Origin of the sequence: Fluviispira multicolorata (assembly GCF_009208585.1) — a bacterium.
In the GTDB taxonomy this organism is placed as follows: Bacteria; Bdellovibrionota_B; Oligoflexia; order Silvanigrellales; family Silvanigrellaceae; genus Silvanigrella; species Silvanigrella multicolorata.
The window spans coordinates 57,672-173,014 of record NZ_WFLN01000006.1; the positions used below are offsets into that span (position 1 = coordinate 57,672).

83 protein-coding genes and 5 tRNA genes (1 of these 88 only partly in view) are annotated in these 115,343 nt (G+C 30.9%); 48 read left to right on the forward strand and 40 right to left on the reverse strand.

What is annotated here, in order from left to right:
• The 18 genes from GCL57_RS06705 to GCL57_RS06790 all read right to left on the reverse strand — a co-directional run.
• Window positions 1-158 carry the 5' end (the start) of a hypothetical protein gene (locus tag GCL57_RS06705; protein WP_152212587.1) on the reverse strand. Its footprint begins 775 nt before the window's first position, so 158 of the gene's 933 nt are visible here — the first part of the coding sequence; the start codon lies at window positions 156-158; the stop codon falls past the left edge of the window.
• Window positions 159-840: 682 nt separating this feature from the next.
• Window positions 841-1,629 carry a hypothetical protein gene (locus GCL57_RS06710; RefSeq protein ID WP_152212588.1) on the reverse strand — a complete coding sequence of 263 codons (789 nt, stop codon included), beginning with the start codon at window positions 1,627-1,629 and terminating at the stop codon, window positions 841-843.
• A 478-nt stretch (window positions 1,630-2,107) separates the two neighbouring features.
• Window positions 2,108-3,322 (reverse strand): hypothetical protein, encoded by a 1,215-nt coding sequence (locus tag GCL57_RS06715; RefSeq protein ID WP_152212589.1) that lies wholly within the window; start codon window positions 3,320-3,322, stop codon window positions 2,108-2,110.
• Between the two features lies 1 nt (window position 3,323).
• On the reverse strand, window positions 3,324-4,490 hold the full coding sequence (locus GCL57_RS06720) for a glycosyltransferase (protein WP_152212590.1): 1,167 nt from the start codon (window positions 4,488-4,490) through the stop codon (window positions 3,324-3,326).
• Entirely contained in the window at window positions 4,487-5,284 is a 798-nt protein-coding gene (locus GCL57_RS06725; protein WP_152212591.1) for a glycosyltransferase family 2 protein, read from the reverse strand. The genes GCL57_RS06720 and GCL57_RS06725 overlap by 4 nt, the downstream gene beginning before the upstream one ends.
• 40 nt (window positions 5,285-5,324) lie before the next feature.
• Window positions 5,325-7,571, reverse strand: a complete 2,247-nt coding sequence (locus tag GCL57_RS06730) for a polysaccharide biosynthesis tyrosine autokinase (protein WP_152212592.1) — start codon at window positions 7,569-7,571, stop codon at window positions 5,325-5,327.
• Between the two features lie 17 nt (window positions 7,572-7,588).
• Window positions 7,589-8,791: a polysaccharide biosynthesis/export family protein gene (locus tag GCL57_RS06735; RefSeq protein WP_152212593.1), complete on the reverse strand. Its 1,203-nt coding sequence runs from the start codon at window positions 8,789-8,791 to the stop codon at window positions 7,589-7,591.
• Between the two features lie 24 nt (window positions 8,792-8,815).
• On the reverse strand, window positions 8,816-9,259 hold the full coding sequence (locus GCL57_RS06740; protein WP_152212594.1) for a low molecular weight protein-tyrosine-phosphatase: 444 nt from the start codon (window positions 9,257-9,259) through the stop codon (window positions 8,816-8,818).
• 44 nt (window positions 9,260-9,303) lie between these two features.
• Window positions 9,304-10,725, reverse strand: a complete 1,422-nt coding sequence (locus tag GCL57_RS06745) for an undecaprenyl-phosphate glucose phosphotransferase (RefSeq protein ID WP_152212595.1) — start codon at window positions 10,723-10,725, stop codon at window positions 9,304-9,306.
• Window positions 10,726-11,068: 343 nt separating this feature from the next.
• On the reverse strand, window positions 11,069-12,478 hold the full coding sequence (locus GCL57_RS06750; RefSeq protein ID WP_152212596.1) for an undecaprenyl-phosphate glucose phosphotransferase: 1,410 nt from the start codon (window positions 12,476-12,478) through the stop codon (window positions 11,069-11,071).
• Window positions 12,479-12,803: 325 nt separating this feature from the next.
• Window positions 12,804-13,106 (reverse strand): RNA recognition motif domain-containing protein, encoded by a 303-nt coding sequence (locus GCL57_RS06755; protein WP_152212597.1) that lies wholly within the window; start codon window positions 13,104-13,106, stop codon window positions 12,804-12,806.
• 171 nt (window positions 13,107-13,277) lie between these two features.
• Complete coding sequence (locus tag GCL57_RS06760; RefSeq protein WP_152212598.1) at window positions 13,278-14,435, reverse strand: tetratricopeptide repeat protein; 1,158 nt, start codon at window positions 14,433-14,435, stop codon at window positions 13,278-13,280.
• Window positions 14,432-17,584, reverse strand: a complete 3,153-nt coding sequence (locus tag GCL57_RS06765) for a tetratricopeptide repeat protein (RefSeq protein ID WP_152212599.1) — start codon at window positions 17,582-17,584, stop codon at window positions 14,432-14,434. The genes GCL57_RS06760 and GCL57_RS06765 overlap by 4 nt, the downstream gene beginning before the upstream one ends.
• A complete protein-coding gene (locus GCL57_RS06770; RefSeq protein ID WP_152212600.1) occupies window positions 17,581-20,103 on the reverse strand; it encodes a hypothetical protein in 2,523 nt (840 codons plus the stop codon). Before GCL57_RS06770 ends, GCL57_RS06765 begins: the two co-directional genes overlap by 4 nt.
• Window positions 20,100-20,729: a hypothetical protein gene (locus GCL57_RS06775; protein ID WP_152212601.1), complete on the reverse strand. Its 630-nt coding sequence runs from the start codon at window positions 20,727-20,729 to the stop codon at window positions 20,100-20,102. Before GCL57_RS06775 ends, GCL57_RS06770 begins: the two co-directional genes overlap by 4 nt.
• 100 nt (window positions 20,730-20,829) lie before the next feature.
• A complete protein-coding gene (locus GCL57_RS06780; protein ID WP_152212602.1) occupies window positions 20,830-21,909 on the reverse strand; it encodes a tRNA dihydrouridine synthase in 1,080 nt (359 codons plus the stop codon).
• 18 nt (window positions 21,910-21,927) lie between these two features.
• Complete coding sequence (locus GCL57_RS06785; protein ID WP_152212603.1) at window positions 21,928-25,077, reverse strand: POTRA domain-containing protein; 3,150 nt, start codon at window positions 25,075-25,077, stop codon at window positions 21,928-21,930.
• A complete protein-coding gene (locus GCL57_RS06790) occupies window positions 25,064-29,251 on the reverse strand; it encodes a translocation/assembly module TamB domain-containing protein (RefSeq protein WP_152212604.1) in 4,188 nt (1,395 codons plus the stop codon). The genes GCL57_RS06785 and GCL57_RS06790 overlap by 14 nt, the downstream gene beginning before the upstream one ends.
• Window positions 29,252-29,390: 139 nt before the next feature.
• On the opposite strand from GCL57_RS06790, the gene accD reads away from it, so the two are divergent.
• From accD to GCL57_RS06815, 5 genes are all read left to right on the forward strand, one after another.
• Entirely contained in the window at window positions 29,391-30,254 is an 864-nt protein-coding gene (gene accD / locus GCL57_RS06795) for an acetyl-CoA carboxylase, carboxyltransferase subunit beta (RefSeq protein ID WP_152212605.1), read from the forward strand.
• Window positions 30,255-30,275: 21 nt separating this feature from the next.
• Window positions 30,276-31,637 carry a bifunctional folylpolyglutamate synthase/dihydrofolate synthase gene (locus GCL57_RS06800; protein WP_152212606.1) on the forward strand — a complete coding sequence of 454 codons (1,362 nt, stop codon included), beginning with the start codon at window positions 30,276-30,278 and terminating at the stop codon, window positions 31,635-31,637.
• Window positions 31,634-34,732 (forward strand): LPS-assembly protein LptD, encoded by a 3,099-nt coding sequence (locus GCL57_RS06805; protein WP_152212607.1) that lies wholly within the window; start codon window positions 31,634-31,636, stop codon window positions 34,730-34,732. The genes GCL57_RS06800 and GCL57_RS06805 overlap by 4 nt, the downstream gene beginning before the upstream one ends.
• Before the next feature lie 85 nt (window positions 34,733-34,817).
• Window positions 34,818-34,894, forward strand: a tRNA-Arg gene (locus tag GCL57_RS06810).
• Between the two features lie 112 nt (window positions 34,895-35,006).
• On the forward strand, window positions 35,007-36,008 hold the full coding sequence (locus GCL57_RS06815) for a M23 family metallopeptidase (protein WP_152212608.1): 1,002 nt from the start codon (window positions 35,007-35,009) through the stop codon (window positions 36,006-36,008).
• Window positions 36,009-36,011: 3 nt separating this feature from the next.
• On the opposite strand, the gene GCL57_RS06820 is transcribed toward GCL57_RS06815, so the two are convergent.
• Entirely contained in the window at window positions 36,012-37,598 is a 1,587-nt protein-coding gene (locus GCL57_RS06820; RefSeq protein ID WP_152212609.1) for a hypothetical protein, read from the reverse strand.
• Between the two features lie 141 nt (window positions 37,599-37,739).
• On the opposite strand from GCL57_RS06820, the gene GCL57_RS06825 reads away from it, so the two are divergent.
• Window positions 37,740-38,240, forward strand: a complete 501-nt coding sequence (locus tag GCL57_RS06825; RefSeq protein WP_152212610.1) for a c-type cytochrome — start codon at window positions 37,740-37,742, stop codon at window positions 38,238-38,240.
• Here GCL57_RS06825 and GCL57_RS06830 read toward each other — a convergent pair whose 3' ends face one another.
• Window positions 38,241-38,894 carry a peptide deformylase gene (locus GCL57_RS06830; RefSeq protein ID WP_152212611.1) on the reverse strand — a complete coding sequence of 218 codons (654 nt, stop codon included), beginning with the start codon at window positions 38,892-38,894 and terminating at the stop codon, window positions 38,241-38,243.
• A 292-nt stretch (window positions 38,895-39,186) separates the two neighbouring features.
• Between GCL57_RS06830 and pnp the strand changes: the two genes are divergently transcribed.
• Window positions 39,187-41,310, forward strand: coding sequence for a polyribonucleotide nucleotidyltransferase (gene pnp, locus GCL57_RS06835; RefSeq protein ID WP_152212612.1), 2,124 nt, complete (start codon window positions 39,187-39,189; stop codon window positions 41,308-41,310).
• A gap of 108 nt (window positions 41,311-41,418) precedes the next feature.
• Window positions 41,419-41,727, forward strand: a complete 309-nt coding sequence (locus tag GCL57_RS06840) for a hypothetical protein (RefSeq protein WP_152212613.1) — start codon at window positions 41,419-41,421, stop codon at window positions 41,725-41,727.
• Here GCL57_RS06840 and GCL57_RS06845 read toward each other — a convergent pair.
• Genes GCL57_RS06845 through GCL57_RS06860 form a run of 4 tightly spaced genes read right to left on the reverse strand, consistent with a single transcriptional unit; the run spans window position 41,724 to window position 44,777 of the window.
• Window positions 41,724-42,533, reverse strand: coding sequence for an alpha/beta fold hydrolase (locus tag GCL57_RS06845; RefSeq protein WP_152212614.1), 810 nt, complete (start codon window positions 42,531-42,533; stop codon window positions 41,724-41,726). The genes GCL57_RS06840 and GCL57_RS06845 overlap by 4 nt on opposite strands.
• The gene (locus GCL57_RS06850; protein WP_152212615.1) at window positions 42,496-43,614 is read right to left on the reverse strand and encodes an MFS transporter; all 1,119 of its coding nucleotides are present in this window, start codon (window positions 43,612-43,614) and stop codon (window positions 42,496-42,498) included. The genes GCL57_RS06845 and GCL57_RS06850 overlap by 38 nt, the downstream gene beginning before the upstream one ends.
• Window positions 43,604-44,173, reverse strand: a complete 570-nt coding sequence (locus tag GCL57_RS06855) for a hypothetical protein (protein ID WP_152212616.1) — start codon at window positions 44,171-44,173, stop codon at window positions 43,604-43,606. The genes GCL57_RS06850 and GCL57_RS06855 overlap by 11 nt, the downstream gene beginning before the upstream one ends.
• The gene (locus GCL57_RS06860) at window positions 44,157-44,777 is read right to left on the reverse strand and encodes a hypothetical protein (RefSeq protein ID WP_152212617.1); all 621 of its coding nucleotides are present in this window, start codon (window positions 44,775-44,777) and stop codon (window positions 44,157-44,159) included. The genes GCL57_RS06855 and GCL57_RS06860 overlap by 17 nt, the downstream gene beginning before the upstream one ends.
• A 240-nt stretch (window positions 44,778-45,017) precedes the next feature.
• Between GCL57_RS06860 and GCL57_RS06865 the strand changes: the two genes are divergently transcribed.
• Window positions 45,018-45,281: a hypothetical protein gene (locus tag GCL57_RS06865; RefSeq protein WP_152212618.1), complete on the forward strand. Its 264-nt coding sequence runs from the start codon at window positions 45,018-45,020 to the stop codon at window positions 45,279-45,281.
• A gap of 136 nt (window positions 45,282-45,417) precedes the next feature.
• Here GCL57_RS06865 and GCL57_RS06870 read toward each other — a convergent pair whose 3' ends face one another.
• Both GCL57_RS06870 and GCL57_RS06875 read right to left on the reverse strand, forming a co-directional pair.
• Window positions 45,418-46,260, reverse strand: a complete 843-nt coding sequence (locus GCL57_RS06870; protein WP_152212619.1) for an alpha/beta fold hydrolase — start codon at window positions 46,258-46,260, stop codon at window positions 45,418-45,420.
• An 11-nt stretch (window positions 46,261-46,271) separates the two neighbouring features.
• Window positions 46,272-47,849, reverse strand: coding sequence for a hypothetical protein (locus tag GCL57_RS06875; RefSeq protein ID WP_152212620.1), 1,578 nt, complete (start codon window positions 47,847-47,849; stop codon window positions 46,272-46,274).
• A gap of 61 nt (window positions 47,850-47,910) precedes the next feature.
• Here GCL57_RS06875 and GCL57_RS06880 point away from each other — a divergent pair, with 61 nt between their 5' ends.
• From GCL57_RS06880 to GCL57_RS06890, 4 genes are all read left to right on the forward strand, one after another.
• Window positions 47,911-49,356, forward strand: a complete 1,446-nt coding sequence (locus GCL57_RS06880; protein ID WP_152212621.1) for an amidohydrolase family protein — start codon at window positions 47,911-47,913, stop codon at window positions 49,354-49,356.
• Between the two features lie 80 nt (window positions 49,357-49,436).
• Window positions 49,437-49,510 (forward strand) — tRNA-Gln (locus GCL57_RS06885).
• Between the two features lie 179 nt (window positions 49,511-49,689).
• Window positions 49,690-49,851: a hypothetical protein gene (locus GCL57_RS14770; RefSeq protein ID WP_161597638.1), complete on the forward strand. Its 162-nt coding sequence runs from the start codon at window positions 49,690-49,692 to the stop codon at window positions 49,849-49,851.
• Window positions 49,852-50,268: 417 nt separating this feature from the next.
• Entirely contained in the window at window positions 50,269-51,345 is a 1,077-nt protein-coding gene (locus tag GCL57_RS06890; RefSeq protein ID WP_152212622.1) for an MFS transporter, read from the forward strand.
• 93 nt (window positions 51,346-51,438) lie between these two features.
• On the opposite strand, the gene GCL57_RS06895 is transcribed toward GCL57_RS06890, so the two are convergent.
• Entirely contained in the window at window positions 51,439-51,861 is a 423-nt protein-coding gene (locus GCL57_RS06895; protein ID WP_152212623.1) for a nucleotide triphosphate diphosphatase NUDT15, read from the reverse strand.
• Between the two features lie 171 nt (window positions 51,862-52,032).
• Here GCL57_RS06895 and GCL57_RS06900 point away from each other — a divergent pair, with 171 nt between their 5' ends.
• Window positions 52,033-54,354, forward strand: a complete 2,322-nt coding sequence (locus GCL57_RS06900) for an alkaline phosphatase family protein (protein ID WP_161597639.1) — start codon at window positions 52,033-52,035, stop codon at window positions 54,352-54,354.
• On the opposite strand, the gene GCL57_RS06905 is transcribed toward GCL57_RS06900, so the two are convergent.
• From GCL57_RS06905 to GCL57_RS06915, 3 genes are all read right to left on the reverse strand, one after another.
• The gene (locus tag GCL57_RS06905) at window positions 54,331-55,428 is read right to left on the reverse strand and encodes an NAD(P)H-dependent flavin oxidoreductase (protein ID WP_152212625.1); all 1,098 of its coding nucleotides are present in this window, start codon (window positions 55,426-55,428) and stop codon (window positions 54,331-54,333) included. The genes GCL57_RS06900 and GCL57_RS06905 overlap by 24 nt on opposite strands.
• Window positions 55,429-55,617: 189 nt before the next feature.
• A tRNA-Gly gene (locus GCL57_RS06910) sits at window positions 55,618-55,694 on the reverse strand.
• Window positions 55,695-55,786: 92 nt separating this feature from the next.
• Window positions 55,787-56,638, reverse strand: a complete 852-nt coding sequence (locus tag GCL57_RS06915; protein ID WP_152212626.1) for a type IV toxin-antitoxin system AbiEi family antitoxin domain-containing protein — start codon at window positions 56,636-56,638, stop codon at window positions 55,787-55,789.
• Window positions 56,639-57,058: 420 nt separating this feature from the next.
• Here GCL57_RS06915 and GCL57_RS06920 point away from each other — a divergent pair, with 420 nt between their 5' ends.
• From GCL57_RS06920 to nth, 3 genes are read left to right on the forward strand one after another with little or no spacing between them, the layout of a single operon-like run.
• Window positions 57,059-58,963 carry a sulfatase-like hydrolase/transferase gene (locus GCL57_RS06920; RefSeq protein ID WP_161597640.1) on the forward strand — a complete coding sequence of 635 codons (1,905 nt, stop codon included), beginning with the start codon at window positions 57,059-57,061 and terminating at the stop codon, window positions 58,961-58,963.
• Window positions 58,960-61,854 (forward strand): sulfatase, encoded by a 2,895-nt coding sequence (locus GCL57_RS06925; RefSeq protein WP_152212628.1) that lies wholly within the window; start codon window positions 58,960-58,962, stop codon window positions 61,852-61,854. The genes GCL57_RS06920 and GCL57_RS06925 overlap by 4 nt, the downstream gene beginning before the upstream one ends.
• Window positions 61,851-62,510 carry an endonuclease III gene (gene nth / locus GCL57_RS06930; RefSeq protein ID WP_211363239.1) on the forward strand — a complete coding sequence of 220 codons (660 nt, stop codon included), beginning with the start codon at window positions 61,851-61,853 and terminating at the stop codon, window positions 62,508-62,510. The genes GCL57_RS06925 and nth overlap by 4 nt, the downstream gene beginning before the upstream one ends.
• Here the strand turns inward: nth and ychF are convergent.
• Entirely contained in the window at window positions 62,500-63,609 is a 1,110-nt protein-coding gene (gene ychF / locus GCL57_RS06935) for a redox-regulated ATPase YchF (protein WP_152212630.1), read from the reverse strand. The two genes, nth and ychF, sit on opposite strands and share 11 nt — an antisense overlap.
• Window positions 63,610-63,855: 246 nt before the next feature.
• On the opposite strand from ychF, the gene GCL57_RS06940 reads away from it, so the two are divergent.
• The 4 genes from GCL57_RS06940 to GCL57_RS06955 all read left to right on the forward strand — a co-directional run bounded on the left by GCL57_RS06940 (window position 63,856) and on the right by GCL57_RS06955 (window position 68,801).
• A complete protein-coding gene (locus tag GCL57_RS06940; protein WP_211363240.1) occupies window positions 63,856-64,323 on the forward strand; it encodes a helix-turn-helix domain-containing protein in 468 nt (155 codons plus the stop codon).
• Between the two features lie 85 nt (window positions 64,324-64,408).
• Window positions 64,409-65,776 (forward strand): replicative DNA helicase, encoded by a 1,368-nt coding sequence (gene dnaB, locus GCL57_RS06945; RefSeq protein ID WP_152212632.1) that lies wholly within the window; start codon window positions 64,409-64,411, stop codon window positions 65,774-65,776.
• Window positions 65,777-65,892: 116 nt separating this feature from the next.
• Window positions 65,893-67,980, forward strand: a complete 2,088-nt coding sequence (locus GCL57_RS06950) for an HD-GYP domain-containing protein (RefSeq protein WP_246164823.1) — start codon at window positions 65,893-65,895, stop codon at window positions 67,978-67,980.
• An 11-nt stretch (window positions 67,981-67,991) separates the two neighbouring features.
• Window positions 67,992-68,801 (forward strand): hypothetical protein, encoded by an 810-nt coding sequence (locus GCL57_RS06955; RefSeq protein WP_152212634.1) that lies wholly within the window; start codon window positions 67,992-67,994, stop codon window positions 68,799-68,801.
• Window positions 68,802-68,825: 24 nt separating this feature from the next.
• On the opposite strand, the gene GCL57_RS06960 is transcribed toward GCL57_RS06955, so the two are convergent.
• Together GCL57_RS06960 and GCL57_RS06965 are read right to left on the reverse strand one after the other, a co-directional pair.
• Complete coding sequence (locus tag GCL57_RS06960) at window positions 68,826-69,500, reverse strand: hypothetical protein (RefSeq protein WP_211363241.1); 675 nt, start codon at window positions 69,498-69,500, stop codon at window positions 68,826-68,828.
• Between the two features lie 17 nt (window positions 69,501-69,517).
• Complete coding sequence (locus GCL57_RS06965; RefSeq protein WP_152212635.1) at window positions 69,518-70,675, reverse strand: MFS transporter; 1,158 nt, start codon at window positions 70,673-70,675, stop codon at window positions 69,518-69,520.
• A 651-nt stretch (window positions 70,676-71,326) separates the two neighbouring features.
• On the opposite strand from GCL57_RS06965, the gene GCL57_RS14775 reads away from it, so the two are divergent.
• Complete coding sequence (locus tag GCL57_RS14775) at window positions 71,327-71,500, forward strand: hypothetical protein (RefSeq protein ID WP_161597642.1); 174 nt, start codon at window positions 71,327-71,329, stop codon at window positions 71,498-71,500.
• 275 nt (window positions 71,501-71,775) lie between these two features.
• On the opposite strand, the gene GCL57_RS06970 is transcribed toward GCL57_RS14775, so the two are convergent.
• Entirely contained in the window at window positions 71,776-72,975 is a 1,200-nt protein-coding gene (locus GCL57_RS06970; protein ID WP_152212636.1) for an MFS transporter, read from the reverse strand.
• A 527-nt stretch (window positions 72,976-73,502) separates the two neighbouring features.
• Between GCL57_RS06970 and GCL57_RS06980 the strand changes: the two genes are divergently transcribed.
• The 8 genes from GCL57_RS06980 (at window position 73,503) to GCL57_RS15065 (ending at window position 82,562) form a co-directional block, all read left to right on the forward strand.
• Entirely contained in the window at window positions 73,503-74,552 is a 1,050-nt protein-coding gene (locus tag GCL57_RS06980) for an IS630 family transposase (RefSeq protein ID WP_161597643.1), read from the forward strand.
• Window positions 74,553-74,600: 48 nt separating this feature from the next.
• A complete protein-coding gene (locus tag GCL57_RS06985) occupies window positions 74,601-75,482 on the forward strand; it encodes a hypothetical protein (RefSeq protein ID WP_152212639.1) in 882 nt (293 codons plus the stop codon).
• Window positions 75,483-75,535: 53 nt separating this feature from the next.
• A complete protein-coding gene (locus tag GCL57_RS06990; RefSeq protein ID WP_161597644.1) occupies window positions 75,536-75,979 on the forward strand; it encodes a Tn3 family transposase in 444 nt (147 codons plus the stop codon).
• Window positions 75,957-76,745 carry a Tn3 family transposase gene (locus tag GCL57_RS06995; protein WP_161597645.1) on the forward strand — a complete coding sequence of 263 codons (789 nt, stop codon included), beginning with the start codon at window positions 75,957-75,959 and terminating at the stop codon, window positions 76,743-76,745. The genes GCL57_RS06990 and GCL57_RS06995 overlap by 23 nt, the downstream gene beginning before the upstream one ends.
• Window positions 76,746-77,212: 467 nt before the next feature.
• On the forward strand, window positions 77,213-78,667 hold the full coding sequence (locus GCL57_RS07000) for a class I SAM-dependent DNA methyltransferase (RefSeq protein ID WP_152212642.1): 1,455 nt from the start codon (window positions 77,213-77,215) through the stop codon (window positions 78,665-78,667).
• Window positions 78,664-79,935: a restriction endonuclease subunit S gene (locus GCL57_RS07005; protein WP_152212643.1), complete on the forward strand. Its 1,272-nt coding sequence runs from the start codon at window positions 78,664-78,666 to the stop codon at window positions 79,933-79,935. The genes GCL57_RS07000 and GCL57_RS07005 overlap by 4 nt, the downstream gene beginning before the upstream one ends.
• Window positions 79,932-82,253 (forward strand): EcoAI/FtnUII family type I restriction enzme subunit R, encoded by a 2,322-nt coding sequence (gene hsdR / locus GCL57_RS07010; RefSeq protein WP_152212644.1) that lies wholly within the window; start codon window positions 79,932-79,934, stop codon window positions 82,251-82,253. The genes GCL57_RS07005 and hsdR overlap by 4 nt, the downstream gene beginning before the upstream one ends.
• Window positions 82,254-82,436: 183 nt before the next feature.
• Window positions 82,437-82,562: a hypothetical protein gene (locus tag GCL57_RS15065; protein WP_281349646.1), complete on the forward strand. Its 126-nt coding sequence runs from the start codon at window positions 82,437-82,439 to the stop codon at window positions 82,560-82,562.
• A 32-nt stretch (window positions 82,563-82,594) separates the two neighbouring features.
• Here GCL57_RS15065 and GCL57_RS07015 read toward each other — a convergent pair whose 3' ends face one another.
• On the reverse strand, window positions 82,595-82,930 hold the full coding sequence (locus GCL57_RS07015) for a transposase (RefSeq protein ID WP_152212645.1): 336 nt from the start codon (window positions 82,928-82,930) through the stop codon (window positions 82,595-82,597).
• The gene (locus GCL57_RS07020) at window positions 82,905-83,345 is read right to left on the reverse strand and encodes an IS5 family transposase (RefSeq protein WP_152212646.1); all 441 of its coding nucleotides are present in this window, start codon (window positions 83,343-83,345) and stop codon (window positions 82,905-82,907) included. Before GCL57_RS07020 ends, GCL57_RS07015 begins: the two co-directional genes overlap by 26 nt.
• Before the next feature lie 74 nt (window positions 83,346-83,419).
• Between GCL57_RS07020 and GCL57_RS07025 the strand changes: the two genes are divergently transcribed.
• The 11 genes from GCL57_RS07025 (at window position 83,420) to GCL57_RS07075 (ending at window position 93,537) form a co-directional block, all read left to right on the forward strand.
• Window positions 83,420-84,259 (forward strand): aKG-HExxH-type peptide beta-hydroxylase, encoded by an 840-nt coding sequence (locus GCL57_RS07025; protein WP_152212647.1) that lies wholly within the window; start codon window positions 83,420-83,422, stop codon window positions 84,257-84,259.
• Window positions 84,243-84,827 carry a DUF6817 domain-containing protein gene (locus tag GCL57_RS07030; RefSeq protein WP_152212648.1) on the forward strand — a complete coding sequence of 195 codons (585 nt, stop codon included), beginning with the start codon at window positions 84,243-84,245 and terminating at the stop codon, window positions 84,825-84,827. Before GCL57_RS07025 ends, GCL57_RS07030 begins: the two co-directional genes overlap by 17 nt.
• Window positions 84,809-86,056: an MFS transporter gene (locus tag GCL57_RS07035; protein WP_152212649.1), complete on the forward strand. Its 1,248-nt coding sequence runs from the start codon at window positions 84,809-84,811 to the stop codon at window positions 86,054-86,056. The genes GCL57_RS07030 and GCL57_RS07035 overlap by 19 nt, the downstream gene beginning before the upstream one ends.
• Before the next feature lie 226 nt (window positions 86,057-86,282).
• Window positions 86,283-87,737: a hypothetical protein gene (locus GCL57_RS07040; RefSeq protein WP_152212650.1), complete on the forward strand. Its 1,455-nt coding sequence runs from the start codon at window positions 86,283-86,285 to the stop codon at window positions 87,735-87,737.
• Window positions 87,738-88,355: 618 nt separating this feature from the next.
• Window positions 88,356-89,207: an AfsA-related hotdog domain-containing protein gene (locus GCL57_RS07045; RefSeq protein ID WP_152212651.1), complete on the forward strand. Its 852-nt coding sequence runs from the start codon at window positions 88,356-88,358 to the stop codon at window positions 89,205-89,207.
• Window positions 89,208-89,222: 15 nt separating this feature from the next.
• Entirely contained in the window at window positions 89,223-89,924 is a 702-nt protein-coding gene (locus tag GCL57_RS07050; RefSeq protein ID WP_152212652.1) for an HAD family hydrolase, read from the forward strand.
• 28 nt (window positions 89,925-89,952) lie between these two features.
• A complete protein-coding gene (locus tag GCL57_RS07055; RefSeq protein ID WP_152212653.1) occupies window positions 89,953-90,918 on the forward strand; it encodes a ketoacyl-ACP synthase III in 966 nt (321 codons plus the stop codon).
• A 14-nt stretch (window positions 90,919-90,932) separates the two neighbouring features.
• Window positions 90,933-91,169 (forward strand): hypothetical protein, encoded by a 237-nt coding sequence (locus GCL57_RS07060; RefSeq protein ID WP_152212654.1) that lies wholly within the window; start codon window positions 90,933-90,935, stop codon window positions 91,167-91,169.
• Between the two features lie 12 nt (window positions 91,170-91,181).
• Complete coding sequence (locus GCL57_RS07065; RefSeq protein ID WP_152212655.1) at window positions 91,182-91,667, forward strand: DUF2165 family protein; 486 nt, start codon at window positions 91,182-91,184, stop codon at window positions 91,665-91,667.
• Window positions 91,668-91,678: 11 nt separating this feature from the next.
• Window positions 91,679-92,836: an MFS transporter gene (locus tag GCL57_RS07070; RefSeq protein WP_152212656.1), complete on the forward strand. Its 1,158-nt coding sequence runs from the start codon at window positions 91,679-91,681 to the stop codon at window positions 92,834-92,836.
• A gap of 17 nt (window positions 92,837-92,853) precedes the next feature.
• On the forward strand, window positions 92,854-93,537 hold the full coding sequence (locus tag GCL57_RS07075; RefSeq protein ID WP_152212657.1) for a hypothetical protein: 684 nt from the start codon (window positions 92,854-92,856) through the stop codon (window positions 93,535-93,537).
• A gap of 303 nt (window positions 93,538-93,840) precedes the next feature.
• Here GCL57_RS07075 and GCL57_RS07080 read toward each other — a convergent pair whose 3' ends face one another.
• Complete coding sequence (locus tag GCL57_RS07080; RefSeq protein WP_152212658.1) at window positions 93,841-96,117, reverse strand: aconitate hydratase; 2,277 nt, start codon at window positions 96,115-96,117, stop codon at window positions 93,841-93,843.
• Window positions 96,118-96,340: 223 nt separating this feature from the next.
• Between GCL57_RS07080 and GCL57_RS07085 the strand changes: the two genes are divergently transcribed.
• Together GCL57_RS07085 and GCL57_RS07090 are read left to right on the forward strand one after the other, a co-directional pair.
• A tRNA-Glu gene (locus tag GCL57_RS07085) sits at window positions 96,341-96,416 on the forward strand.
• A 202-nt stretch (window positions 96,417-96,618) separates the two neighbouring features.
• Window positions 96,619-96,695, forward strand: a tRNA-Glu gene (locus tag GCL57_RS07090).
• 22 nt (window positions 96,696-96,717) lie between these two features.
• On the opposite strand, the gene GCL57_RS07095 is transcribed toward GCL57_RS07090, so the two are convergent.
• The 3 genes from GCL57_RS07095 to GCL57_RS07105 all read right to left on the reverse strand — a co-directional run bounded on the left by GCL57_RS07095 (window position 96,718) and on the right by GCL57_RS07105 (window position 99,623).
• On the reverse strand, window positions 96,718-97,674 hold the full coding sequence (locus tag GCL57_RS07095) for an HAD family acid phosphatase (protein WP_152212659.1): 957 nt from the start codon (window positions 97,672-97,674) through the stop codon (window positions 96,718-96,720).
• A 51-nt stretch (window positions 97,675-97,725) separates the two neighbouring features.
• Entirely contained in the window at window positions 97,726-98,580 is an 855-nt protein-coding gene (folP, locus tag GCL57_RS07100; RefSeq protein WP_152212660.1) for a dihydropteroate synthase, read from the reverse strand.
• Window positions 98,581-98,762: 182 nt separating this feature from the next.
• Window positions 98,763-99,623: a phage tail protein gene (locus tag GCL57_RS07105; protein WP_161597646.1), complete on the reverse strand. Its 861-nt coding sequence runs from the start codon at window positions 99,621-99,623 to the stop codon at window positions 98,763-98,765.
• Window positions 99,624-99,829: 206 nt separating this feature from the next.
• On the opposite strand from GCL57_RS07105, the gene GCL57_RS07110 reads away from it, so the two are divergent.
• The 5 genes from GCL57_RS07110 to GCL57_RS07130 all read left to right on the forward strand — a co-directional run bounded on the left by GCL57_RS07110 (window position 99,830) and on the right by GCL57_RS07130 (window position 115,246).
• A complete protein-coding gene (locus GCL57_RS07110; RefSeq protein WP_152212662.1) occupies window positions 99,830-102,052 on the forward strand; it encodes an RCC1 domain-containing protein in 2,223 nt (740 codons plus the stop codon).
• A 57-nt stretch (window positions 102,053-102,109) separates the two neighbouring features.
• Window positions 102,110-106,183: a hypothetical protein gene (locus GCL57_RS07115; protein ID WP_152212663.1), complete on the forward strand. Its 4,074-nt coding sequence runs from the start codon at window positions 102,110-102,112 to the stop codon at window positions 106,181-106,183.
• Between the two features lie 57 nt (window positions 106,184-106,240).
• Window positions 106,241-113,302 carry an FG-GAP-like repeat-containing protein gene (locus GCL57_RS07120; RefSeq protein WP_152212664.1) on the forward strand — a complete coding sequence of 2,354 codons (7,062 nt, stop codon included), beginning with the start codon at window positions 106,241-106,243 and terminating at the stop codon, window positions 113,300-113,302.
• 13 nt (window positions 113,303-113,315) lie between these two features.
• Window positions 113,316-114,122: a hypothetical protein gene (locus GCL57_RS07125; RefSeq protein ID WP_152212665.1), complete on the forward strand. Its 807-nt coding sequence runs from the start codon at window positions 113,316-113,318 to the stop codon at window positions 114,120-114,122.
• Window positions 114,123-114,364: 242 nt separating this feature from the next.
• Complete coding sequence (locus GCL57_RS07130) at window positions 114,365-115,246, forward strand: hypothetical protein (protein ID WP_152212666.1); 882 nt, start codon at window positions 114,365-114,367, stop codon at window positions 115,244-115,246.
• Window positions 115,247-115,343 lie beyond the last annotated feature (97 nt).

Consider the following 115,343-nt stretch of genomic DNA (forward strand, 5'->3'; position numbering starts at 1 on the left):
GTGAAGCTACCACCTGCAAAACTGCTAGAAGACAACTTCATGCTATAGGTATCTGAAAGTTGTATTTCTTCATTATTTTTACCTATTGTGGATTTACCACATCCTACAATTGAAAAAATAAAAAATATATTTATTAAAAAAATCAATCTAGTATTCATAATAATACTCCTTTTTGAATAGTTAACAAAATTTAAATTATAAATAATAATGAATTAATTTATAATTATAAAAAATAATAAAATGTATTTTTATTTATAGACTATAGAAATTTTTCCTATTTCATCTAATACCGTCACATATATATCATCATTTTTTAATTTCCAAAATTTTTTTTACAAATATATTAATTTTAAATTATTTTTTAAGTCATAATTACAAATATTTTTAAAGTTTTGTTTATATAATAGATACTTATACATTTCGCTCTCACTTTAAACGAATTTCTTTTTTTAAATGAATAAAATCCAATTTTATTCAAAAGAAAGTTAATAATTTTAAATACTAATTAAGATGTTTTATTCTAAAATAATTAATAAATTAGATTTTTATTATTATATGGTCAATTCAGCTTTTATTATTAGTTGATATTTAATCAAAATACTACAAAATAAAATTATTAAATATTCAGTTGGTAGTCAAAAAAAACAAATTTAGCTTGAGTTATTTAATCTTTAAAATAGTACTATTATAATTTTTTTCTCGCAAATAAAAATTTCTAATTCTTAAAAAATGATAAAATTCATTTACTTGCCATTACTAGAAAATTTTATCTAAATAATTACCAATCTATTAATTTGATTCTTAGAGGACAGTAATAGATATTTTATCAATTTTAAAATATTAAAATTGATTTACATACATAATTGTCACACTTAAATTATCACGATCTAAGTTGCTCCTTAAATCCATTATCGCAAATCCAAAATAGAGTCTTCTTAAACCTATTATTGACAAAGGCATTACACTTGAGGAGAAACTAAAAGAATCTACAACTTTTGAAAGCTGCAATGCAAAATTATTATTAATAACAAATGAAAAACTTCCAAAAACACCCAAATCTGTAAGTGCATCATCATATTCAACATTAAATTGACTTTTAAAAACCGAAGTATAAAATCTACCAGTTCCAACTCCTAAATTTAATATTAGGGACACAGAATTAAATTCATAAATTTGATCCGCTGTTAAGAAATAAGATTTTAATAATCCTCTATCACGACCAAATGAAAATAGATTTTCACAACCGGCTGCTATAAAACTTTTAGATAAAATCATTTTGTGCAATTTGAATCCTAGATAAGAATCATGGGCAAAACCTTCACCGCTCCAAGGGCTGACACTTGAAATACCAAAAAAAGTATCAATTGCGAATAGGTTTTCTGCATCTCCCAATCCAAACCCTAAACCAGAAATAGGATTAATTGGAACATCACGATGATCTTTATCGTGAATAGCTGATAAACCAATATGAAAATCTCTAAATTCATTGCCAAATGCTTGAGGAATTCCAGTATTAAAGCGTCTGCTATCGTAATTATCATGTTTTGTAATATCTATGGATATGCCAGCAAGATAATCATTAAACGCAGATAAGGATTGCAATCTTGCATGATCAAGAAGTTCTAGCATAAAATCCATGACTTTTATAAATTAATAATATTATTTTATTTGCTATTTATTAAAAAATAAATCAATAATATATTGACATTAGGAAATAAATTCCTTATTAAATATAAAAATTTTTCTACTTAATAAGCTTAGTCAAGGTGAGTTCTCAAGTTTTTCCACAGATAAAAGAACATCAGGTGTAAATCATAAAAATAAAGCTATTTTTTTGTTGCAACTCGTGACTAAGTAGTTTTAATCGTGCAAATAGAATTTCTGTTTATTGAACATTTTAGAGTTACTAAGACGTGAGCCGTTTATTATCACTATAACAACATAACTTTTTAACCCTGCTAAAAAATCTTTGCACTACTTCGAAGTTCCCAAAATTAGAAATGAACTTATTTTTATTGAAACCATGATTAAAACTCATCACTAAGAGTTTTCAAATAACTAGATTATTAGTTTAAATAGGATCCTACATTTACCTCATTCGCAATTTTTACCTAACATCATGAGTATCAGTATTGCAAAAATAATTCATCAAAAGAATAAAAAAAACAATATTGGGAGTTAACAATGCCCCTGATGCAAATAAATACATAAATAATACTGATATAATTAAAATATTCTCATCACTCAAAATAAATTTTCTAATAAATGTTTTATAAATAAAAATAATATAAAAAAAAGTTGGAATTATTCCGAAGTAAATAAATATTTGAGCTATACAATATGGATTAATTGGATACTTAATTTCTTCCTCAAAGTATTTAAAATTATCTAAACCAGAACCAATGCCAAATAAGAAAGTATCTGCGTTATTTAATAGAACCAAAATAGCATGAATTGGTGCAAAAAATCTAATATAACCACTTGAATCTGCCTGACTAAAATTAATAACTTCAGGTAAACGATTTATAATATATTCACCATACTGCGTTTTGGTAAGAACAATAATACCTAAAAACATAATCATCAACAGAATTATTGCATTCTTTATACTCTTATCAAGAATTATTTTTCTAATGCCAATTAATAAAGCAAAAATTATTAGACTAATAAAACCAGACCCTGAGTAAGAAGTTATTATTCCAAAAATATAAAATGGAATCCTCCAATATTTTTTAACAAATAATATTTCTAAAATTAATGCGACCGCCATAAATTGTGAAAAAAATGATGGCTCTAGAAATATAATGCCATTGCTTTTATGCCAGGCACTCATATAGGCAGTAAATGGAAAAATATTATAAAATTTTGGAGAAAGGACCGCTGGAAGATTGCTTAAGGGATCGAATTGAATATTGATATACTGCAATAAAAACTGTAGAATACCACCAAATGCAGACAGCAATAATAATATACAAATATTATTAAATACTTTAACTCTATCATCTAAAGAAATTTTAATTGGACTCGAAAATATAAAAGTAATATAAATCAAAAAAAAGTACAAAATAGATAACAAACTAGTATATCTTGTTGAAAAAAAAATATTATATCCTGATGAAAAAATAATAGAAAGTATTAAAAATATAAAAATTAAAAATCTATTTTTATTAATAATCATCTTACCTTTTAAAACTAATAATATAAAAATAATATAAAAAATTAAAAATGATAAAGGAAAATATCCATTCACCCAAACTCTTTGTGTAAATATCACAATTAATATCAAAAATAAAAGAAGTCTGCCGTTAGAAAGATAACTCATCTTAGCTCTCATACAATTCAAAAGTTTTTCTCGCAATATTTTCCCATGATAATTCATTAATAATAAGAGTACTTATATTATTCTTAAAATGAGGAATATAACTTGGATTACTCAAGAGTGTTTCAATTTTATTTGCTAAATTAGCTTCTGCTTCATCGTCATTGTTTTCATACAATAATGAATCAATTTTATCAGTTAATAGCTCTTCAAAAATGCCAATTTTACTTGCAATTATAGGTTTTACATAAGGAAGCACAGTCATAAGAACTCCACTCGTACTTATTTCTTTATATGGAAATAAATAAATATCTGCAAATTCAAGTATCATTGGTAATTCTTCATCAGGAACATATCTTATATCCCAAAAGATATATTGAGATACATTCAACTTAATTGATAGTTCTTTTAAAGATTCTGCATGATTAAAATAATCTTTGCCAGAAATAATAAACACACAGTTTTTTAAAAATTTATTGTTAATTAATGAAATTGACTTAATTAATATATCTATCCCTTTATAGGGTTTTATTGCACCAAATACTAAAAATTTCTTTTTACTGCTTGAAACTAATAAATTGAATTTAGCACTTAATTTAGTTTGCTCTTTCGAAGACAAAAGTATTCCATGTGGAATAACCTTAATAAATTTTTCATTAATATTATATAATTTAATAATTTGGGATTTTGTTTTTTTTGTGTGTACAATAATATAGTGAAATTCTTTTAACAAATTAGACCACCCTAGTGTCTGTAAAAAACTAGAGGGATTGCCGTTAAATGGTATAACATCATGGGAAGTAAAGATTACTTTTTTTCTTATTTTTAAAAACTTAATAAAGTATCTATCTACAATCGGTATTGAGCACCATTGAAAATGAATGATAGAATAATTTCTCGCGAAGTATAATAGATATACCATATTAAAAAAATGTTCAATCCACTTAATAAAAACTCTAATTTTATCATTTTTAATACAATCAGAAAATTTATAAAATAACCCAACATATTCAAATTTATTACAATAATTTTTTGCTTTTTTATGAGACCCAACAAGAATAACATCATAATTCAGACTTTTCAAACCATTATACAAATGCAAATCATATTGAAATGTAAAAAAGGAGGGATCAATTATTAATACTTTTTGATTTATTAAAGATTCATTCATTGCGATCTAAACCTTCTCATGTAACTGTATTTTTTGTAGTCAATAAAATTTTTCTTTGATGATAAAATTGCATAATGTATAAAATAATATAAAGACCTAAAAATATTTAATCCTTCGATTTTTCTATAAATTTTCCATTGATTTAATGCTGTTTTTACTTTATTTGAAGAAACCGAATTAGAAGTGGATCTATAAATAGTCAAAGCTTCGTTTAAGCAATAAGCAGTATTTCCATTTCGCAATAAATTTAAATAGAAGACATAATCTTCACTTGTTTTTAGAGTCTCACTGTAATAAACTTTTCCCATAATATTTGTATCATAAATAACAGTTCCTGTTAAAAACACGCAGTGTTTGAGAAATTTATGATAATTCATTATTTTTGGGGGATTAAATTTACCAGTTATATTTAAATGAATATCCCCCTTATAAAAACTTGTATAGACTATAGGATAATTGTACTTTTTAATAAATTGAAATGCTTTTTCCAATCTATTCTCTAAATAATAATCATCACTATCTAAAAAACTAATATATCTTCCAATAGCTTTTTCGATACCTATATTTCTTGCTTTACCTGGACCTACATTTTTATCTAATTTAATATATCTAATTCTTTCCTCATTGTAAGCAATATTTTTTATAATTTCATCCGAACTATCAGGAGAACAATCATTGATAATTATTAATTCAAAATTCTTATAGGATTGATTTAAAACTGAATCAATTGCTTTCTTAAGAAACTTTTCTGAATTATATACAGGCATAATTACGCTTATCAAAATATCATTCATGTTATTTTTAAACTTTCGGTTGATTAATTAATAATTAATACTAATTTTTCTGCTCATATCTAGAACTAAAAGAATAATTAGAGCCTAAATTACTCTTACTTTCAATAATTTTATTCATTATAAATCCATAAATAGTAATATTTGCGTTCTCAAATTTTCTTTTATACTCTCTTATTTCTTTTTCATGATGCTCACTAAAACCAAAGACGATAAGACTTAGTTTTGAATAACGGCAAAATTCGAAAGTGTCTGTAACTGACATGAATGGTGCCGTGTCAATAATTATATAATCATATTCTTTAGAAATATTTTTAAGAAAATCTTTAACTTTATCCTTGAATTGAAACTCTGATTTTACATTTTTATACCTTCCTCGCGGAATAAAATCTAAATTTGAAATTCGTGTTTTTTGAATTATTTCATTTAAATCATTTTGACCTTCAATATAATTACAAAATCCAATTTTACTTAAATTATTTTGAAAAAAGCTCTCAATATTTCCTTGTCGCATATCACCATCAATTAGAAGAACTTTCTTACCCGTTTCTGTAAAAATATTTGCAATGTTTGCAGAAACAAAAGATTTTCCAACATTTGGATTTGGCCCTGATATTGCAATAATATTATTTTCAGGAGTCAACTCAAAAAGTAAATTCGTTCTTAAACTCCTAAAACCTTCTACAACCACATCATATGGATCGATTTCACTTAGAAACTTTAGATAATTAATTTTACCACTTTTAAACATAATCTTTTGTAATTCATGATTTTTACTAAGTAAAATAGATGATAAAGAACGAATATCATATTTATTCTCAATAACTTCAAAATCTTCAATCCCTGCGAATAAAATTTTGCGAACAATAATATAAGAAACTGCAGCTAAAAATGAACTAATTGTAGAAAAAAGACTAAAATATATAAAAGACTTATTATTATCTCTAAGAGGAATTTGAGCGTAGTTTATTACAGCTACATCACCCACGGTACCCGCTTTGAGTAATTCAAACTGTTGAATTTTCTCAATTAAGTTAATATAAATTTGGTTTTGAATTTGAACTTCCCGCATAAGTCCTAAGGCAATCTGATCTGCGCTAGGAAGATCTTTTAACTTTCTTTCATATTTAGTTTTTTCTAGTTGGAGTTGAGCTAATGTTGTTTCAACATCCTTGATTTGTAGACTATCAGTAGTGTACTTCTGTTCTAATTGTCCTTTTTGAACTAAAAATTTAGAAATACTGTCCTGAATACGAGCAATATTTTCCATTGTAATTTTTGTTTCTTGTTCTAAAGCCACATTACCTGATTTTGCTCTATATTGATTTAATTCTGTTTCTGCTTTTAGAAGATCTTTTCTTACCGAAGGTTCTTGTGCCCTTAAAAAGTTTAAGGTTTTTTTTGCTTGATCTTGTTTTTGCAAAATATCCTGCTGCACTGATGAGTCAGCAATCGCATTTATAATGAGAGTAATTTTTTCTGGATCATAACCTTTAAATGTAAGGGAGGTTAAATCTGTCTTTTTACCTGCAGCTGTAACATTAAGATCTGTTAATACTCTCTTTATAGAATCTTCTAAATTTATTTTTTGTAAATTAAATGCCACTCCAATTCTTGAATTAATTGATTTAACATAAATTTTAATTGTACCATTTCCCAAGGGCATCTGTATGAATTCATTGAGTTTTCCTTTTAAAACCTCCTTACCACTTGGAGCGATTAAAGAAAAAGAATTATTTCCTAAATTTACTATTTTAAACATAGAGTTTATATACTTATTTGGGATTTCAAATTTTAAAATCTGAATTTTTTCTCCGCCCCAAGCAAAGGAGGAAAGTCCTAAAACGGGATCTACAATTTCATTTTCCCTAGTAAAACTTCTTAAATTTGAATAATATATTTTTTTACCAATAAAAGGAAAATAATTAGGTTCTACGATAATATCAAGACCTAAAGACTTGATTACAGGTTCTATAACCACATAAGATTTTAATATTTCGCTATATCTTTCAGCACTTCCATCATCTGAACCTAAAACAGGTATAACTTTACCTACAACACTCGATAGATTACCTGATCCCTTACTTGCATTTGTCGTTACCAAGACAGAAGTAGAATACTGCGGCATACGAAAAATACAGTAAATGCTTACTAAAATTAAACAGATTATAATTGATACTAAGATAATTAATTTATTATCTAAAATCTGTGAGAGCAGTTGCCTTACATCTATAAACTCAACTGTATCTTTTTTATCAACTTGACTTCTACTTTTTACGAACTCAGACATACAAAACCTTTTTATTACTATTTACTAAGTGTTTTTATTGCAGCTGCTGTATCAACAGTCTGATTTATTGTTGTCAGTGATGGAATTACTAACCCAAGTACTTCATTAAATTGTGTAAGCTTAGATTTGGATACATATACTATATCCTTTGGTTTAAGTTGAAATTGACTCGCTAAAATAAGAGAATCAGGAGATCTTAAATTAATATAAAATATTTCTGGATTCTTACTGAAACTACGAATAATGTAAGTATTCTCAGGAGCTGATGTATTTGAAAAACCTTTTGAACTTCCAATTAAGTCTCGTAAATAAATGTTACCATCATTTATATTATATGCACCTGGTGAAGAAACAGAACCGAGCATATAAACTTGCGATTTAATATTACTTGGAACAGTGACGACATCACCATCCTGTAAAATCCAGTTTTCTGAAGTTCCTTTTGGAGATTCTAAACTAGTTGCATCTACAATTATGGTTTTATTTCCTCTTTTAACAGTCACTGAAGTTAAATCTGAACAAACAGTTTGCGTTACATTTTCATTACTCAAACCACAGCGAACAGGTCCACCAGATAATGTAATAGCATTTAAAATAGTGAGTGGAACATTTGTAATGGAAATCACTTTAGGGGCCGTTATCATACCGACAACAGAAATTTTTTGACTGTTAAATTGAGATACCACAACATTTATTTGGGGATTTTTTAAGAATAATGAAAGCTTTTTTGTTAGCAAAGTTCTGACTTCAATAATAGATAGACCAGCTACTTTTATTTCGCCAACATATGGATAATAGATATAACCATTTTGATCGACTGTTATACCAATTGAAGATGCAATATTACTCGGTGCCGTACGACTGTCTCCAATACCCTCTCCAATAATAGGATTGGATAAATTTGGATGATCCCAGACGATAACACTTAAAACATCTTGCGGACCAATCAAATAAGAATAACCATTTGCATTTTCTGTAAAGCCTTCTGGAATTTTATAACTCTTTTTTAATTCTTCTTGAGTGATAAAATCACTTTTTAATTTTTGTTGTATGAACTTTGCATTGATTTCAGTTATTTCAGGAGTAACAAACTCGCCATTTGCATTTACTTGTTCCATAGGATTTTCGACATGCATACCAGGGGCAAAAACACAGCCTGAAAATAAAACAGAATAAAAAAAAGAAAGTCCTTTTAAATTATATAATTTTCTTTGAAACATTTTTCGATGGAACCCTTTCAATTTTTATATTTTTGCAACCCAATCCAATAGACAGCTATCAATATGATCAGCCATACGTAAAAATGCCTCGTAAGGTTTTTGGTAAGGATCGATAATATTTTCATTTCTCCAAGAGCCAATACAATGAACTCTGCCCTTAGTGAAAGTATATTTTTTTTCTATAAAAGATTTTTGCTCTGTGTCCATAACAAAAATTAAATCATTTTTTTGCAAAATATCAATACTCAACTGCCTTGCAACATGAGAAGAGAGATCTAAACCTCGTTCAGCCGCAACTTGTATTGAAAGTTTATCTGCAGGATAACCAACCAATGCACTGATACCTGCAGAAGAAATTATAGGAATTTCTGAATTTTTCTGTCGCAATAAATACTTAAGCTTTTCTTCCGCATATGGACTGCGACAGATATTGCCAACACAAACGACAAGTATAGAATTAAATTTCATTCTTTGATTCCTTGCTGATTTCAAAATATTTATTACGATAAATATTAATAAGCATTTTTATTAATAAACCCTTTAAAAATAGTTAAAAATATAATTTTAAAGTCAAGAAACACACTCCAACTTTGTATATATTGAATATCAAAATTGACCCTTGTTTGCATTTTTTCAACTGTATCAGTTTCTCCGCGTGATCCATTTACTTGTGCAAGTCCAGTAATACCAGGTTTAATAAGATGTCTTTGCATATATAAATTTACAAGATCCTTATAATATTCATTATGACTGATAGCATGTGGCCGTGGGCCAACTATTGACATTCTCCCTTGTAAAACATTGACGAATTGAGGCAGTTCATCAAGACTTGTACGTCTTAAAAATCCTCCAATTAAAGTCAAGCGAGTATCATTTTTTTGTGCCTGTTTTAAAATCGCCTTATCATTATGCACTTTCATTGTTCTAAATTTATAGACAGTGATAATATTTCCAAATATTCCATAGCGCTTTTGTTTAAAAAACACGGGTCCATCACTTGTGATTTTCACTGCAATTGAAATAAGAATTAAAATTGGAGATATAAAAATTAAAATGATGAACGCCAAGATTTTATCAACACAGTTTTTAATAAGAACCGAGCTTCCATTCATCTTAGAATTCTCAATATCTAAGATAAACATACCGCCTTCTTCACCCAACTGAGGTGAAAGACTCGATACACTAACAACTTCAGGTATGTAGCGCTTTGGTATAGGTTTGTGGCGTAATTCCCACAACATTTCTTTAATTTTTAATTCATCCCCTTTGGGTAGAGCAAACCATATTTCTTCAATCTTTTTGTCCGAAATCCATTTACTAAGATTTTTAGCTTCTAAATAGATTGGTATACCATGAATAAATGATGTTGGTTTAGCACAATCTTTAAGTTTTTCAGATACATCAATAAAAGCAGAAATTCTATACCCAGTCCAAAGATAGTCAGACAATTGTGTTTGAATGCTCTTTGCTAATTTACCTGTTCCAACGATTGCGATAGCTCGGGTATTAAACCCTCTCATACGAATAACTCTGAGAAAGAACATAATTATCAGTCTACTCATAAGTATTAATATAAATACTACAATCGTAAATACAGTTAAAAAATACACTTTTTCATAAAAGATACCGTGATTGATTAAATAAATCGCAAATGAAAATAGTGAGAAAAATAGAATAAAACTAAGAATTAACTTATTAATAATAATTCGATAGTTTGAAGCCCTAAAAGGAGTGTAAACTCCAACATGTGAAAAAATTGGAAACAAGAAAATCGCCGAAGACATAACACTTTTAAATAGTTGGTGATTTGATATAAAATTATTAAAAATTAAATACTGAGAAATGAATTCAGCTATTATTAATAATATAATATCTGAACAAATAAGAGCTAAAAAAAATGAATTGTGATTTTGTTTTAAAATATTACCATACATTTAAATTTATATCCTAAAGATTTATAGCTAAATAATTTAAATTATTATGTATAAGTCATTCGACCAACTTCCAAAATAACAAGCTACAAATAGTAGCTTTGAAATAACTACACTTTTCAGTAGCACAGTTTTTTCGCTTTGCTAATATTTTTTTAATATTATTTTAATTATGGATTAACAATAAGCAAGTTCATAGATCAATTACATCAATTGTTAAATACCAAAATTCTAATTTAAACTAATATTTATTATTAAAATATGCCCAAACATTGATCATGAATTATGATCAATGTTTGGGCATATTTTAATACAAACCCTTTGTCATAAATAGAAAAGCTCATTTTTAATAGGCATTTTTATTCATAAAACCTTTAAAAATTGTCAATATTATTATTTTTAAGTCTAAAAAAATACTCCAATTTTTAATATATTGAATATCAAGATTAATTCTTGTCTGCATTTTTTCAATAGTTTCTGTTTCTCCTCGAGCCCCATTCACTTGAGCCAATCCAGTAATACCAGGTTTAATAAGATGTCTTTGCATATATAACGTGACATAATCCTTATAATATTCATTATGGCTAATCGCATGTGGACGGGGACCAACAATAGACATCCTTCCTTGCAATACGTTAAAAAACTGTGGCAGTTCATCAAGGCTACTGCTTCTTAAAAAACTTCCGATCACAGTCAAGCGAATATCTTTTTTTCTTGCCTGCTGCAAAACTTTTGATTCAGAGTGAACTTTCATTGTTCTAAATTTATAAACAGTAATGATATTACCATATATTCCATAACGTTTTTGTTTAAAAAATATCGGCCCCTTACTTGTTAATTTTACACAAAAGGAAATAAGCAAAAGAATGGGTGATATCATGATTAAAATGAAGAGCGATAATATTTTATCAATTATATTTTTAATAAGTGCTGAGTTTCCACTTATTTTAGAGTTTTCTAAATCTATAATTGGTATCTCATCAATATCTACTAATCCCTGAGAAAGAGCTCCTACTTTTATGACATCAGGTATGTAACGCTTTGGAATAGGCTTATGGCGAAGTTTCCAGAGAATGTCTTTAACTTTTTCATCATTGCCTTGCGGTAAAGCAAACCAAATTTCATCAATTTCGTTTTTATCTATCCAATGCACAAGATCATCTGGTTCACTATAAATAGGAATCCCTGAAATTGTATCTTTACTTTTAAATTCATTCTGAATTTTTATGAAAGCTAAAACACGATATCCTGTCCAAAGATATTCTGATAATTTTTCCTGAATAATTTGAGCCATTTTACCAGAACCAATAATAGCAATTTTTTTTGTATTCAGTCCTCTTTTTCTAATATATCTAAGTATTAGCATTAGAAATATACTTTTTCCAATAAATAGTTTTGTAGCAATAATAGAATAAAGCGCTAAGGATTGGAATTTTTCAAAAAAAATGCTTTGGTTGATGAGATAAATAAAAAATGAAAATATTGCAAAAAATGCCATAAAAGAAAAATATAACTTTTTGATTATAAGAGTATAACTGGAGTCTCTAAATGGTTCATAAACTCCAATCTGAAAGAAAATGGGAAATATGAAAATTGAAATAGATATCACACTCTTAAATATATGACTGAATGAAATCTCATTTTGCAAAATCAGATTACATGAAATAACTTCTGCAATTAACAATAAAGCTACATCTAATAGAAGCAATGCCAGGAAAAGTGGGGTATGATTTTGTTTCAATATATAATTATGCATTTATACTTATACCCAAAAACAAGCAGGTAAATATTTTATTAATTTTAATCGTAAAAACAACATTTAACCAAATATAACAAAATAATTAAACTGTTTAAATTAAAAACAATGATCGTGCTACCCACTTATTAACACAAACAAAAAAAATTGCTAATACTTTTTCTAACTTTCTTTAACGAACAATAGAAACTTGCTACTTAATAAATCAAATTTTTTATTATAAACAATTTATGAAATATGCGTATTTTAAAAACCTAAAATATTTATAGATAATAAAAAAAGAACGCATATAAAATGCGTTCTTTTTTTATTATCTATAAATATTTTAGGTTCGTGCGTCATAACCTCTACGATTGTATCCGCCTTCACGTTTTCCTTCTTCTCGTGGACGAGCTTCGTTTACAGTAAGGGGGCGTCCCATAAATGGTTTGCCATTTAAACTTTGAACTGCATTGAGAGCATCATTATCCAGTTCCATTTCAACGAAACCAAATCCTTTGCTACGACCAGTTTCGCGATCAGTAACAACACGTGCACTTGAGACATTTCCAAACTGAGTAAAAGCTTGAGAAAGATCTGAATCAGTGCAACTAAAAGGAAGGTTTCCTACATATAACTTCTTAGCCATGAGACAAGCCTCCAAGGAGCGTCCTCAAAACGAGGAAAAACGCAAAATCACAAAAATACACCAGCCAAAAACACTCTTTCGGAAATTTAAATGATCAAACACGAAATGAGCGTGCTGGTAATATAAATACTACAAATCAAAAGAAAAAAAGTCAAACTTTTCTGATCGATTCTAAGGCGAATCAGGTAATTCTTGCTTCTCTTCTAAGGTTTTCTCTGTCATTTTCATTTGAGAGAGCTTAAATTTTACAAGTTTATAATTAAACTCTTCTTGATTAGCTAAACTTAAAAATGTTTGCCATGATTTTTGTGCAGAAAAATAATGCTTTCTTGCTTCTTCAATTATTCCGTTTGTATAGTACAATTTTGCATTTGAAGGATTATTTGCAATGGCAATCCTCATTATTTGGTTTGCTTGCTCAAGTTGATTTGCCTGCAATAAACAAACCGCATAGTTATGTGCTAAGGCTGAGTTTTCATTTTCTTGTTCAAATGCCTTTTGCATGAGCTGACATCCTTGAATATAGTTTTTTTCATCAAATTCAAGAACTCCTAACCAAGAAATAAGTTCATTATTCTTAGGAAAAAGACTTATTCCCATATTTATTGCTTGACGAGCTTGTATATATTCTTTTTTCCCTCGATATGCCCTTGCTAAAGAAACATATAAACTTGGATGATTCGGACTTGCAAGATCTATACCTCTCAATGCAACTAATTTCGCCAACTCAAATGAATTTCGGTCTAAGTAATAATCACTTAAAACTAAATAGGCATTTGCCCATGCCGATGAAAATAAAATTAATTTCTCCAAAATAGCAATAGCGTCCGAATTATTCCCATCATGCAATAAAGCCATTGCTAATACTAAATGAGCCTCGCGGTAGGGGCTTACTCCAAGATCTTCTGAAAGTGTTTTTGATCTATTCCGTTCTAAAACATTTAATATATTATTGATTTTTTCAATTGCTTTTTGAGAATCCCCTCGTCTCAAATCCTGAAATGCATAAGCAATAATATCCATAATAGTTGGCTTTTCAATATTTAATTCAGGAATTTTATCAATTTCAATTTTCTTATTCATCTTAACTTTTTCATTTTCTTTTTGAATTAAATATTCCTTAGCGTCGGGCAATATAAATTTTTCGCTAAAAATTAAACGTTGTTCTGACTGACTTGTATCTGGATAAATTAAAATGGACTCTTGATAAGGTAGATTAAGTAAGCCAGATCCAAAGTGAAAAGAGTCATTATCTACCTGTGTTACACATGAGTTTAAAGTTAAACTAAATATTAGAATTTTCATTGTACTTCTATATTTATATTTCATTTTTTATCGTATTCCTTAGCAATATATTTCGAAGATTTTAAATTTTCATCAACCAAATTATATAAAGCAGCCTCTGATGTAAAATCTTCTATATTTATTTCTGGCTTTATAAAAAAATCTCTTTTTCCAAACCTAGATAACTCCATAGAAACTATTAGCTTTTGCTCAGATCCTAAATCCTCGTTCATGAGAGCATTGTAAAGATACTTTTTGGCTTCTATATAAATTTGATCGGCTTTAACTAAATAATTATCATTCTTGTGTATTTTATAATAGACTTGACGATAATATCCAGCCAGATTTAGTAAGATCTTACCATACAAAACTTCAGTATCATTATATTCATTGATGAGCTTGGTTGATTTCTTCAATACCTTTAATCTTGCTTTAATAAAGTTCAAAGTACTCTCAATTTTTTGTATGTGTTTTAAATTTAAATTTTCACTTAAATACAAAATTTCATTATCAAGTTTCATTTGATCATATTTATTAGAAGAATTTATTAAACTTAGAAGAATATTTTTTGATGATTCACTATTATCCTTTTCAACAAAAGAAAGGTGATTCTCCAAAAATTTTATTATTTTATTTTCATATACAGTTGGATTTTTTTCCAATGACAAATTGCTATTTAGCAAGCCAATCTCAATTTTTTCAAATAAATCTTTATTTAATTTTTTTCTTTTTAAACCATTTAAAAATATTTTTCGTGATAAATCATATTTCTTATTTTCTAAAAGATATTCACCATATTTATATTCGAACTTAGCTAACTTAATCGGATCAATTTCTACCTTAATTAAAAGTTGATAAAGTTTATTTTTTACTCTAATACTATCTTCATTCATAAATAAATATTGGTATATTTCAGAAGATCTTTCTAATGCAGATAACATTAATTTATTATCTATTTTATTATTACTTAAATCAAATGCTTTTTCATAAGTCTGAGCTGCTACTCTAAATTGAAGTAAAGCATCTAATGCTTTTGCTTGCCAAAGTATTAAAATATAAACTTTATTAAGATCTAGAATTTTATCCTCAAAATATCTTGTTAAGTTTAATATATAATCCCAATCCTGCAATTCAGCATAGATTGAAATAGATTCAACTAAAACTTCTGTAATATTAGGATTATGATTATAATTTTTTGACCACATTTCTAAAAATTTTGCAGATTCTCTAATCTTTCCTTCTGATTTAATACTTTTTGCATACTCTATTGCTATTTTATGATTTGTCAAATGAACAATATTTTGAGCAAACTTTGAAACAGAGTAATCTTTTATATATTTCTCTAAATTCCCAGCAGAGTCCATAACATCTTTATTTTCAGGATTCATTCTTTGTAATAGCAAGGCTAAAGCCAATGAAACTTTATTTTTTTCGACATTTGACTGCTCATAACTTTCTAGAGGAGGGCTTGATAAAATTCTTTCATACCTATCTTTAGCATTTATAAAATCACCCAAAATTTCAGCTCTCTTTCCGCTTTCAAAAAGAGCTGTACGACTCTCAGGATCTAAAGGAAAATTTGAATTAAAACCATCAACGATACTTTCATATTTTTTATATTCAAGCGTATGTGTGTCTTTAGTGTTTTCAGTTTGCATGCGAGTAATATTCAAAAGCTGAAACCAACTTATTTTTTTTGAGTAAACATCAAGCGGATATTTTAAGCTCTCTTCACTTGCCTTTATTGCAAGATCAAATTCCTGAGCTTTAAAAAGAGACTGAGCATAAGATTGATACAGAATACCTTTAGCGTCAAAACTAAAACTTTCATTTAAACGAGAGCTGTAAATTTCTGCACTTTTGAGGAAATCACTGCGTAAATGATTTTGAAGTCCCATATTATAATAATACTTTGCTGATTCATCTGATAAATCAGCAATGAGTTCTCTTCTAAAATCTTCTTCTTCTTGCGTCAAAACCAAGCGTGATTTCCAGACTGAATCTTTCGCAATAAATGCACTCCCAAAATATGATAATTCATAATATTTATTCATATTATTTGCTTGCTTTAAAGAAAGCAAAAATGCCTTTATAAAACTTGGAAACTCTCGAGAGGAGTAAAATCTATTTTCGACAGCACGTGCATATTTTTCAACTTCGTAAGGATAACCTGCTGAGGCAAAATAATAAAATGATTTCACAATCATTTTTTTTGCAAAATCTCCTGCAAAAGAATCGGAGGCTATTTTTTTATAAAATTCTAAGTCTTTACACTCATAGAGTGATATAGCGCCAACTCGAATAATATCGTTCATTATATTCTCTTTAAAATATTTTTCAAAACGACCTTTCTCTCTTGAAAATTGATATGCATACTCAGAAGATTTTTTATAATCAGCATTTCTAAATGTTGACCAAAGGAGCCTAATATTTATTTCCCCTAATAAAAAAGCAAGTTTTTCTTCACTTAACATCCAGCCTTTATCTGAAAAATCTTTTGCCTTTAAATAATATTTAGATGCTTCTTTAAATTGAAAAATAGAATAATATGTATCACCTAATCCAATAAAAGCTCTAACAATTTCTTCTCTATAGATATTTGCATCGAGTTTTTGCAAGACAATTGCTTTAAAATAATTTTGTGCTTCTTTATGCTTATCATTTGAAAGCAAAAGATCTGCTATAAATAAATTCATTCTTATAAATAATCTAAGATTATCCTCATTAACTGGAAAACCAGATAATCCTTTTTCCAATATATCAATAGCTTTTAAGGCATCAATTTTTTTTGTAAAATACGAATAAAGAGCCAACTTAAATGAAGCTTCTGCTTGAATAATTTTATTATGTTTTATTTCAATTCTTTTATTCAAAAAATCTAGAACTTTATTAAATTTTTCTTCTTTAACTCGATTGTTTTCATCTACATCTACTTTATCATTTTTATTACTTTTAAAATCTTCATACTCAATTTCTCGATTAAATTCTTCTTTCCAATTCTTGAAGTGCAGATCAAAAATACTTCTAAATATCATTTTTTCTTGTTCAATCTGTTCGTTATTAATTTTCTTTTTTAGATCAACTACCTCTGATTTTTCTGGTATTTTTGGTATAAATATTCCATCTAATGAATAAATATTATTTGATATATAAATTAAAGTAATAGGGACGATATATATAAGATATTTTTTCATCTTATTAGATCCCATTTTGAAGTGTCTCTTAAAGTATTCAACCACCTGACACGTTCTTCCGCTGATTTCTCTATTTCTTTATTTTTAAAATTTTTAAAATTATAAATTTCTTTATTATGATTTGCTAATTCAATTTTTATATACTCTTTAAAACTTATTACCCTTGGGATCAATTGCTTTACTATATCTTTTGTAATATTCTGGAATTCAGAATATGTCATTGACTTAATTTTTTCGAATTGATTTTCTTGATTTACTAAATGTTGTTTAATATAATCAACTCTATCTAAGATTTCTTTTCTTTCACTTACGATCCTTTCCTTAATATTATCGATTGTAATATTAAGAATATTATACACAGATACGGTGCTTCTCCAAGTATTATCAAGAGATTTATAAAACTCAATATCTCCAATTGAATTAGATTTTTTTCTATTTCTTTTATGCAACTCAAACATTTCTACAAAACTCTTTTCTAATACTTTTTCTTTAATTTGAAATTGAAATGTTGTATTTGTTTGCAAATTTCTTGACAATTGAAACACTCTATTATCAATTGTTAATTTAATAAACTCATCATTTATCTTTTTTCTTTCGTAACTTGAAAAATCACTTTCAAGAAATTCTAAAATATCTAAAGGAATTTCCTTTGGAATTTTTTTATCATTAGCTTGAAACAAAAAATTAGTTGCTGCAATTTGTGAACTTAGTTCATTAATATTATCACCAATAAGTTGAAAGGATCCAGGAAGCTTGGGTTTATATATTTTATCTTCAATTTTTTCTTTTAATCTATAATTACTGATTTCATCATCCATTGCATTAATTCTACGCAATATTTCAAAACGATTTTTCTTAGCAAATTCGAGCCCAACATTACCTTGATCCCAAATCCCACTTTCAATTTGATCCAAAATTAAAAGAATTTGTTTTAGCTCATCAAGAATAGGAGTTAACTTCATAAGAGCAGATATTGCTTTGGTCTCAATTATACCAGTATATGTATAATCTGCTGCATTAAGGGCATTTGCAAGATCTGTTCTTATCGTTGAAATTTCGTCTTCGGTAAGTGATATTGCATTTCGAAATCGCATAGCCATTTGAGAATCTTTACTATCCACCCCATATTCTAAACTAAGACTTGTAAGTGCAAATAAACTTTGAATGATCTCATCGGTATTGTCTTTACTTATATTCTTTAAATTATTTAAAAAATCTAAATCTGCTTCCGCATATCCAAGCAACTCGAGCAATTGCCCCTCAGCCTCAAAATTTTTCTGAGATGTTTTTGAAAGTATTTTTGCTAGCATTATATTTGATGTTCTAATTTTTTTGCTATTTTCATCAAACTTCTGATTAATAATAAAATTATGATCATAAAATATATCTTTCAAAGAGAGCTTATACTGCTTAGCACTTTCTAAATATTTTTTTTGAGAGTAAAGTATTTGTGCATATTCCCAATATGCTTTTTTCTTTTCATTTTTCACAAAATCATTTCCAGATATTTTTTTTTCTAACAAGACATCCCTGTACCAAGTTTCAGCAGCATTTAAATTTCCAACAGACGCTTGATATCTTGCAAGACATAATCTTGCTATTTGTTGACTTGATTCATTATTTTCAAAATATTTTATATGAGCTCCATAGCCTTTAAAATCTCCTGATAAGTATCTTAAAACAGCTAAGGATTCATCCTTATTTTTAATTTCATATTTCAAAAGAGCTAGAGCAAGATAGGCTCTAGCTAAATTCTTGTTTCCACTTTTAGAATGAGTTATAGCATTTTCTAAATATTGTATTGGTAGAATCTTATTTGGATAAACATATCTTATAGTCTGAGAAATAAAGATTGCACTTAGAGGCATATAAAAAGTATCTTTTTTAACAATGAGTGAATTACTCCAAGCTGTTAATTTCTCTTTAAAATTTCTTTCTATTTCAATTTTTTTTTCTCTCTTTGCTTCTTTAAAAAATTCTAGAGAACATGATAGCTTCCATTTATCAGTGAATAAATCTTTATTTTCACCATACATAGATAACATATTTAAACATACCTCTATAGATTCATTATGTTTATTTAAATATCTATTTGCTTCAAAAAGTATTTTATACGCCCAAACTAAATGAGTCCTATTTTTTGTATTGATATTTTTCAATTCATTTAGAACAATTTCTTTTGCAACAAATGGATCCCCTAAATGTAAATGGTCTTGAGCTTTGAGCAAATTCATTTCTACTCGTATTTCATTTTGTCCTAATCCAATCTCATTTATCTTCGTAAATTTAGATTTTCCAGTTATATCAGATGTATTTGAAAATAAAGCTAAACTTGTTATGTTTCCTAGGATTTTCTCAATATTTGTATCCACTTTTCTTAAGTTTTTCCATTGTATTACTTTTGATTTTTCACTATCAGAAAAGACATCTTTTTCTGATGTTAAATATTCAATATCTTGAGAATATATCTCACTCACAAAAAAGAAAATAATTATGAAAAATATGAGAACAAGTCTCATTCTATCTTTTCCTCTGAGTTATTTTGATTTACTTCAAATTTTGGAATGCCACTTTCAGTATCTGCCTTTAATAAAACAGTTATATGCTGAATTGGTTTTTTTAAAGTCCCATTCACTATAAATTCTTTATCTAAAATCCATTTTCCTTGAGGAATTACATAAGGCCAATTATTACTTTGTTGTCCAATGATAGCATGAATTTTAATTTCATATTTACCAACAGGAAGCGGGCCAAAAAACAATGGTAAATTCATGTTTTTCTCAAATAAAATAGGTTTACTATAGTTCACAATTGAAATATTATTTAATGTTGCATTTAATTCAATAACTCCAAACTGTGGCAATTCTTTTTTCTGATCAGAAATAATTTCTACCTTTAATTCAATTCTATCTTTAAATTTTGAAATAAATATATCTTGAAGAGCTAAGATTTTTGCCCTTATTTCTTTATTTTTATCTTGGAGCTGTCCCAATTTATTTGAAATTTCTTCTGCTATAGAAGTGTCTACACTTTCACCCGTTATTAAAAAAGGATCTGGAGGTATATATTCAGGATCAGAATACACACGCATTTGAAACAAAAAAAGTGTAAGAAATATTGATAATTTTATGAAGACATTTCTCATAAGTACCTCAATATATTATTATTTCATTTTTTAAAGAAACGACTCGCTTAAATTTTGCAATATGAGAACAAATTTTGACATTTGGATAGGAAATAAATTGTTATATCATTTTTATTTTTGTAGACATTGGGTTTTCGCAGGAGTTCCCAAAATCAATGATACTTTCTCTTAATTGATGAACGCTTTTTGCCTTCATTGTGAGACGCCAAAAGTGATGACCAAATTGAAACCATCTCGCCCCCGTTGCAGCAAAAAATCTAAATTTCTCTAAAATGTATTCTTCGTTCTGAAAATAATCTGACATAATGGATATAAGTTTTAAACATGCCTTGATATACTCAGCACCTTCTTCCTCTGGGGTGCAAGGAGCTTTAAAACCTTCATATCCTAATGGAGTCTCTTCATTTCCTAAAAGCTCAGAAATTTGCCAAAGAATCCAAGGTCGAGCGGTTGCTGCACGCGCAATCATAGCCCCATCAACTCCATAAATTCTTAATAACTCAATAGCATCTTGAGCCGTCTGAATGTTTCCATTCGCAATAATAGGTATCTTTAATTTATTTCTTACGTCTGCAACAAGTTGCCAATTTGCATCGCCACTGTGCTTTTGTGCGCGCGTACGAGCATGAATTGTCAGAAAATCAGCTCCAGCATCTTCTAAAGAAGAAACGAAAGAATAAAGATATTCAAAATCTTCTCCTTCCCCAATTCCTCCACGTAATTTTACACTTACAGGAATTTTAGAATACTTTTTTACAATTCTTACTATCTGAGATGCATAATCCTTAGAGCCCATGAGCCTCACACCCCAATTGTGTTTTAGAGTATGTGAAACGGGGCAACCCATGTTTATATCAAATCCCCATGGGTTTTTATCTATTAATTTTTCTATACTGGGAGCTATAAATTTCTCTTCATTTCCAAGTAACTGTGGTATAAAATATGTTTCATTATGAGCAATTTTAAGTTCATTTGTTGTTTCTAATTTTTCATTTGGTATTCTACGTGTGGATAGCATCTCAGTGAAACGAAGCGCATTTAAATTTTTAGGAATATAACTTTTTATTAATTCTCTAAATGCTACATGAGACAATCCCACCATTGGAGCAATCATAAATGGAAAATCGATCCCCAATTTTTTAAAACGGGTGTTTAATTCGTAAGGGATATTTTCTGACATTATGACTCCAAATTAATTCTAAAACTGTGCACCCACTTTAAGATGCAAAGCTCCTCTAAATTTAATAGTATCGAAGTAGGAAGAGTTCTGAATTCTCGTTACACACTTTGGTGCTGTTGATGAATTCAATGCATCAGAAGGTGATACACAACCAGCTTCATTTGAGGAAGGATCTTTTAATGGATAGCCGTAATCTAAACTAATTGTCGCATAATTACTCACAATAAAACGAAATCCAATTCCTGTTGAAACGTAGGCTTGCTTCCAATATTGTTTAATAAAGTCAGATCGTTGCAAATTAATTGAGTCTGAAGCGATTAAGGCCGCCGCATCGGGAACACATTCAGTCGTAGATTGAACTTGACTTGCTATTTTATTAGCAATGACTTGGTTAATGTCATTGACCTCAGCTTGAGTAAAATAATTTGTTGCCGAATCTAAAAATGCTACAAAACCAATATTCTCATTCAATCGATAACGTGCTTCTGCCTTTAAATAAATAAGATTTGTAGCACCTATAGAAGCTAATTGAGTTTGACAATTTAAAGAACTATTTTGTTGGTTATAATGAATCCATAGCAAAGGGCCTGGTGCTGTGGAGCCATAAGTTTCAGGAAAACCTCTCACAAGAGCTGTGTCCGTTAACGTGGCTCTTCGAGAAGCAGGAGGGGTTACCGTGTCCCCACTCTTATTTACTGTATCAATTACAAAATTTCCTCCAAGAGTTATAGCGCCACTTAACTTTTTATAAATTGGAAAATAAACATCTGTTGAACCAGAATAGCGATTGTACTGAACATCTGAACCTAAGCCAAAACGTGCGAAGCTGACTAATAAATTATGCTTACTTCCTTTTGTTGGCCATGCAGGGTTGTTTGTATTATCAATTGTTACACTCGTTGTTAATTCCCTCGTAACAATGGATGGGCTGTCAAGAGCTTGGACAATTGCACTTTCAGAACTAGTGGATTTAGATGACTCATGGAAAAAAGATTGACTGATATTCCAATTTAAATCAAAAAATGCGGGTTTCCAATCTGCTTTTAAATTAAACGTTAGATACTCGCGGTTTGTCAGAGTTTCAGCTGCAACTTTGTAGCCTAAAATGGCTGTTGCATCCAGTGGAGTGTGAATGGGACCTAGTTTTAAAAGAGGCTCTGTAAGACCTAAATTAATTTGTTTTCCTAAAATCTGTCTTGTCTCAGTTGATGCAAAATTTTGTTGTTGTTTTTCCTGTGTCACAGCCGCAGTTGAAAAAAACTTAAGTCCATCGCTGTTCAATCTATTTAAAGTAAAATCAACCCCAAAAGTATACCCGCGGAGAGTGCCGTATCCAGGAGAAAAACCTAATGTATAACCTGAACGAGAACGAGCACGAATAACAACATCAATTCTAAATTCTTTCCTATCAATAGTATTTACGTCTAAGGGTTCAATTGAGACCGTTGAAAACAATTCATGCCGAATTAATCTTTGTCTTGCTATATCAAAACTTTCTTGAGAAAAAATATCGCCTTCTTCAAGTCCAGAAACAGAAAGGATTGTAGATTCCTTTCCAAAAAAATCAGAGTCAATATAGATTTTTCTTATTCTTACAATTTGACTTGGATCTATTTTTACACTTACATCAACTCTTTTTTCAAATTTACTTTCTGGTAGAATTGAATGTTCAATTTTAACATTATTATATAAGTATCCGTGAGATAAAAACTGTCTCCTTACTTCTTCATAGAGTTGCTGCATAGTTTGAATACTGTAAGGTGAACCAAATTGAAATATTTGGGATATTTTCTCATTATTTAACTCAAAATCAGATGGTACACCCTGAAATGTTATCTCATTAATAACAAACCTGATCCCTTTATCCACTCGAAAAACAAGATTCATTTCAGAATTTGATTCGTTTGGTACATAGTCAGGATTTGAAACTTGAGCTTCTAAATACCCTTTTGATAGTAAATATTTTCGTAAATTATCTCGATATATACTTAAATTTTCTTGATAAAATGGAATTGATCCCGTCAAAAAACTTGAGCTTAATCCCATTTCATTTAAAGCAATATTATCACTTTCTGGTAACGTACCAATGAATGTTACTTTACCAACTTTAACAAAGGGCCCTCTTTTTAAGAGAAACTTTAAAGTTGTATTACCATTTTTATCCACAATTCTCTCTGGATCACTAATATTTACAAAAACATAACCTTGCTTTTTATAAAAATCAGTTAATATGAGATGCAAATCCGCATCTGAAAGTAAAATAATATCGGAGTATGTTAAGCCCTGTTTAGAAACTAAAAAATCATTATTTAACAATTGACTATCTTCATCAAATATTTGAAACGTAGTCTTCCTACCATAATCGATTTCTAAAGTTATTTTAGCATTTTCCTTATTTGCTGAATAAGATATTTCTTTAAGTTTAACCTTTGCTTCTAAATAACCTTGCTCCCAATAAGATTCTTTAAGCTGATCAAGAGATTCATTTATAGCTGATAAATCACAAATAGAACCTGTTTCTATTGGTATAGTCAAAAAATTTAAAATATTTGCGCGAGATTTATCAATAGATACTTGTGCTATATGGCAAGGGTTTCCCTTATCAATATTAAATTTTACTTGAATAGAGTCTGCTGATAATTCAACTATTTCAAAATTATTTACTTTAGCATTAGGATATCCTTTCTGAATGAGAGCTTTCTCAATTTTTTTAGAATCCGCATTTGCAGTTGACTCTTTAAATGGAGTGCCTCTTTGAGAAGAAATAATTCTATCAATTTCAAGACTCTCATTTGATGTTAAACCATCAAAATAAACATCTTGAATACGTTTAACTATTTTAGCATTTACAATAAAAATGTGTTTATTATCCTCTGAAATTGCTTTCTTAACAATCACTTCTTGATAGAAACCAATTTCAATTAACATAGTTATTATAGCATCATCTAATTCATTAAATGGTACTTTACTTAACTCATTTAATAAATCTTCGGGAAGTTCTTTGTTATTTCCATCTAAATAAAAATGAATCTCTACTGGAATTTGCTCTTTGAGGGAACCAATTGCAGTAATTTTATTGATTTGCGCGTATATTTTTGATTTAAAAAATACTGATGTAAACATCAGTAAAAGTAGAAAAAATAATTTTTTTAATTTATTGACTGCCAAAACGAAACCTCAATCCACTTGACCATTCTGTTGTCGTTGTTTGTTGTGTAAGTGCTGAATTATCATATGAACCAAAAATGCTTACTGTTTCGTTAAAAATAAAACTCGCATAAGCAGAACTTCTTGTTCCAATATCACCTGTTTCATAACTAACACCTAAATTTAATCTTTGTGATAATGATCTTGATGCAGTTGCACGCCAACTCACTTGTCCATTCTGTGAGGTTGGAGCGATCGTAATATTATCGACAATACCCCCTGTTACACTACTCACAGTGTTATTTAAAATTGAGTTGTCAGAAAAACTTCCATATCCAACAAAAGAAAAAAAGCTTGTAGAAGCCGTAAGGAGATTCGCACTGGAACTTTGTAAAGGCTCCTGCCCAGTCGTAATCATTGAAATAATATCTCCTTGCGTGATTCTATCTCCATTCGCCAATGTTGCCGGAGATGCACTCAAATCTAATCGACTTTTAGTCAATCTACCATTCATATTTGCCAAAACTGTATGACTTAAAATTCTTGCTTCCATTTGAATATCAACATTTGGATCGTATTTCTGTAATTCTATAAATGTAAAATCAGCTTTTTTTATTTCAAATCTACTTTTTAACAATATTAAACTTGCATTGTCGGTAGAAATCATTCCAGATAAAATAGGATCTACTGTGTCACCACTTACATTTATTGTAGGTGAAGTCGAAAACCGCCCCCGAATACATTGACTTTGAATTGTAATGCTACTCAATGCATGAATATCAACATTTAAATTTAAAAATGGCTTAGAACGCGTGATAACTTGTGTGTTATTAAGTGCAAAAATTTGGCTAGATATCGCTTGACAATTTATGTCTTTAAACAGTCTTAATTTTTTTAAACTTATTTCACCCATTAAATGGTAAGGAACTTCACTGCCAGATAATACTAAATCAGAATCAATATTAAGATCTGCAATTTGAAATATTGGAATTTGTAATCTCAAGTCCGCTTTTTTTGCAGATACTTTTATTGAAATTTCTGGATAAGAGGGATTTTCTGAAAAAACTGGCGAGAAATCAATACTTCCAGATGCTGTAATATTTCCTTCACCTTTTTCTGTAAAGAAATTTTGTATCTCTAATCTTTTCCCTCTAAATATAAAATCACCGTTCATGTTCGTAAATGCAGGTTGTAATGATTTTACAAATAATGTTTTTGCACCAACATAAAGACTGCCTACAAATTCGGGATCATGAATTGAACCAGAAATAGAAAATTTTCCATTTAAATCGCCTTCTGAAGGGCCAAAAACATCGGAAACAATATCTAGTTTCCCTATATTTATATCAACAATAAATGATGATAATAAAGTTTTTTTTGCGAAATTCAAATTTGATTTACCAAATTGAATTTTCCCAATTTTACCTCCGAGTGCGAAAGAATCCATCTGTAGTTCATCACCATTAAAATCTATTTTATGATTATGGGTTAACTCAAATATTGCTTTACCTACTTGGAATACTCCCGAACTTAGTATTCCAGATCCTTTCCAATGTCGGTACCAGTCTTGCTTAAGATCTTTTGAAAAAGGAGAAAGACCTGAAAACTTAAATGTTCCATTAACTTGTGAAAATAAATTATTTTTTGATCTTGTTTCACTTTTTATAAATAAAAAGGAGTTCAGATTATATAAATTAATTTCTAATGAAGCGACTCCCTCTAAATCTTGTTGAGTGACATAAGATAAATCAAACTGATTGCTAAAAGCTTTTAAATCGATTTTAATCTTATTATTATCATATGGTAAGATCTGCAAATTCAAATCACCTAATTCGGATTCATCCATGTTAACATTATACGCATTAACATTTGCAAATCCTTCGATTTTATTCCATTTTCCTTTAAATTGAACATTCGAGTTTAAAACTCCAGTTAATTTTTTATCAAAAAATCTTGAAAAAATTCCTAATGGAAGCTTGAAAATTCTCGCTCGTATTCCTGAATTTTCAAAAGATAAATCATTGAGTTCAAAGATTGCAAAAGATAAGTTTTCATCATTTTTTTTCTCATCATTATCATTTGTTGCAATATCAATAAAAGATATAATTGAATTCTTACATAAACCTGATTTACAATTGAGTTCAATATTACTATCTTGAATTTCCGAATCTAATATTTTCAGCTTGTCAATTTGAGATTTTAAATTTAAATCCCATGATGAAAGATGAAAAAAAAGCCCACTCTGACTCACCTTTAAATGCTGAATATTTCCATTTGCATCCTGAAATTTTTTTGGTAACCAGTGCTGAGCAGCATAAACTATATTATTTAATTCACCATTTATATTAGCTTCAATAATAGAGTTCATATCTATAAAATTAAATGTGAAATTATTTAAATGCAATGTTGATTTATTTTCTTTCTCAGATTCTCCTAAAATAATTAATGCATTTTTTACCCAAACTCCTTTTGAATTTAAACCCCATTTCCCATTAAAGTCATTAAACTTTAATCCAAATATTTCTCCTCCATATATTTTAGATTGAGAAGAAAATTCAATTTCTTTTGTTTTTTCATCTAATTTTAGCTCACCTGTAAAATCAGCAGTTCCAGACGTCGGAAATTTTAAAAAATATTCAGCGGCAGAAATATCTATATTTTTTCCAATGAGTTTAAAATTGACGCCTACTCCAGATTTTGGTGTGAAATCGAGATATCCATAGTCAATAATTAATTTCCCTGTATTAAAAGAGGTTGTATTTTTAGTTATTCCTTCTGTTTTTGTCAAAGTTAATCCTAATGAACTCGCACTTAAATCAAGATTAATATTTATATCAGGAATTGGTTTTCTACCAATCTGATCAGGGAAGGTATTGACATAAATTTTTTGCGCTTTTGCCACACCTTCTGCATATAATTCAAAGGATTTCATTTTATTTTTACTTAAAATATCGCCAGAAATTTTTAAACTTTCAGAACTTAAATAAAAATCAACTGGAGTTGAAGACACTCTTAACCCTTTAAGTAACTCAGCAAATGTGAAGTTTTCGACACTTACAAAGTTTTCAAAAGAGAAGTTCTTATAAAATTGAAACTCTCCTTTAGAACGAATAATTCCATTTAAAGGTGTACGAATAACTGCGTCTGAATATTCAATTTTTCTAGAATTATAATGAATATGAGCACTTCCAGAATAAATATCGAAGTCTTCGAGTAACATCCCATTCCATTGTATATTACCTTCAAAAGTAGGATCTTCAAAAAGTGTTTTCCCAGACTCGACATTTCCTACTAATTTTGCTCTTCCCGTAGATTCCATATCAAGTAAGCCAAATACATCTTTCCCATTTATATCTATATAATCAAATTTTGCTTTATACTTTGTCTTTTCAATTTTACTTTCAATAGTTCCATTAATGCTTGCTTTTAAATCAGCTAAATTACTTTTAAGTTCGAGAGAGTTAATAAAAAAAACACCGGTTGGATAAAGAGTAATATTTGTATTTAAGTAATTTAAAGAGATCAAATTATTAATTGATGGAAATTTAAAAGCAGAATCATTTATTAATGCCTTTACATGGAAAGCTTGCATTTTATTCTTATCAATAATTTTAGTTAATTCTGCATGCGCTATAGAAACTCTTTGAAAATTTCTTTGATTTGACTCTCCTAACTGCAAAACAATATTAATGACTTCTATATCAAAAGGAATCTTGGGCATTATTTCTTTAAGTAAATTTGGAATATCAAGAGGATCATCACTTGATTTTTCTTTTTTTACAGAAGATATAAATTTCGGTAAAACAAAACTTCCATTTTCATCATATTTTAAATTTAGGGTTAATCCTCTAAATAAAACTTTCTTTATAACTAAACTTCTTAATACATAAGAAGAACCCATATTAAATGAGACAGATAGCTGATTCATGCTTACTAAATTCTCATTATTTTTACTCTGGCCAATCTTGTTTTCTTTAATGAAAACCTCATTTAAATTTAAAGTTCCCGTTAAGAAACTTAAACTTAAGGAACCCAAACTCAATTCCAAATTTTGCTTATTAAAATAGTTTACATTTATATATTCAACAATTGCATGTTGAACTGTTTGACTGTTTAAGATAAAAAAAACAGCGGCATTCATGGAAACAAAGGTTGCTATGAAAAATAAAATGATTCGCTTAATTAACTTGAGCACGCAGATATTCCTTCATTAGGGCTGTCATCTATCTAATATGATAGCATCTGAAATCATTTTTGATACGGCATAAGTTTTGACCTTATGCTTAGGCTTTGTTATGGACTACCAACTGCATTCTGTCGAGGAGGTGACTTAAATGGGATGGCTATCGCGGGAACCCGCAAAACTTCAAGATATATCTGAGAAAAAATCTTTTCCATCTGGAGTATGGAATAAATGTCCTTCTTGTTCTGAAATAGTTCTTGTTTCTGATTTAGAAGAAAATCATCTTGTCTGTCCATCTTGCAGCTATCACCACAGGTTCCCTGGGGAACAAAGAATTGAGCTGCTCATAGATAATAATACATTTTTTGAGTGGGATCACACTTTGTGCAGCAAAAATCCTCTTGAATTTAATGATGGGCGTTCCTATGAAGAGCGTCTAATAAATATGGCAAAAAAAACTAAACGTTATGATGCTGTCATCACTGGAGCGGGTATGCTCAACGGAAAACCCGTAGCACTTGGAGTTTTAGACTTCTTTTGGATGGGTGGAAGTATGGGATCCGTTGTAGGCGAAAGAATTATGAGAATGTTCACGCGTGCACGCAAACTTGGTTTACCTGTTATAATGGTAAGCAGCAGCGGTGGAGCACGTATGCACGAAGGCCTTATTTCACTCATGCAAATGGCAAAAACTTCAACTGCAATTGGACTTCACAAAGATGCAGGACTTCCTTATATCAGCGTTTTATGCGATCCAACAACAGGTGGAGTCGCAGCAAGTTACGCTATGCTTGGAGATGTTCATTTTGCAGAACCAAGAGCAACAATCGGCTTTGCAGGTAGACGTGTGATTGAAAGTATTATTCGTCAAAAATTACCAGAAGACTTTCAAACAGCAGAGTTTTGTTTTGAACATGGTGTTGTGGATAGGATTGTCAAAAGATCTGAAATGAAAGAAATGATATCTAGAACTTTAAATATTTTATGCACACCAGAGCCAAAAAAAAGAAAGTAAATTTTAAGAATTTAAAAAACAATGGCATATAAACTTCCTCTAGAAAAAAAAATAGAAGTTAAATCCGCATTGGAGCCTTACTTTCAAAGAGTGCGAGGTGCCATCATACCTGGGGCATACCGTTTACAATTATTACTTACTGATTGGATTTCCTTAGGAGTGCTTGAGATCCCTGCTATTTTAATTACAGGTAGCAACGGCAAGGGAACAACGTGTTCTTTCATTGAAGCAATTATGAGAGAGCATGGCTTAAAAACAGGTTTTTACACTTCTCCACATCTAATCCATCCAAATGAAAGAATTAGAATAAATGGTATTCCTATTGATGAAGTTCTATTAGAAGAAAATTTAGAGATCATTATCTCTGCTTCAAAAAAATATTTGCCTGATGCTAGTTTTTTTGAAATTTCCACCGCAGCCTCTCTTATTATTTTTTTACAGCAAAAAATCGATTTTCTAGTTTGCGAAGTAGGTCTTGGTGGTAAATTTGACAGCACAAATGCAATAGTTCCCATTATCAGTGTGCTCACGAATGTTAGTTTGGAGCATACGGATTATTTAGGAGACACTTTTTTTAAAATATCATATGATAAAACACATGTATCAAGAAGAAATAAATCATTTATATTTGGAGAGCTCAACGCTGAAGCCTTAGAGGGTGCGAAAGAAGCTTGCAAAAAAATCGGTTCAAATATGATAGATTCTAATTCCTTTATATCTGATAAATATGAGAATATTTTAAAAAAAATTAAAGATAAAAACACCACAGAATACCCTGAATTTGTAAAAATTAATTTAAAAAACTTAAGAGTTTCTTTTACAGCTCTTAATGAACTCGAAAAAATAATATTCTCCATACAAAAAATAAACTTCGAAAAACAAAAAATATACAGTGCTCTTTCTAAAACATTTTGGCCAGGTCGCTTTGATGTGAGATCTATTAATAATAGAACTGTTATATTTGATGCTTCTCACAATCCAGATGGTTTTGATTTTTTTATAAATCAATATTTACAATCTGAATATAAAGATAAGCAATGTGTTCTTGTCTTTGCTAGCTTAATTGATAAAAATTGGAAAATAACTTTAGAAAATATGCCAAAGATTTCAAAGAATATTATTTTTACACAAATTGAATCAGAAAGAGCAGAATCTATTTCTCATTTTTCTAAACACATCGAGAATTCAAGCTTAGAGAATGATTCATTTGCGCTTTCAGCAAAGAGCGATATAACATGTCAGTACTTTAGCAATTTAGACACTGCATTAGAAACTGCCATGAATCATTTTTCAGATCTGCCGCTCGTAATAACAGGATCAATTGCTTTTATTGGAACAGTCATGCAAAGATTCAGATTATCTATTTTTAGAGGAATTGAGTGAAAAATAAACTCCTAAGAATTTTTTTTATTTTTTTATTTCATTTGGAGGCATATTCACAACAACCGATTAATAATATACAGATTCCAAACCTTATATACTATGATGCAAACAATATAACACTCAATAAAAATGAGCAAAATATAATATTAGACGGAGATGCTACTTTTTTGTTAGGAAATAGCTATTTGTCAGCAAAGAAAATTATTTTTCAAAAAAATATTAATTTACTAACAGCAAGCGGTGATGTTAAGTTAATTAATAATAAACAAAAAATAACGGCTTCGAAAATAGTTATTGATGTAAATACAAAACAAATGAGAATGGACAATGTTAAAATATTTTCAGACCCATCACTTTCAGATTTGAAAGTATCAGAAGAGACACTCGGTTTTAGTAAAGCTGAAATAGCATTTGATTTAGCCAAGAACTCTCGAACAAAAGAACTTGAGAATCAACTTAAATCCTTACGTGAAGAATATTTAAACTTAAAAAATTTACAAATTATTAAAAATAAAAATTCTCATGAAATATCAAATAAAATTAATGAACTTACTAATAAGTATAGTCGATTGCTTGCGCGCCTCACACGCACTCAATATCAACCAAATGCAATTTTAGCATCTCTTCCTGAAAAAGTTCGAAATAAATTGATAGAGAGACGATCTGCAGTAGAAAAGTTCAATAAAGAGAATCCAGAAATAGTAAATCAATTTGCAAATTTCTCTGTCATTAAAGGTTATGTAAAAATTGCAGCGGCACAGATTATTCAAAAAGATCAAGAAACCTATTTATTGAATGACTCAATAATCACTCCTTGCAAGTGCAGTGATTTTAATGAACCTCCTATTTATGGGTTCAGTTCACAAAATACAACAGTTGATGTGAACGATTATATTACAATGAAAGATGTTACTTTTGATCTCTTTTCAATTCCTATTTTCTACTCTCCTTGGCTCAAATTTCCTATAAAAGAAAAAAGAGAGACGGGCTTTCTCATTCCAAGTGGGTATATGAGTAACAATGCTGGACAAGCTATTTCTATCCCATTTTTTATCACACTAGGACCTCATGCAGATAGCACTGCAACATATGAGTATTTTAGTGAAAGAGGCTCTCAATTTTCTGGTGATTTTCGCCTACGTCTTGAAGAAAATAGCACTTTCAAAACTGAAGGTAAGTTTATAAAGGATAAAATTAACAAAAAAAATTGGGAAGCTAATAAAAATAATATAGAAAGCGCTATCCAACAATCGACAGTTCCAATTACAATTGAACGCTATCAAAGTTATAGAGGAACAGAGACTGAAAACAGATGGTTTTCAAATAATTCAATAAATATTCCAATTCTGCAAAGCGGATCTCTTAAAGCAAATGGGCAGTTTGTAAGTGATAATATCTATTTATCTGATTTCTCAGATAATAATATTAATATTAATCCTTTGGCCTCAGTTTATGGAGATACATCACCTGCTTCAAGACGCTTTCTAAACCAAGAAATTGATACTGAATATTACGGAGATAATTTTGTACTTTCTGTTAGAGGACAAGGATTACAAGATTTATTTGCAGACGATCAGTCAAAAACTCCTATACGCTTACCAAGAATCGAATTTAATTTACTTCCAGACCGTTACTTTAATTTACCTTTTACATTTAGCAATGAAACTTCTTGGGAAAATGTAGCTCGAATAAATGGATCTAATTTTATTTCAATAGCTCAAAATAGCTCCTCTCCCCAAGGCACATCAATCGTATATATTCCAGGAAGTCAACGTGGACCAAACGATCCCTATGCAAAAGGAAATCGACTTAATTCATTTTCTACAATTCTTCTTCCATTAAAATCAAATGACTATATAAATGCAAATATTTCGGTGAAAAGTTCGGGTACACAGTATTATTTTCCAAACTCTTATCCATACAATGCTAATCAGCCCTATTTAGGCTATATACAATATGGCTCCCATTTCGAAGTCCCAATGTATGGCAAATTAAATAACTCAAGTCTTAATTCACAAAATATAACCGTTACTCAAAATTTTACCCCTTATATAGATTTTAATTATATACCAAGCGTCGTAAAAAGCGATAACTTCCCAAATACTTATCAACTTTGGTACTCTGATGATAGTGTTTTAAGCAATGCTACTTTAACAGTAGGGGCAAAAACTTCTTGGACTATTCAAAAAGAAAGTTTTCAATTATCCAAATCACCTATTCTGCGTCTTCCGAGCACACAAGATTTAGGTGTTGGAAATTTAAAATTTTTTACAGAAAGTATAAAAGAGAAAAATCTTAAAGTTGCGCCTGATTCAAAAGGAATCTTTCAATTTACTTCTGAAACAGAGGCTACAAAAATATTTGATTTGTGGGCTAAAAAAGAATTGAATGACTATACTGAAAAAGTGAGTTCCTATGAATTAAAGCAAAACTATATCTGGCCTGAAGGTAATTTCTATGAAAAGGAAATTCTTTGGAGCATGACTCCACTCTCACTATCAATCGCAACAGGCTACAACCTCATTGCAGACAAAACTGCAAAAGAAGCAAATAAAAATGCAGGCAGTGGTGTTGCTGAAATTCCTGCTCAAAAATACACAGATATTATTACATCAGGAACATTGAATTTAGCCCCGTTTATACCTATTGATGGAACAGTTACAACCGCATATAGTCAATATTATGATAGAGTAAACTCATTAAGTCTTTCAACAAATGCTAATTTACCTTTCGGCTTAAAGCTTTCATATGCAAATGCTCAACAGTATGTTCTTGATCCTAATAACACTCAAAGATTTATTAGAAAGACTCAAGAATCATATGGAGTGACATATTTGCCCTTTAATTGGTTAAAACTAAACTATGAATGGGCTCAAAATACAGACCCTTCTGCTCCTCAAGGAACAGATTTTTCTGCAGGGCGTGGCTATGCTTCTACACAAAATATTTCTTTTTTAAATCTGCAAGACTGCCTTGATCTTATTTTTGCAAGAAATAAACCAGCAGGCGAACCTGAATCAAATGCAACTTATGTCGTCTCATTAAACTTAAAACTTTTTGGTTTTGAGAAAAAGCTTGATAAAACTAACTGGTAAAAGCTTAAAAGAATATCACTTGATGGTTTTTTAACGAAAGTCTTTACAACAAAGTTCTCCTATGCTAACCAAAGTGACGTGTGTTCTGGCCGTAGCTCAGCTGGATAGAGCATCGGATTTCTAATCCGATGGTCGCGTGTTCGAATCGCGCCGGCCAGGCCACACAAAAATTACCTACCTGCATGATAAGCATAGAAATTAGGCAAATTTTACTCGACTTATAAAATAAACGCTCCGATAATCATAATAGAAATAGCTTATCGGAGAAATTTTAGTGGTTTTTTCAAAAAATAAAAAAAACAGAATAGATAATCAAAAGAAATTAAGGACTTCCATACTACAAGCACACACTGTTCTATATATATCTAAAAAAACAGGAAAAACTCATATATTTAGAATTCCTGGGATTATCCCTCCTCTTTTGTTTGCATTTGCAACAATGGTAATTACTATAGCAATCGCTATGACTTTCAACTATTTATCAGTAAGAAAAATTGCTCTCGAACTGGAACAAACGCGTGACGAAAGCTTAGGTCTACAAAGCGAAGTTGAGGCTTTAAATTCAAGGATAAGAAGCATTCAAGAAACTGTGAATCAAGTCACTAATTATTCTGAAAAAATTAAAAAAGTAACCACCCGAACAGACGATAGAAGGCCAAATAAAAATAAAAGTCAGGTAAACCCAAGTGAGCAAAACGGAATTGGCCCCTTAACGAGAGAAGAATTCGCCCTGAGCAATAAAGTTACTGGTCTTAAAATAGAAAGCTTAGAGCTCAAATCACTCTTTGATATCGTGCAAGAATCAGAACTAAAAACCACCAAGCAACTCAATGATTTGAAAAAATTCTTAGTGGAAGCCCAAAAATATGCTTTAAAACTTCAAACAATCCCAGATGTTGCACCAGTTCGTGGGCGCTTAACTTCAATATTTGGATGGCGCACAAGCCCTATTTCAGGCCAAGCACGTATTCATTTTGGTATAGACATTGCGGCTCCACCTGGTTCCCCTATTTATGCCACAGCCAATGGTGTGGTTACCAAAGTAAATCGGACAGAAGATTATGGAAAATTTATTGAAATTCTACATGATAGAAAAATAATCACACGCTATGCTCATACAAGCATTGTTTATGCAAAAGAAGGCGCTAAAGTTAAAAAAGGCGACATAATTGCTGCAGTGGGAAATACAGGACACAGTACAGGACCACACGTTCATTATGAAATTGAAGTGAATGGGAAACGTTATGATCCGGAAAACTTCATTGTTTTATGGTGACTGTTAGAATTCAGTTGAAATAGAGGTTCTTAAACCATAGTTTCCAGAGGGTGCATTTTGCCCCGTTGCTTGCCATGCTTGACCTACAAACCAATATCCCGCATCGACTCCAAAAGTAACACGATCAAGAGTTGTATAGCGATAAGAAACATCAAGTTCAACGCCGAGATCACGACTAAAACCTACACACATTTTATTCACTGAAGAATTAACTGAAACAGAACTTGCTGTGCAATCATTAAAATTATTTTTATTTAGTTGATTAAGTGCTGCCCAAACCACTGTGGGACCTACAGAACCAAAACTAGGATTTTCATAAGTATAATCAAGACGAATAAATGTTGAGTTTGTAATTGCCCCGCCTGGCATTCCATTGATAGCGGGCATTGTGTTATTGAACATTAAAAAAGACGGTTGAATATTAGAATTCATAACAGCTGCGCTAATATTACTTCCAGCCGCAGGATTTGGATCGAATTGATTGCTGCCACCACTAGCATACCCACCCCAAAAACCAATGACATGGGATTCCTCACGTTCATTTGTTCCTAATAATTTTTGAGATTTCTCAACTGAAGCAATCGATGAATTGTCATTCCCTCCAATTTGATATTTCATTTTTAAAAGAGCAGCGAAAACCCCTTCAAATTTTTGACTTAAACTTGATTTGCTTAAATCTGTAGATATTGCCTCTGAGCTGCCACCCAAGTTTTGATAATTTAAACTCTGAGTGCTTCCACTAGGATATAAAACTTCTGTACCTAGAAAAAACTTAGAAATATAAAATTTAGTATAAAGATCAAGAATATTAAGGGAAGTATTTGAATTGCTATGAGAAAATTTTGAAAAACTTATGCCAAGCTCTTGACTCACACCTGAACTCGAAACATCGGCTGGATCTGATTTTAAACGAGCTTCAATTGTATATGCGGTTGCATCACCATCTTTTGAAGTACCTCCAGATAGTTTTCCATATTTTTCAACATAAATAGCAATATCAAAAGCATTAAAATCTGTATAAAGCGCAACAGCGTCAGTTGTTGTAGGCAAAGAACCATAAGGAGACCATTCTGCATTTCTCCAAATACCTAAACCCCAGTTTCGAGGCATACGCCCTGCGCTAATCAAACCTATAGCCGTTTGATAAGTAAAATAAGCCTGCGTCAATGTTGGAACATCAACATTTTGTGAATAAGGAGTCGAAATATTGAGGGAATTTGAAAATGGCAAAAGAGAATAAGCATTTATTTTATCAGTAGGATTTGCCGCTGACTCACTGTTTTGCCCGAGTAAAGTGCTTGGTCCTGGATAATTATTATAAGCATACTCTAAACCCAAATATAAAGAAAAATTATCAGTAGGACGAGCTTCGAGTAACATGCCAATTGGAACTCTAAAAGCAGCATAGTCTGATTGTGCTGGGGGTGTATTATAAGTCGCTTGACCAACAATACCAGCATGTCCGCTGACCATAAGTGAAGTTGATGAAAATGCTTTAAAATTTACTAATAATAGGGGAGTAGCTGTAAATATGAAAGTAAAATTAAATAACTTTTTAATACTTTTTTTATCTTGAAATCTTTTAATCATTTACTTCTCCAAAAACCAATTCACTGAGAATACAATGCCATCGGGTGCAAACCATAGCATGTAAAAATTGAAATTGCAGTTTTTTAAAGATAAAAGAATTCAGGTATCCAAAATAGATACTACAACAATGAGGTTAAGTAAATGAATCAAAAATCTTCAAAAAATAACAATGGAAAAGGCATTCCTATTAAAGCAATTGCTTGGATATTTATTTTATTTTTTATTATTTTAATTGTGGGTTTTATGATAATTCCAGCTTACTTTGACAAAACTCCCTTTGGAAAACTTTTTCTAAATACCTCAGCTCCATGGGCACTTACTGCTGAAGAAAAAAATAAGTTTAATTACTCCGACAAGCAGTTAAGTGGAAGAAATTTATATTTAGAGTATTGTGCGAGTTGTCATGGCCCTATTGGCAAAGGAGATGGGCCACTTTCTGTTACATTAAGAAAAAGACCTCCTAATTTTATAGATCCATCATCCAGATTTATAAATGGATTCAATAAGATAAAACTTTTGGAAACAATTGAAAAAAGCATTCCAAACAGTGAAATGCCACAATTTAATTACTTACCAAAAGAAACAAAAGAAAATATTATAGAATATCTTTTACATATGCATGAAAATGCAAATTTATATTAATTAAAGAAAATCAAACTTTAATTTATGAGCATCAATAACTTTTAATTTCTTCATCCGCTTTCTTTCTTTTGGATCATTTTCAAACTCTTTAATATCTGCAATGATATCTTCATCAAAAAAACTTTTTTTATTCCATTTATCTGGTAACATAATTCCATCTAAATGATCATTTTCATGTTGAAAGCAGACGCTCGCATATAAGTGAGAAGATTTAACAGAAAACTTTTCGCCAAATTCATTTTGTGCATGAATTTCAACATTTAAAAAACGTTCTGTATCGTGAGATTCCGCATTTGGAAAAGAAAGACAGCCTTCCCAATTTACTTTCACTGAATTAGACATTTTAATCAATTCAGGATTTACAAAAACCATTGGAAAAGTAGCTGGAATTTCTTTATTATTTTTATCAAATACTTTAAAATTATTTTCCTCATTTTCAAAACGATCACTTTCAAACACAGCTTTAAAGTCAACAACAAAAAAACGTTTTGAAATACCGACTTGAGGAGCAGCAAGACCACCCCCATCAAACTCATACATTGTCGCAATAAAATTCTTTAAAAAAACACGAAACTCTTCAGAAAAATTTGCTATTGGAGTTCCTTTTTTGCGCAAAAGAACATGAGGATAGTGTAAAACTTTGAATAATGACATGGAAAATATCTCCAAAATATAGACTAGACATTTCTTCTAAAGAAGAGAAAAGTGCTAAAACTTTCAAACCCGTTAGACCACCAATTGAAAAGACTTTCAACCAAAATACAATCAAAAGGCTTTTTAATAGCTATAATTTCTGCTAACATCTTTGATCGACGAACGGGACACACTCAAGCTGGTGCATGGTGCACTGGGACTCTCGGATTGGCCGTGAGGATAAACTCACTAAAAATATCCCCTCATATTTCCCGAATTTGAGTGGTATATTTATGTTTTTTAAGGTTATTTCATGTTCAAAATCACAGAAAAATCCGTCAAAATTGGCGACGACCAAATCACTATTGAAACAGGTCGAATAGCTCGCCAAGCTGGCGGCTCTGTACTCATCTCATGCGGTGGAACTCAAGTGCTTGTCAGTGCAACTGCAGCAAAACAAGCGCAAGCCACTGCTTCTTTTTTCCCTCTGTCTGTAGACTATATCGAAAAATTCTACTCAGCAGGACGTATCCCAGGTGGATATATTAAGAGAGAAACAAGACCATCCGATCGCGAAGTTTTAACAAGCCGTCTTATTGACCGCCCGATACGCCCTCTTTTTCCAGAAACTTATCTTGTAGAAACTCAAGTTATTGCCACTGTGGTTTCATTAGATCCTAAAATTTCACCTGCACAACTCGCAATTTTAGGCGCAAGCTGCGCTCTTCATATTTCAGACATTCCATTTGCTGGGCCCGTTGCTGGCGTCCGCGTTGGCTTCAAGAATGGAAAATATTTAATAAATCCTCCTGAAGCTGAATTGCCTGAAAGTGATCTTGACCTTGTCGTAGCAGGAACAAGTGAAGCCATTTTAATGGTTGAAGCTGCTGTTAATTTTCTTTCTGAAGAACAAGTTCTTGAAGCGATTGAGATTGGACATAAAGAAATTAAAAAACTTTGTGCTGTTCAAGACGAAATTCGCTCTATTTGCGGAAAAGAAAAGAGAGAAGTTCCTGCTGCACCTGAAAATGCTGACATGAAATCTACACTTGCTAAAAAATATGCAAAATCATTACGTGATGCTTATGCTATTGCAGGAAAAGCAGAACGTAAAACTGAAATTGATAAAATCAAAAAAGAAGCTAAAGCAACTCTTGTTGAAGAAGGAAATGCAGATTCCGAAAAAGCATTTAGTTATCTTTTTGAAATGCAAGAGTATAAAACTCTGCGCACAAGCATTATTAAAGACAACCGTCGTGTAGATGGCCGTTCGACAAAAGACATTCGTAATATTGACTGCCAAACAGGTGTTTTAAAAAGAACTCACGGATCTGCATTATTCACACGTGGAGAGACTCAGTCTCTTGGCGTTGTTACCTTAGGAACGAGTGACGATGCACAAAGAAGTGAATCCATAATGAAAGTTCTTGAAGAAAAAACCTTTATGCTTCATTACAATATGCCTGGCTATTCCGTTGGAGAAGTTAAACGCTTAGGCTCTCCCGCACGTCGCGAAGTGGGTCATGGTAATTTAGCAGAAAGAGCACTCAAAGCCTCTTTACCTGCTCGCAATCGCTTTCCTTATTCTATTCGTATTGTGTCTGAAATCACCGAAAGCAATGGTTCAAGTTCTATGGCCTCTGTTTGCTCTGGAACTCTTTCCATGCTCGACGCAGGTGTACCATTAAAAGAACCTATTGCAGGTATTGCAATGGGCCTTATCTTGGAAGGTAAAGAATTTGCGATTCTTTCTGACATTCTTGGAGATGAAGATCATCTTGGAGATATGGATTTTAAAGTTGCAGGAAGTAAATCTGGAATCACAGCTTTACAAATGGACATTAAAATTAGCGGAATTTCCATGGAAATTCTCAGACAAGCTTTAGCACAAGCAAAAGAAGGCCGTACTCATATCCTTGATAAAATGCTCCATGCAATTTCTCGTCCAAATGACTTAAGCCAACTTGCACCACGCATTGAACAAATTAAAATTAAGCCAGAAAGAGTTCGTGATCTTATTGGCCCAGGTGGCAAAAACATTAAGAAAATTGTTGCTGATACAGGTTGTAAACTTGAAGTCAACGACGAAGGAATTGTTAGCGTGGCTTCTACAGATGGAAATTCTGCTGCTAAGGCTAAACGCATGATCAACTATCTAACCACCGATCCAGAAATTGGTGAAATTTATCTAGGAATTGTTAAGAAAACAGCTGATTTTGGTGCATTTGTTGAAATTAAACCTGGCGTTGAAGGTCTAGTTCATATTTCACAATTAGCGGCCACACGTGTTAATAAAACTGAAGAAGTTGTTAAAGAAGGTGACGAAATTATGGTTAAAGTCATCGAACTCGATAGAACGGGTCGTATTAAATTAAGCCGCAAAGATGCCATTGGTAAAACGCCTTCAAACGAAGGAACTCGACCTTGGGTTTTATAAACCTAAAGAAGGCGCTTTTTACAGTCCCTTAACTCTGTCTCTGCACGCTTAAGATTTGGAAGCAAAATTCCGAAAAATCTTAATAAATGCTAAGGACAGAGTTTTTTTATGAGAACAATCTTATTTTATATTATTTCTTTTTTATTTATTTCAATAATTATTTCCCCTAAAATTTATGCAGAAGGTTTTAGCGCAAATTGGGTTGACATTATGATATTACATAATGGAAAATACCGAGTGATTATTAAATATACGAATTTAAAAATTGGCGAATATCGTGAGGCTTATGTTGATTTTGAATCAAAAAAAGAGGCTATTGAAGTCTTTCAAAAATTAGCCTTAGGAGCTGATTTCTACTGGGGTGATAGGAAAACAATTCACTTTCACAAAACCCCAGATAAACCAAATCCATATTAATTATTTAATTTAAAATTATTTAAATTCTGAGCAAATGAAATAATAATTTGTGCAATATAACCTGAATACTCAGCAATATGAGCATGGTGACCACTGGTCAAATACAGTTCAGTATGATTATTGCACATTGAAAGAAAGTTATAAGCATTTTGTACTGGAAAAACTTGATCATTTCTCCCATGAATAATGCATGTTGGTTGAGTTATTTTTTGAGAGTACAAATGCTCCTCTTTAAAAAAATTCATTATCAATTCAGTTTGTTTAATTTCAATCTCTTTAGAAATTAAGTTAATTTCTTTAAATAAATAAGATTCATTTAAAATATCAAGTGCAATATTTTTTCCATACATAAGTCTTATATAAGCTTCACTTTCAGAATCTTCATTATTTAAAATATTATAGACATCACTATTTGACAAAACCCTTTTTTTACCGCCTGGTGATGTATTATTTAAAAAAATAGCTTTTGGCATAGGAAAGTTCGCTAAAGATAGATATGATCGCACAACATAGCCACCCATTGAATGACCCAAAAAATAGAATTCATCTTTTTCATTTAGGTCAAGCATATTTACCGCAAATTTTGCATAGTCTTCAATCTTTTCTATTTCAGAAAATTTCGAATTTCCAATGTCTGGGTAATTAAAACAAATAACTTCAAAATATTTTGATAAATTTTCAATAAAATATTTATTCCATCTATTTATACTTGATTTAAATCCTGTAAATAAAATTATTTTTCTAGCGTGCTCACCAAGATGAAAATATTCAAATGCGCAATTCTTTTTCTTTATTATTTTGTACATAATTCTTTCCAATATAGTTTATGGTTATTATTCCTATCAAAGAAAATAAAACAATATAATATTCATATTTAAATGCAGCATTTTGCAACAAAAATAAAGTCACGCTATTTGCAATTGCTGCTCCCATGGTCATTATCATGCCCGCCTTATACTTATCAATATTGTCAAGAATAATAGCAAATCCGGAAGAAATAAATAAACCATATGGAATAACCAAAAGTATTTTAAGCAAATCAATATTAATATTTATTAAAATTTTACCAAAAGTCAGTATTGCAACAAGAAAATACCCAATTTTAATATTCATCAAATAATTCTTGTTAAATAGTGAAAATAATATTGCAAATAAAGAATATAATATAACTAAAGTGAAATTCAAACCAATATGAATTGAATTAAAATTAAACAATTCAAATTGAACTAACAGTGAAGGCATCATTATTAGAAAAACTTTAAAAATATCATAAATATTACGTATACTCCATTCCCTTTTTTCAGCCTTAAAAGAATTTACTCCATTTTTCAAATCAAATTTAACTAATATAAATCTAAAGAAAAATAAAATTAGCGAAGAGACAATTATAACATATTTAAATAGATGTATATTTACTAAATTTGAAACTACATTAGCAATCCCACATCCAAAAATAAAGCTAGCTGAAATTAATGAGGATGAATATGCTTTATTTTCAAAATTTTCTCTTGATAAAATAATTGCTGATGAAGCATCTGCACTCGCACTCGCAACTTGAATAAATCTTAAAAATATAAATAATATACCTGAAAATATACCAATTTTATCATATTCTGGCAATAATAAAATTAAAAAAGTACTTGCTGCCGTTATAAACATTGTTATTTTATATATTTTTAATGATCCAAACTTATCTATAAAGCTCGCAATATAAGTACCACCAATAAATTTACCAATAAAATTTAAAAACACAAAAATAAGAGGGAGTGAATATCCTGAACTATTAAAATAATGTTCTGAAATCACAAAAGAATAAAACAAAAATATACTAAATTCAAAATATTCAAAAGCAGTGCCAGAAAATAAAATAAATGATTTACTTTTCACCTAAAACTCCTTTTGCTTTATTTTCAAAAAAGCAAACAGATAAATCTAAAAATAATTTTATATCACTTAAATTATTCTTCAAAAAATTTTTCTCACTCACTTTTTTTTCTTCCCAACTCAGAAATACATTTATAATATTAACTTCATCTTTTATTATTTTTTGCCTAGAGATATTTAATCCCTTTGATACACCTTCTTCATGCCTAATTCTCATAATATCAATATTTTTCTCATAATCATCACTTGAAGGATCTAAAAGGATATCAGAATAATACTTAATTTCTTTTTCACTCGTGGAACAATTTGATATAATTGGGCAATATTGTGATTTTCCCGCTAGTGCGACTCTTTCAGAAAATCTTAAACCTCTATGAACTAATAAATTTGATTCCATTTTTTTTAAATTCATTTCTCCACACCCTAATCCATTAATAAATTGATTTTTCATATTAAATTTATTCATATAATCATTTAAAATTTCATCCGCATATTTATTAATATCTACTAGTTTATATTTATAACAGAGCAAATACTTACTATTTTCAATCGTAGTAATCACAATAACTCCTTACACAAAATATTGGGCATATATATTCAATTTTATCAATCTTTAAATTTATATTATTTTTTTCTCCCATTAATTTTTCAAATTCAATTACCCCCTTGTTTCTTTCTATTGACTTTATTTTTCTTAGAATCATATTTTTCTTTTTTATACTTCTTCTTCTCTTAAAATGTATTAAACAATATGCACCCAAAAAATTATGGTAATCTTTAATTTTTTTATTCCCAAAAACAATTGAAAATTTGCTAAAAACACCTTCATATCTATCATCTAAAATTTTATAATAGCAAATATCATTATAAATTCTTTTCATTAAAAATATGAAGCTATCTATCCTTTTTTCGTTTTTTAACTCTATTTCAAATCCATCAAAATTTTTATTAGATATAATTTTAAAATCGGAGAAATCATTATTAAACTTCACTCCATTTTTTTCAAAAGAATTCAATAATTTTATTTTCATTCTCTCAGAAATTGCTAACTGATTTTTCTCAATACGCCTCAGAGTATGTTCTGAAATCCCTGTTCTTAACGAAAACTTTAATCTTGATAATCTTAAAACTTCTTTCCGGACCTTTAAAATATTATTAATAAGCAAATCAATCTCCCAATTATATGAATAAATAACTATGTACTAAATTTCTTTGGCATTTGGCAAGCAAAAAAATCAAAAATGATAGATAATGTAATACTTCTTACAATTTTCAGCTATATCCATTTTTATAGTATGATGATAATTATTTGGTATTTGGCAATTGCCTTAAAAATATAATTTGACTTCAAAGAATGAAAGTATATTTTTAACGATAGTAAATATTAATTATTACGAGGTTTTAATATGTCAATGAGTTATAAAAAAGAATGCATTTTTTCTGATATTATTTTAGATAAAGGAATATTATTTAAAAATTTGAGTGATGATCAGATATTGTATTATTATAGTTTTTTAAAGTATGAAATTGAATTCTATAACAAATATGATTTTAAATGTAATCTAATTTCAGACATTGATTGTCTAAGAGAATTAAGACGAACTAAAAAAGCAAAAAGAAAATTAGAAAAAATTCTAGCATCTAGAGCCTGTTCTCAAATTTTTTCCTAAAAGATAGATCACCCCACGTAAATCAATAAAGTGAGGTAATTTTTACTTCTATTTAATAGGTAACAATGCTAACTTAACCATTGACTCTCGTTTTTCTACCGATAAATGTCAACATGAAATAATAGTTCTGATTAAATTATCCTTTATCTGTTATATCTTTATAAAAATTACACAACGTCTGAGCAAGTAATATAGGATCATCTGTTGTTAAATCATGACCTAAATTTTCAAGAACACATAATTTTGAATTAGGAAAACTGTGCCATAGCGAAATGGAATTTGTCCAAGGAACTAGTTCATCGTGTTTTGATACGATAAAAAGACAAGGATAATTTATAATAGAGTTCTCTAAGTTTGCTTTATACCTTGCTGCAGCATATAGCTGCCTCAATATTGCTAAATGAGAAAAGCCCTCGATTTTCCAAAGTTCATCCCACTTATCAACAATATTTTCATGCTTTGACAATGTATTTTTCGAAACTAAATAGCGTGAAAGTATTTTATGTTTTGGTGGACTAATTCCAAATGATAAGAAAATAGCAAGCAATAATTTAACCATTGGTTTTTTATTTATTCTTTTTTGCTTAAATCCAGCAGAAGAAGAGGCCATAATACAAATTGATTTTACATTAATATTTATATTTTTCTCTTTAGAAAATAATTTAGCTAACTCAATTACAACCATTCCACCTAAGCTCATTCCACATAAATGAACATTCTTAATAGACAGTTGCTCTAACGTTAATTTAACATCTTCAGCAAAATCTTTAATGCACGATCTTCCTACTCGACTTTTACTTCCTCCAGTTCCTAATAAATCAATTAAAATTATGTCACAGTATTTTAATATTTCATCCTCAAATTCAAGCCAAAATCCCATGGATCTGCCCAAACCTCGGATTAAAACAATTGGGGAAGATATGACTTTTACTTTTGCAGTTGATTCCTTTAATTTATAATATAAAATAGTTGGTTTCATATATTTAAAACCTAAAGACTTTCAAATGAAATATTCGCTTGAAAGGGTGGGTTAATTGGTCGTGAAAATTGAAAATTCCTTAACTTTTCTTCAAGACAATTTCTAACAATCTCTTGGGATTTTCCTTTTATAGCAAAAATAATATCATTTTTAGAAAAATCAAGCGAACTCGTTCTCCTTTTAATATTTTTAATTTTAATAACACCATTTAGAACCATCAATGGGTCTTGAATCTCTTGCTCTGCAACACAATTTGCAAGTTCAGCGGAAGAAAATTCTTTTAACTCTGATAAATATTTATCTTGGATTCTTTTTATTCTATCATTTCCTATGAGATCAATTTTTAAATTTATTGTACCACGTATTCTATCTTTTTTCATAACTTCACTTGTATATGCATTATAAACACGCTTTACAGAAAAAAGTTTTCTTACATCAATAATTTCATAATTTCTTTTAAAATAAATTAAATAATTATCTTTTATTTTAGGATCCTCATTCTTTTTAATCTCAGAACTTCCTAAAAAATACACTGCTTGGGGATCTACTTTATCATATAAATTAATTTCAATTACCTTCAATAAAGCTCTTTCTTTATGGTTTGAGTTTGAATAGTAAAGATCATTTAATTTAAAATAATTCTTAGTTGTTCTAATTCTTTTTTTCAAATCATATGTATTAAATTCACTTAATTTCTTATTTATTGAAACAACAGTCATTGATTGCAATAGCCAAGTACCTTCTGGAAAATAAAATTTTTGTGGAACAAATTTTTCATCTTTACACATTGCTCTATCGTGATTCAGTTTCATTAAAAATGAATATTGGATAGGTTCTTTTTTATTTGCCCAAATAAATTTTAAACTACCTTTAACTTTGCAAGGTATATCAATTATTAAACCTAGATAATAAGATTTCTGAGTTTTTAAATAACTTCCAGAACTTTGTAAAGCTGGAAAAACCTGATTTGCAACTTGAAATCCAATATTATTTATTGAAAATTTTCTCCCTAACGACTTTAAATAAATACGAATAGGATCGATTGAAATTGCTTCATCATCAATTGAATCAAAAAGAGTTTTTTGTCCAAGGCTATTATTAATTGCATAGAGCTTAGATTCTGCAGAAAGAGAAGGAAAAGGGGAAATATTATTTTCTGAAACTATAAACTGTAATTTTTTATTTTCATTACTAACATAGGGTCCAATATATGGGATATTTGTATTTATAAATTCATTATTTCCTACTTTTATTTCAGCACTCGCTCCAATAAACTCATATTCTCCAACTGGAAATTTTAATAACTTTGAAGAATAAACAGTCTTAATAAAATTTTTTTTAGATAACAAAAGCTGTTTTTGATTTTTTACTGTAGAGTCTAATGATGTATAAATATAGCGATTTTCATTAATATTACGAAAATTCAGTTTAACTGAACGGACATAAAACTCTTGAGAGCTCCCTTTTTCATCTCCTAGGGAAAATGCCCAGGCCACTGGGAACCAAATATATCCATAATTTTCAGCATATATAAAATTCGAATGAAAAATAAAGATAACATAAATCAATATTGAAATTATCTTTATCATATTTACTCTTGCAGTCTAAGAATATTGTTTATAAAATATTTTTTTTAACTTGGAGAATACCGTGTCTAAAATAATGTTACTCATGTCAAAAAAAGTTCTCCTTAAAGAAAACTCTGAATTTATAATTAGCCCAGCCTGCATAGAAATCTCTGGTATTCATATTACCAAGGTTAAAAAACACTCATTAAAATCATACCAAAAATATTGTGAGAATGAAAATCTGCATGCAATTTATGAAATCCATGATTTTGGCGATTTTCTAATTTCTCCCTCCTTTGTTAATTGTCACACTCATGTTGCAATGAGCTTTTTTAGAGCTATATTAAACAATAGATTTAAGTCCAAAAATCTTATTGAAGATGTTTTATTTAAAGCAGAATCCTATTTGTCTCCAGAAGATGTTCAAGCATTCGCAAGAATGGGTGCGTATGAAAATATTTTAAATGGAAATGCGCTTATCTGGGATCATTATTACCATGCACATTCAATTGCCAACGCCTGTCTTGAAACTGGAATTTCAGCGGTTATTGCGCCAACTTTACAAGATATTTCAGGTCCAGGTGTTCACTTATGTGAAAAAGCATTTCAAGATACAATTACAATCCATGAAGATAATAAGTTTTCTAAGGATGCAATATTTTCAAGCTTTGGCCCTCATGCCACAGATACAGTAAGCGTAGATTTATGGGAAAGACTTCGTAAAGAAGCTCTTTCAACAAACCTCCCTATCCACACACATGTTGCTCAGTCATACGAAGAAGTAAAAAGAATTTATGCAAAACACAAATTAACACCCATTGCATTTTTAAAAAAATTAAAAATTTTAAAGAGCGAAATAAAATCATTATTAGTGCATGGAATTTACCTCGATAAAAGTGATTTAAATAGTATAAACTCAAAAAGTAGTGCACTCGTTTTTTGCCCTTTTTCCCAAATGATTTTTCAGTTTCCTGCAAATATTTTAGATTGGGAAAAGCATAAGCTACAATGGTTTATTGCAACTGATTGCGTCGCAAGTAACGACTCTATGAATATTCAAAAAGAATTGCGTTTTGTCAGCGGCTTTCCTTCCTTACACAATACATTTCAAAATTATCAAAAAATTCTTAAAAAGAGTTCACTTAAAGAGAGGACTATATTTTTAAAAAACCGTAAGAAAACAAAACTTTTAGAGGATAAATTTTCAAACTCTTCTTTTTTATTAAATAAGATTTTATCTGGTCCTGGAAATTTCCACCCAAAATTTAAAGCAGGTTCAATTGAGATAAATGCATTGGCTAATTTAACAGTTTGGGACATTGACCACCCATCATTTTGGCCTCCAAATAATTTACAAAGAAGCTTGAGTATGGGCGATACAACAGGAGCTATTCACAATATGTGTATCAAAGGCAAGTGGGTCGGGAAAAATGGACAATTTACACACAGCATTCTCACAAGTGATAAATATAAACAGTCCTTAAAAGAGGCAAATGAGCGTCTTACTATTTTGCTTAAAAAAATATAAAAACTTCTGTATAAAAAAGATAGTAAGAAGTACGACTTGAATATTATTTTACCTTAAGATATAGCTCAGCCAATCGAATTTGGGGAATCGTCTAATGGCAGGACGACGGGTTCTGACTCCGTTAGTCTAGGTTCGAGTCCTAGTTCCCCAGCCACTTAAAAACAAAGTAATTTATATTTTTTTATAAATTCCCCTGAGCCTCATGAATGATTTTATTTATTATCAATAATAATTCAATAAATATCTCTTCCTATAAATTTTTTATCTGTGCTATTATGTTGATATATTGTGCACAGATTTCCAATCAGTCTTTTTCTTGGATAGGGAGATAGTATGAATAAGAAATCTCAATCAGACACGCCCACAACTTCACAGCAAACACAAAATGAACTTATCCAGTTACTTTTAAAAAAAAATCAAGAGAATAAGCAAAGAGATCTTTTAAAAAAATTATTAAAAATAAATTCGGAAAAAAAGACCAAGTATACATCTTAAATTTTTATATTAACCCAAATTTTTTATTAAATATTTTATAAAAACATGCTTTGACACATGTTTAATAAATAATTTATTTTTTCATCTTATTAAAATTAAATAGCATCTTCTATATTCTTTCTAATATTTAATTTTAATAATTCAGAATCTAAATTTACTAGAGTGTGTTCTCAAATATCGCAGAATACATCCTAATAAAAAATATTAATTAAATATCATAGCATATTTAATTAATCACATATAATATTTGACAAATATTTATAAAATAATTAATATCCATGAACTTTCGAATAAAATAAACTCAAGGAGTAAAAGTGCGATATTTAAATATGTCGATTAATGAGTTTGATTTATATCTAGATTATACAGTTTTTTCTAAAATGGCAATTATCAAGTAATAGTTTAGAAATTGGCATTATGGGAGCCTGCTTTACGGCACCTCATATTATATTTAGTAAAACAATTGGCAAAGCTGCAGACAAAATCGAAACTCACAAAATTCGGACAGTAAGTTTTGCATTCATGTTGATAGCCATGATCCTGTCACTGTATATTGCAAATATATTTTTTCTTTGCTCAATTGTCTTTTTAAAGAATATAGGCCGATTTGGCAATTCAGTTACAGTCTCTAAAATGTTATTGCCTGCTGAAACAGCTGCTCAATTTTATGAAAAATATGGTTATATTATTAACTCAAGTCGCATATGCATGCCGATCCTTTGTATATTATTATATAACAATGTTGGGCTATCTTCCTTACTCCATCTATCCATTTTTTTAAATTTAATTGGATTATATACATCTATCAGAATGAATGTCGTGCAAAAATCGGCACAACTTACAAAAGCTGATTGCGCAAAAAGCAACGGTGCAGAAACAAAAATCAGCAATGATAGGCTTTTATTGTTTGCTATTACATGCTTTATTTTATCTTCACTTTCCCTCTACCTCAGCAATGATCTTATTTCCTTTTTATTTATGAGTTTTGGCGCTTCCGAGACCAGCATAGGTTTACTAATCTCAGTTTTAGGACTTGGAGGAATCATGGGTGTCAGAATTGCAAAATTGCTCTTTCATTCACTGAGTCCAGAAAAAGTCATGCTATTGGCTTTACTCATGAACTCAATTTCTTTTTTTCTCTTCGGTTATGCGACTCAAAGTTGGCCCATATCACCAGTGCTCGCCTTTTACGTAGCAATAGGTTTCACGGGAATAGCATCTGGAATTTTAAGCCTGAGTTTCAAAACCATTTTGCAAGATCGCATTCCATTTGCTCAGATTGGCAGAGTAACAGCAACTATTCAATCCATTGCGGCCATCGTTGCAACAACTCTTCCTTTTCTGGGTGGTGCACTGGCAAAGTTTACCCATATCCAAATGCCATTTAAAGTGAGTTTTTTATTCTTTGCAATTGTGTTTTGTTTCACGACTTTCATTATTATTTTTTATAAAAATTTATTGATACCTAAAACTCAAGTCATAAAAACTTATTGATTAAAATATTCCTCAAAATTATATTCGAGGAATATTTACTGACAGGAAAATTCTTCAATATATTTACTACCATTTTCGCAGGAGAAAATTATCTTATAAAGAAAATTTTCTCACTAAATATTCTCGAATTCCTAATTCACTTCCTTCAAAATGCGGCAGAGGAATATCAGCAAAATTTTCAATATTAACCCAATTAAAATCAATAAATTTATCTGGCTCCATTACTTTTAAATTGCCTGCAAAAGAATTGCAATATAAAATTATAGAAATATTATGTACACCTTCATTAATATAGGTTTCTATATTATTTGTAACACAAAAAAATTGTGCATTTTCTATTTGTAAATTTGTCTCTTCAAAAATTTCTCTCTTTGCACAATCTAAGAAACTTTCACCGATTTCAAGCATACCTCCAGGGATGGAATAGAACCCATTGCCATGCTTACCAATTCTTTTTCCAATTAGTATTTTCTGATCTTTTTCTATTATAACTCCAATTCCTACACCAGGTTTCATATTTTACTCCTGTTTTTATGAAAGCTAATTTATATTTAATACTATCAGTATAAAGAAAAATCAATAAAATAATTCCACATAATTTTTTTTATAAAAAATAATTCATTTTAAAATTTGTAAAAATAAAAATTCACAAGTATAAGAGATTTATAATTCAACATGGAGGATTTTATGCTTATCGGTTTTAGTAGTAAAAAGTTCTTTGTTTGCAGCTTATCTTTTATATATTTAACTTCATGCCAAACACACAAAAACGTTTCACAAACGTCACAAAAAATTCAAAAGGATGAAACAGCATCAAAAAATAAAATTATACTTTATGTTTGGGATGGTCTTCGCCCCGATGTTTTAACAGATGAAAAAGCAAAAAATTCAATTCCTAATTTATTAAAATTTGCTCAAAACGGAGTTGAATTTAAAAATAATCATTCAGCTTACCCAACTTTTACAATGAATAATGCTCAAGTATTTGCAACTGGAGATTACTCTGGAAAAAGCGGCTTTTATGGAAATACACTTTATTATCCATGGCGTGCATTAAATAAAAATATTAAAGAACAAGCTCGTGATGCAACTGGAGCAGACATTACAGCATCTTTTCTGGAACCTTTTTTTACTCAAGATTACAAAATCTTACAAAGCATTGACCAACCACAAATCGATGAACCGCTTATACAAGTCACAACACTTTTACAAGAAGCACACAAAGCTGGATTGGTGACGGCAGTTGTAGGAAAATCCGGTTCTGCATTTATTCAAGACTATAAAGCAAATGGATATATCCTCGATGAAAAGCATGCCTGGCCTTTATCTTTTGCAAAAGAATTACAAGAAAAAAATATTAGCTTACCAAAAGGAACTCCAATTGCATATGAACCAGGACAAATAACTCTTGCAGAAAATAATGGAAATCCAATTAAAAGTGAAGCAATTCAATATTTAGGAGATAAGAGCGAAGGAACAGATCCTATACGAGGTAATAAATCTCCATATAATCCACAAAATTATTATATGTCTGATGTTTTTATTGATACAATTCTGGCTGAAAAAAAACCACAACTCAGTATTCTTTGGCTCAGAAATCCTGACTCAACTGAACATTATTATGGTCCTGGAACGCTGGCATATTATGATGCTTTGGCTGCAAATGATAAAATTTTAGGAAAATTAATAGCAAAATTAAAAGAATTAAACCTTGATAAAGAAACAAATATTATTATTGTTTCCGATCATTCACATAGCAATATTGTTGCGACCAAAAGAAATGATTCAGAAGGCTTTCCGCAACTTATGTATGATATGCATAAAATTGTAAAAGAAAGCGATGACAATAATAAAATTGGTCCTAAAACCATTGCAGAAAAGCATCATTCAAAAGTAAGCAATGAGAAACTTCTTATAACAAATGGCATATCTGTTTCAGGAACTGTTAGAACAGCTGATTTAATTACTAAGGCAAAACTAAAAACTCAAAATGGTCATCTTATTTCTGCATATGATGGAGGAGATTGTGCATTTAATGCGAGCTTAAGTGGTATCCGCAATGGGGATGGAAGTATTAATAAATCCTCTTTAGGGTACAACTCGGCGAATGGAATTTGCAAAGATAAATCAGGAAAAAACATTCCATTCACATCACAAGCGTATGCTGTTCCAAATAATTTATCTGATTCAGATAAAATTCAAAAAGTAATTATCGCTCCAAATGGAGGCACCGATTATATTTATATTCCAAATCATAATCCCAAAGTTTTGCAAGAACTCGTTGCCTTTTTTCAAAGAAGACAAGAATACAGTGCTATTTTTGTTGACGAACGAAGATATTTATTAGGTTCCCAATTTCCTCGCGGAACTCTTCCTCTTTCATATGTAAAACTTGCAAATCATTCAGGCAGAAATCCTGATATCGTTGTGAGCCTAACCAGCAATGCTCATGTTGTTGTGAATGGATTAAAAGGAACAGAATTTGATTCAACAGATGGCGACTGGCAAAGAGGAAATCATGGATCATTTGGTAAAATCGACATTCACAATACTTTAATTGCAGCAGGTCCTGACTTTAAATCAAACAAAGCAATTGAATTGCCTACAGGTAATGTTGATGTTGCACCCACAATTGCAACAATATTAGGGCTTAGCTTAGGCAATACAGATGGAAGACCTTTACTTGAGTCTCTCAAAAACTCTGGAGTAAGTGAAAATGACATAACAGTCACGAGTGTAAAAATCACATCTTCCGCTGCCTGTGATCTTGAAATTTATCATCCAACAACTCATCCATTCGATTTTAACTCACAACTTAAAAATAATTTTATTGATAAAGAAGTTAATAGTTTTTATACTGATTTAAAAGCTAAAATCTTAATTACAAAAGAAGGAAATCGGTACGTTTATTTTGATGAAGCCGAAGCAAAGAGACAACAAGGATGCCCAAAAATAGGATTTACCTTATTTGATTCAGAAGCAAATTCAAAAGTCGTTATGCAGGAGTGAAAACTTTTTCACTCCTATACTATATTCAGTCATTATATTTTTTAGGTAATCTTCAACTGACAAAATATCTTTTATTAAATTAACAGACTGCCCTGACCAGAGTGACATATAGTCACTCTTATTTTCTTTTTGTGCGCAGGATCTTATTTCTTTTGTCATTGCGTTCTGAATTGGGTATGGAAATACTTTATTTGAACTATTTTGCAATTTTGTAACAAATTTGTTACCTTTTCCTCTCGCCTTTTTTCCAGAAATTCTTTCCGTCATAATTATTTCATGCGCATGTGAATGCAATAAAGCATTTTTATATGCTTCTAACGCTGAACTTTCTTTTGTTAGCAAAAAACCTGTGCCAATCTGCACAGCAGTGGCTCCTAAAATTTTTGCTGCTAAAATCCCTCTTCCATTGGCAATCCCACCAGCCGCAATAATTGGTATTTTTATAGATTGCGCTACTTCTTGTAACAAAGAAAAAAGTCCAATTTCATCATTCTTATTTAAAAACGAACCTCTATGCCCTCCTGCTTCAAACCCTTGCACAACCACAGCATCACAACCACTTTCTTCAATTGCTTTTGCTTCCAATAAATTTGTACAACTCCCTATGATATAAATATTATTTTCTTTTAACTTATCTATCCACTTTTGTTTAGGAAGACCAAAGGTAAAACTGACAATTTTTACACCATGCTTAATAATGAAATCTATTTTTGCATCATTTTCCTCATTAATTTCTGCTGTCATTATTTTTGTTTTATAAATATTTAATTCTTTTTCAATTCTTGTTAAAATTTCTGGCTTTGTATATTTTGCTCTTTTCTTACTTTCTATAACAAATAAATTCACTCCAAATATCCCGTTAACTGTCTCTTTAACTTCAATAATTTGTTTTTCTAGAGCTTCTGCTGAAATATATCCTGCAGCAAGAAAACCTATGGAATTATTTTTAACGACTGCGGAGACAAGTGAAGGGGTCGAAATCCCCCCTGCCATGGGTGCTTGAATGATAAAATTCTTTAAATTATATTTTTCTTTAAACTCTTTACTTAAGAATTTTGGCAAGACTATGCTCATATTCGTTTTCCTTTATTTAAAATGAGAGAATAATTTTTTCATTAAAATAATTTAATCAATTCATATTTTTTGCACAAGAAAATTTACAGCAAAATAAAAAACAATTAAATATAGAATTAGAAATGAATAGAAAGTAACTTCTTAAAAACAAAACCCCCAGTTTTAGATATTTAAAACTGGAGGTTTAATTGGAGCGGGAAAAGGGACTCGAACCCTCGACCCTCGCCATGGCAAGGCGATGCTCTAGCCAACTGAGCTACTCCCGCACCTGAGAGTGTTTGTTTATTTACAGAAAGAGACCTTAGGAGTCAAGAGGTTTCCAGGAAAAAGTTTAAACCATATGAAAATCTAATTTAAACTATTGATTATTATAAGAAAACTGAACTTTCCAACGATTCCTTAAATCAAATGCCTGCACATTCTGAGATTCTAAAATAGGAACTGTCTTACTTGGAAAGACATTTGGATTCTCAAGAACAACTTTATTTTGAACTTCATACAAGATTGGCCATTCGGTTTGCTTACGGCTCATTTTTCCCTCTATTTGCCGAAAGTATTCCTCCTGAATTTTCCAATAGGAAAGGCTTTTTTCGAATAAAAACCCAAGTCTATTAAAGAGAGCTTGAACATTGCAGTCAGAGGCATAGCGAAGTATTTTTTCGAGATCAGGTGAAAATGTTATTTTTTTACATAGTCTTACAAGCTCATGAAAAGGGGGGCAGTGGGCGGGCCGCTTAAGGCAATCCACAAGAGATTTCTCAAAATTTGAAGCTAACAATGGAAATTCAATTTCACTATGCTTTAAAAGGTATGTATCAAGTCCATGTGGCTCAGGGCTTTGGCACCAAAAATAATAAACTCCCTCAAATTTAAATGAATTAAATTTTGTTGGGCTAACCACATACACAGTATCGTTTTCTTTTGGAAGCTCTTTTGCATGAAGTTGCAGAGCAGAGTGAAAACCAACATAACAGTATGGAGTTAATTTTGAGGCAATAGAAAAAGGTGAACTTTTTTCTCGATCTGGGCGTTCACCAATTTTTGTGACTCGATAAAGTCCTTGCCGAATAGGAAATATATATCCTCTTGTGGCAAGTTCGCTGAGTCGCTTACGCAAAGTGTTGCCAGTGGTTTTTAATTTTTCACGGGCATCTTCAATGGTGAAGATTTGTCCTTGTTTAAAATGTTCATAAATTCTTGGTAACTTCATGCATAATTCTCCAAATAGGCACTTATTTATTAATAAAGTGCCAATTAAAGGATACTTTTGGGAGTTTAGCACGCATGTTACTTTGCAATAGAAAAAGGTGTTAAGATGTTGACGGTAAAAAAGTGGCGAATTTTTTGGATTCGTTATTTATTCGGCAGTTTGGTTTTTTTTGTTCCTTTTTTTGTGATTTCATTAATATTCTCGTCAGGATTTGTTTATTTAGGTGAGAATACATCCTCTATATTTTTAATGATCATAAAAAGTCAGCCCAAACTGGTTTTAACACTTCTTTGTAAAATATTATTTATTTCTTGGTTAATTTGTCTAGGATTACAATTTATAACTTCATCCTTTAAATATAAATATAAAATAATATTTGGATTTGTGTTTTTTATTTGTGCAATAATAAGAGTTTGCTCAATGTACCCAGCGGTCACAGAGAATTGGATCATTGTCCAAAATTCAAATTTTATTCGAAATATAATTCAAAATTTATCTACCCTGCATGAATTATCAAGAAGAAAGACATTTGCTGAATGGCTCCCTTTTATTGCCCTTGCAATAGCATTCTTTATAAATCTAATAATTCATATGAAATATTTAATTCTCCAAAGCAGAGTAGTAAAAAAAGCCCGCTCAAGCATTCAAGTTGATGAGCTCGATTTAGAGTCAAGAATATTTTCAATTCAAGGTGTTTCCTTTGTTATATTTTTTATTTTTGGAACAATTTTTCTCTTTAATATGAACTCTTCATTAAAAATAAATCTACCTCAAAACAACACTCAACAAAATCGCCCAAATGTGTTTATATTCGCAAGCGATAGTTTACGTTATGATAGATTATTTGAAAAAAAATATGAAAATATAATGCCTTTTTTAAAAAGTAAAATTAAAGAAGCAGAGCTATTTAAACCTATGCTGGTAGGAGTGCCTAGAACATTCCCAAGTTGGGTAGAAATTGCGACAGGTGTTTATTCTTCAAACAATGGAGTCCGCACAATGTTTCCTTCAAGAAACACGCGACTCGGTAAAAAACAAACAATATTTGAAACTGCAAAAGAAAGTGGATACTCAACCATTTTTGTTTCTGATTTTGCCGGAGATATCTTTCCAAGATATCCTTTTGGTGCCGATGAAATCAATGCTCCAACTTCAAATTTACAATCTATGGTTGAAAATGGAATTATTTCAGGATTAAGTGCAATACAAGCCATCTTAACTCTACCAAATATGCAACGAATTATTCCTTCATTACTTGAAAGTCCTGAAATTTCTGACCCTCGTCTGGTAGCTAAAGCTTTTTCAGAGAGTCTCACCCATGTTGCTCAAATTTCTCGACCTGTATTTATAACAACATTTTTTTCAACTGCTCATTTTCCATATGCAGCCCCAGGACCTTGGTATTCAAAATTCCAAGAAAAAGATGCAAATGGAAATTATAAATTTAGAAAAAATCCAGACCAAAATGTTTTAGGCAGCAATGTAAATCAAAATATTTCTGAAATTTCAATTAAACAAACAATTTCTCTTTATGATGGTGGCTTAAATGCAATTGATAATACTTTAAAAGATTTAATGCATGAACTTGAAACAAAAGGATGGCTTAAAAACTCTATCATTTTATTCTTTGGGGATCATGGAGAAAATCTCTATGAAGGGAATTTAGGAATGGGACATGGTGATGGAGTTGCTGGAGAATATTCTAATGTAACACCACTCATTATTCTTACAAAGGGCAATACTGTTCCTATTCAATCACAAAAACCAATTAAAAATCTAGTAAGAACGATTGATATTGCTCCAACAATCGCAAGAAGAATTAATGTCCGTCTGCCTGAGCAAGACTTAGATGGCGAACCTCTCCTAGATTTAACTGAAAAATTACCAAACTTCCCTACTGGGCTTGCATATATGGAAACAGGTATTTGGTTTACCACAGGAAAATTAACTCCAGAAAATCAACCAAGAATTATTTACCCAGGAGTCACCTCTCTTTTAGATATTGATGAAGGAATGAATTTTGAATTTTATGTGCGTCCCTCCTACTCACAAGCAATACCTGGAGTAAAGGAAAGAGCTTGGGTGAATGATATCTATAAATTGATTGCAAGAACAACTCCATATGGCGTACAAACTTCTCTGTATTTTCGCAGCGACAAAGCTTCAGAGAATGATCTATTATTCAATCCAGAAAATATAAAAACTTATAAGCCTATTGCCATGGAAATGCTCAATCAGATGAACAAGTATTTACTATCGAGGGGAGTTGAAATTGTACCTAATGGAAAAGGTTCCTTCTTTTATTCGGAGAATATCAGCCAATGAAAAAAATGAAGCAGCACTATATCCGAATTATATTAAGACCCCTTAGAGCACTTAAACTATCTCTCATATATTTTTATGGTCGTGTGGCATTATCTTTAGCATTAAGAGGAATTAAAGTTCCTGGATTAAATAAAATAAAGAATAAAATGCCAAAGGGTGCCTTGGGAGCATATGAAAGACGTGTTTTAATTTATGAAATAAAAGGGGAGCGATATTCATATCGCAAAGGCCCGTTATGGTTTCGCGTTGCATATACAGCAATTACATATTTTTTATCAAAAAATAAATTTTGGTTGCTGATTGTTTTTAAAACCACAATTGCTGTTCTAGTAATAGCAATTCCTATTCTTATTTTTGTATTAATTCGTGGTGTACTTCCAGTACCAGAAAGAGTTTCTTATATTCCAATAAATACAAAGTTAAATGAAACATCGCAAAATAGAACTGATTGGTTATATACAGAAGCTCCTTTTAATAAAGATGATAATAAGACATCTTTTAACTATATTGATCCTGAAAATGCACGAGGCGTTATTATTACGCCCGTCATAGAAAGCAGTGCACCGGCAGGTCTAATTCATTTTGGGATTGGATATTATCCAAAAAAGTTAAATTTATTACGTGGATTTTTAACGAGTAACAACGCCCCACTCGCAGTTTCACGAAATAGAAATATTCCTATTGAAGTAGAAAATGGAAATAAATTAAGAATTCAATATTATTTATTTCCTCAAAATAAAAATTCTATAACTCAATGTAAAATCCAGTTGAAAGACCAAAATGGAAATATTTTAGCTTCCACCATTGAAACAACTCCACTCCAATTAAAACCAAGAGTTGCAAAATCACTTTCAGCTGCTTGGAATGAACGTTTTCTCCCCAATACAATTCCAAATTACGGAAAAATTGGAGAGTTTATAATAAATGTAAAAGCAGCGCCACAAAAAATCATTGCTAATGTTACAAATTTAAATGAAAATTTAGAAATTATAAATAAAGAAATCAGTTTAAATTCAAAGACAGAGGCTATTAAAGAATATCTTTTGAACCATCCACAAAAGAAAGGTATAGATGTAACACAAGATCCTTGCATCTTTGCTTTAGGAGATTTTAGCCTTGAAAGAATTGTAGTAAGTCCTCCTAAAAGACGTGGAATTGTCTTTATATTAGTAGATACGCTGCGAGCTGATACAGCCTACAATTCTGCTTTAATGCCAAATCTAAATGATTTTGCAAAGTCTCAAGGGATTCAATTTATGGAGCACAGAGCACAAGGTAACATGACTGTGCCAAGCATTATTCCACTCATGACTTCTAAATATTCCCGAGAAATAGGTTCAGTTGCTTTTACGTATGCAGCAGATGCAAAGATGCGCAAGAATTTTTATGATAAAAAACATCCACTGCTTGCCACTTATATGCAAAATTTAGGCTATAGGGTGGGGGCAATTGGTTGGTTATCATTATTTTCTGAAACGATGCAGGGCGGGGTTGACCTTGGTTTTCACAACGCTATTGTGTCAGAAACACCCGAATATGAAGCTCGCCAAATTACAGAACAAATGGGAAGTTGGTTAGAAAATTATGGAGACTCTCCATTCTTTTTATACCTTCATTACAATACAACCCATGGTCCATATAAACCTCCTCTTGAAGAAGTTGATTTAAAAAAATTCCTTTCAAAACCATTTGGGCTCAATCAAAAAAAACAATTTTATGATGGCACGGCACGCTACTGGGATAAAGAATTTTTAAGTATTATCCAAAAATTAAAAGATCTTGGTATATATGATGAAGTTGATATTATTATCACATCAGACCATGGTGCTCAATTGGACAGACAGCCTTGGAATTATTTTTTGGGTGTCCCACAAAATATCGACGGTGGATATGCCGACAAAGGAAGTTCATTATTTGATGAAGAAGTGAGGGTACCTCTCATTATTAAATTAGCAGATAATTTTAAAGGCATAGGAGAATCAATCAGCATACCTACTGCACATATTGATTTATTTCCAACATTATATAATTTAGCTGGAGGAAAAAGTGTAAGTAAACAATGGAGAGGGATAGATTTATTTCCAGCTTTAGAAAAGAAATCTTCACTTACATTTTTAGATATATTAAAAGATCGAAATAGTATTTATTTTGATGGGCATCGTTATGCCGGAATTCTTTATTGGGGAGGAGAGTTCAATCAAAAACCCATGAAATACGTTCGCCAACTTGCCCCCGATAAAATTAAACTTTATTTAACCCATAATCCTTGGAGTCAGCAGATCAGTTGGTATCAACCAGAAATTTTTTCAAATGTAAATTTTAGCAATCACACAGAAGATATTATACCAATGACTCAAAATAATAATTTGAAAGAACTGAGAAAAGCTTATTTCGAAAAATCACCCTCTGATAAAATCATTCGACTCACTGCAAAGTTCAGCGGAACATTTAATTTTTCAACTAAATTAAAAAAAATCGGAAATAATTTACCCAAAATATCTTTAGTACCAACAAATATAAAATACACAGAACAAGAAAATAAAGATATTATTCGATTCAATTTTCATGGAGAAATTCAGCCAGATGAAAGCATATGGATTAATTTAGGAGATAGTTCTTTAGAAGAAATTAATATATCTGACGATATCATTCCTGTCGCATGCCCAAATGGAAATAGAATTGATAAAGAGTTTTTAGTTGACACTCTGCAAAATAATATTTGTTCTTTTTTTGCTCCTCCAGATGGAATCATTGAAAGAAACTACACAAATAAGGATCATGTTATCATCTTCCAAAAAAGTTTATCCAATGAACAAGTAGAGCAAATTGAAGGAACGGGTGCTGGCGCAGCATTGCAAAATGCTCTGCGTGAATGGGGTTATGCAAAGTGAACCGAGCTAAATTAATGAATAAAAAACAATGCGAAGACGTATTTAAAAAACTCTCTGACATGTGGCCAAATGCTAAATGTGAATTATTACACAACAATCATTTTCAACTTTTAATTGCTGTGGTGTTAAGCGCACAAGCAACTGATAAATCAGTGAATAAAGCTCTTGACCCCCTTCTCATAAAATTCCCTCAATTTTCAGCTTTTAATCTGGTTGAAATGGGGGAAGAGGGATTCTTACAAATCATTCGCAGCATTGGGCTTGCTCCAACCAAAGCACGTAATTGTTTTAAACTTTCACAAATTTTAATTGATAAATACAAGGGTGAGATCCCCCTTGAAAGAGAGAAACTTGAAGCTTTACCAGGTGTGGGAAGAAAAACAGCGAATGTTATTTTAAATGTTCTTTGTGGCCTTCCTACAATGGCTGTAGACACCCACGTTGAAAGACTTTCACAAAGAATTGGCTTAGTGGCGCAAACTAAAGATCGTTTAAAAATTGAACAAGATCTTTTAAATATTGTTCCGAAAAAATATGCCGTGAAAGCACATCATCTGCTTATTTTTCACGGTAGATATCACTGCATAGCAAGAAACCCTAAATGCGAACTGTGTCCAATTGAGCCATTATGCTTTAAAGTGGGTCTTAAACATTGAATAAGAAATTCATAATATCGCCATCTTTACAAGAATAATCACGACCTTCTTTGCGATACAGTCCAGATTCTTTTACTTTTGCTTCACTGCCTAAGCGCATAAGATCATCATATGCATAGACTTCAGCGCAGATAAAGCCCTTTTCAAAGTCGGTGTGAATAACACCAGCTGCCTGTGGAGCTTTGCAATTTTTTGGAATCGTCCAAGCACGAATTTCTTGAACACCCGCTGTAAAATAGGTCATAAGTCCTAAAATTGAGTAACCAGCTTTTATCAACCGATCGAGTCCTGCCTCTTTAATATTTAAATCATCCATGTAAACTTTAGCGTCTTCAGGTTCTAATTGCCCCAGTTCCTCTTCAAGACGAGCAGATACAACAACAACTTGTGCTCCTTCTTTTTCAGCAATATCACGCAATATTTTTACATACTTTGAGCTTTGTCCATTGTCAGCAAGTTCATTTTCATTCACATTTGCTGCGTAAAGAACCTGTTTTCTTGTAATTAAATGTAAACTTTTTAAATAATCGTCTTCATCTTCATTTTTAGCCAAAAATGTTCTTGCTGGTTTGAGCTGTTCTAAGTGGTCTTTCAACCTAACGCCACACTCATGCGATGCCACTATTTTTTTGTCATTATTTTTTAAGATGCGAGCCATTTTATCAATGCTCTTAGAAACAGTTTCAAAATCACAATAGATGAGTTCAGTGTTGATAGTGTCAACATCCCTTGCTGGATCGGTGTTTCCATCGACATGAGTGATGTTTGAATCTTCAAAACAGCGCACCACATGTACGATAGCATCAACTTGCTTTATATGGCCTAGAAACTGATTTCCCAGTCCTTCACCACGGCTCGCACCCTTAACGAGACCTGCGATATCAACAAATTCCATAAAGGTTGGAACAATTTTTTTTGCTTTTATAATAGCATTAATTTTTTCCATTCTTTCGTCAGGAACAGCAACTCGCCCAACATTTGGCTCAATTGTGCAAAAAGGGTAATTGGCAGCTTGAGCATTTGCAGTTCGTGTTACTGCATTAAATAGTGTTGATTTTCCAACGTTTGGAAGGCCTACAATTCCACAATTAAAACCCATGTTATTCCCTCTTTTTAAAAAAGCTTTGCCTTCAAAAACGGCAGCGGGTAACATTAAGACGATTTTACATCTAAGGCAAGATCGAAAGAGAAGGTTGTGCCACATTGGTTGACAGTTCTGCAGCTCGTGTTAAACCAATCCCTGAGCCTAAGGTTGGAGTTGACATGTGTTGAGGACATGGTTTCTTCTAAGTTGACACTTTCCTGCTACGATCGAGAATTTACATTTGTTTTAAAGGAATATGACATGAATTCTGAAAATCTTAATAGAACAATAGAGGGAGCAACTGTTCAAGGACCTACAGACGACTCAGATAACGCTGCTATTACGAATGAAAAACTTCTTAGTTTTTCTTCGTGTCCTGAAGAGTTTAAATTATTTATCGAAGACACAAGTTTAGAAAAACTTGTTTATTGGAAACTTCATAACTTATTTGAAAAATTCGATGAAGATTCTCCAAATGATATTTTAAAAACAGTTTTAGCTCATGTTGAAAGACCTCTTTTTGCTCTTGTCCTTAAAAAGACAAAAGGAAATCAAAGTAAAGCTGCAGACGTTTTAGGCTGCAACAGAAATACACTCCACAGAAAATTAAAAGAATTTTCTATTGAGCCGCGCGATTTACGCCGTGCATTGCGTAACTCGGAACGCTCAGCAGCAAAAGCAACTTTCAACTCTCGTTTAGAAGAAAACTCTGCTGAAGCAAGACAATAATTTTATTTTGTTGAGTGTATAATATCTATCCGAAATCAGTTTTGCTTTCGGATAGATTTTTTAAAATAGATGAATAGGTTTTAAAATGAATTCTACACCACAAAATACGCCTAGTATAGCTGGCCTTCCTCACTCCAGAGAAGCAGAACAAGCCGTTCTTGGTACCATTCTTGCAACACCGTCAAGTGTATTTGGTCACACAGATAAACTTATTCCTGAATATTTTTTCGATCCACAACACAGAATAATTGTTTCTGCAATGCGGGAACTTGTTGCAGAAAACACACCTGCTGATGTTACTTTAGTTTATGGAAAACTCAGAGAAAAGGGTGACAATTTAAAAGCCGGAGATCTAGAAGGAGTTCGTAGACTTCTCGAATTTAATGCCCGCCCTGAATTACTTGGCTATTGGCTTGATGAAGTCAAAAAATATTGGGAGCTCCGACTTGTCATTGAAGCCTGCGCAGAAATCGTAGGAAGAGGGAAAAAAGTTGCGGGGGCAAATGTTGAAGAATTTTTAAGTTATGCTGAATCTAAATTTGTTCAATTAGCTGAATCAAGAATTACAACCGGACTTATCCCTTCTTCAAGCGTAGTAAAAGATACAATTCTTGATCTTGAAAAATTATTTCAAAACCCTGGTAAAGTAACAGGTGTGCCGAGCGGATTTGTGGATCTCGATCGAATTACAGCTGGATTTCAACCTTCTGATTTAATTATTTTAGCCGCAAGACCTGCTATGGGTAAAACATCTTTAGCATTAAATTTTGCTGCTAACGCAGTTTTTCTCCATCAAAAATCAGTTGCATTCTTCAGTTTAGAAATGAGTAATTCACAGCTTATGCAGCGTATGCTAGCAACTGCCGCTAAAATCGAATCTCATAAATTTCGAGATGGGAAAATGACAAGCGAAGAACTCGCTCGGCTTTATCCAGAAGCAGCTTCATTTCAAACAGATAAACTTTTATTAGATGATTCACCTGGTATTAGCATTATTGACTTAGCAAGCCGTTGCCGAAAAGTAAAAAGAGAGAGAGGCTATCTCGATCTCATTATTGTTGACTATCTTCAACTCATGTCTGCAGGTGCTGCGCATGGAAAAGCTTCACAAAATCGTGAACGAGAGATTTCAATCATCAGTATGGGTCTTAAATCTTTAGCAAAAGAACTCAATTGCCCAGTGATTGCCCTGTCTCAGCTTAACCGTGGCCTTGAACAAAGACCTGACAAAAGACCACGTCCTTCTGACTTACGTGAATCTGGCTCAATTGAGCAAGATGCAGACCAAATTATGTTTGTTTATAGAGATGAAGTTTACAATAAAGATACAACCGAAAAAGGAATTGCCGAAATTATTATTGGCAAAAATAGGCACGGTGCCATCGATACTGTAAAACTCGCCTTTCAAAATAGTTTCACATCTTTCCATAATCTTGCACGCTTTGATAGCTAATTTTTTCCCATATTGTTATAAATTTTCTCTTTTTCCAAGACTTATTTTTTCTATCTTTTCTCCGATGAATTGAACACTTGACACTTTCATTCCAGATGGAGAGTGAATTAGTGAATATGTCACCTTTTGAAAAAATTGAAGTTATCTTTTTATACAAACCTTATGAAATAAACATTTCCATAAATGAAATTTCTTCATTAAAACTTATTTTAAAAAATTGCTCTTTAGAAGAAGCATTTTCAACAAAAAAATATGAATCAGAAAATTTAAAATTATTTGTTTTGACACCAAAACAATACCAAGAGAAACATACGCAAATTAAAACATTTTTAAGACATGGTGAAAACACAAAACATGTTGGATTTTTGATTATAGAAAATCTAAATGAATCAAAACAAAACAGAAAGAAAAATATACAAGAAAACAACAAAGCAATAAATGTTTTTAATGAATTGTCCGCACCCTATACTAAAAATCATTTTATGCAAGAATTAAAAAACTCTATTTATTCTTTATTTATTTATGCAAGTTCTGACTATCTATCTTCTTTTTCTATATTAAGAGATATTGAAAGCAATGCTCTAAAAGAAATCAGTCAAGCTATGACAAGTAAATCATTTTTAGCTGGAGATTTTCTAAATTTAGTTCTTAAACAAAGCATGAAAATTTCTGGAGCTGATTCAGGTTTTATTATCATTAAAAAAGGATTATTTGATGATAAAAATGATATAAAAGAATCTAATAAATTGAGCCAAATTAAAAATCAAAAATTTATCCTGAAATATAAAATAAATCTCAGTCAAAAAATAACATTAAAGAAAGAAATTTTTGACCCTAAAAAATCAAAAATAACTAAACTCCTTTGTGAAGAAATGATTGGTATTTCTTGGCATGAAGAAAGTAATATAATTGTTTCAAAAAATAAAAAAATCAAATCAACAAGCAGTCCTTTATCTGAAATTGATTTTGATCCAAAACATTATAAAATTAAGTCATACTGTGCTTTCCCCATTCGACTCCCCTCGACAGAGGTTGATGGATTTATTATTTTATTAAATAAAAAAATTTCTGAAGATCTTATATTAGATAAAAAATCAGATATCGATAATTATGTAACCCATTTTACTGCACATGATTTGAATTTACTCGAATCTCTAGCCAATCAATCAGGCATTGCTCTTGAACATGCAAAACTTATTCACGACTTAAAACAAGTGTTTGAGTCTTTTACAGCAGCAAGTATTATTGCAATAGAGTCTAGGGATCCCTCCACAAAAGGTCACAGTGAACGGGTTGCCACCCTAACGGTTGCATTGGCCGATGCAATCAATCAAACTCCCACAGGACTTTATGCTGCACTCCAGTTTTCTAAAATACAAATCGAAGAAATTCGTTATGCATCACTCTTGCATGATTTTGGAAAAATTGGTGTGCGCGAACATATTTTGCAAAAAGAAAAAAAATTGTTTCCCTTTGAATTAGAAAAAATTCAATCCCGATTTTCTACTATTCAAGATAAAATGTATATTAATATTCTTGAGTCTTATTTAAATAGTCTCATGCTAAAAAAGACAAATCCAACAGAAGAAGAAATTGCAAAAATCAAATTTGAAGTTAAAAAAGTTTCTGAAAAATTAGAAAATTATTGGAAAATAATTCTTGATGTCAACGAACCAGCACTTTTAAGTGTCGAGACATTTGAAAAAATTTCAGAGATTGCTGGCTCACAAATTATTATTGGCGAAAATTCTGTTCCTTTATTGACGCCCCATGAAATAAATCTTCTCAGTATTAAAAAAGGATCGCTCAGCCAACAAGAACGCATTGAAATTGAAAGTCATGTAACTCATTCTTATAATTTTCTTGTGCAAATCCCATGGTCAAAAGAATTAAAAGATCTTCCTGAGATTGTTTATGGCCACCACGAACGTCTTGATGGTTCTGGTTATCCACGCAAATTAAAAAGTAAGGAGATCCCCGTACAAGCCAAAATGATGGCAATCACTGATATTTACGATGCCCTCGTTGCCCGTGATAGACCTTATAAAAAAGCAATACCTTATGAGAGAGCTCTCAATATTTTGGAATCTGAAGTAAAACTTGGTAAGCTTGATGCAGCGCTCTTTAAAATATTCGTCGAAGCAAAAGTGGGTGAGCTGACGCTCGAAGCAAGTATGGACGATAGGCCTTCTTCAGTGGCATAAACGAGGAAATTATGAAATTCCTGTCTTTTCTTATTTTTACTTTATTCATTCTACCTTTTTCTTTATTTGCACAGAGCAAAATAATAAAAGCCTGTTCAGACAATAGAGGAGAATATCCAAATGTGAATTTCGTTAAGGGCAAAACATTTGGAGTGTGGATTGATATTATAAACGAAGCTTTACTGCGAATGAAAAGCGAATCTGATAAATATGACTTCTCCTTGTCTGTCACAGGTATTCCTATTACTAAATGCCAAAGTGAACTCACTAAAGGAAAATACGATGTTATGATAACCACATCGTATAATAAGCGAAGAGCTAGTCTTTTTTATTTCCCACCTGAATCAGAAAAAGAATCAAAACCTTGCTCCTCACCTTTTAAGTTTGCTTGCAATGGTTTTGTTGTCATTTCACCAAAAAAAGTAAATAAACAAGAAAATCAATATGTATTTAATGGAAAAATAGAGAATCTCCCCGATCTCGTTTTTATTGATAAAGGACGTGCTATTATTGGAGATCTCGAAGAAAAAGGAATTATTCCAGAAGTTTCAGAAAAAAATGAGGTCAGTATCAACCGTATGCTACAAGAAGGTGGTGTAGCAATTACAAGCGTACACAGCGGAATAACTCTTGCTCAAGATCCAAAGTACAGTGATAAAATTACATTGCAAAAAATACCTCTTACAATCACTTCCTATTATATACCATTTTCTAAAAAAACTAAGTTTACAGAAGAGGAACGAATTGCATTTTGGAAAAGTGTAGCATCAGTCAGCAATGATAAAGCTTTTCTTAATAAAGTGAATCGTAAATATAAATAAGAATGAAACATTAATTGTGATTATTTATTGAGGGAAATTAGTACTTAATATCCAACTATCATGCAACCATTTTTCCGTTTTGCGATGTCCAGGGAACGAAATCCAAACAATGTCTCTTTCAAATATTATAACTTTATGATTAGTACCTACTATAATCCAAAACCATTTTTTATCTTTTGTATTCTGCATTTTCACTTTCATGCCTGAAATTTTTAAATTAACTATTTTTTTATAATCCATGGTTTGGATTTGTTCATCATGCTTGTCTATCCAACTTATTTTAAAGGAAGAGAGAAGGTCTGGAGCGTGCTCATTTAAAAACTCCATTGCTATTTCTTCTGCTTCTTTACTAGAAGGCAAATTACCTGTAGCTAAAGAAGTATCCATTTGAGTGAATCCTTTTAAGTATCCTTTTTTGCTAACAAGCAAGCTAAAATGCTCTCCCATAACACCAGAATTTATGCCATCAGAACGTTCATAGCGAATTAGCTCAACATTTTCATTATCACTTTTAACATCTATTTGCTTAACTTTTTTAGTAAATTTTTTTGGAATTTGAATATGTAATTTGCTTTGACTTTGTTCTGTAATTTTGTTCATAAATTTTTCTTTCTCATTTACAGTTTGTGCTGAAGAATATTTCATTAAAATTAAGGTTATAAAAAATAAAGATAAAAATTTGATAAATTTAAAATGCATTTATTATATTTCCTTATTTATGTTACAGGAAAAGAAATTTTAAATTTTAAATTTTTTGATAAAATCATAACAATTATGCCCAATATAATAAAAGAAATTGGAACAATATTTAATATTATTAATCCAAACTTTGAAAAATAATGTGCACTCATCGGGGCTATGCTTGCCCCTAAAAATAGCATAAAGCTATAAATAGAAAGGGCAAGACCTCTATTTTGTATGGTAGATCTTCCTGCAATGGTCGCTATTATACTTGGAGTTGTTATGGAAACTCCAGCAGTTAAAATCGCGCTTGCAATAAATAAATTAATTGCATTACCAAATATACTAAATATAAATGCTAATATAGTTATTACTAATCCAATTTGTGTCGCAACATATGATCCAAATTTATGTATTAGCGGAGAAGCTAAAAATGCAAAAAACAGCGTCGGTAAACCAGCAAAACGGAGAAATTGCATATTTATACCCAGATCAGCGCCTAAAGTCTGCATGCCAGCATGAAAAGAAACAAAGCTAAACAAAACGGTCGAAGCAATACACCATGACACTAAAATAGATGGATCTTTTAATAAAGACAAAAACTGATTTTTTAAATTAAAATCTTTCTTTTGTAATGGCAATATATGCTTTGGAACGACAAATAATAATCCTAAAGCACCTGCTAAATAAAAAGGAACAAATACTAGCATTGCTTCGGTAATATTAAAGCCAAGCCAAGTTGTAAAAAGCTGAATAACAGGCGCTGAAGCTAAAAATGAAAGGCTTATTAACGAAATTCCAATTGGGCGCTTTTTACTTTCGAGTGTTTCAGTGACGAGTGATAACGCTACCGGAGGAAAAGATGAAGCTATAAAACCTTGAATAGCCCTTGCAATAAGCAAAAATGTAAAATTTGGCGATAAGCTTACAATAAAAGTTGTTAGTGATAAGAGGCAAAGTCCTGAAACCAAAATTGTTTTTCTTCCATACTTGTCTGACAGAGAACCTAATATTAAAAATCCAGCGGCATATGAAAATCCAAAAACAGAACTAACAAGCGTTGCCTCTGAAGTTGTTACATTAAATTGAGATGAAATATTTGAACTTATGGAAATTGGCACATATAATTGTCCAACTACCAATAAGGCGCACCCCATTAAAATTATCATAAGTATGTAATGGATCATTTTCATTATTAAGTTCCTAAATTATAAATTGTTAAAACCTAATTCTTAATATAAATAACTTATTAGCTTCAGTTGCGCAGTTCCTTAAGAGACATGTCACTTCTTGAATCAATGTATATTCTGAATTAAATATTTATTTAATTTAATAATTTTTAATTGTCAATTTAAAAAATTTAAAAAAGTTCTGTGATCCCCGAAAAGTGAACGATTAGATTTTGATCATTATCCCATACCAAATTGATTCATTATAGAATTGGGAGCGAAATAAGTTGATGTTATAACTCTCTTCACCCTCTTATAAAATAAGCCCCTTAAATTTTTAAATTTTAAACTTATGTATAACTTTTTTTATAATAAAAATTTTCATTCATTTATGAAGACTATAAAAAATGAAAACAAAGCAACATACTCTAGCACAGTGAAATATCATCCAAGATCACGCCTGAAGAAGTTTGGCAGATATGGAAAAATGTAAATACTTGGCCAGACTGAGAAGTGGGATTAGAATTTTAGCAATTTTCTGAAGGAAGTTCTTTTGAAATAGTACAAAGATTTTTTTACCCCCAAAAGGTTCTTCAGAAACTCTAATAACAACATTACTTGATATAAAAATGAATCAATTTTTTAAAGATAACACTCAAATTCCTCTAGATGCTATTGAAGTACAAAGAAGCAGATGACTTTAATTTAAGCCAGAAAATTGAAGCAAATATTTATGAAGAAAAAATTCCATTTTTTGAAAGCGCATTATTAAAAAAATGGCAAAATGGATTACATGATTCTGTCAAAAATATTATTAAAAATAATCATTCTACAAGCGCTCTAAACTAGAACCTGCATATTTTCCAATTGCCTTCCATTTCATTAATAAAGTGACAAATTAAAATAGGGTTTCTATAACAATATTATTTTCAATTTCATTTAAGTTTATTCTCCAATATTTATATAATAATTAACAAGTATAATTAAAATTAATACCATTTTATTGGTTTAGTAGACAATGATAATGGATACTGAAGCTGATGTAATAATAAAATATTAAGTAGCAATAGCTTAAAATATTATTTCAATAAATTCCGCAAATTTAAGGGAATGCAAAAAATAAATTATACTGTCACTATTTTACGAAAATGAAGAGTACGAATATAAAGTAATGCTGAAAGAATTAGAATTATTGTACAACTTATAAATAATACTGATCTGCCAAACTCTTCATAAATTAATCCACCTATAAGAGGTCCAAGGAAGAATCCAGCTTGTTTAATTTCTGAAATTCCAAAATAAGTTGCTTTGTATTTTTCCGGAGAAAGGTCATTTAATTTTATTTCCATCTGGGGCGAAAGTAAGGCCTCCCCACATGAAAAAAGAAGTGTACCAATTAAGAATTTATATTCACCCAAAATTGGTAGTGAAAACATGAAAAAACCGGAAATGAAACCTGCAAATCCCAAAATCGTGATTCTATACTCAGCTTTAAGGGTTGATTTGAACGTTAAGAATAAGACTTGAATCAAAGCAATAGTACCACCATTTAATGATAAAAGAAAACCAAACTTAATAGCTTTAGTTTCAATTGAAAGTACAAGGGGCATCATTGACTCATAAACACCAAAGACAAAAACTATTGCAAATGATGCGATAATCCATACAAGTAGATTTTTATTCTTGCACAATTGAAACACTGCAGACCAGATAATCGAAGATCTTTGTTCAGACTTTACCGAACAATGAATAGTTTCTGGAGATGGCTCTATAAATAGAAAAAGAATTAAGAAAAATGTATATATAAGAGAACATACTAAAAAAGTTTTTTTTGCAAAAAAATCGTACAAAAATACTCCAGCAAGAGGTCCTATCATACATGCAGCATTTATCAGAAAAAAATTGACTCTGAGAAAATACGGTAAACGATCTTGAGGACATGTTGAAACTAGCAATGCTCGAATTGATGAACCAAAAAAAGATTTACCTAATCCAAAGAGAACTTGTGAAATTGCAAATTCTGTTACAGAATTGCTGCGAGACATCAAAAAAAAGGATAATATCTGAAAAAGTAATCCAATTTTTAATGCTTTTTCATGCCCAATTCTATCTGCAAAAGCTCCAAAAAAAATAGTGGTTGTACAAAGAATAGCAGGCCAAATTGCGCAAATTATACCAACACCAAATGCAGTTAGTTTGAATACATTCATTGCATGCAATGCAAGAATTGGGAGCATCATAAAGTTTGCTAAAACACTTAAAAAACCTCCAATTAATAGCAGGAAAGGAAACAACCGGTTTTTATTAAAGTAAATTTTACTCATTACTGCGCAGCTTTCTAGTAATTTTGTTACACAAAAATCAATACAACGTTATTTAAATATTTTGCAATTTCTTTTTTAAAAGGAACCTTTTAGTATAAAGAATTGCAGATAAAGCTAACAAGAATGTGCAACTCATAAAAAGCGTTTTTCGGCCAAAATGATCATAAATAAAGCCACCTATAATAGGTCCAAGAAAGAAACCAGCCTGCTTAATTTCCACAATTCCAAAATAAGTCGCTTTGTATTTTTTAGGGGATATATAATTTAGATAGATTATGTTATGAATTAAGCCCAAAAACTTCTATTTTTGTTAAACTATTACTTTTCGTTGACAACAACATAACTATTCTTCCAATAAATATTAATCATTATACGCAGTCCAAAAAGTTTCTTCCAAAGAATAGATTACCAATAACATAAAGTGCTTTAAAAAAGAAATCAGGTACAAAGTTTTATAAATTAAAATTATTCATGTAAAAGGTATGCAGCATCTCATCTTCACGACTAATAAAAAAGGAATGCTGCATATGCCGAAGAAAGTAACTCATTTTAATGAAACTTTAAAGGGACTTCTTAAGAAAAAATTAACCGCGCAACTTCTAAGAAGACTTGCTATAATTCTGCTCTTTTTAATAGACATTAAAGTGAAAGAAATATCAGTGGTATTGAAGTGCAGCCCCAAAACGGTGTACCAAACAATACGAAAATTTAAATCGGATGGAATAATGAATCTTCTAGAAAAGTCGCGTACGGGTAGAAAAAGTTTGTTAAACTTAGTTGAGGTTAAAGATTTAAAAAAACAGTTAATTTTAAAAAATTCTCAGGAATCACATACAAAAGTTGTTCATGTTGAAATTATTAAAAATCTTATACTTAAGAATAATGGTAAGAAGTTTAGTAGATCTGACATTTATTCATTTTGTAAGAAAATAGGTTTAAGAAAAGTCAAGCCTAGACCAGTTCACGTTAAAAATGATCCTGAAGTCATTGCAAAATGGAGAAAAGAATATCCTAAATTTTTAGATAAGGTAAAAAACAATTTTCCGGATAAAAAAATTGTTCAATATTATCAAGATGAAACTAGATATGGACAAAAGACAATCACGTCAGGAATTTGGAGTCCAAAAGGGGTTCGCCCTGAGTATAAAAATGAAAATAGTTTTTTAAATTCTTGGATATATGGAGCAATAAATACTGAAACTGGGAAAAGATTCGGGCTTGTTCTGCCAACTTTAAACAGTGAGAATATGCAGATATTATTGAATGCTTTTTCAAGAAAAATAAAGAGAAGTGAACATGTACTAATGATATTGGATGGCTCAAGAGCGCATAATAATTGCAAGATTGTTGTTCCGAAAAATATTACTTTACACTTTCTTCCTCCCTATAGTCCGCAATTAAATCATATTGAAAGATTGTGGAGTTATTTAAAGAGAAATCATTTGTCTTTTAGATTATACGAAAAAATAGACGATATTATTCAAGCAGGGAGCGATGCATGGAATAAATTAACCGATAAAATTGTCAATTCCATCGGATTTTCTCAATCAAGAAAACGATGTGTGGAACATTTTTAATGGACTGAGTATTACATAATGTGCTACTGTTGGAAGCGTTTTCAGCAAGTGAGTGACAATTTAACCAATGCCTTTTCCTTCTTCTTCAATAAAATTGAATCAGAAATCAGTGTTTTAACAAATTCAACACACACCGCTCATGTCATGAACCAGCGCGAAGAATTTATTGTGATGAAACGATTAGCGCAGTTATATGTTGACGACAAATTATCAGATGAAATGAATTTTGGATTGGTTCGAAAAAAGGCATTTGAAATTTTATCCAAAGAAGATCTTCTCAATAAAGTTTCAGCCATTGCTAAAAAACCAGCGCAAGAAGAAGATTTTTATTGGCAAGCAGCAGATAGTCTTAAACGTAAAATCACATCAAATTTGCAACATCTTGTTGCGGCGCTTGATTTCTCTAGCACAAATCCTGAAAATCGATGGATGGAAGCATTGCGATGGATCAAAACAGATTTTCCTCGACCAAAACAATCGGCTCCATTTACAGATGAGTGTCCAGATAAAACCATACCAATAAAACTATTGCCGTACTTAAGTAACAAAACAGATAATAATTCTGAAAAAATTAATCAATCTCGTTACGAATTTTGGATATATAAACAGATCAATTACCAATTAAAAAAAGGCTCAATTTTTTTGGAAGATAGCCTGCAATACCGCTCACTCAGTCAGGAATTAGTTTCACTGGAAGAAAAAGAAATATTAATCAAACAACTTAATATTTCTGCGCTTACTCAGCCAATAGACCGGCAGTTGGATAGTTTATTTGCGGAGCTGAATGGGCTTTGGGAGGTTTTCAATAAGGAATTAAAAAAGACAACCTTAAACATCTCCGTTATGACGATAAAGATAAAACATTACATTGGCAGAAACCCAATATTAAAAAAGATGAGAAGCTTAAATCCAGATTTTATAAACAAATGAAGTTGTGCGATATTACCGATGTATTGAGATATGTAAATAAACGTTGTGATTTCATGTCTGCTTTTACACATATTCAACCACGTTACAGCAAACAGCCAGCTAAAGAAGAATGTTTAATTGGAACTCTTATTGCACAGGCTATGAATAACGGTAATCTGAATATGGCTGACATTTCCGATATTCCATATGCTGTGTTACATGAAACACTTCAATCTAGAATTAGGCTTGCCACGCTTAAGAATTCTAGTGATTTAATCAGCAATGATATTTCTAAAATGCCTATATTTCCATTTTATTCATTTGATCTTGAATTGCTTTATGGTGGTGTGGATGGGCAAAAACTTGAGGCTGAAACCCCTACCCTTAAAACCAGATATTCTAAAAAATACTTTAGAAAAGGCAAAGGGGTTGTCGCCTATACATTACTTGCCAATCACGTGCCCTTGCAAGTCGAATTGATTGGCGCAAATGAGCATGAAAGTTATTTTTTTATTTGATATTTGGTACAATAATACCTCTGTAATATCGCCAGACATTATGACTGGAGACATGCACTGCATCAATCGAGCAAACTTTGCCATCATGCATTGGTTTAATGGTAAGTTGTACCCTCGATTTTCAAATATTGAAGCGCAACGAATCCATTTGTTTTCTGAAATAGATAAGCCTGAATATGCAAAATATTTAATCCAACCACGTGGGCAAATAAATCGTGATTTAATTGAATCAGAATGGCCAAATTTACAGCGAATTATTGCTACCTTAGGGCTAAAAGAAATGACACAAAGCCCATTGATTAAAAAACTTTGTACTTATACTCAAGAAAATCGCACACGCTTGGCCTTATTTGAATTTGATAAATTGATTCGAAGTATTCATACTCTTAAATATTTTCTTGATCCAAAAATTCAAAGAAATACCCATCGTTCTCAAAATCGTGTTGAATCTTATCATCAGCTGAGGGCTGCAAATGCTCAAGCATATGGTAAAAAACAGCTGATAGGCAGAACAGATATTGCGCTTGAAGTCAGCAATCAATGTGGCCGGCTCATTGCAAATGCGATTATTCATTACAACTCTACAATTCTATTAAAATTACGAGAAAAATATGAAGCGGAAGAAAACAAAAAAGCTCTAAAATTATTGCGTAAAATATCTCCAGTTGCTTGGCAGCACATTCATTTCCAAGGGCATTTTATATTTTCTAAAGAAAACTTGATTGATTTGGACGAAATTATTAAGCAGTTAACGCTTGGGGCTTAGTCTACAAAAACAAGGTCGTGGGAATTTCTGGGGTTTGCGCTTAGAACCCCTTAGAGCTTAAAATCAAGTAAAATTTTATTTAGCATAGAGGGGGATGAAGACACAAAAGAAGGAGCTACTCGTCTCACTAGAAAAGGACTCGTCAAAAGGAGCTAATTCTCTAGTCGGCACAATCAGCATAATTGCTAAAAAAAGAAGTTCAACAGCAAGACAGATACTGACAAGATCTCAGATGCAAAAAAAGGGCAAGATGCTAGCCCAAGTGATTAAGATAGTTTAAAAATGATTGTGGTATTCCTATCTATGTGGCCCCTGTAATGCTGGAAAGTTAAATTTACGATGTTTTCAAAAAATAAGTTAGCAAAACTCATGGAGAAGTCTGGAAATACCTTGAATGAACAGACAAATCAAACAAAAATTCAAAAAATAAGCCTTGTTAATGTCCCTCGTATTAGGAGAAATTGCCCTTGTTTGAACAAACTTTTAAAAATATTGATGACATTCTGCATAAGGATGCAGGTTGTGGCAGTGAGCTTGATTATGTGGAACAAACTTCATGGATTTTATTTTTAAAATATTTAGACGACTTTGAAAAAGATAAGAAAATTGCGGCTGAACTTTCAGGAAAAATTCACAATACCATAATTGACAGAAAATTCTGCTGGGCTATTTGGGCAGCACCTAAAGAAAAAGATGGGAAAATAGACCATAATAAGGCGATGACAGGGGATGATTTAAAAGATTTTGTTGATCATAAACTTTTTCCCTATCTAAAAAAATTTAAAACAGATGCAGAAGCCGCAGACACTATTGAATATAAAATTGGGGAAATATTTAGCGAATTAAAAAACCGAATACAAAGTGGCTATAATTTGCGAGAAGTCATCAACAGAATTGATGACTTGCGTTTTCGTTCTCATGCCGAAAAGCATGAAATGTCCCATTTATATGAAGATAAAATTAAAAATATGGGCAATGCAGGTCGTAATGGTGGAGAATATTATACACCTCGACCACTGATTAAAACAATCGTAAAAGTAGTGGCTCCAGTCATTGGAAATAAAATTTATGATGGGGCTGTGGGATCTGCTGGGTTTTTATGTGAAGCATTCGAATATCTAAAAGAAAGCAAAAAATTAACTACGAAAGATTTAGAAATACTTCAAAAAAAGACTTTCTACGGAAAAGAAAAAAAGTCTCTCGCTTACATTATTGGCACAATGAATCTGATTTTGCACGGAGTTGAAGCACCTAATATTATTCATACTAATACGCTTGCTGAAAACTTGTCTGATATTCAAGAAAAAGATCGTTATGATATTGTTCTGGCAAATCCCCCTTTTGGAGGCAAAGAACGCACAGAAGTTCAACAAAATTTTCCAATTAAAACAGGTGAAACTGCATTTTTATTTCTCCAACATTTTATTAAAATTCTAAAAGCTGGAGGAAGAGCAGGGGTAGTTATAAAGAATACTTTTTTATCTAACACCGACAATGCTTCTGTAAGTTTGCGTAAATTAATATTGGAAAATTGTAATCTGCACACCGTGCTTGACCTTCCTGGCGGAACTTTTACGGGTGCAGGCGTAAAAACGGTGGTTCTATTTTTTGATAAAGGAAGTAAAACAAATAAAGTTTGGTACTATCAGCTTAATCTTGCTAGAAATCTTGGAAAAACAAACCCACTAAACGAAAATGATTTAGCTGCATTTGTGGAATTACAAAAAACGAAAGCTGAGAGTGAAGATTCTTGGACGATAAATATTTCCGATGTAGATAAGTCTTCATTTGATTTGTCAGTTAAAAATCCTCATAAAAAAGACGAAAAAACTTTAAGAAGCCCCGAAGAAATATTGGACGAGATCGTGATGCTGGATGCACAAAGTAAGCAAGTACTTGAAGCCGTTCGAGGGCTTTTATGAATAAGAAATTGCCCGATGGGTGGGAAGTAAATAAATTGGGGGAGATTTGCTCTTTTTTGAGTAGAGGAATTTCACCAAAATATCTTGAGCAAGGGGGCGCTTGTGTTCTTAATCAAAAATGTATTCGTGATCATAATGTTAGTTATGATCAGGCGCGTAGGCATGATTTAAAGATTAAAACTGTTAGTCCTGAGCGTTTCATTCAACTTGGTGATGTACTGGTTAATTCGACAGGAACAGGAACTTTGGGTCGTGTTGCTCAGGTTCGAAATATTCCATTTGAGCCAACAACAGTTGATTCTCATGTTACCATTGTCCGCCCAAAACCAGGCAAATTTTTTCTTGATTTCTTTGGTTATATGCTTGTGTTTATTGAGGAGCTAATTAAGCAAGCTGGTGAGGGTTGTGGCGGTCAGACAGAGCTTGCTCGCTCAGTTTTGGCGAATAAATTTTTAGTTAGTTATCCAACATCACCTATAGAACAGAAGAATATCGTCGCTATTCTAGACGAAGCATTTTCCGCCATTACTATTGCAAAAGAAAATATAGAAAAAAATTTGTCGAACAGTTTAAAAATTTGTGAATCATATTTGGACAATGTTTTAGATAATTATAGCGGTAAATTTGAAAAAAAAACATTGGGTTACGTTTGCGAAAATGTAGAGTATGGAACTTCAAGAAAATCAGAAAAAATAGGCAAAGTAGCTGTTTTAAGGATGGGAAATATTCAAGGCGGACATTTGGATTGGAATGATCTTGTTTTTACTAGTAATGAAGATGAAATTAAAAAATATACCTTGAAAAAAAATGACATCTTGTTCAATCGAACAAATAGTGCAGAATTAGTGGGTAAAACTGCAATATATAAGGGAGAATATCCAGCTATTTTTGCTGGATATTTAATAAGAATAAATATTAAAAAAAACTTAATAGACGCAGATTTTTTAAATATCTATTTAAATAGCAAGAGAATAAGAGAGTATGGATTTTCTGTAATGAGTTCCAGTGTTAATCAGGCAAATATTAATGGCACTAAACTAAAAGAATATCCTTTAATACTGCCATCTTTAGAGGATCAAAAACGAATTGCTTCTAAATTTATTTCTATTTCTTTAGAAACCAAAAAACTTGAACTAATTTACAAGGATAAGCTTGAAAAACTGGAAGAGCTAAAAAAATCTTTCCTTGAAAAAGCTTTTAATGGAGAATTAAAAAGAAAGACGCTTCAGAAATTCTTTAACAAGGAATTTAGAGAGGTATCCATATGAATGAAGCAGAAACCAGAGCGGAATTAATTGACCCACAATTATTAAAAAGCGGATGGGGTATTATAGAAGGATCAAAAATTCTTCGTGAATTCAAAATAACTGCTGGAAAAATACAGCTAGGTGGGGGACGAGCAAAGCCTCTTATTGCAGATTACGTTTTGGTTTATCAAGGTCGAAAGCTGGCTGTTATCGAAGCAAAAAGCAATGAACTTGAAGTTGGCGAAGGTGTGGCACAAGCAAAAAATTACGCACAAAAATTGCTGCTCGACACCACATATTCAAGCAATGGTCATGAAATTTATCAGATTTGTATGAAAACAGGTGTCGAGAATTTAATATCAAAATTTCCAACTCCAGACGAGCTATGGGCTAAAACTTTTGCCATTAAAAATTTATGGAATGAAATATTTAATCAAACTCCATATGAAGATATTGGAGGATCAAAGGGAGCTCGTTATTATCAGGAAATCGCCGTTAGCAACGTCATGACAGCAATTGCAGAAAATAAACAACGAATTTTACTAACTCTGGCAACAGGAACAGGAAAAACTTTTATTGCATTTCAAATCGCATGGAAACTATTTCAAACCCGTTGGAATTTAAATCATGATGGTTTGCGTAGACCGCGTATTTTATTTTTAGCCGATAGAAATATTTTAGCAGACCAAGCCTTTAACGCTTTTTCTGCATTTCCAGAAGATGCTCTTGTACGTATTAATCCTGAAGAAATTGGAAAAAAAGGCAATGTCCCTACAAACGGAAGTATTTTTTTTACAATCTTTCAAACATTTATGAGCGGTAATGATAATAAGTCTTATTTTAGAGAGTACCCATCAGATTTTTTTGACTTTATTATTATTGATGAATGCCATCGTGGTGGTGCAAATGATGAAGGCAATTGGAGGGGAATACTTGAATACTTTTCACCAGCGGTTCAACTTGGATTAACTGCTACTCCAAAACGTAAAGATAATGCTGACACCTATAAATATTTTGGAGATCCTGTTTATGTTTATTCACTTAAGGAAGGCATCAACGATGGTTTTCTAACTCCCTTTAAAGTAAAACGAATTAAAACAACTTTAGATGATTATGTTTACACCTCTGATGATAAAATAATTGAAGGAGATGTTGAAACAGGAAAACGTTATGTTGAAGAAGACTTTAATAAAATTATTGAGATCAAGGAACGTGAAGCCAAGCGTGTTAAAATAATGCTTGATGATGTCGATCAATCTGAAAAAACAATACTATTTTGCGCAAACCAAACGCATGCACTTGCTATTCGTGACTTAATTAATCAATACAAAAAAAGTAAAGATCCAAACTATTGCGCCCGTGTTACTGCAAATGATGGCAAATTAGGCGAGCAATTTCTAAAAGAATTTCAGGATAACGAAAAAACAATACCTACTATGTTAACTACATCACAGAAGCTTTCCACAGGCGTAGATGCAAGAAATGTACGTAACATTGTACTTATGCGGCCTGTGAATTCAATGATTGAATTTAAACAAATTGTAGGGCGAGGAACTCGTCTTTTTGATGGGAAAGATTTTTTTACTATATATGATTTTGTAGATGCGAGTAAAAACTTTTCAGACCCAGAATGGGATGGAGAACCTATAGAGCCAGTTGAATCTATTGATGAGAAGTCAGATCCTGTTCCTCTTGAAATGAAGAAAGAGTTAAAAGAAAAATCGAATGCAAATGATGACCAGCAACAAAATAAAAGAATCAAAATAAAATTACGAGATGGGAAAGAACGTGAAATCCAGCATATGATCTCAACTTCTTTTTGGAGTCCAGACGGTAAACCTATTTCATCAGAAGAATTCCTACAAAATCTTTACGGAACTTTGCCTGATTTTTTTAAAAATGAAGAAGAATTAAAAAAAATTTGGTCAAATCCTATGACAAGAAAGACCTTTCTCGAACAACTTTCCGAAGCTGGATATGGAAAAGAGGAACTTTCGTCTCTTCAAAAATTAGTCAATGCAGAAAAAAGTGATCTTTTCGATGTTTTGGAATTTGTGTCTTTTGCAATGCCCCCAATAACAAGACAGGAACGAGTTGCTAGGGCTCAGTCTAATATTTTTGCTTATTTGGATACAAAACAAAAGGAGTTTTTAGAATTCGTTTTGTTCAAATATATTGAAACTGGAGTAGAAGAACTTGACGAAGAAAAATTGTCCTCACTCGTCGTATTAAAATATGGGGCTTTTGAAGATGCGAAAAAAGAATTAGGGGATGTGCAGAATATTCGTTCAATTTTCATTGATTTTCAAAAACATTTGTATCAACAATCGTATGCGTGAAAAAAAAGAAAAAACAGATATTAATTTGACAAAAAGCGATAAATAAATCTATGAAGCGTTTTAAATCTGGATTTTAAGCACTAACTGCGGAAATTTCTGGGGTTTGCGCTTAGAACCCCTATTCAACTTAAATTTACAGAAGATAGGGAATTTATATTTGTGAAAGTATGAGGTTTGTCATTAATGGAAGTCAATAAAAAAAATACAATGCGAAAGGGAGAAATATTTTCAGATGTTCAAAAATACGGGAATAAAGCTACAGCAGCTGAAATGCTTGGGATTGCGAGACAAAGTATGTATAGAATTTAACCTGCTTTTTCTTAAATCATTAAGGTATGTACTCAAATTTTTCCCCAAACGATACAACACCCCATGTAAACCATAGAAGCAAAGTTATTTTTACTTTTATCGTAACGTGTGGCAATGCTTCTGAACTGTTTTAATCTAGCAAATAAATTTTCTACTAAATGTCGAGTTTTATATAAATGCATATCAAATCCATCATTTGTTTTATCAATAGAATTTTTCTTTTTAGGAATAATGGCTTGAATATTTTTATCTGCTAATTTTTCTCTTATTTTTTTATTACTGTAAGCCCGATCTGCAATTAAATTTTCAGCATTGCTAGCTTCTATGAGTTGATTTCCTATTCTACTGTCGTTGAACTTGTCCTTCACTTAAAATAAAGTCTATAGGATTTCCATGTGAGTCTGCAATCATATGTATTTTACTTGAATTACCACAAACAGCACGACCAATACATTCTTCTTTTTTGCATTTTGAATTTACAGAATGCTGATGTGCTTTCACTATTGTTGAATCTATAAAATTCCATTCATTATCTAATTCTCCTCGAATTTTTAAAAATAACTCGCGCCAAATTCCTAGTTTTGACCAACGATTAAATTTATTAAATACTGTTGAAAATGAACCAAACTCCGTTGGTAGATCCCTCCAGGGAGCTCCTGTTCGTAGCTTCCAAAAAACGGCTTCCATAAAAATCCTAATTCTATTTGAAAAATGAATTTTAAATTCTTTAACCAATGGCGCTAGCTTAGACCACATTGGATCTGTTATCATCAGCCTCAACATGTTTCCCTCTTTCGTTAGACGTAGTAATCCAACTTTTGCGAGAAATATGCCAAAAATCAAGTATTCTCTGATACTTGAGAACACACCCTAGAAATAGTGATCAAAAATTATCTGGATATCTTCATGCGATTCACACAAATATGATTCTTGCTATTGAAATAAAAGATGTAAATTCTGTTCAGTTTCTCGTGAATGAATTATTGTCAAATGAATTTTTATATGACAAAACTCTGATAATAAAATTAAGTGATGAGATAGGTGAAAAAAAATTTGAAATTTATAAATCTTTATTCCTGAAAGATGATACTTTTTCTGATGTAACTTTCTTAATACCAAATGCTGAAGAATATAACCAAGCTTCTCGTAATATTTCTGACTCATTTAATATTTTAAACAAATATGCAAATAATTCATTTAAAGAAATAAATAAATTAATTACTGAAATTTTCTTATTCAACAATGATAAATCATATATTATTTCATCTGGTACTAGTCTAAATAATTTTGGTAGTATTTATATATCGAGTAATTTAAAAAAATCAATTCCTTTTTATTTAGAAGCATTGGTTCATGAATCTTCACATCTATATCTTTTTGGTATTGCATTAAATGATAGTATTGTACTAAATTCTGACGAAGAAAGATATTCTGCTCCATTAAGAAATGATAAGAGAACCATGACTGGCATATATCATGCAGCTTTTGTTATTTCCCGAATAATTTATTCATTTAACAACATACTTAATAATAATATTAATGATGAATCTAAAACAAATAACGAGATAATCATTCGTAAGAAAGAATTAATTTCTAGATTTAGAGGAGGTTATCAGACTATTTTAAAACATGGAAAATTAACAAATCTAGGAAAAGAAATAATTCAATATGCAAATAAATATGTTGAAGAAAATTGAAATTGAATCCTCCAAAAATAAGTTTATAGATTTTTTAGAGAATAATAAATTTAATAATAATATTCTATTTAACAGATCTCTATTAGACCACCTGATAGGAACTTATGAATTATCTTTAAAATTAAAATGCGACTATGATGTCTGTTTGGCATCGTTATTTCATAATATATATGATGAAAATAAAGCATATAAATTTAAAGGAATAAGCGCCAGTAATCTCACCATTATAATTAATCTAATAGGAAAAGAAGCAGAAAATTTAGTATTTTTATTTTTCAATGGAGAGTATAATAAATCATTAAGAAAAAATCTTAATAAGAAAAATGATTATTTTATCATATGTAATGATAAAAAAATAAAAATATGCAAATCTATTTTGATAAAATTATTGGATATTTCAGCTATAAATATTTTAGAACAAGCATATTATTTTCTTAAAAATGACTACGTTTCATCCATTAAAATATTAAATTATATAAAGCCATATGAAACGACTCCTAGACTTCTTTCACCCTTAGTATATGCAGAGGTTAAACGGTGTATTGACTTATGTTTAAACAAGAATTGATTCAAAAAGATTTTTTTAATTTTCGCATCAGCGAATTTCTGAATATATTAAGCATCAACGTTGTCATGATCGCAATCACTTGGTGGATTTTGCAAGATGCACCAAGCTCATTGCCACTTGTTTTGAGTTTAAGCGCAGGCTTTCGCATATTGTCTTATGCTTTGTTGAACTTTCTCGGCGATAGCGTTCCATATAAAAAGATATTGCTCATAACTAAAGTTATAAATTTAGCCTTTGTTGTCTTAATCATGATCTTTTTTAGCACATCTAAATTTTCTATTTATTATGTCTTACCTATTCTTGGCATGTCTATCATAGAGGGAATATCTATGCCCATTGTGATGAGCATTCCACCCAAAATGGTCGCAAAGGAACAATTAGGCAGCGCTATGCGTTTTGAAGGTATGCTGCAGTCCCTGAGTTTTATTTTAGGAAAAGTCATGGGCGGAGCTATCATTGGTATTCTGGGCATACTTTTAAGTTTTATTTCCACTGTAGTTGGATTTATTATTTCAATTATTTTCTGCTCAATGACAAAATTTCCTGCAATAAATAACAACTCAACAGAGAAGTGGCATAAAAAGTTGCTGAATGGCTATACTATGTTGATTAAAAATCCAATAGAGCTCGGAATGGCTCTCACCCTTACTTTGGTTAATTTTTCTTTTACTCCCTTTATTTTGCTGGGCATACCTCTCCTTGTAAAAGATGTTTTCCACGCTTCTGCGCTTTATCTCGGAATACTTGAGGCTTCTATTGCTCTTGGAATTTTTTTTGGTTCCGCCTTCACTGCAAAATATCTTTCTAAAAAATTCCCCGATGATATTTTATGCACATTCTGCATAATAATAGCTGCATTTTGTGTGATAATGCACTCAATTATAGAAAATGTCTGGGTCAGTCTGTTTTGTTTATTTATCTTAGGGCAAGCGATGATCACTTTTAATATAACCTCTAACACCAAACGTATGCTTGCTATGCCTGAAAATTATCGCTCCCGCTTAATAGGCTGTACGAAATTATTTATTGAGGGAGGTATTCCTTTAGGCTTTTTAGCTCTCGGCTTTCTAGTTGAGAGATTTGGCATAAAAACAGCGCTGTTTGTGTTTGGCTGCATTCCTCTTCTCACACCCTTTATTTTATATAAAATACCGAGCTATAAAAAATTAATGCGCTCTGAACTTAAAGACGCAGAGAATTTTTATATTAAACAAGGATATGTGAGCTGATATATGTTAAAATATAATATGAAAATTGTTGATTTTTTTATTGAAAAAATTCTTATCCTGTGAAGAATTTGTATGATCTTTTTTATAAAAAATAATAATTTAAGATCTAATTAAACTCAGCTGCACACATCTTCTACTTGCCATATTCATATTTTTAATGATATCAACTCATTGTAAAAATATAACTGTTACCCAAACTGCTATTTTTCTAGGAATTATTGTTTAAATGCAAATCAAGAGTTTTTTAATTCAATGTATAAGTACTTCACTTGTAATTATGGCTTCACAAAAAGTTCAAGGAGAAAATAAAATGACAGACAAAAAGATCTTTCAAATTTGCTCAGAAGTAGATAAAATTACCTTCAATCCATTCGAGCGCCCAAAAAATTGGATTCATCTCGTTTATTGGAGTTTAGTCTTAAAGCCTTATATAAATAATGAAGAGCCAAGTGAAGGTATTTTGCATAAATTTCATTTTTCACCTGATGGTAAAACTTTTGAAGCAGAAGTTTCCCCAAAAGCAAAATGGCAAGATGGAACTCCTGTCTCTGCACTTGAAGCAGCAATAGGAATTGCAAAAGGTTTTATGTATAGGGATATTTCAGCTTCCGTAAAAGTTGTTGGTACAGAAGAAATAAATATACCAAATGTCGAAGCTAAAAAATATAGTGGGATAAAAATTCTTTCTCCAAATCGGTTTGAACTTATTTTTGAAAGTAAAGTGGAAAATGTTCGCGGTGTTGTTAAAGAGGCACTTCTTCAAGGCTCTATGGGTAATAAGGTTTGGCCAGTTCGTTTAAATAATGGTAATCAATTTGATGTTGTAAGCCGCTACCCTATTAAATTTGAAAACGGACGATATATATTGAATGTATTTGATTATAAAGTTGAGTTAACGACTACTGATAATTGTGCAAATAATGATTTTTATTTCTATGATAGAATGATGGAAGGAGCAAATGCCAAGAAAGAAGATTTTATCGTCAATAAAAGTCCTATGCCACAAACAATGGTAGCTATTTTTAATTCCCAAAGTAAAATTTTTAAAAATAGGGACGATCGCTTAGAAATTGCTTCACTCTTGCGTTACATTAATTCTTCTCAAGACAAGGATAAATATATCTCCGTCCCCGGGCATTTTGTCAAAGGTGAACCAGGTTTTGATGAAAAATACTCTTGGCCAGATAAATTTGAAAACTTCCCAAAGGGAATACAGAAATTAACGATTGCACTTCCCAATAAATTTCCTAGAAAAACCATTGATATGGAAAAACTCGAAGAAGTAGCTGAAAAGGCAAATGTGCAAATAAAATGGGTAACTCGTTATGATAAAGAAGAAGAGTATGCAGGTGCTGATATACAATATTTCTTTGATCGAGTGCAAAAAGATAGACAGGTTTGGATCCAAAATATGGAAAAAGAACCTGCAGTACTTGACTATTTGTCCCATTTTCCAGAAACGCTATCAGCATTGCTCGAAGTCACAAAAACTTCCGCTTCTACAGTTCCTTTAAATGAAAAAGCGCTAAAAGAATTTGCAAAAGCAAGCTTTGAAGAAGTTTCCATAGTACCCGTTATTCGTTATAATTTATACCTATATTCTAAAAAGAATTTGCCTATTCAACTTAAATTTACTGAAGATAGGGAATTTATATTTGTAAAAAGTGAGGATTATAATTAATGGAGGTAAATAAAAAAAATACAATGCGAAAAACAGAAAATTTTCAGATGTTCAAAAATACGGGAATAAAGCTACAGCAGCTGAAATGCTTGGGATTGCGAGACAAAGTATGTATAGAATTTAACCTGCTTTTTCTTAAATCTTTAATATAAAAGAGGATAACTTCACTATAAATCTATTAGCTATAAATTTCTTAATACTATTTTACATGATCGAATCAGAACTTTATAAATCACTTTTGGTATGATAATGTTTATTATAGAAATCGCTTATAAAATTTTTTTAACGCTTTACTTTAACCCTGTGATTCTCTATTTATCTACTTCTTAAAAATACGGAAATCAATTCATATTAAAAACCCATTCACAAATATGAGTATTTCTTATTTTAGTTTTTTAAAATCTCTGAAAAGTTGATGTATTTTATTTTTGAAAAACACATTTTATTTTTTTCAATTTTTGAAATTGACAATTAAAAATCATTAATTTAAATTAATATTTAAATCAGATTACTCTTTTCCTCAAGAAGTAAAATAATTCTTGAGGAAATATTCAACTGAAATAATGATTTTTTTATACTAAAGAGTTAAGTATTAACAATTTACAACTTGGGATTTATATGCAAAATAATTACACAATGATATCAAATATACAAAATAATAGCATAAATTTTAATACACATAATATAAATATAAACCACAAAAATAAAGAAATAATATATATTGTAGGTGATAATTTTAATGAATTTTCACAAAGCAATTATGTAATCACTTTGAGCAAATTTATTCATTATATAAAAGATATAAATAAAAAATCAAATAACAATTTGTATTATTTAGGGCAAGGATTAAGTAAAAGTGAAAAAGAAATAATTATCAAATATTCAGTGGATTATCAATTTCCTGTGTATTTACCAGAAAATAGACTTGCTTCCGAAAGCAAAGATACGCATAAAACTAAGAAAGAAAATATTTTAATTACTTGTCCACAAAAAATTCATAATGATCTTTACCAAAGTCATTTAATAATTGATGATTCATGCGCAGAAATGAGCGATCATGTTACAGGTAGGCACATTCAAGGAATGGTTCTAATAGAAGCAGCAAGGCAAATGATGTTAGCCATTTCTGAAAAATTTATTCTGGATTATAATAATAAAGGAAATTTTTATTGTATTTGGAGTAATATTGTTACAAAATTTAACCATTTTTTATTTCCAATAGACGTTATTATCAAACATTATATCACTCAAATTGAACGTCATAATAATGGAACAATTAAATTAAAGAGCATAACAAAATTTATACAAAATAATAAGGTATGCTCTGATATTGAAATAGAATATAAACTATTCAATAAATATATAATGAAAAAAATCGAAGAAGAAATTGCAGAAAAAAATTTACAAAATTTTTCGTATAAAATTAAAGAAAAATTTATTCAAGTTTCTAGCATAGAGAATATGTCTTAAATTAAAGGAATACTAATGTATCGTAAAAATAATTCTATTACAAAAAGAGTCAATTATTATGCCTTTTTCGATGTTGATGAAACTATTATACAAGAAAAAAGCATGTTTAGCTTTTTATATTTTTACTCAAAAAAAATGGTTCTTAAATTAAATATTATTAAAGTAATAAAAATATTTTATTACTTTAATTTAATAAAATATTTAAAAATAAATAAATATTCAAGAGATCATATCAATGAAATATATTATAAATTTTATAAAGGAATTAACATAAATACTCTAAATAATCATGCAAATGAATGGTTTGATAAAGCGCGAAGAAGAAGAAATTTTTTTAACTCTAATATAATAAATGAAATTTACTTTCATAAGATGAATGGAGCTAAAGTAGTGCTTGTATCAGGCTCATTTCAAGCGTGTCTTAAGCCAATAGCAAACTATTTAGGTATTGAAGAGATTCTGTGCACACAAATGGAAATATTAGATCAAAAATGTACTGGTAATTTACTGAATATTCCTATAATTGGCGAAGGAAAAGTAATACTAATAAAACAACTCTTATTAAAAGATAATTTTTCTAACTACTCATTATGTTATGCCTATGGAGATCATATTTCTGACTTACCAATGCTAAATTTTGTTGGAAATCCAAGAGTAGTTCCAAATTGCAAAAAATTATTAGAGTATGCTAAAGAGAAAAACTGGGTTTTACTATAGATTTATAATTTTATTTAGGAAGAAATATATGTATGCAAATATTGATTGTATTAGCTATTATTTACCAAAAAATAATTTCAATAATTATAGCGCATCTGAAATTTTTAAAAATTATACTCCTGAAAAAATTTTCCAAAAAACAGGAATAAATAATAGAAAAATTTCGAATAAAAATGAATATTCATCTGATCTTGCTACAGAAGCGTGTGAATCGCTTTTTTTAGAAAATAATATTAATAGAAAGGAGATTGATTATCTCATTTTATGTACACAATCTCCAGATTATTTAATGCCAACAACAGCATGTATTGTTCATCAAAATTTAGGCTTAAACAATTGGTGCGGAGCAATTGATATTAATCAAGGATGTTCAGGATTCATATATTCTCTTGGAGTTGCTAAAGGTCTAATTGAAACGAAGCAAGCTGAAAAAATATTATTAATAACGTCTGAAACTTATTCAAAACATTTAGAACCAAATGATCATGCTACAAGAACAATTTTTGGAGATGGAGCTGCAGCTGTTTTAATTAATAGACAAGCTAAATACCAAAAAATGCCTCTATTTTTATATGGAACAAATGGATCAGGTTTAAAAAACTTAATTTCATATAAAGGAGGAATGAAATCAAATGAAAGTAATTATAAGTATTTTTACATGAATGGTCCTGAAGTTTTTCATTTTGCAATAAATACAGTTCCAGAGATGTTTAAAAAATTGATTTCTGATAATAACATAGATATTAATGAAATTGATTTTTTCATATTTCATCAAGCAAATAAATTTATGCTAGATTCATTAAAAAATAAGTTAAAAATACCAAATGATAAATTTTTATGTTTTATGAGTGAACATGGAAATACCGTTTCATCTAGCATCCCAATTGTTTTTTCAGAATTTATTAAAAATAAAACAATAAAAAGAGGAAATAAAATTATTTTGGTTGGATTTGGAATTGGCTACTCATATTCACTATCTGTTATCGATTTTTAATGAAAGGATTTTATATGGAAAATAACTATTTAATTAATACCGTATTAAATATATTTGAAAAAGACATTACCACAGAGATATATGAAGAAGAAATAGAGTGGGATTCATTAAATACTATTTCTATCATGGTCTTATTATCTGAAAATTTTTGTATTAATGAAAAACCAGAGAATCTAGAAATGTTAAAAAAATTTAAAGATTTATTTGAATATTTTAACACAATAGCAATTAAATCAATTAACAAATTATAACTAGGAGTAGTAATGAATTATTTCTACTATTTTAAATTTTGCGTTTATTTTGGAATAAGTTGCTGGATTTTTATAATATTTTTGAATAATTTAAAAGATAAAAGCACAAATTATAATATTCTTTTTAACATGTTTTCAATGAGTGAAATAAAGAATGACAGAAGCATTAGTCAAGCTTTAACAAAACGCTCAATACACTCTAAATCGTTTGCTAAAAGAGCTCTTCTTCTCATCACATTGTATCAATTTTTAACCAGTATTTTTATGCTTACATCAGCTCTATTCTTTTTATTTTCTATCTCAATAAGTAATGAATATATATTGTTAGCAATTAAATCAATGAATATTTCACTTCTATTATTTACTTCAATGTGGATTTTCTTTATTTGTGGAGGTTTATATTTTGGATATTGGATTAAAACACCACAATATCAACAAATGCACTTTAATCTCTTAAAAGTTTCAATTTTAATTTTTTTACTAATTAATTATAATTAAGGTACTTAATAATGAAAATGATCCATTATTTACTTATGATAATTTTAATGGGGTGTGCATTATTGGTAGTTGGACAATTATATGTGCCAATTTCCATAAGTTCAAATATTTCATCTCAATTTAATGTAACAACTTCAGATGCAACGCTCGTTAGTTCTATTTTTGGATTTTCATATGCCGCTGGATTTTTAATGTTAGGCTCTCTATCAGACAAGTATGGAAGAAAAACAATTTTGGTTTCAGGACTTTGTCTCTTATCACTAACAACTTTTATTGTAAGCTTATCTCCAAATTTCACATTTTTGCTAATTGCAAGGGCTATTCAAGGTTTCGTAGCTTCATCTTTTCCTCCGGTAGCTTTATCACTAGTCACAGAAACACTCGAAATTAAAAAACGCCCAATTGGAATTTCGTTAATAAGCCTATCATTTCTTGCTTCAGCACCTGTTATTCAGCTTTTTACAACTTGGCTTGGCTTAAATATTACCGAAACAATGTTAGTATTTGTCCCTTTTTATTTAGCAGGTGCTTTAGGATTATTATTAATTGCTCCAAAGCATGTATTACCATTAAAAAAGAAAGAATTTAATTTAAAAAATCAGTTTTTGTCTTTATTAAAAGATCCATCTATTTTAGTGTCATGGTTTATTGCTTCGACAGTTTTATTTAGTTTTGTTTCATTTCATGCTGGTATGCAGACTTTGGGTGCTGATCTGGGTATAAATATGCAATTTCTCCGTTTTGCTGGTTTACCGACGCTCCTTTTTGCATTTTCAGCTTCTCCTCTAATACATAAATTTGGTTCATATTTTGCAACACAAATTGGATTAATAATAACTTTATTGGCATTTGTATTAGGAATATTTAATTCTGAAATAAATTTATTCATTGCAAGCGCGATTTTAACTGCTGGAGTTTCAATAACAACTCCAAGTTTAATTGCAACCATTGCAGGAAGATCTAACATACAAAATAGAGGATTTGCGCTTTCAATTTATAGCTTTATGTTATTTTTAGGTGCAAGCATCGCTCCTTTGAGTGCACATTATTTTTCAAAGTTTGGATTAATAGTATTAAATATAGTCCCGATTTCTTTTATTATAATAGGCATAATTGTTATGATTTTATCAAAAAAATTAAAATTTAGAATTTCTTTTCCTGTGACATAAATAAGGAAATATATTAAATGCATTTTAAATTTATCAAATTTTTATCTTTATTTTTTATAACCTTAATTTTAATGAAATATTCTTCAGCACAAAGTGTAAATGAGAAAGAAAAATTTATGAACCAAATTCCAGAGCAAAGCCAAAACAAATTGAATATTCAAATTCCAAAAAAATTTACTAAAAAAGTTAAGCAAATAAATGTCAAAAGTGATAATGAAAATGCTGAGCTTATTCGCTATGAACGCTCCGATGGCATCAATTCTGGTGTTAAGGGAGAACATTTTAGCTTGCTTATTAGTAAAAAAGGATACTTAAAAGGATTTACTCAAATGGATACTTCTTTAACTACGGGTAATTTACCCTCTAGTAAAGAAGCAGAAGAAATAGCAATGAAGTTTTTAAATGAACACGCTCCAGATCTTCTCTCTTCCTTTAAAATAAGTTGGATTGACAAGCATGATGAACAAATCCAAACCATGGATTATAAAAAAATAGCTAATTTAACAATTTCAGGTATGAAAGTGAAAATGCAGAATACAAAAGATAAAAAATGGTTTTGGGTTATAGTAGGTACTAATCATAAAGTTATAATATTTGAAAGAGACATTGTTTGGATTTCTTTCCCTGGACATCGCAAAACGGAAAAATGGTTGCATGATAGTTGGTTAGTAAATAATAACGTCGCTGATCTCAAAACATAGTGTTGCTCAAAATTGAAGCTCCCATAACTGTAAACCTTAAATATAGTTTAAACTAGCTCCTGGCTTTCTAGTTGAGAGATTTGGCATAAAAACAGCTCTGATAGTTTTTGGCTGCATTCTTCTTCTCATATCATTTATTTTATATAAAGTAACAATCTTTAAAAAATTGAAGTTCTCTGAACTTAAAGATACTAAAAATTTTTATATAAAACAAGGACATGTCAGTTGATATTTTTTAAAAATAAAAAACACACCTACTTTTTAAATAGGTGTGCTCATGAGATCATTCATATCTCTATTAGATCACTTTTTACTAGATGCCGCAATTAAGTTCAACGCGCTGCCTGCTTTAAACCAACCGATTTGTTGATCATTAAAGGTATGATTCAACAGAATTTCTTCAGTCTTACCATCAGTATGCTTCACAGTTAAAGTGAGCTGTTTGCCCGGTGCAAGATCTTTTGGATTTAAAGCGAATGTGTCGTCTTCACGAATTTTTTCGTAATCAGCAGGAGTGGCGAATATTAAAGGTAACATACCTTGCTTTTTAAGGTTTGTTTCGTGAATACGTGCAAAGCTTTTTACAATAATTGCTTTGCCACCAAGGTGACGAGGTTCAAGCGCTGCATGCTCACGAGAGCTGCCTTCACCATAATTTTCTTCACCAACCACAATCCAACCAATCCCTTTGGCTTTGTAATCGCGAGCTGTTGCTGGAACAGCTCCATGAGTTCCAGATGTTTGATTTTTAACCTTATTTGGCTCACCGTTAAAAGAATTGATTGCCCCAATAAGAAGGTTGTTAGAAATATTATCTAAGTGTCCACGGAATTTTAACCAACTTCCAGCCATAGAAATATGGTCTGTCGTACATTTGCCTTTTGCTTTAATGAGCAAACGAAGACCCATAAAATCAGAGTTCACGTTTGGTGCACTAAAAGGGTTGAGAGCTTGCAAACGATCGCTCTGTGGATTGATGCTGACAGAGACTTTTGAACCATCTTTTTCTGGCTCAATATAACCATGCTCATCCTTCACAAAGCCTTTGTCTGGAAGATCAAGACCTTTAGGTGGTTGAAGCATGATTTTCTCACCTTTATCATTGGTGATTGGCTCTTTTGTAAAATCGATACTTAAATCGCCTGTAAGAGCAAAACCAATAACAGTTTCAGGAGATGCGACAAAGGCATGTGTCTTTGGATTTCCGTCGTTACGTGCTGTAAAGTTACGATTAAAACTTGTAATAATAGAGTTTTTCTCAAGAGCCCCATGGCGCTTCCATTGCCCAATGCAAGGTCCACAGGCATTGGCCATAACATTTGCACCCATTTGAGAGAGCACGCCAAGTTGTCCATCACGTTCAATGGTTGCACGCACTTGCTCACTACCAGGGGTGATTAAAAACTCACATTTTGCCTTTGCCCCTTGCCCCAAAGCCTGTTTTGCAACTGCAGTCACACGGTCAATGTCTTCGTAAGAAGAGTTTGTGCAAGAACCAATAAGGGCTGCACTCAATTTTTCGGGCCAGCCGTTTTGTTTAACAGCTTTTGCAAACTCAGAAATAGGAGTTGCAAGGTCTGGAGTGAATGGACCATTGATATGTGGTTCGAGCGTGTCTAAATCTATAGTGATAACTTGATCATAGAATTTTTCAGGATTCTTTTCGACTTCTACGTCTGCTTTTAAGCAATCCGCTACGCCATCAGCCATTTTTGCAATTTCAGTTCTTTCTGTCTTTTTAAGATAATCAGACATACGGGAGTCATAAGGAAATAAGGAGGTTGTGGCTCCAATTTCGGCACCCATATTACAAATTGTTCCTTTACCAGTACAAGAAAGTGATTCTGTACCTGCACCGAAATACTCAACAATAGCGCCTGTACCACCTTTTACAGTGAGAATTCCGGCAAGCTTTAAAATAACATCTTTTGGAGAAGACCAACCTTTGAGCTTACCTGTGAGTTTTACACCAATAAGTTTTGGAAATTTGAGTTCCCATGGAATACCCGCCATAACGTCAACGGCATCTGCACCACCCACACCGATAGCAATCATGCCAAGGCCACCTGCATTTGGTGTGTGTGAGTCTGTACCAATCATCATTCCGCCTGGAAATGCATAGTTTTCAAGTACAACTTGGTGAATAATTCCTGCTCCTGGTTTCCAAAAGCCAATACCGTATTTTCTAGAAACATTTGCTAAGAATTCATAGACTTCCGCATTGTCGCGGTTTGCGGTTGCAAGATCTGTTGCCGCATTGATTTCCGCTTGAATAAGGTGGTCACAGTGAACAGTAGAAGGCACGGCCACTTTTGGAATACCGGCTGACATAAACTGCAAGAGAGCCATTTGAGCAGTTGCATCTTGCATAGCAACACGGTCAGGGAAAAAGTCAACGTAGTCTTGCCCTCTTCCAAAAATTTTTAGCTCCGTTCCTTGACCACCATTTGCTGGTTTGAGGTGAGCATAAAGAATTTTTTCTGTGAACGTCATTGGCCGCCCAAGCAGTTTACGCGCAGAGTCCACATTTGATTTAAAGTTTGCATACACTTTTTTCATCATATCAAGATCTTGCACCATAAAAAACCTCCATCAAAAACACAAGAAAAGGGCATGCCGCACATGCTTCTCTTCTATTGCTATGATCTTCTCGGCAACATTGGAACAAAGTGTGAAGCAAAAATTTTTTCCGACCCATAAAAAAACTCAATATCTCTAAGGAACTGGCAAAAGCAAAAAAAAAATTTCAAAACTGCTTGACTCTTTTCTTGCGAAAGAATACCTACCTTTTCACGGAAGAAATGGCCCTATCGTCTAGAGGCCTAGGACACCGCCCTTTCACGGCGGTAACACCGGTTCGAATCCGGTTAGGGTCACCATATTTTCCTAACTTAAAAAAAGCCAACCACATCGGTTGGCTTTTTTTATTGCTTAAAATTTAAAATTGATTCTAATAAAAATCTTCTTTCTTGACCTTAAAAAAGAAACCTCTTTGGAAAAAAACTACTTCCACTTGGATTTGCTTTTGCACACAAGTTGTTATTAAAAAATGTTTTTGCTAGATATGATATTTATGCTTATGACCCTTTCGTCTAGCAGGTCCAGGACACCACCCTTTCACGGTGGCGACATGGGTTCAAATCCCTTAAGGGTCACCACGAAAATTAAATTTTTAATTTTCTATTCAATAATATTAAAATGAGAAATTCTATAAATTGGCATATCTAGCGAAGGTGTTGCTCTGCCCGAATGTTGAGAATCAACAATAACATTAATAGCATCTTTGGCTTCAAGCGACATAAAAGCAATATTTAGATACTCATTTTCAAAATTACCGACAATATCGTATTCTTCCGCTATGTTTCTAATTTGCTCTGCTTTAAAAATTTGATCATCAGCATGTGGATTATGTTTTAATATTAATTTATTTTTTTCAAAAGGAAAATTAAAATTTTGCAACTGTTGTTCAGTGCCCTTCAGCATTGAATGTGAATATCTACCTGTTAAATAAAAAATAGCGATATCATTTTTATTTAATTCATTTACAAAAATATCTGCATTGTTCATTAATTTATCATATTTTACTAAAGTATTGCCATCAAAAAATTTTCTCTTCCAAAATCTTTCGACAGCTGAAAAGACACTCATCATTTCTTGATTTCTTAAATCAAAACCCGAATTTTCAAAAGCATGTGACAAACTGTAACCAATATGACTGTAATTTAATTTTGCAATTTTTTGTAAGAGCCTTTTATCAAAATGATGCGAAGCTTCAGACGCAAGCCATTCATTTAAAATACCAAGAGTTCTATAACCCACATCAAATAAAGTGCCATCTAAATCAAAAACACATGCTGGTTTCCTTTTAGAATTTTTAGTTTTTTTCAAAATTAAATCTAAAATTTCTTGAGAAGATCTGTCATAAATATCCCAAGATTTTGGCTCAGAACGATAAATACGACTGCGTGGGTGAGGGTGGGGCAACCCAGCTGTGACTTGCTCACTTAAATAAGTTTTAATTGTTTCTTTAAGAGATTGTAATGCTTTTTCAAGAATGGGATGATGGGTCGAATCGGATTCTTTTTTAATTGTATCCATTTGTGTCTGCAAAAGATGCCACAATTCATTTGTATCCATTATTTTTATTCCTAATTTTAAATAATCATTCAAAGCTCATTTTATTTTATATCATTCTATATTTAAATTTAACTCACTTGGCAGAATATGCGAGCGAATTATTTTTGCTCCAAATTCAAGACATTTAATTTCAAATTGTTTACTTACATGATCGCGAGAAAAAGGCTCTACCAGCTCAGGATAAAGTTTTCCTAAAAAAGTCTTACGTGACAGACCAATTAAAACTGCTTTTTTAAGATTCAAAAGAGAATCAATGCCTTCCTGCGAAAGCAACTCTAAATTATTTTCAAGCGATTTTCCAAAACCTATACCCGGATCGATTGCAATTGTCTTCACCCCACATTGCTCAGCATATTGAATTCTTTCCTGCAAAAATGTGGTCACTTCAGCAATGCAACTGTTATAAACAGGATTTACTTGCATATCTTTAGGTGTTCCCTGCATATGCATAATAATATAGCCAAGATTATATTGAGCGGCCACATGTGCAGTAGAACACATAACTCCCATGACGTTTTCAATTCGTAACCCTGAAAATATATCATTTACAATGTCTATTAAGCCTTCCTGAGCAAGTTTATGAGCGACAATAGGTGAATAAGTGTCAAGACTGATAAGAACGTTGGCAGGAATTCTTTTTCTTGCTTCTACAATGGCCCCGTACACACGCTTTAACTCTTCTTCAGGATTCACATAAGCGGCATTTGGACGACTCGAAGCCCCTCCAAAATCAAGAATTTTTGCACCTGCTTCTACCAAACTATCAATACGTGATAAAGCACATTTATTATCAATATACTTACCCCCATCACTAAAGCTATCAGGGGTTAAATTGACAATTCCCATCCAAATATTTTTATGCTCTGAACACAAATTATTAAGTTTTTCAGCACCTGTTAAATTCATTTAATATCCTAAAATATATTTTTAACATAATTCAAGCCTAAATACTGGCAGGAATATTTAAGTAAATACAAAAAAAAGAAATAAAAATCAAATATACTTTTATAAGCAAAAATATTTATTTGACTTTTATTTCTTTTTTTAACTATTGTTTTATCTACTTTTATGATGAAAAATATCAAATATTAGTATTTGATTATGAAGTTAACATAAGCATTTTTAGGGCGAGATTCTCCAATACCAGAGTTTGCACTCCAGCCTGCAATAAATGGTTTATTTGCAACTGCTCTATTAAATTTAAGGTTGTAATCAGGGAGTTTTAAAACAACTTTATGATTATGCTTACCCGAACTTTGGGTGTTTATTTTGCGAGTTAAAACGCTATTATTAAAATCTCTATTACCACTTCCAGGCAAATTATTTGGCTTATTTAGTTGCTGAACAGAATAATATGCATCATCGAGACTATGCACATGTTCACCACTATTTTCGGTAAAAAATGTCAACTCTCTTGCTTTTGGAAGAGCAGTCCCTTCTACAGTCAAATTAATATCAGAAATCCAAAAACCACCCGGTTGATGGGCATGGCTCAAATTAGCAGTGTCTTGAATAGAACCCACTCGTTCTCCTGTATTTCCTCCCTTTCTCATAGCATTACGAGTAGAAGCGACTGGAGCATTAATTTCCGCATAACTCACTCCTCGTAAAAATAAACCACGATAATCAGGAATATTAAACGTAGTGGAACCATCTCCATCCCCATGACTTGTTCCAATAACTTCAAATAACCTAGCATATTGAATGCGATTTAATTCACGTCCATCACATAAAAAATATCCTTTTGGAAAATTACTACTTGCAAAAGTTAAAACAGAGCCTGTAGGAATTATTGGTTGTCTTTGTTTCATGATTTCTAATTCAATTGCACGCATTCTATCATCAATACTTGCAATTTCATAATTAATTTCTTCACTATTTTGTGCATGTGTAAAGGTAGAAAAAGAAAATGCTGAAATTAACATCATTTTTGAAAATATATTTTTCATTTTAACCTCAAGTATAAATTTTGGTTTAAAAAAAGAACTTACAAATATCAAAGCACTTATTAAATTATTTTTATAAAACATGTCAATATAAAATAATTATTTTTTATTTATTGATTTTTATACTTAATTATATATATTAAATTTGTTTTTTGTGTAATATTAATGTTTTTATGTCTATATTTTGCTCAATTTTAAGGAGTTTATAAATGAAAATAAAAATGCTTTATTTTTCATTATTTTTTATGACATCTAGTCTAATAATTCTTTCTACACATGCAGAAAGTTTTTCACGTGGAAAAAGAAGCGTTATTTGGAATGAAAGTGGAACTTTCCAAAGCATTTCAATAAATAATGAAAAACTTTGCGCTATAAAAAGTAACAGTAATGAAACTGCTTGCTTTAATTTATATTACGATAAAACACGCCTTCCGCCACAACAGTTTTCAATATCTGGAAAATATAAACTTATATCAATGGGTGAACGCCATACATGTGCAATATCAAATATTGATTCTTCACTCTATTGTTGGGGTTTCAATAAAAGTGGACAAATAGGAATTGAGAATAATAACACTTATATCAAAGAACCTTCAAAAGTTAATTTTCAAAAAGAAATTATTTCTATATCAACTTCACAAGCTAACACATACGTAGTTGACAAAGATGGAGACATATGGGGTTGGGGCACGAATATGCACAACCAAATACCAAACTCTAATTTTATAACTTATCTTGCCTCAAATATTCCTAGAAAAATTCCTAATAGTAAAAAGTTTTTTGCAATCAGTTCAGGTGATTATTTTATGTGCTCACTTAGCTTTGAGGGAATGAATGGCACAGAAAAATATGGAAATATTTACTGTGTAGGTGACAATAAATATGGACAACATGGAAACGGTAAAGATGCACATGATGTCATTTATTTAACTAAAATAAGTTATAAAAACTACATAAGTCTTGCAGCAGGTAAAACACATATTTGTGCAATTACAACCGAAAAAAAACTCGAATGCTGGGGTAATAATAATTTTGGTCAACTTTCATATGATCCAAAAAACACCTCGTATCTGACAACCCCGCATCCAGTTATTAGCTTGAATGATTCAAATTTCCAAAATCTAAAATTTAAATCACTCGCACTCACTGATAATTCTACTTGTGCAATCACAACTGAAAATATTCCATATTGTTTTGGCGACAATACATACGGTCAATTAGGTGGAGAACCTGAAAGCGGAGCAGAGCCAATTACATCGTTAAGTGGATTTACATATTATTCTCATTATAAGCCTAAAAAGCTTATGCCATCTACAGAAGTAAAAGTTAAATCAATCGCAGGCAATGCAAGATCAACGTGTATCGTAACACAAAATAATGAACTTCAGTGCTTTGGTTTTATACAAAAAAACACTTATTCAAGTTTGAGCATGGGAAGTAATTATATTTGCGGAATAAGTTCTTATAACACACGCGCATTTTGTTCTAATTTAGAAGATGGACTTTCTGGTCATTTTGCAAATCCGTGGAATGCACCACTTGTAACGCCTTGGGCAAGTTCACAATCTTTTTCACAAGTGAGCGTAGGTATTTATCACTCCTGTGGAGTCACAAATGAATCTCCACACAATACATACTGCTGGTCTAATCCTGAGACGTCTGAAATGAGTAAAAGAACTCACCCACAAATTGTTGAACAGTTAAATGAACCCATGAGTAAAATTGTAGTTGGAAGCGCTCATTCCTGTGCAATTAGCAAACAAACTGGAAGCTTATTCTGTTCAGGCAATAATGGTGCCGGACAATTAGGCAATGGAAATTTTATGAGCACCGTTCAAACACTTCACTATAATAAAGTTATTTTACCAAATGTTTCATTTAAAGATATTGCATTAAGTGATTATGCAACTTGTGCTGTTTCAACGGAAAACGACGTATATTGTTTTGGCATTAATAAATATGGTGAATTAGGAAATGGAGGTTTTTACAGCCAAGTTAAAAATACACCACAAAAAATTAAAAATATTAAATTAAAAAGTATTTCTGGCGGTAACAATTTCTTTTGTGGAATGAAAGCAAATGCATCAGAAAATGAAAATAAAGTTATTTGTTGGGGAGACAACAGTGAAGGACAAATTGGTCTAACTCATAAAAGAAAATCTAGCAAAACCGTTGAATTACCAAATAGTAAAAATTTTATTTCTGTAAATACATATGTAAGTACAACTTGTTTAATTAGTAAAAATAATGAAGCATTTTGTTTAGGAAATAATTTAAATGGTATAATCAGCTCAGACAACCCATACGAAGCAATTTACGCTCCCATTCATGTTCAAAGCAACAAAAAATTCAATGCAATAAGCATTGGCAACAAAAAAGCATGTGGAATTCTTACCAGTGATAAAACAGTTTTCTGCTGGGGAAATCAATAAGTATAAATTTTTGTGCCTTTTAAATAATAAGGCACTTTTTTTTAAGGATTAAAAAAAATGTTAACATCGAAGTTTAATAGAGTGTTTTTTTCATTATCTTTTTCAACCTTTTTCTTTTATTCCTGTTCCAATCAAAAAATAAATTATTTAGATTCTGAAATCTTGAATGAAATGCGCTTAAGCGAAATGAGTTCATTTGCAGCAAACTCAACTTTTTCCAATGGAACAAGTTCAGAAATATCAATTAAAGACATTAAAACGAGAGAAAAAAATTGCTCTCTCAATAATGAAACATTCAAGAAAAATCTTAAAAATATATTTGATGAATATAATAATAAAGATCTCTTAAATCACTCAGGAAATACCACTATACCAATTTTGAGTATTCTCAACAAAATAAGCACTCTCACAAAATCTTATGAAACAGATAAAAACAATGCATATGCATGTTATTATCCTGAACTGTATTTAGCCAATGCAATTCTTATGAATTCTTTACAAAAAGTCCCTCTTGCCCCATTCAATCAAGAAACTTTAATGGCTATTGATAATAAAAAAGATCCTGCCGAGCAAGAAAACTGGAACGAGAAAGAAGTTATTAAAAATAGTCGTTTTGCTAAACTCAATGGTATGATTCGGTCTGCTTCAATTGCACACAATTTATTAAAATTAGAAAAGAATTTAGCAAAGAATGTAACACAAATTTCCATAGGCAAAACAGAAAGCGAAAAGAAATATTTAATTGATATAAGAAAAAATATATCTAATGAAGCACAAGTTGAACAACTTTTAAATATGGCCAATGCCATGTCTGCCATTGGTTTTTATGAAAGGGCAATTTACCGCTGGAATGGAGTCACTTCTGCCAATGAACTTGATATGCCTGTTACTCTACCAAACGAAAGTTTGCAAAATACACTCTATGAATTAAATTCAAGCGAAACAAAACTGCCATTAAAATTTATCATTGCAAACGACTTACTCAACGCTAATGAACATGTAAAATTAGCTTTAAGCTCATACAACTGTAATGGGAATATTAATAATTACGCATCTGTCCAGTTCGTTTCAATGTGTGCAGAGTTAAAAACGATTCAAGAAAAAGCTCTCAAAATTGACCTTAAACGCTTAGTGTGTTCAACAAATACTAAGGAAAGTTCAATAATAAGTTCTGACGCTCACTTTGCAAATTATTTTTGGGAAGAAGCAAACTGCGACTCAGAAATTGCAAAAGATTCTTTACTCGCAAAAAGTTATCTTGATCTAAATGGAAATTCATACAACTTTATAAATCCAGTTGCATTAAACCCCTTACGTTTACAAGAGCAACTTGAAAATATTCAAAGCAGTTTATCAAGTCTTAACGAAAGAATTTCTAAAATAAATTTGCTACAAACAAGAGATTTTGAAAATAAGAGGCAAGAAATATCAGACAGCTTGATTCCTCTCAAATATGAACTCGAAAAGTCAAAAGTCGCTTTAAACAAAGGAATGCTTGAAAATGAATTTAATAAAAATCAGGTAGCAGCCTCAAAAATATTACTTGAAGCGACAAAAGACGAAATTGAAATGGCAGAAATTCAACAAAAAAATCAGTTTCTAACTTATATTTCAACTTTATCGAGTGTTAATACATTAAAGAATTTAGAAAAAACATTAAGCGACTATCAAAGCGATAAAAAAGCAGCATTAAATAAATATACACAAGAGTTATGTGGAGAGAATGGTGTTAACAATTGCAATGGAGCAGTTCAAGGAGAATCTCTAAAACTTTCTCAAAATAAACTTTTAGCTGTTAAAAATAATTTTAAAAATGATTGTACAAAACTTGTCAATCATTTAAATACGGTTACAAAAATTATTGGCAAAAATGGCTGTAACATCGATTCAGTTTCACAAAATTTTAAATTTACAGATGATATTAAAGAAATAAATAAACAAATATTTACAGTTCTTACACAATTGCCCAAAAATATCCCGCCAACATGTCAAGCTGCAGTGATTTCAGAAGCAAGATTACATTTGAGAAATGCTGAGTTTGATAAAGTATTACAAAAGCCGCTCGATGGAGTTCGATTTGAAAAAAAATGTACTTACAAAAAAAATAATACGCAAAGTGAGAAAGGAAATGGGGGTAGTAGAGGCGGACTTTCTTGCAAAAAAATAGAAATAAAAAATATAGATGATTTGACAAAAATAATCGATAAAATGTCTCAAGATACTTCTAAAACAATATACTTTGCGTCAGAAAGAGGGACAGGCAGCAATCAAGGATATAGCAATTTATTATACACGGATATGAATAAAGTGAGCTCTATTGCATCCTTTCATACAGAAAAGATTTATATAGAAAATCATCTTGGGATAAACAATCAAAACCGTTCACAGCTTGCAAATCCACAACAATTCTGTCAAAATATAGTAGATACGCGTGCTTCAAAATTCTCTAATCTAATTGATGCAGAACTGTCACTTGCTCAATTAGAAATTCAAAGACTGCATACAAAATTTAATGTATCAGATAAAACAATTGAAATAGAAAATAATTATGCAGAGAAAAAGCTTGAGTTAAAAAATCAAATTGACAATTTACAAAGTCAGATTAAAAACTTTGAACATAACTTAGGAATCGATGATAATATAAGACCTTTAACAGTTCAATTGGCACTCAGCAGCCAAAGCAAAGAAGCTATTAATTATTTTTACGATAGTAATAAAAACAAACTGAATAACCTTGCCATAAAAGTTGCTTTAAGCAAACAAGTTTATCAAAATAAAGTTCTTAACTCTAATAAAATAAGCGAAAAGATATCCGAAGAAAACTATAATATTTTAAAATTACAAAAAGATAGTATAAATTCATCAATTGATACCATCAATAAAACACTTGTATCTCATGTTAATAGTTCGGCATTGATTACATCAATCACACCAAACTTAAATAGTTTTTCTTCAGATACTCCTAAATTAAAAATACTTAACTCATTAGCTAAAGATGCTATAAAGGTAGCTACGTATACATTACTTAATATGCCAGATGACTTACGTGACATAAATAATATCAAATACTCGCAATTTGTAGATCAAATTTCAAAAACAAAATCTACATGCAGCTATTTAGCTTCATTTTATGATGCCAATAATTGCTTAAAAGAGATTGTCATACTCCAAGAAAAATTATCCTTTAAAAACACTTTAGCTCATAGCAATCAAAAAGAATATAATATAAAAATTCTTTCAAACAAACTTAGACTTGATAGTCTAATAAGTGAAAACAGCACAGATATAGAGTTTGATAATAAATTTATTGATGAACTCAATAAAAATGGAAAAGCTAATTTCACAATTGACCATCAATTTCTAATTAAGAAAAAATTATTGCTCGAAGAATTTAGTAATGAATATTACAATAAAAAAATAACGGGAATTTCAGTCGAAATTATTCAAGAAAATCCAAATAAAAAAGAATTTCTAGACGAAGCATTTTCACCTGAATCAAATATTGCATTTTTAATGCATGACGGATTAAACTCTGCAATAAAATCTATAAATAATAATGGTGATTCTGATATTTCTAGCTATACATTGGCTAAATACAATAAGTTTAAAGCAGAAATAAATGCAAGTCAAAATTCTATATTTTACAGCACATTGGGAAATAATTTTCCGTATTTATTTAATTACAAGATCAACGAGAACCTTTTAACGAACACAGTTTCAACAACTCAATTGCCAATCAGAGAGTTCAATAATTCATACATTAATAAATATACTTCATTAATCTGGTTAGACAAATTAAAGAATGATGTGTTTTTAAGCTCACCTTCAAAGAATGATGTCTACTGGCAAACATTGACTGGTTTCATTTCTGATGGCTCAATTAACAATAGTAAATTGCTAATGCACTCTAACAAAATAAAAAATTGCTTAAAATCTGATAATTTAAATTCGTCTGATTGTGTATTTGCAAAGACAGCAATTAAAAATTCATTTTCTGGCTTTCCATTTTTAGGTAAATACACCTTTGTTTATGCGCCACATCAGGCAGATAAAGTATTACAAGAAGATGTTTCGGATGAAAGCAAAACACGCATCACCGGTCTAATTATTAAATTTATCATTTCAAATTAAAATCACTTATAAAGCTTCAGCAAATGCTGAAGCTTTTCTTAAAAAAACAGGTAAGTCATGCTAAATAAAAAAATATTTAAAGATTTAGCTAAAAAAATTATAAATATATCATGTATTTTTTTGGCTATTTCTGTAGTAAAATCAGCAATCCCTGAAGTTTTTTCTTCACCAACTCTCACCCGTCCTAGTGCACCAGGAAAATTTGGTGCTCGTTCTCTTGACTGGTCGGGGTCGGACTCTGGCGAAATTTCTTACAATATTCTAATTCAAACTCCAGCACTCAGACAATTAAATATAAATTTTAATGTTCATTATTCTGCGAGTGAAGCATTTGGTGAAGTTGGCGCATTTTGGAAATTCAATATTCCAAAAATTGCTCTTGATTTGAAAAGAGGAAACACTAAATATCTCTCAAATCAAACTTGCAACCAGTCAAATGCAGATAACCTTTATTTAAATGGTTCAAGACTTATATCACTTGGCAATGGAACTTGGGCAAGTAACTTAAATTCTGCCCGCAATATTGTTCGATGCGGAGAAAATGGATTTATTTTTTATAATGTAAACGGAGAAATATTACATTTTGGATCAAGTTACGACTCTCAAATCACAGACACAAATGGACAGGCTACTGAATGGTATTTAAATAAAAGAGCGACATTCCAAGGTTCTCAAGAAATAATTTATACCTATAATAAACCAAAATTAAATTCACAAGCACTTGGCTTTAAAAACTCTTTTGAATTTATTTCTAAACCTTTGCTCACGCAAATCAGTGCTGACGACATAAATATAAAAATTCAATACGAAGAAAATACATTTAAAAATCCGCAGTTTATTAATGGATTTGCTCAATTTATGCCGGCACGTACGCAAAAAATAACCGTGCAAAAAAGTAACAAAAATTTAAGAAGTTATTTATTTTCATATGAAGATAATAATTTTAATTCATTTCCAAGACTTTCTTCAGTTCAAGAAACTGGAGCAAGTCAAAATGAACTTTTTCCAAAAACAATCTTCAGCTATCGAGGCGTAAACTCTCCATTAAAAGAAACCTATAATTCCATTAATTCATCAAAAGATCATTTTATCAAACCAATTCAAGATGGCAAAACAAAGTTTGCAGATATATTAGGAACAGGTACATCACAAGCTTTGTTTCAAGCGGGCGACGATGGTTTATGGTTACATTCATTTGACCCAAGCCAAATATTCTTAGAAAATAATACATCAAACTTAAGAGAAACCAAAAGACAATTGATTTCATTTGCTGGGAAAGTACGAAGTCCTACCCTAAAAAGTTTAAAAAATATATCATTTATAGATCTCATGGGCACAGGCGTCATGGACTTTTTTATGTCAGCAGATGAGAGCTATAGCATACCAATTATTGTTATTAATGATCGAAAATTTGATGACAATGGAACGATGATATTTGAAAGAGTCGCAAGATTTCGTAATGATGATCTTAACAGAATAAGAAGCTGCGATGCCAAACCTAAAAATTGGAAAATTGTTGACCTAACTGGTGATGGAAAAAGTGACCTTCTCTGCATAGGTCCAACAGGTATACATATTGTATTTAATAAAGGCTTAGGTAAATATACTGAACTAATTGACCGCTATGACATCATTGCAGAAAAATTAAGAATACCAACTGACAATCTTTTGCGCAATGTAAAAACTGAGAATGCGCAAATTGTCGATTGGAATGCAGATGGTTTGCCTGATATTTTAATTGTTAAAGGAACACAATTAACCTTGTATTTAAACAATGGTCGACTTGCAAAAGGAGAAAGAACGGGAGAGTTTTTTGAACGCATTGAGCTTGGACACTTTCCAAATATTAAATCTGCAGGTGCAAGTCAAATTGCTATAGGTGATTTCACGGGAACAGGCTTACCAAGTATTTATATTAATAATAAAAGATTTTTAATAAATAATGGAATTGGTAAACCATTAACCGAAACATACATTGACAATGCCCCCAGCATTAATTCATTAAACATGGCTGTTGTTCAGTTTACTGGCACAGGAAAACAACAAATTATAGCTTCTGCCAATTCATCTTATACCAATTTTATTTTTGAATTATCAAATAGATCATTTCCAAATTTATTGCATTCAGTTGTAACTTCTGATGGTCGCTTTTTAAGTTTTAATTACTCTTCATCGGTCTTAGAAAATAAAGAAGCAATTGCCAATGAAAGTGACACGGAGATACGTGATCTCGAAAATAAAAGACCACTCATGCCCGTTAATATTCCTGTTTTGAAACAAGTTGGAATTTCTGATTATTTTAATTCAATGCAAATTTCTCGTTATGCATATAGAGTTCCTACATATGACAGTCAGTTAAAAAAGTTTTTAGGTTTTTCTCTTATGAGAAAACAAACTGTTGGAGATTCGACTCAAGCAGGAACATTAATAGAACAGAGATTTTTATCAGGCTATCGAAAATCAGAATCAGAAAATTATGGAATTCAACTTGATTTTCGCTTGAATTCAGAAAAATTATCTTTTTATAAAGGGGCTCCTGCAGAGTGCTTTAATTCAAATTTACTTGGTTCTCAAACTCAATGGTGCGCTGAATTAAGTGGATACAATTATTATAAAAGAACAGGTGCAGCATTTAATGATCTTTCATTTGCAACAGGTAAAATCAATACCCAAGAAAATTACACAACGGAGAGAAGTCATTTAGCTATCAATTATTTAAATGACTTGCATCTTTCTGGAATAGGCAGTTTAGTAAATGCCAAAATTCAACCAGCCCAATTATTAAGAGAGATAGATGAAACATTTATAAATGGTGATCGTCATTTAAATTATAATAATTTATATGGTAAGGTTACAAATATATATGACGCACAAGGCCGTTTAACGACTAAAATAAAAAGCAATTCACCCATACTCAATGGCGATGATCTCGTTACGACCTTCAATTATTTCTGTCCTATGTCACACCAAGAAAATCCAAAGTTATTTTGTGACAACATTGAGCAGACGCAAATTTCATCTTCACTTGGAAGCATTAAACAAACCACTCAAAAAGTTGTCTACAATAACTTAACAGGCCTTCCAATCGAAGAATGGTCTTCTACTCAAAACAATGAATTGGTACTACAAGCCTCTGCCACATATGACAATTATGCTAGAATATTAAGCGTAAATAAAACGACCGGCGAAAAATCATTTTTCGAATGGGACGCCACCAATGCAAATTTAAAATCAATTTTAGACCAAGATAAGATTAAAATAACGGCTGAATATAATGATTTTGGTTTTATTACAAATCTAAATAACTCTAAAGGAAGTATCACACAATTTTCTTATGATGGCTTTGGTCGTATTTTAAGTACAGGTAAAAATCTTGCAGGAGATAAACCCCTCAATATCAATTACACTGACCAAAATTCTTTGAATACACTTTTAAATTGGTTTAAATCTACATTTTCAATTTCTTCAAGTGCTTCTCTTTTAAATAATTCAATCATTGAGTTTGAAAGATATGAGTATAAATTTCCTTCATTAACAATAAATACAAGCATGAGTTTAGAAGATTCCATAAAAGAATGGAATAAATTCGATAAAGATTTACCAATCATTCCAACTGCAGAATCTTATAAAGAGTCAACCTTAGGAAAATTTATCAACTCTAAAGTAACACCAGGCCACATTACAATTTTCAGACGCAATAATGAAAATGAAAAATTATCTTTGGTCTCTAAAATATGGCTTTCAGGAACAGATGAAGCTTTATTTTCTGCAGCAAAAATTGGTGATAAAAGATTTTCTTTAGTAAATAAATCAAAAATAAATTCACTTGGAAAAATTCACACAAATTATTTAAACAATGAAATAAGCTTTGATGATGTTTTAAATAATAAACTTCCAGACAGTTCGAATTTTAAAATTAAAAGTATCTTTTCATTTTATTCCGATGGAAATGTGGCAAGCGAAGAATTCGATGCAGGAATTGTTCAAAGGTTTGTGCAAGGTGTCGATTTTGAAGAAGCAATTTCTCCTGAAGGAAGAAGAACACGTAAATTATTTAATCAGCTTGGTCAGGTTTCATCTAAACAAATAGGGCTTGATTCAAACGGTAATATTTCACAAGAAACTCTAATCACAAATATCAATTACGATGCATTTGGTCGCATAAGTCAGATTTCAAATAATGATGGTCTTTTTGCAATGCAATCATTTGCAAACAATGGTCAAGTGGAAAGCATAACAAACAATGCTTTAGGTTTGACAAGATATTTTTATGATAATTATGACCGTTTGGCACAATCTGCTTTATGTCCTGTTGGAATTAATTCTGAAAATTGTAATATTTTAAATTCTTCAGTTCTATATAAAGAATATAAATATAATAATAGAGGAAAACTTGAAACAGAAGAGCACACACGTTTTGACCGCGAGAAAAATACAAACTCTAAAGAAACAATTAAATATGAATTTGGTTCAAAGGAGCGAAACAGCCGTGCGCAAGACATTGGTATGCCCACTTCAATTTTAATTTCTTCTCGAAGTGAACTGGGTTGGAATGAAAGCAAACGATTGCTCACTTACAATCGAGAAGGCTTAGTCATTGCCGAAGACTTAGAGCTCTTTTTAGGAGTCAATGGCAACAATGCAAATGAAATTTTAAATAAAAAAAGTGTGGGTGTATATCAAATTGAACGCATGACTGACCTTGTCGGGAATTTAGTTCAGTTAAGAACACGAGGCGGCTTTTCGCGTGAAAAATTAAATAACTTAGGAAATAAATATTTCACAGGCTACTCTTCTCTTTATAATGAAGGAACAAGTCAACTTAAAAAATTAAGCTTTTTATTAAATGGGAAAGGCCAATCTGTTCCTTTGCAAGATGTTTATGTCAATGCACAAGGTTACGCTCAAAAAATAAAATTAGAAAATAATTTAGAATTACAAACTTGTTGGCACAACCGCAAAGAAGTTCCATTAGCTCTTTGGGCAGGACATAAAAATAAGGCTCCCAGCGAATTATGTGACACTTTATCACAGCAAAACAATGGATTGTTTCATAGTCAATGGCAATATGACAAAGACTTATTTCCAATTTCGTCTACAGATTTAACTGGAAATACAGTTGCCAATGCGGCACTTTCTGGGAATTCAGTATTTTCCTATGACTCTCAAGGAAGATTATCAACAACACAAGGTGTAGGCAACGAAGGCACATCTTGGGGTCGAATAAATTATGAATACTCCGTTGGCGGAAAAATAAATAAAGTTATTCGCTCAGGTCATTTTATAAAAGATCGCATTACAAATAATACGAACTCGTTAATTGACTCCTACTCTTATAGTTCTTCTGGACAAATTGGCCTGCTACAAGTCGTCTTATCAACAGATGGTAAAGAAACAGCTATTCAAAAGTTTGCCAGTGACAGCATTGGTTTTAGAAAATTTGGAGTGGCACCCACTCTCGCTGTTTTAAAGAGTGATTCTTTAACTCTCCCAAGAGCTTCTTCTTGGAAAAACAAAGAAGAAATTCCCATGCACCAATATATTTGGAATGGACGAGGACAATTGACAGGAGTCTTTAGTGCAACTCTGAAAGGCAATGAAAATAATGTCACAAGAAATGAACTTTTAAATGTCCGCATGAGTGATGCTGTAGGTGGACAACTTGCTGAATTTGATGGAGTAGATTATTTATTTAACAATGAAAATAAAAATACATCTGTTACATTAAATAAACTTGCCCGCAATGTCCAAGTTGCAGATGGTGTCTCATTTGAAAGAGACGAAATTCATTTAAATATAGACTTAGGTTCATTTGCAACCTTAAGACTTATCACTCGCTACCCAGCTTTGAATGCGGCAAGTCCCGAAACTTTAAGTTCAGCCGATATGCTGTCACGTAAAGAATTAGTGATTAAAGATCACGTTGGCTCTGTTTCACAAGTAATCGATCTTTTTAATCATAAAATTGTAGAACGCAACGCAAGTGAGCCATTTGGTTTAGCACGAGGAATTCCACTTTTATCTAATTCAAATTTAAATAGTTTTAAGAAATCAAATAAAAGACAAGATATTTCTCTTTACCAAAATGCGCAAAGTAACATACGTGAAAATTGGGAAATGAAATCCTTCGAAATTCTTGGTTCAACAAACACGAATGCAACCCAAGGTATGCGTGGCTCAAGCGTATTTGCCACTGGAAAGTTTTCTGCTTCCACTGGTCTAAGCAGTATGGGAGTTCGCACCCTCGACTCAGCCCGTGGTATTTGGTTGTCCCCAGATTTACATTTTGGACAAAACTTAGACAGAATATTCAACAGTCCAATTGAAGCCAATTTATTTCAATATTCTATGAATAATCCTGTGTTAATGAATGATCCTTCTGGCAAGGTCATTCCATTAATTGTCGTAACAGCTTGGAGAGGTTATCAAGCTTACAATGCATATCGGACATATCAAGTTGCTCAAACCATTGCGGTTGCAGCTGCTGCTGTTAGTATTAATTCAATAGAAAACTCTATTGTAAAAACAGAAGATGCGGCCGTTAACCCCCAAAAAGTATTATTGACAAAATCCTCAGCAATTCCAGCTAAAGCTGAATGTCTTCCAAGATCCGATAAAAATATATCTCAAATGCTAAATGATAATAGAAAAAAGGGTCTCAGTGCAGAAATGCAAGTGGCTCGTGAATTTGGCCTGATTAAAAACACCCAGAAATTTAATTTTCAAGGATATAAAAAGGGAACAATACCCGATTTTATTGATACCAAAAAAGGTATTGGTGTGGCTGAGGTTAAAAATACGAATTATCAGAGTTTAACACCACAAATTAAAATGGAACTGTTAGTTGCAAAAAAATTTGATTTGCCCTTTACACTTTTTATTGATATAAAAACGAAGGTAACAGGAAAACTTAGTGATGCTATAAAGGAATATAACTTAAAAATAGGTATTAAAGATGAAAGAATTCTGCGACGTGATTTCAATAAAAAAGAAGATAAAAATAATACCTGCGAAAAGGATTTAAATAAAAGCACAAATTCAAATACAGGTTCTAAAAATGACAAAGACACGAATAGCGATAGAGCTCATAAAATAAATGACAGATCGAATAATATATAAGTAAAGGAAAAAAATGTTTTCAAAAAATTATTTAAAATTAAAATTATTCGCATGCCATCCTGATATGGAAGAAAAAGAATTTGGAAAAAATTTTTTAGAACACTGGCTGAGTGCAGAAGACGATTTACGCCCCGAAGAATTTTTCTTTGCAGAAGGGGTTAAAAAAAAATTTCTCGTTGCTGAATTAGGCATAGAAGGCTTAGTCAAGGAATGGCCTGACAACTGCTCCATGTTTAGAAGAAAAAACAAACCTAAGTTAAATGGTATGATTGGATATTATCATAATAATGAAAACGTTTTTACAGTGTTTTTTAGCATGGGTCAAAATTCAGAATATATGATTAAATTTTTTAAATTATTATTTCCATTGTTTAAATCTTACTATGGAAACATTCAATCCTCAAAGGTAATTATTACAAGATATGAGTTTACTAGAAAGACAGATAATTATGACTCCTCTCATCAATACGGTGACATAATTTCTTTATATGATTATTATGGATTCGGAATTACAATTCCGCAAATCAGTTGGGTGAACTTCCTTGGCAAAGAACTTGTTGAAAGAATTGGTGAGGATAAATTTAAAACTCTTACCTCTTATATTATTGAAAAAATAAATGATGGTTATTTTATTGTCACTCACCCCTCTCATCGATTTCATGGCACTCCCGAAGGATATGCTGAAGAAGAAAGAATTATGCAACATTTAGGAAGGCATCATTTTTTTGACCGAAATTTAGTCGATCAGAAATCATTATGGAGTGATCACAGTGAAGAACTTGTTCAACAAATTATTGATGAAAAACTAAATAAAAATTAGTGAATTTTTATTGAATTCCATCCTCCTTAAACGATTTTCAGGGATATGTTTGTTTCTGATACAATTGCTAAAAAATAACAGATTTAATCTTTTCAAATTTTATAAATTTATATATAATATTAAATCAATGAATTTTTGATTTAACTCATTGGTTTTTCTGAAGAACTTAAGTTTATTGAATTTTTCTAATTATTAAGGTCTCGTGTATAAGAAAATACTATATAAAAGGATTAAAATAAATTATGAGCTATGACTTCCAGGTAAAATGTGAAAAAATATCATACAATAAATTTAGAGAATATTTTAAAAATCATAATATTGTATGTTTGGAAGAAGAAAGTGCCGATGAGAAATTTGATATTAAAACTTGGCCACAGGAGGGACTGCGATTTTCACCACTAGAAAATACTTGCAGAGCAATTGAGCTTAATTATTCTTCTGATACAAAAGTAATGAATGTAAGAATTCTATCTGCTTCATCCTATCAAGATTTCGATCTTGCGTTAAGCATTATTTTATATTTTGCAGAAAATTTTAAATCCAGTCGAGTGAATAAGCCAATTTTATATGAAACAACTAAAAAATATAGTATCAAAGAGTTTAAAGATGAATATAATCAGAACTGGATAAAAAAATCTTTAGAATTTGATACAAATGCTTTACTTTCTCTTGTACAAGACAGAGAAATTGAAATTATTGGAACAAGAAGATCAATGTATTTTGGTTCTAAAACATTTGAAAAATATCAAATGTTATCCACTGAAAAAGGCATTGACTTTGCTGAATTCTATTTTTCACAAATGTCAAAACTACAGACAATAGAATTTGATAATATTTATTACACTTCCATATGGGATTATGACAGAGATCCAAACATAGGGAAAAAAACATTAATCATGTTGCAAGAAAACATGCCACTTATGCTTCCTCCTTCCGATCTTGTACTCATTCCAAAACAAATAAAAGAACAATCTTTTTTAATTCACCGTAAAGAGCTTGAAGAAGTTCTAAAATTATCGAACATTCCATTTGAATACTTTGATGATCAGAACGTTAAAATTGGGGAAATAAAATCTTTAAATGATCTTATTATTTCTGACAAATTAAAAGTTAAATTTATCTAATATATATAGAAAAAATAAAACATTAGTGAGAATAATTTTTGAAAAACAACTAAACATTATGCTATATATTAAAAATTTAGAGAATTTTAATGCTTAT

Bases quoted from the DNA above. Each gene is read 5' to 3' on its own strand.
- GCL57_RS06710 (WP_152212588.1), bottom strand. From the start codon at position 1,629: ATGCTAGAACTTCTTGATCATGCAAGATTGCAATCCTTATCTGCGTTT.
- GCL57_RS06715 (WP_152212589.1), bottom strand. From the start codon at position 3,322: ATGAGTTATCTTTCTAACGGCAGACTTCTTTTATTTTTGATATTAATT.
- GCL57_RS06720 (WP_152212590.1), bottom strand. From the start codon at position 4,490: ATGAATGAATCTTTAATAAATCAAAAAGTATTAATAATTGATCCCTCC.
- GCL57_RS06725 (WP_152212591.1), bottom strand. From the start codon at position 5,284: ATGAATGATATTTTGATAAGCGTAATTATGCCTGTATATAATTCAGAA.
- GCL57_RS06730 (WP_152212592.1), bottom strand. From the start codon at position 7,571: ATGTCTGAGTTCGTAAAAAGTAGAAGTCAAGTTGATAAAAAAGATACA.
- GCL57_RS06735 (WP_152212593.1), bottom strand. From the start codon at position 8,791: ATGTTTCAAAGAAAATTATATAATTTAAAAGGACTTTCTTTTTTTTAT.
- GCL57_RS06740 (WP_152212594.1), bottom strand. From the start codon at position 9,259: ATGAAATTTAATTCTATACTTGTCGTTTGTGTTGGCAATATCTGTCGC.
- GCL57_RS06745 (WP_152212595.1), bottom strand. From the start codon at position 10,725: ATGTATGGTAATATTTTAAAACAAAATCACAATTCATTTTTTTTAGCT.
- GCL57_RS06750 (WP_152212596.1), bottom strand. From the start codon at position 12,478: ATGCATAATTATATATTGAAACAAAATCATACCCCACTTTTCCTGGCA.
- GCL57_RS06755 (WP_152212597.1), bottom strand. From the start codon at position 13,106: ATGGCTAAGAAGTTATATGTAGGAAACCTTCCTTTTAGTTGCACTGAT.
- GCL57_RS06760 (WP_152212598.1), bottom strand. From the start codon at position 14,435: ATGAAATATAAATATAGAAGTACAATGAAAATTCTAATATTTAGTTTA.
- GCL57_RS06765 (WP_152212599.1), bottom strand. From the start codon at position 17,584: ATGAAAAAATATCTTATATATATCGTCCCTATTACTTTAATTTATATA.
- GCL57_RS06770 (WP_152212600.1), bottom strand. From the start codon at position 20,103: ATGAGACTTGTTCTCATATTTTTCATAATTATTTTCTTTTTTGTGAGT.
- GCL57_RS06775 (WP_152212601.1), bottom strand. From the start codon at position 20,729: ATGAGAAATGTCTTCATAAAATTATCAATATTTCTTACACTTTTTTTG.
- GCL57_RS06780 (WP_152212602.1), bottom strand. From the start codon at position 21,909: ATGTCAGAAAATATCCCTTACGAATTAAACACCCGTTTTAAAAAATTG.
- accD (WP_152212605.1), top strand. From the start codon at position 29,391: ATGGGATGGCTATCGCGGGAACCCGCAAAACTTCAAGATATATCTGAG.
- GCL57_RS06800 (WP_152212606.1), top strand. From the start codon at position 30,276: ATGGCATATAAACTTCCTCTAGAAAAAAAAATAGAAGTTAAATCCGCA.
- GCL57_RS06820 (WP_152212609.1), bottom strand. From the start codon at position 37,598: ATGATTAAAAGATTTCAAGATAAAAAAAGTATTAAAAAGTTATTTAAT.
- GCL57_RS06825 (WP_152212610.1), top strand. From the start codon at position 37,740: ATGAATCAAAAATCTTCAAAAAATAACAATGGAAAAGGCATTCCTATT.
- GCL57_RS06830 (WP_152212611.1), bottom strand. From the start codon at position 38,894: ATGTCATTATTCAAAGTTTTACACTATCCTCATGTTCTTTTGCGCAAA.
- pnp (WP_152212612.1), top strand. From the start codon at position 39,187: ATGTTCAAAATCACAGAAAAATCCGTCAAAATTGGCGACGACCAAATC.
- GCL57_RS06840 (WP_152212613.1), top strand. From the start codon at position 41,419: ATGAGAACAATCTTATTTTATATTATTTCTTTTTTATTTATTTCAATA.
- GCL57_RS06845 (WP_152212614.1), bottom strand. From the start codon at position 42,533: ATGTACAAAATAATAAAGAAAAAGAATTGCGCATTTGAATATTTTCAT.
- GCL57_RS06865 (WP_152212618.1), top strand. From the start codon at position 45,018: ATGTCAATGAGTTATAAAAAAGAATGCATTTTTTCTGATATTATTTTA.
- GCL57_RS06870 (WP_152212619.1), bottom strand. From the start codon at position 46,260: ATGAAACCAACTATTTTATATTATAAATTAAAGGAATCAACTGCAAAA.
- GCL57_RS06875 (WP_152212620.1), bottom strand. From the start codon at position 47,849: ATGATAAAGATAATTTCAATATTGATTTATGTTATCTTTATTTTTCAT.
- GCL57_RS14770 (WP_161597638.1), top strand. From the start codon at position 49,690: ATGAATAAGAAATCTCAATCAGACACGCCCACAACTTCACAGCAAACA.
- GCL57_RS06890 (WP_152212622.1), top strand. From the start codon at position 50,269: ATGGGAGCCTGCTTTACGGCACCTCATATTATATTTAGTAAAACAATT.
- GCL57_RS06895 (WP_152212623.1), bottom strand. From the start codon at position 51,861: ATGAAACCTGGTGTAGGAATTGGAGTTATAATAGAAAAAGATCAGAAA.
- GCL57_RS06900 (WP_161597639.1), top strand. From the start codon at position 52,033: ATGCTTATCGGTTTTAGTAGTAAAAAGTTCTTTGTTTGCAGCTTATCT.
- GCL57_RS06905 (WP_152212625.1), bottom strand. From the start codon at position 55,428: ATGAGCATAGTCTTGCCAAAATTCTTAAGTAAAGAGTTTAAAGAAAAA.
- GCL57_RS06915 (WP_152212626.1), bottom strand. From the start codon at position 56,638: ATGAAGTTACCAAGAATTTATGAACATTTTAAACAAGGACAAATCTTC.
- GCL57_RS06920 (WP_161597640.1), top strand. From the start codon at position 57,059: ATGTACCCAGCGGTCACAGAGAATTGGATCATTGTCCAAAATTCAAAT.
- GCL57_RS06925 (WP_152212628.1), top strand. From the start codon at position 58,960: ATGAAAAAAATGAAGCAGCACTATATCCGAATTATATTAAGACCCCTT.
- ychF (WP_152212630.1), bottom strand. From the start codon at position 63,609: ATGGGTTTTAATTGTGGAATTGTAGGCCTTCCAAACGTTGGAAAATCA.
- GCL57_RS06940 (WP_211363240.1), top strand. From the start codon at position 63,856: ATGAATTCTGAAAATCTTAATAGAACAATAGAGGGAGCAACTGTTCAA.
- dnaB (WP_152212632.1), top strand. From the start codon at position 64,409: ATGAATTCTACACCACAAAATACGCCTAGTATAGCTGGCCTTCCTCAC.
- GCL57_RS06950 (WP_246164823.1), top strand. From the start codon at position 65,893: ATGTCACCTTTTGAAAAAATTGAAGTTATCTTTTTATACAAACCTTAT.
- GCL57_RS06955 (WP_152212634.1), top strand. From the start codon at position 67,992: ATGAAATTCCTGTCTTTTCTTATTTTTACTTTATTCATTCTACCTTTT.
- GCL57_RS06960 (WP_211363241.1), bottom strand. From the start codon at position 69,500: ATGCATTTTAAATTTATCAAATTTTTATCTTTATTTTTTATAACCTTA.
- GCL57_RS06965 (WP_152212635.1), bottom strand. From the start codon at position 70,675: ATGAAAATGATCCATTACATACTTATGATAATTTTAATGGGGTGCGCC.
- GCL57_RS06970 (WP_152212636.1), bottom strand. From the start codon at position 72,975: ATGAGTAAAATTTACTTTAATAAAAACCGGTTGTTTCCTTTCCTGCTA.
- GCL57_RS06980 (WP_161597643.1), top strand. From the start codon at position 73,503: ATGCCGAAGAAAGTAACTCATTTTAATGAAACTTTAAAGGGACTTCTT.
- GCL57_RS06990 (WP_161597644.1), top strand. From the start codon at position 75,536: ATGTCTGCTTTTACACATATTCAACCACGTTACAGCAAACAGCCAGCT.
- GCL57_RS06995 (WP_161597645.1), top strand. From the start codon at position 75,957: ATGAAAGTTATTTTTTTATTTGATATTTGGTACAATAATACCTCTGTA.
- GCL57_RS07005 (WP_152212643.1), top strand. From the start codon at position 78,664: ATGAATAAGAAATTGCCCGATGGGTGGGAAGTAAATAAATTGGGGGAG.
- hsdR (WP_152212644.1), top strand. From the start codon at position 79,932: ATGAATGAAGCAGAAACCAGAGCGGAATTAATTGACCCACAATTATTA.
- GCL57_RS15065 (WP_281349646.1), top strand. From the start codon at position 82,437: ATGGAAGTCAATAAAAAAAATACAATGCGAAAGGGAGAAATATTTTCA.
- GCL57_RS07020 (WP_152212646.1), bottom strand. From the start codon at position 83,345: ATGTTGAGGCTGATGATAACAGATCCAATGTGGTCTAAGCTAGCGCCA.
- GCL57_RS07030 (WP_152212648.1), top strand. From the start codon at position 84,243: ATGTTGAAGAAAATTGAAATTGAATCCTCCAAAAATAAGTTTATAGAT.
- GCL57_RS07035 (WP_152212649.1), top strand. From the start codon at position 84,809: ATGTTTAAACAAGAATTGATTCAAAAAGATTTTTTTAATTTTCGCATC.
- GCL57_RS07040 (WP_152212650.1), top strand. From the start codon at position 86,283: ATGCAAATCAAGAGTTTTTTAATTCAATGTATAAGTACTTCACTTGTA.
- GCL57_RS07045 (WP_152212651.1), top strand. From the start codon at position 88,356: ATGCAAAATAATTACACAATGATATCAAATATACAAAATAATAGCATA.
- GCL57_RS07050 (WP_152212652.1), top strand. From the start codon at position 89,223: ATGTATCGTAAAAATAATTCTATTACAAAAAGAGTCAATTATTATGCC.
- GCL57_RS07055 (WP_152212653.1), top strand. From the start codon at position 89,953: ATGTATGCAAATATTGATTGTATTAGCTATTATTTACCAAAAAATAAT.
- GCL57_RS07060 (WP_152212654.1), top strand. From the start codon at position 90,933: ATGGAAAATAACTATTTAATTAATACCGTATTAAATATATTTGAAAAA.
- GCL57_RS07065 (WP_152212655.1), top strand. From the start codon at position 91,182: ATGAATTATTTCTACTATTTTAAATTTTGCGTTTATTTTGGAATAAGT.
- GCL57_RS07070 (WP_152212656.1), top strand. From the start codon at position 91,679: ATGAAAATGATCCATTATTTACTTATGATAATTTTAATGGGGTGTGCA.
- GCL57_RS07075 (WP_152212657.1), top strand. From the start codon at position 92,854: ATGCATTTTAAATTTATCAAATTTTTATCTTTATTTTTTATAACCTTA.
- GCL57_RS07080 (WP_152212658.1), bottom strand. From the start codon at position 96,117: ATGGTGCAAGATCTTGATATGATGAAAAAAGTGTATGCAAACTTTAAA.
- GCL57_RS07095 (WP_152212659.1), bottom strand. From the start codon at position 97,674: ATGGATACAAATGAATTGTGGCATCTTTTGCAGACACAAATGGATACA.
- folP (WP_152212660.1), bottom strand. From the start codon at position 98,580: ATGAATTTAACAGGTGCTGAAAAACTTAATAATTTGTGTTCAGAGCAT.
- GCL57_RS07105 (WP_161597646.1), bottom strand. From the start codon at position 99,623: ATGAAAAATATATTTTCAAAAATGATGTTAATTTCAGCATTTTCTTTT.
- GCL57_RS07110 (WP_152212662.1), top strand. From the start codon at position 99,830: ATGAAAATAAAAATGCTTTATTTTTCATTATTTTTTATGACATCTAGT.
- GCL57_RS07115 (WP_152212663.1), top strand. From the start codon at position 102,110: ATGTTAACATCGAAGTTTAATAGAGTGTTTTTTTCATTATCTTTTTCA.
- GCL57_RS07120 (WP_152212664.1), top strand. From the start codon at position 106,241: ATGCTAAATAAAAAAATATTTAAAGATTTAGCTAAAAAAATTATAAAT.
- GCL57_RS07125 (WP_152212665.1), top strand. From the start codon at position 113,316: ATGTTTTCAAAAAATTATTTAAAATTAAAATTATTCGCATGCCATCCT.
- GCL57_RS07130 (WP_152212666.1), top strand. From the start codon at position 114,365: ATGAGCTATGACTTCCAGGTAAAATGTGAAAAAATATCATACAATAAA.